The following is a 112,448-nucleotide window of genomic DNA, read 5'->3' on the forward strand; positions in this document are numbered from 1 at the left end:
CGCCGCGGCCATCGAGTCGACCATCCGCATCGGCCTGGCGCTGGGCTGCCGGATCGCCACCTGGGCGCGGTTCTCCCGGAAGAACTACTTCTACCCGGACATCCCCAAGGGCTTCCAGACGACGCAGTACGACGAGCCGCTGTGCACCGCCGGCCACCTGGACGTCGAGGTGGACGGCGAGACCTACCGCGTCGAGATCGAGCGGGTGCACCTGGAGGAGGACACCGGCAAGAACCTGCACGTCGGTGGCTCGACCGGACGCATCCACGGCGCCGACCACTCGCTGATCGACTACAACCGGGCCGGCATCCCGCTGGTCGAGATCGTCACCCGGCCCATCCCGGGCGCCGGCGCCAAGGCCCCCGAGGTGGCCAAGGCCTACGTCACCGAGCTCCGCGAGATCCTGGTCGCCCTCGGCGTCTCCGAGGTGCGGATGGAGCAGGGCAACCTGCGCTGCGACGTCAACACCTCCCTGGCGCCGATCGGCAGCCTGGAGTGGGGCACCCGCACCGAGACCAAGAACGTGAACTCGCTGCGCTCGGTCGAGCGGGCGGTGCGCTTCGAGATGCGCCGCCAGGCCGGCGTGCTCGACGCGGGCGGCACGATCACGCAGGAGACCCGGCACTTCCACGAGGACTCCGGCACCACCTCGCCCGGCCGCAGCAAGGAGGAGGCGACCGACTACCGGTACTTCCCCGAGCCCGACCTGGTGCCGGTCGCGCCCGACGAGGAGTGGGTCGCCACCCTCCTGGCCGAGCTGCCCGAGCTGCCGGCGGCCCGCCGCACGCGGCTGTCCGACGAGTGGGGCATCTCGCCGACGGAGATGGCCTGGCTGGTCAACGCCGGTGCCGTCGAGTTGGTCGGCGACACCGTCGCCGCGGGCGCCTCGCCCGGCGACGCCCGCAAGTGGTGGCTGGGCGACCTCGCCCGCCGCGCCAACGACACCGGCACCGACCTGGCCGAGCTGGCGGTCACCCCGGCGCAGGTCGCGGAGCTGATCGGGCTGATCTCCGCCGGCACGATCAACGACCAGCTGGCCCGCCAGGCGCTGGACGGCGTGCTCGCCGGCGAGGGGAACCCGGCAGCCGTGGTCGAGGCGCGCGGCCTGGCCGTCATGGGTGAGTCCGACGAGCTGGTCAGCGCCGTCGACGCCGCGATCGAGGGCAACCCCGACGTGGCCGAGAAGGTGCGCGGCGGCAAGGTGCAGGCCATCGGTGCGCTGGTGGGTGCGGTCATGAAGACCACCCGGGGCAAGGCCGACGCCGCCACCGTCAAGCGGATGCTCGAGGAGCGGCTGGTCAGCTCGTAGGTCCCGGCGGCACACTTCCCGCGTGGCCGCCGACGAGCCGACCGGCCAGCCGGTCTTCCGCGCGCTGCTCCGCCCGAGACCCCTGTCGACGGCGGAGCACCGTCTGCTGTCCTGGCTCGCCGCCGAGGCGGGGCCGGACGTGACGGCGCAGGTGGCCGACGCGACCGTCGTGGGGGAGTGCGCGTGCGGCTGTTCCTCGGTGCAGCTGTCCTCGTCGAGCGCGCTCCGTCACGAACACGTGCACTCCGAGGTCAGCGCCAGCGGGGTGGGCCACGACGGCCACGTGGTCGTCGTCGTGCTGCACCACTTCGACGGTCGGCTGCAGGAGCTCGAGGTCTTCGACTCCGACGCGGGGGAAGGGAGCGCCGTCGACCTCGACGGGCTGACCGGACTCGAGCTCGGTGCCTGAGCTGCCGGAGGTGGAGCTGCGGCCGTTGCGTCGGACGGACTTCCCGCTGCTCTGCCGCTGGCTGGCCGATCCGCTGGTCGCCCGGTGGTGGGGCGCTGGGCATCGACTACCTCGTGGGGGAGCCGTCCTCCCGCGGTCGCGGTCTTGGCGCGGCGATGATCGCGGCGGCCGTCGCGCGCGGCTTCGCCGACCACCCGGACGCCGGTGAGGTCCTGGTGCCGGTCGCCGCGGCCAACGAGGCGTCCTGGCGGGCGCTGGAGCGGGCCGGGGGCGCCCGCTACGCCACCGGTGAGCTGACCCCGGACAACCCGGTGGACTCGCGCGACCACGTCGTGCACCGGTTCGGGCGCCCACGACGCTGAGATCGACAGCGCCGGGCCCTACAGCGGGCTTCCGCCCGCTGACGACGGCGGGCTGATGCGCAGCACCTTGTCGTCGTCCTCGGCCGGGGTGCCGATCCCGTCCCGGTTGGACGTGGTGATCCACAGCGCGCCCTGGGCATCGGCCACGACGGTCCGCAGCCGCCCGTACTCCCCGTCGAGGAACTCCTCGAGCTCGCCGGAGACCGTGTTCGCCTCGTCGACGGGGACGGCGTGCACCCGCTGGCCGTCGAGCGCGCCGAGGAACACCGCGTCGCCCAGGACGGCGCACCCGCCCAGTCCGTCCTCGCCCGGCGGGATCTCGACCACCGCGCCGGTCGCGCCGGTGTAGTCCCCGCCCTCGATCAGCGCGTTCAGCTCGTCGGGGCCCTCGCGCGCGGCGTCGGCGGCGAACAGCCGGTCCTCCGCGCCGACGCACACGGCGGGAACGTCGCGGTGCCCGCTGGTGAAGACCGGTCCCGCTCCCACGGGGCCGCCGAACACGTCGATCCGCAGCACCTTGCCGGCCAGCGACGAGGGGTCGCCGGCCAGCGCCGGGTCCCCGGTGTCGCCGGTGCCGACGTACAGGGTCCCGTCGATGCCGAACGCGAGGCCGCCGCCGTTGTGCACCTCGCCCCGCGGGATGCCGGTCAGCACCGTGTTCGGCGTCCCGCCGATCGGGAAGCGCACCACGCGGTTGTCCGCCGCCGTGGACAGGTAGGCGTAGAGCAGCCCGTCCTCGGCGTACGTGGGGGAGACGGCGAGGCCGAGGAGGCCGCCGTCCCCGGCGGTGTCCACGCCCGGCACGGTCATCAGCTCGCGGGCCGGGGAGCGGTCAGGGAAGACCTGCAGGATGCGGCCGGTGTCGCGTTCCCCGACGACCGCGGTGCCGTCGGGGAGCAGTGCCAGGCCCGTGGGCACCGCCAGCCCGGTGGCGACGACGTTCGGATCGCCGGCGTCCTGCTCGGCACCCGGCTCGGCCGGGCGACCGGGGACAGGCGCCGTCGAGGGGGGAGGACCCACCTCCGGCGGCGCCCCTTCGGGCAGCGGCCGGAAAGGCCCGGAGGGCTCGTACCCGTCGTCGCCGCATCCGGCCAGCAGGAGCGCGGTCACCAGCAGCGCACCCGCCGAGACCCGCCGCATGTCCTCCACAGTACGTGCGCTGCCTGGGCGGGGCGGGTGGTTGCGCCTACTGTCAGCGCTCGTGATCGAACCGCTGGTCGGCCCCGACGAGGTGCTCGACGTCCTGGTCCCCTCCCGTGCGCTCGCGGCCGCCGCCGAGGCGGTCTCGCCGCGGGTGCGTGCCCACCGGTGGGCGCCGGCCGACGGCCCGCCCACGGGCGACGCCGCCCGCGCGAAGGTCTGGGTGCCGCGTTCGGGCGGCGCGGCCTTCCCCGGCGACGAGTTCTTCGCCGCGCTGCCCGATCTGCGCGTCGTCCAGCTGCTCAGCGCGGGGGCGGAGCGCTTCGCCGGACGGCTGCCCGACGGCGTGGCCCTCTGCAACGCCCGCGGCGCGCACACGCCCTCGACGGCCGAGTGGGCGGTGGCCGCCACCCTCGCCGCCCAGCGGGGACTGCCCTTCTTCGTCCGCGAGCAGGACGCCGGCCGCTGGACGCCCCGCACCCACGCCACGCTCGTCGGGGCGAAGGTCCTGGTCGTCGGCGCGGGGGACATCGGCCGCCGCATCGGCCGGATGCTCGCGGGCTTCGACGTCGAGCTGACCTACGTGGCCCGCACCGCCCGCGAGGACGTCCGGCCGACCAGCGACCTGCCCGAGCTGCTGCCGCAGGCCGACGTCGTCATCGTGATCGTGCCCGTGACCGACGAGACCATCGCGCTGGTCGACGCCGGGTTCCTCGCCGCCATGCGCGACGGCGCCCTGCTGGTCAACGCGGCCCGCGGTGTCGTCGTCGACACCGACGCCCTGCTGGCCGAGCTGACCGCCGGCCGGCTCCGTGCCGCGGTCGACGTGACCGAGCCGGAGCCGCTGCCCGAGGGTCACCCGCTCTGGACCGCGCCCGGCCTGCTGATCACCCCGCACGTCGGCGGGGACGTGCCCGGCACCAACGAGCGCGCTGCGGCGGCGGTGTCCGACCAGCTCCACCGGATCCTGGCCGGCGAGCCGCTGGTCAACGTGGTCGACCGCTACTGACCGTCGGGCAGCTGGGGCACGGGGATGCGGCCGCCGGACGCCCGCCCGATGGCCGGCAGGTCGCGGGCGCGCACCGCCGGGAGCCGCACCTCCGTCCCGCCGGTGGTGACCAGCCAGAGGTCGCCGCGCTCGCCGACCCGGACGCCCGCCACCTCCGACCACGGCACGCGGTGCCGGCCGAGCAGCGAGCGGATGGTGACGGCGTCGCCGTCGACGTCGAAGCCGGTGCGCAGCACCCAGGCCACCAGTACGGCCGGGACGAGCAGGAGCAGCAGGAACCAGGGCGAGGCCGCCGTCAGCGTGGTCAGGCACAGCGCGAACACCAGGACGCCCAGCAGCGTGGCGCGGTTGGTGCGGAAGCGGGCCGGGGTGTCCACGAGGGCCGATCCTCCCAGACGGGTCAGGCGGCCAGCCGCGCCAGCTTGGCCGCGGTGTCCGCCTCGGCCGCGGTGTAGACCACCAGCTGGAGCCCGGGGGCGTCGGCGGGGGTGAGCTGGTGGTGCTCCAGCACCAGGGTGCCGACCGCCGGGTGCTCGAACCGGCGCTCGGTGGAGGTGAACCGGTCGACGTCGTGGCTGGCCCACCCCTCGCGGAAGGCGGGGCTGGCCGCCTGCAGGCGGGTCACGAGGTCCACCACCTCCGGATCGGCCAGTCGCGGACCGACCTCGGCGCGGAACTGGGTGAGGAAGCGGCGGCTGTCGCCACCCCAGTCGCCCAGGAGCGCGCGGACGGCGGGATCGGTGAAGACGACCCAGAGCAGGTTCCGCTCCCCGTCGGGCAGCCCCGCGACCCCGGGGTAGAGGCGCTCGTAGGCGGCGTTCCAGCCGACGATCGACCAGCTCGAGGTGATCGCGTAGGCGGGGGAGGAGCCGAGCGCGTCCATCAGCCCCTGCAGGTGTGCCGGCAGCGCCTCCACGCGATCGTCGGCACGCACCGGGTCGTTGCCGGAGAGCCGGAGGACGTACTCGCGCTCGGCCGCCGACAGCTGCAGCGTCCGGGCCAGGGCGTCCATCACCTGGCGGGACGGCCGGATGTCCCGGCCCTGCTCGAGCCACGTGTACCAGGTGTGGCTCACCCCCGCGAGGAGCGCGACCTCCTCCCGCCGGAGCCCGGGGGTGCGCCGGTTGGTGCCGGCCGGGAGACCGACGGTTCCCGGGGCGAGCTGGCGGCGACGGGAACCGAGGAAGTCGGCCAGTTCGCGGCGGGCGGAGACGGTCACGGAGCTCCCCGATCAGTGGTGGTACCGGTACTAGTACCACCGCAGCCTCGGGGGTGTCTCCGATGGGGCCTAGCATTCCGGACCGTGACGATCGGCGAGGACCTCATCCCAGGCAACGACTCCGCCAGTGCGACGCGCAGCCCGATGAAGCCGCGCAGCTACGAGGTGACCGACGGCGACGCCAAGGCGCCCGCGCGCGCGATGCTCCGCGCCGTCGGCATGGGCGACGAGGACATGGTGAAGCCGCAGATCGGCGTCGCCTCGTCCTGGAACGAGATCACCCCCTGCAACCTCTCGCTGGACCGGCTGGCCAAGCGCGCCAAGGACGGCGTCCGCGCCGCCGGCGGCTTCCCCATGGAGTTCGGCACCATCTCGGTCTCCGACGGCATCTCCATGGGCCACGAGGGGATGCGCGCCTCGCTGGTCTCCCGCGAGGTCATCGCCGACTCGGTCGAGACCGTCATGTTCGCCGAGCGGCTGGACGGCTCGGTGCTGCTGGCCGGCTGCGACAAGTCGCTCCCGGGCATGCTCATGGCCGCAGCGCGGCTCGACCTGGCCAGCGTCTTCCTCTACTCCGGCTCGACCATGCCCGGCAAGCTCGGCGACCGCGACCTCACGATCATCGACGTGTTCGAGGCCGTCGGGGCGTGCGCCCGTGGCCTCATCACCCGCGACGAGCTCACCGCGATCGAGAAGGCCGCCTGCCCCGGGCAGGGGTCGTGCGGCGGCATGTACACCGCGAACACGATGGCCAGCGTCGCCGAGGCCCTCGGCATGGCCCTGCCCGGGAGCGCCGCCCCGCCGGCGCCCGACAGCCGCCGCGACGACTACGCGGTCGCCTCCGGCGAGGCGGTCGTGAACCTGCTCCGCCAGGGCATCACGGCGCGGCAGATCATGACGAAGAAGGCCTTCGAGAACGCGATCACCGTCGTCATGGCGCTGGGCGGCTCGACCAACGCCGTCCTGCACCTCATGGCCATCGCGCACGAGGCGCAGGTGGATCTCGAGCTCGAGGACTTCAACCGGATCGGCGACCGCACGCCCCTGCTGGCCGACGTGAAGCCGTTCGGCCGGTTCGTCATGACCGACGTCGACCGCATCGGCGGCGTCCCGGTCGTCATGCGCGCCCTCCTGGACGCAGGCCTGCTGCACGGCGACGTGCTCACCGTGACCGGGAAGACCATGGCGGAGAACCTGGCCGACATCGCCCCGCCGGACCCCGACGGCGCGATCATCCACGCGATGAACGACCCCATCCACGCGACCGGTGGGCTGTCGGTCCTGCGCGGTTCGCTGGCGCCGGAGGGTGCGGTCGTGAAGTCGGCCGGGTTCGACGCCGACGTCTTCGAGGGCACCGCCCGGGTCTTCGACGGCGAGCAGGGGGCGATGGACGCCGTCACCGAGGGCACGCTGAACCCCGGGGACGTGGTGGTGATCCGCTACGAGGGGCCGAGGGGTGGCCCCGGCATGCGGGAGATGCTGGCCGTCACCGGCGCGATCAAGGGCGCCGGCCTCGGCAAGGACGTGCTCCTGCTGACCGACGGCCGCTTCTCCGGCGGCACGACCGGCCTGTGCATCGGTCACGTGGCGCCCGAGGCGACCGACGGCGGCCCGATCGCCTTCGTCCGCGACGGCGACCGGATCCGGCTGGACCTGACCACCCGCACCCTGGACCTGCTGGTCGACGCCGACGAGCTGGCCCGCCGGGCAGACGGGTGGGAGCCGCTTCCGCCGCGGTACACGACCGGCGTCCTCGGCAAGTACGCCAAGCTCGTCGGATCGGCCGCCCAGGGCGCGATCTGCGGCTGACGCCGGGGGAGACCCGCCCCCTCCCATGGGGTGAGGTCCACCCCGCACGGCTTGGCCGGGCCCCGCCCGGTGCCGAGACATGCACCGTGGACCCGCGCCGCTGGTGGTTGCTCGCGGTGGCTGCGCCGGCGTTCCTCGCCTGCGCTGCCGCCGCCACGACGCCTGCCCTCCGTGACCTCGGCGACCTCGCCGTCGTCCTCGTCGGCCTGATCGCCTCGGCGGTCCTGTGGACCGCCGGCCGTCGCCCGGGCCGGCCACCGGCCTGGCGGTTGTTCGCGATCGCGCCGCTGTTCCCGGTGCTCGGCGCCGTCCTGGCGTCCGTGGTCGACGCCGCCGATGCGCTGGACCGGGTGGTCGTCCGCTGGGTGCCGACGGTGCCCGGCTACGTGATCGCCGTCGTGGCGCTGCTCGGGCTCGCCGGCCGGTCCCGCCTGCTCTCCGGACGCCGCGCGGCCACGGAGGTTGCGCTGTTCCTGACCTCCTGCCTCGTCGCGGTCCGGCTGCTCGTCACCGGCCCGGTCGGCGCCTGGTCCGGGATGGAGCTGCCCGAGCAGGTCGTCCTCGGCGCCGCCGTCGTCGTCACCTCGGCGACCATGACCGCCGCTCTCCTCCTGCTCGGCGTCGTGGAGCCGGCCCGCCGGCGCATGGCCGTCGTGCTCCTGGCCGGTACGGCGCTGCTCACCAGCGGCCGCGGGCTGGGCACCTCCGCCGTGCTCTCGGACAGCGTCACCTTCAGTGCGATCGCCCGCTTCCTGGTCGTGGGCGGGCTGCTCCTGCTCGCCCTCGCCGTCCTGCTCGACCCCGGCTGGAGCACACCGGCGCCTTCCGCGAGGGGGCTGCGCCGCTCGGTGGACGTGGGCCAGCTGCTGCCGATGGGCGCCCTGCTCGTGGCCGTCGCGGCCGCGGGGGCGGTCCGGCTGCTCGGCTCGCACCTGGACCTGTTCACCTGGGCCGGGCTCCTGCTTGCGGTCCTGCTCGCCCTGGTGCACCGCTGGACCACCGCGTGCCAGGAGCACCACCTCACGGCACGGCTGCGGCGCAGCGAGGCCTACTTCCGGTCCCTGGTGCACTCCGGCGTCGACGCCGTCGTCATCCTCGACGACGCGCTGCGGGTCACCTGGGCCTCCCCGGCCCTGGAACGGGCCCTCGGGCCCGCGGCAGCGCAGCTCGTCGGGCGCCCCCTGCTGGACGCCGTGCACCCGGAGGACCAGGCGGCCGTCGCCGACGCGCTGTCGTCCGACGCGGAGGCGCCGCCCCTGGTGGGGCTGCGGCTGCGGGACGCCGACGGGGTGTGGCGCTGTCTGGAGGCCGGTATCGCGGACCTGCGCGGTGACCCCGACGTCGGTGCCGTCGTCGTGCAGTGCCGGGACATGACCGAGCGGCAGGACCGCGAGCGCTCGCTGCAGAGCGTCGCCTACACCGATCCGATGACCGCGCTGCCCAATCGCGCCGGCATGCTGCGGCTCCTCTGCGAGCGGCTGGCCTCGCCCGCGGCCGACGAGGAGCGCGGCACCCTGCTGATGGTCGAGCTCGACGGCATCCTGGCGGCCCGGCAGCACGCGGGCCGGGACGTGGTCAGCGCGGTGGTCGCCGAGGTCGGCCGCCGGCTGCGGGCCACCGTGCGCGGTGAGGACGTCGTGGCGCGCCTCGGTGGCGGGGCCTTCGCCGTGCTGGCCGCGGGCCGGGGCGCCGACGCCGACCGGCTGGCCGGCCGGATCCTCTCGGTCGTCGAGCAGCCGATCCTGACCGCCGCCGGCATCGTCGACCTCAGCGCGTGCGTGGGCCTGGTCGAGCTCGAGACCGGTCTCGCCGTCGAGGAGGTCCTCGCCCGGTCCGACCTGGCCCTGCGGGCGGCGAGCGACGCCGGTGCCGGCATGGCGCAGCGCTACCGCCCGGCTCTGGGCGAGGCGGCTGCGCGCCGCGAGCAGCTGCGCGACGACCTCCGCTCGGCGCGTGCCCGCGGTGAGCTGTTCCTCCTGTTCCAGCCCGTCGTGTCCCTCACCGACCAGAGCGTGGCCGGGGTGGAGGCGCTGCTGCGCTGGCGGCACCCGACGCTGGGGGAGATCCCGCCGGCGGAGTTCCTGCCGCTGGCCGAGCAGTCCGGCCTCATCGGCGAGCTGCAGCGGTTCGCCCTGGAGGAGGCGGCGCGCGCCGGCGCCGCCATGCCCGAGTCGGCTGCCGGCGTGCGCATCGGGATCGACGCGCCCGCCGGGTACGTCGCCACCGGGGCGATGGTCGCCGACGTGGAGGCCGCGCTGCGCGCCTCGGGGCTCGCCCCCGAGCGGCTGGTGCTCGAGATCGGCGACGGCACCGTGACCTCCAGCGAGGAGCGCGACGGGCTCGACGTCTCGACCCTGCGGCTCATGGGCGTGCACGTGGCCCTGGCCGGCTTCGGTGGCGACTCCTCGATGCTCACCCACCTGACCAAGCTGCCCATCGACATGGTCAAGCTCGACCGGGCCTTCGTGTCGCGGATCGACCGGGACCCCACGACGCGGGCGCTGTGCGAGTCGATCATCGGCATCGGGCGCGCACTGGGCATGGCGGTCGTGGCCGAAGGAGTGGAGACCTCCGCGCAGCTGGCCGTCCTGAGCGGCTTCGGCTGCCACTTCGCGCAGGGCTTCCTGCTGGCCCGGCCGATGCCGCTGGAGCAGCTGATGGGGCTGCTCTCCGAGGCGGCGAGTCCGGCGTGGCCCGGCCTGGTCGCGTCCCGCTGACGGGCGGCGCGCGGTGACCGCGGTGCCGGGCGCGGACCGGCCACGGCGCCCCGTGCCGCCCGCCCGGGCGGCGCTCGCACCGGAAATGGACACACGAGTCCACTCCGTGGGACGCGTCGGTTGACGACCGGGCCGATCGGGGCGCACAGTGTGCAGGTGCCCCACGCCTGCCTGCTCGTCGACGGCTGCCGCCGCAGCCTCCTCGTAGTTCCCTAGCGCGCCGGTCGTCCCCGACCGACGCGCTGACCCCTCCGTGCCTGTGGCACGAGGGGTTTTTTGTTGCCCGACAGCTGTCGACGACCCGCCGGCACCCGCACTCGTCCCGCACGGCCCAGGAGAGACGCCGAGATGACCACCAGCCAGAGCGAGTCCGCCACCCGCGAGGCCGCCGCCGCCCTCACCGGCGTCGAGACCACGGCCCGCTCCCTCGAGGAGGCCGCGGTCGAGCCGGCCGCGGGCATCACCGGGGCGCAGAGCCTCGTCCGCTCGCTGGAGGCCATCGGCGTCGACGTCGTCTTCGGCATCCCGGGCGGCGCCATCCTCCCGCTCTACGACCCGCTGTTCGACTCGAAGGTGCGCCACGTGCTGGTGCGCCACGAGCAGGGCGCCGGGCACGCCGCGACGGGCTACGCCCAGGCCACCGGCCGCGTCGGCGTCTGCATGGCCACCTCCGGCCCGGGCGCGACCAACCTGGTCACCCCGCTGGCCGACGCCTACATGGACTCGGTCCCGATCGTGGCCATCACCGGCCAGGTGCCCAGCGGCTCGATCGGCACCGACGCCTTCCAGGAGGCCGACATCCGCGGCATCACGATGCCGATCACCAAGCACAACTTCCTGGTCACCGACGCCGCCGACATCCCGCAGCGCATCGCCGAGGCGTTCCACCTGGCCTCCACCGGCCGCCCCGGCCCCGTGCTGGTCGACGTCCCCAAGGACGTCCTGCAGGCGACGACGGACTTCGCCTGGCCGCCGCGGATGGACCTGCCCGGCTACCGGCCCACGACCCGGCCGCACGGCAAGCAGGTGCGCGAGGCCGCGGCGCTGATCGCCGGCGCCCGCCGCCCCGTGCTCTACGTCGGCGGCGGTGTGCTCAAGGCCGGCGCCACCGCGGAGCTGGCGGAGCTCGCCGCCCTCACCGGCGCCCCGGTGGTGACCACGCTGATGGCCCGCGGAGCCTTCCCCGACAGCAGCCCCCAGCACCTGGGCATGCCGGGCATGCACGGCACGGTCGCCGCAGTGACCGCGCTGCAGAAGTCCGACGTCCTCGTCGCCCTCGGCGCACGCTTCGACGACCGGGTGACCGGCCAGCTGTCCACCTTCGCCCCGGACGCGCTCGTCGTGCACGCCGACATCGACCCGGCCGAGATCGGCAAGAACCGCAAGGCCGACGTGCCGATCGTGGGCGACGCCAAGGAGACGATCGGCCAGCTGGTCACCGCGCTGCGCGCCGAGCACGAGTCGGGCCGCAGCCCGGACCTGGCCGACTGGTGGACCCAGCTGGACACCTGGCGGGACCGCTACCCCCTCGGCTACGACGAGCCCGAGGACGGCGCGCTGTCGCCGCAGTACGTCATCGAGCGGCTGGGCGCGATCGCCGGCCCCGACGCGATCTACACCTCCGGCGTGGGCCAGCACCAGATGTGGGCCGCGCAGTTCATCAAGTACGAGAAGCCCGGCACCTGGCTCAACAGCGGTGGCCTCGGGACGATGGGCTACGCCGTCCCCGCGGCGATGGGCGCCAAGCAGGGCTGCCCGGACACCACCGTGTGGGCCATCGACGGCGACGGCTGCTTCCAGATGACCAACCAGGAGCTGGCCACCTGCGCCATCGAGGGCATCCCGATCAAGGTCGCCGTCATCAACAACGGCAACCTCGGCATGGTCCGGCAGTGGCAGACCCTGTTCTACGAGGGCCGCTACTCCAGCACCAAGCTGCACGCGCAGAACCCGGACGGCACGCCCAAGCCGGTGCGCATCCCCGACTTCGTGACGCTGGCCGAGGCGCTGGGCTGCGTGGGCCTGCGGTGCGAGAGCAAGGACGACGTCGACGCCGTGATCGAGAAGGCCATGGCGATCACCGACGCCCCGGTCGTCATCGACTTCATCGTCGGCTCCGACGCCCAGGTGTGGCCGATGGTGGCCGCCGGGGCGAGCAACGACGACATCCTGGCCGCGCGAGACGTGCGGCCCGTCTTCGGAGAGGGTCAGGTCTGATGCCCCGCCACACGCTGTCCGTGCTGGTCGAGAACAAGTCCGGTGTCCTGGCCCGGGTCTCGGCGCTGTTCAGCCGCCGCGCCTTCAACATCGAGTCCCTCGCCGTCGGGCCGACCGAGAACCCGGGCCTGTCGCGCATGACGATCGTCGTGGACGCCGAGGCCTCTCCGCTGGAGCAGATCACCAAGCAGCTCAACAAGCTGGTGGAGATCATCAAGATCGTCGAGCTGGAGACCGGGGCCGCGGTGCAGCGGGAGCTCCTGCTCGTCAAGGTGCGCGCGCCGCTGGCCGAGCGCACCCAGGTGCTCCAGACCGCGGAGCTCTTCCGGGCCCGGGTCATCGACGTCAACCCCGAGACGGTGACGCTCGAGGCCACCGGCACCCCGGACAAGCTGCAGGCGCTGCTGGCCGTCCTGGCGCCCCTGGGCATCAAGGAGATGGCCCAGTCGGGCACCGTGGCCCTGGGCCGCGGGCCGAGGTCCATGTCGGGCACCGGTACCTTGCGCCCGGTCGAGCGCACCGCGTGACGACAGCCCCGGGAGCATCGCAGCGAGGAACGAGCGAGGAGCGGACCGGGGCGCGGAGTCGCGCAAACAAGACCGCCTGATCCACCCGCTCCGCACCACCGATCCGCTTTACCGCGGTAAAGCAGAACCGAAGGGAACAGCACTCAGCATGGCTGCCGAGATCTTCTACGACGACGACGCCGACCTCTCGATCATCCAGGGGCGCACCGTCGCCGTCCTGGGTTACGGCAGCCAGGGGCACGCGCACGCGCTGTCCCTGCGTGACTCGGGCGTCGACGTCCGCGTCGGCCTGCCCGAGGGCAGCAAGAGCCGGGCCAAGGCCGAGGCCGAGGGCCTGCGCGTGGTCACGCCCGCCGAGGCGTCCGCCGAGGCCGACCTGATCATGATCCTGGCGCCGGACCACGTGCAGCGGACCCTCTACACCGAGTCGGTGGAGCCGAACCTGCAGGACGGCGACGCGCTGTTCTTCGGCCACGGCTTCAACATCCGGTTCGGCTACATCCAGCCCCCGGCCGGCGTCGACGTCGCCATGGTCGCCCCCAAGGGCCCCGGCCACCTGGTGCGTCGCGAGTTCGAGAACGGCAAGGGCGTGCCCTGCCTCATCGCCGTCGAGCAGGACGCCAGCGGCAGCGCCCAGGCCCTCGCGCTCTCCTACGCCAAGGCCATCGGCGGCTCGCGCGCCGGCGTCATCAAGACGACGTTCGCCGAGGAGACCGAGACCGACCTCTTCGGCGAGCAGGCCGTGCTCTGCGGTGGCGCGAGCGCGCTGATCACCGCCGGGTTCGAGACCCTGACCGAGGCCGGCTACCAGCCCGAGGTCGCCTACTTCGAGTGCCTGCACGAGCTGAAGCTGATCGTCGACCTCATGTACGAGGGCGGCATCGCCAAGCAGCGCTGGTCGGTCTCCGACACCGCCGAGTACGGCGACTACACCTCCGGTCCCAAGGTCATCGACGCCCGCGTCAAGGAGTCCATGAAGGACGTCCTCACCGCCATCCAGGACGGCTCGTGGGCCGCGGCCTTCATCGCCGACCAGGACGCCGGCGCCCCGGACTTCAAGGCCAAGCGGGCCGCCGCCGAGGCGCACCCCATCGAGGAGACCGGGCGCAAGCTGCGCGGCCTCATGAGCTGGGTCTCGGCCTCGGACGACTACACCGGCACCGCCGCGCGCTGACCCGCGCACACGGAACGGGCCCCGTCACCTCGCGGTGACGGGGCCCGTTCTGCGTCCTGCCGGCTCAGTAGCCGTAGCCGCCGGCGGCCTGGTACTTCGGCGAGGGGCCGTGCTGGTTCGGGCCGGGCTGGCTGTCCTGGACGAAGAAGACGATCAGGACGATGAAGCCGATCAGCGGCACGAGCCCGATCAGCAGCCACCAGCCGGACTTGCCGGTGTCGTGCAGCCGCCGCACGCCGACCGCCAGGCTCGGGATCAGCAGCGCCAGGGAGAGCAGCAGGCTGAGGATGCCCATGCCGGCGGTCACCTCGCTGCCGATCGCCAGGTCGATGATCGAGGTGACGATCGAGGCGAGGAACGAGGCGAGGGCGAACCACCAGTACTCCGACCGGCGGGCGCGCCCGGTGAACGTGGCGTACTGCGTGAGGACGCTGCGCACCGCCGTGCCGATGTCCATCATCGGGGTGCTGGCGGCCGGGGCGTCGTAACCCGGGGCCGCGGGGTAGGGCTGGCCGTAGCCGGGGGCCTGGCCGTACTGGGGCTGCTGGCCGTAGCCGGGCTGCTGCTGCGGGGCGCCCCAGGACTGTCCGGGGTCGCCTCCGCCCTGCGGGTACTCGGGGCCGCTGCCGGTCGGGTTCGTCACGAGGCGTAGTCCTCCTGGTCAGTGGGGCCCCACCGAGTCGGCGGAGCGCTGGCGCGCGGAGTCTAGGGGCCCCGAGCGACCGGAAAGGGTCCCGTGGCCGAACCGCAACCCGCTCGTGTGGGGATACCGGCCCGTCCCTAGGCTGCTGCGTCGTGACAGCCATCGCGCCGGGGACCCCGCCCGTCGTCGTGATCGCCGAAGAGCTGGCCCCGAGCGTCCTCGAGGTGCTGGGCAGCGACGTCGAGATCCGGCACGTCGACGGGGCCGACCGGTCCGCTCTGCTGCCCGCGCTCGCCGACGCGGCCGCGGTGATGATCCGCAGCGCCACGCAGATCGACGCCGAGGCCCTGGCGGCCGCGCCGAACCTCAAGGTCGTGGCCCGGGCCGGCATCGGCCTGGACAACGTCGACGTCGCCGCCGCCACGGAGCGCGGCGTGATGGTCGTCAACGCGCCGACGTCGAACATCGTCAGCGCCGCCGAGCACGCCGTCGCCCTGCTGCTGGCCGCCGCCCGGCAGATCCCCGCCGCCGACGCGACCCTGCGCGCGGGCCAGTGGAAGCGGTCGACGTTCATGGGCGTCGAGGTCACCGGGAAGACCGTCGGCGTCGTCGGCCTCGGCCGCATCGGCGTGCTGTTCGCCCAGCGGCTGGCGGCCTTCGGCGTCGAGCTCATCGCCTACGACCCCTACATCCAGCCCGGCCGCGCCGCCCAGCTCGGCGTCCGGCTGGTCTCGCTGGAGGAGCTGCTCCGCGAGTCGGACTTCATCTCCATCCACCTGCCCAAGACCCCCGAGACGCTGGGGCTGATCGGGGCCGAGCAGCTGGCGATGACCAGGAAGGGCGTCATCATCGTCAACGCCGCGCGCGGCGGGCTGGTCGACGAGGCGGCGCTGGCCGACGCCCTGCGGTCGGGTCAGGTCGGGGCCGCGGGCCTGGACGTGTACGCCACGGAGCCCTGCACCGACAGCCCGCTGTTCGGACTGCCGAACACCGTCGTCACCCCGCACCTGGGCGCCTCCACGACCGAGGCCCAGGACAAGGCCGGCACCGCCGTGGCCCGCTCGGTGCGGCTGGCGCTGCAGGGCGAGTTCGTGCCCGACGCGGTCAACGTCCAGGCCGGCGGGGTCGTCGCCGAGGACGTGCGCCCGGGCCTCCCGCTGGCCGAGAAGCTCGGCCGGGTGTTCACCGCCGTCGCCGGCGGCCTGGCCCAGTCGGTCACCGTCGACGTGCGCGGCAAGCTCGCGGAGTTCGACGTCGCGGTGCTGCAGCTCGCCGTCCTCAAGGGCGTCTTCTCCGACGTGATCGAGGAGCAGGTCACCTACGTCAACGCGCCGCTGTTCGCCGAGCAGCGCGGCCTCGAGGTGGCGTTGAGCAGCGACCCGGAGAGCCCCACCTACCGCAACCTGGTCACCGTGTGCGGCGCCATGGCCGACGGCCGCCAGGTCACGGTCTCCGGCACGCTCTACGGCAAGAACCAGGTCGCGCGGCTCACCGAGGTGGCCGGTTTCGAGATCGACCTGGCCGCATCCGGCCGGCTGCTGTTCTTCACCTACGCCGACCGGCCCGGCGTCGTCGGCGCCGTGGGCGCGGCGCTGGGGGAGGCCGGGATCAACATCGCCGGTGCCCAGGTCAGCCGCACGACGGAGGGCGGCGAGGCGCTGATGGCGGTGACCGTGGACAGCCCGGTCAGCCCCGAGCTGCTCGAGGACATCGCCGGCCGCATCGGCGCCCGGGAGGCCCGCGCCGCGGACCTCGACACCCTCTGACCTAGGGTCGATCCTCATGCGCCTGGCAGTGATCCCCGGAGACGGCATCGGACCCGAGGTCGTGGAGGAGGGGCTCAAGGTCCTCCGCGAGGTCGCCCCGGACCTCGAGACGACTCCCTACGACCTGGGTGCCGCCCGGTGGCAGCGCACCGGTGAGCTGCTGCCCGACACGGTGCTCGACGAGCTGCGTGACCACGACGCGATCCTGCTCGGCGCCATCGGCGACCCGAGCGTGCCGCCGGGCATCCTGGAGCGGGGCCTGCTGCTGCGGCTGCGCTTCGAGCTCGACCACCACGTGAACCTGCGGCCGGCCCGGCTGTTCGACGGCGTCCGCGGGCCACTGGCGGCCGAGGGGCCCATCGACATGCTGTGCGTCCGCGAGGGCACCGAGGGCCCCTACGTCGGCAACGGCGGCGTGCTCCGCAAGGACACCCCGCAGGAGATCGCCACCGAGGTCAGCCTCAACACCGCCTTCGGCGTCGAACGCGTGGTCCGCTACGCCTTCGAGCGCGCGGTCGCGCGGCCGCGCAAGCACCTGACGCTGATCCACAAGACCAACGTGCTCACCCACGCCGGTGGCCTGTGGTCGCGGATCGTCGAGGAGCTCTCCTCGGAGTTCCCGGACGTCACCGTGGCCTACCAGCACGTCGACGCCGCCTCGATGTTCTTCATCACCGACCCGGGCCGCTACGACGTGATCGTCACCGACAACCTCTTCGGCGACATCGTCACCGACATCGCCGCCGCCGTGACCGGTGGCATCGGGCTGGCCGCCAGCGGCAACCTCGACGCCTCGGGCACGAACCCGAGCATGTTCGAGCCGGTGCACGGCTCGGCCCCCGACATCGCCGGCCAGGGCATCGCCGACCCCACCGCCACGGTGCTGTCGGTCGGGCTGCTGCTGGAGCACCTCGGGCGCGCCGAGCAGGCGAAGAAGGTCAACGCCGCCGTCGCCTTCGACCTCTCCACCCGTGACCCGCAGCAGCAGATCCGCACCGCGCAGGTCGGCGACCGGCTCGCGGCGCTCGCCAGCGGCTGAGCTCCCCGGGCCGACGGGCTGAGCGCGTCGGTGGTCTCGCTGGGCGCGGAGTGCGACCTCGTGACCGAGGAGGAGGTCCGCGCGCGGCCGCGCGCGCGGGTCCTCGCTCGGCCGTAGCGAGGTTCAGCCTTCCGGCGGCTCCTCGCGGAGCAGGTCGCCGACCGGGACCGGCAGCAGCGCGCGGCCGGTCTCGCCGGGCGCGGGCCACTCCGGGCGCACCGTGCACCCGGTCGGGGCGGACTCGACCAGCACGACGGGCTGCCAGTCCCAGTCCTCGTCGGGCTTCCCGGCCGGGAGGAGTCCGGGCGGGAGGGGAGCCGGCAACCGCGCCCACCAGCGGCGGTCCAGGGCGGCCAGCCCCCGCGACCGCAGCACCTCGGTCGCCTCGTCCCCGGTGCCGGCCGGCGCGAACTGCGCGCCGGTGAGCAGCCGCGGCCGCACCCGGCCGTCGGCGCCGTCGGGCTCCAGCCAGCCGACCTGCTCGCCGTCGGCGCGGTGCACGGGGGTCCAGTCGGTCGGGATCACGGTGCGGCAGCCTGCCAGGGCCGGCGGGCGACGGCGCGTGCTTTACTCGTCGGCGATGTACGCCACCCGCACGATCATCATCGTTTAGCGCGCAGTCCCTCCCCGACTGCGCGCAGACCTCCCGTACCCGGGGGGTCTTTTTCGTGTTCGGGCCGGCCGCACCCCCGGGAGACACCGTGACCACCAGCGAGACCGACTTCCACGTCTTCGACACGACGCTGCGCGACGGCGCCCAGCGCGAGGGCGTCAGCTACTCCGTGGCGGACAAGCTCGCCGTCGCCCGGCTGCTGGACGAGATCGGGGTCGGGTTCATCGAGGGCGGCTGGCCGGGGGCGCTGCCCAAGGACACGGAGTTCTTCGCCCGTGCCCGCACCGAGCTCAAGCTGCGGCACGCCCAGCTGGTGGCGTTCGGGTCCACCCGCAAGGCCGGCGTCCGGGTGGAGGACGACCTGCAGGTCCGCGCGCTGCTGGACGCCGAGACGCCCGTGGTGTGCCTGGTCGCCAAGTCCGACGTCCGGCACGTCCGCGAGGCGCTGCGGACGACGCTGGAGGAGAACCTCGCGATGGTCGCCGACACCGTCGCCTTCTTCGTCGCCCACGGCCGGAGGGTGTTCCTCGACTGCGAGCACTTCTTCGACGGCCACGCCGCCGACCCCGACTACGGGGTGGCCGTGCTGCGGGCGGCGTTCGACGCGGGCGCCGAGGTCGGCGTCCTCTGCGACACCAACGGCGGCATGCTGCCCTCGGGCGTGGCCCGGGTGGTCGCCGACGTGCGGGCCCGGGTGGACGGCCGGCTCGGCATCCACTGCCAGGACGACACCGGCTGCGCGGTGGCCAACTCGCTGGCCGCCGTGGAGGCCGGCGTCACCCACGTGCAGGGGACCGCCAACGGCTACGGCGAGCGGGCCGGCAACGCCGACACCTTCGCGCTCATCGGCAACCTGGTCACCAAGATGGGGCTGCCCGTGGTGCCGGCCGAGTGCCTGCCGGAGCTGCAGCGGGTCAGCCACGCGATCGCGGAGCTGGCCAACATCGCGCCCGACGACCACCAGCCCTTCGTCGGCGCCTCGGCGTTCGCGCACAAGGCCGGGCTGCACGCGAGCGCCATCAAGGTGAGCCCCGAGCTCTACAACCACCTCGACCCCGCCGTCGTCGGCAACGACATGCGCATCCTGGTCACCGAGATGGCCGGCCGGGCCTCGGTGGAGCTCAAGGGCCGCGAGCTCGGGGTCGACCTCACCGGTCAGTCCGAGGCCATCGGACGGGTGGTGGACCGGGTCAAGGTGCTCGAGGCCGACGGTTGGTCCTTCGAGGCCGCCGATGCCTCCTTCGAGCTGCTGCTGCGCGGCCAGCTCCCCGACGCCCCCGCGCCGCTGTTCGAGCTGGAGAGCTACAAGACCTCGGTCGAGCACTGGGGCAACGGCGTCGTGGTCAGCGAGGCCACGGTGAAGGTGCACGTCGACGGCCAGCGGGTCATCAGCACCGCCGAGGGCAACGGCCCGGTCAACGCTCTGGACAACGCGCTGCGGCAGGCGCTGGTGCACCGGTACCCGCAGCTGGCCGACGTCGCCCTGGCCGACTACAAGGTGCGCATCCTGGGCTGGCGCGGCGGCACCGGTGCCACGACCCGCGTGCTCATCGACACCACCGACGGGGTGGGGGAGTGGACCACCGTGGGCGTCCACGCCAACATCGTCGAGGCCTCGTGGCATGCGCTCGTCGACGCGCTCACCTACGCGGTGCTCCGCCGGCCCGCCTCGGCCGGCTGAGCACTCAGAGCAGAGCAGGGGCTAGTCACGGACGTACTCGACCTGCTCGCACTCGCCTGCATAGTTGGCCGAGGGCGCGCCGTCGAGCTGGGCGCCGAGGTCGTCGACGAACACGAACCGTTCGCACTCGGAGCGGACCCAGCCCAAGGAATCGGACCCCTCGGAAGGGCTGTCGAACTGCTGCTCGACGATCTCGTAGCGTCCTTCGCCGAGCACCCGGAAGTGCGAACGCCCGTATTCGCCCTCGTCGCCGTACTGCACGAGGGTCAGCTCCGCCGGGCGGTCGGCCGCGTACGCCTCCTGGAAGCAGTCGAATGCGGCTCGGTCGGGATAGCCCTCGTCGTCCGGCTCGACGGCCCCACAGCTCGGGAGCTCCTCACGCTGGCCGAACCACGACGGCGGTTCGTCCGAGCCGCCGCAGCCCGCCACGGTCACCAGGCACGCGGCAGCCGGAACGAGGAATCGCCTCATGGCACCAGGACGTCCGGCGACCTCGCTCGGTTCCGGACGCCGGGTCAGCGGGGCTGGATCTCGCCCATCGGGCCCCAGCCGGAGACGTCGGGCGCGTCCACGTAGATGATCTGCGGCTGCGCGGCGACGAGGTCCGGTGCCTGCTCGACGAAGCGCTTGAACGCGTCCGTGCCGACGTGGGCCGCGCCGGCCTCGGCGTCGCGGAAGCCCTCGACGCAGACGAAGGTCTCCGGCTCCTCGAGGCTGCGCGACCACTCGAAGAACAGGCTGCCCTCCTCGGCGTTCACCGAACGGGCGTAGTCGGCGGCCAGCGCGGTCCACTCGTCGGCGCGCTCGGGACGGACGGGGAACTTCACGACGATGAGGATCACGCGGACATCGTCGCCCCGGGGCGGCCGCCCCTGCCACTCGCCGGCCCGCCGCAGCTCCGCCGTCGGCACGCGACGATCAGGGAACCTGATCATGCAGCGTCCTCCCTCACCGTGGGACGTGAGGGAGGACGCTCGACGATCAGGTCACCTGATCCCAGCGGAGCCTCAGACCGGGTCGAGGCGACTGCGCAGCAGGCAGAACTCGTTGCCCTCCGGGTCGGCGAGCACGTGCCAGTTCTCCTCGCCGGTCTGGCCCACGTCGGCGGGGACGGCGCCCAGGTCGAGCAGGCGCTGCAGCTCGGCGTCCTGGTCGCGGTCGGTCGGGTTGAGGTCGATGTGCAGGCGGCGCCGCCCGGGGGTGGGGTCGGCCACCGGTCCGAAGACCAGCGTCGGGGCCGCCCCGCCGAAGCCCTCGGCGGGGCCGACCTCCACCGAGCCGTCCTCCTCGCGGCCCAGCACCTGGTAGTCCAGCACCGCGGCCCAGAAGGCGGCCAGCGCCTCGGGGTCGCGGCTGTTGACGACGAGCTCGGAGAAACGGCAGGCCATGGGCGCAACGGTAGGGCCCCGGCAGCCGGGCTAGCCTCCTAGCTGTGCGCATCGTTCGTTTCGCCTCACCCCAGGGCATGTCCTTCGGCGTCCTCGACGGAGACGGCCAGGTGGCCCAGATCGAGGGCCATCCTTTCGGCCAGATCTCCTTCACCGGCGCCCGCTACGCGCAGGCCGACATCCGGCTCCTGTCGCCGATCCTGCCCAGCAAGGTGGTCTGCGTCGGCAAGAACTACGCCGACCACATCGCGGAGATGAAGGGGCTGACCGGCGACGCCCCGAAGGAGCCGCTGCTGTTCCTCAAGCCGTCGACGTCGGTCATCGGACCGGGCGACGCCATCCGCATCCCCTCGGGCAGCACGAACGTGCACCACGAGGCCGAGCTGGCGGTGGTCATCGGCGCTCGCGGCGCCCGCAACGTCTCCCCGGAGCAGGCCCTGGCCAGCGTCTTCGGCTACACGATCGGCAACGACGTCACCGAGCGGGACATGCAGAAGAGCGACGGGCAGTGGACCCGCGCCAAGGGCTTCGACTCGTTCTGCCCGCTCGGGCCCTGGATCGAGACCGACCTCCCGGGCGTGGGCCTGGACGCCGCCGACCTCGAGGTGACCTGCACCGTCGACGGCGAGCGCCGCCAGCACGGCCGCACCAGTTCGCTGATCTTCGACATCCCGACGCTGATCTCCTACATCTCGCGCGTGATGACGCTGCTGCCCGGCGACGTCGTGCTCACCGGCACCCCCGCGGGCGTCGGCCCGATCCGCGCCGGCCAGCGGGTCGAGTGCACCATCGAGGGGCTGGGCACGCTGGCCAACTCGGTCACCGACGCCGACGCCGTCTCCACCGCCGGCGGCGCCCGATGACGGCGGCTACGGATGTCCCGCCCACCGCCCCGACGGCCCCGGTGCGCACCCGGTTCTGCCCGTCGCCGACCGGCCTGGTGCACGTCGGGCTGATCCGGACCGCGCTGTTCAACTGGGCGCACGCGCGCCACACCGGCGGCACGTTCGTCTTCCGCATCGAGGACACCGACGCCGCGCGCGACTCCGAGGACTCCTACCGGCACCTGCTCGACTGCCTGCGCTGGCTCGGGCTGGACTGGGACGAGGGCCCGGAGGTCGGCGGCCCGTTCGGGCCCTACCGGCAGTCGGAGCGCTCCGACGTCTACCGCGACGTCGCGGCGAAGCTGCTCGAGTCCGGGCACGCCTACGAGTCCTTCTCGACCAACGAGGAGGTCGACGCCCGCCGCCGCGCCGCCGGGCAGGACCCGAAGCTGGGCTACGACAACCACGACCGCTTCCTCACCGACGCGCAGAAGGCCGCCTTCCGCGACGAGGGCCGTTCCCCGGTGCTGCGGCTGAAGATGCCCGACGAGGACCTGGTCTGGACCGACCTGGTGCGCGGCGAGGTGCGCTTCGCCGCCGGGGCGGTGCCCGACTTCGTGCTGGTGCGCGGCAACGGCGCGCCGCTGTACCCCTTCGTCAACCCGGTCGACGACGCCCTCATGCAGATCACCGACGTGCTGCGCGGTGAGGACCTGCTGCCCTCGACGCCCCGTCAGCTGGCGCTCTACGCCGCCCTCACCGACATCGGCGTCGCCCGGGGCACGCCCCGCTTCGGTCACCTGCCGCTGGTCACCGGCGAGGGCACGAAGAAGCTCTCGAAGCGGGACCCCACGTCCAACCTCGACGTCTACCGCGACCGCGGCTTCCTGCCCGAGGGTCTGGTCAACTACCTGGCGCTGCTGGGCTGGTCGATCGCCGAGGACCGCGACATCTTCTCCGTGGCGGAACTGGTCGAGTCCTTCGACGTCAGCCGGGTCAGCGCCAACCCGGCGCGCTTCGACCTGAAGAAGGCCGAGGCGATCAACGCCACCCACCTGCGGGCGCTGCCGGTCGAGGAGTTCAGCGAGCGGGTCGTGCCGTACCTGGCCGCCGCCGGACTCGTGGCCGAGCCGCCGACGGCCGAGCAGCAGCGGACGCTGGCCGCCATCGCGCCCATGGCGCAGGAACGCATGATCGTGCTCTCCGAGGCCGTGGGGCTGCTGGGCTTCCTCTTCGTCGAGGACGTCGAGATCGACCCGGCCGCCGCCGAGAAGCAGCTCTCCGGCGAGGGCGCCGTCGCCGTCCTCGACGCCGCGACGACGTCGCTGCGCAAGCTGGGGGAGTGGAGCACCCCGGAGATCGAGGCGGCGCTCAAGTCCGCTCTGGTCGAGGGGCTGGGCCTCAAGCCGCGGCAGGCCTTTGGGCCCGTGCGGGTCGCCGTGAGCGGGCGCACCGTCTCGCCGCCGCTCTACGAGTCGATGGAGCTGCTCGGGCGCGAGCGCACGCTGGCCCGGCTCACCGCGGCGCGCGCGGTCGCCGGCGGATGACCGCCGCGGCCCCGGAGGAGGCCTACGCCGGCCCGCCGCCCACGGTGCGGCCGGCGGCGGACCTGCCCGTCCCGGGTCCGCCGCCGCCGGAAGCGCCCGCGGAGCAGCCGGAGCCGGCCGCGCCCACGCCGTACCTGCTCGCCATGCGCACGGCCGGGTGGGCGTGGTGGCGACCGCTGGCGGGGTTCCTGCTGGTCGCCTTCGTCCTGGCCATCGGGTACGTGCTGACCCGCATCGCCGACCTGCTCACCGGTACCGGCGCCGACCTGGACCCGGTGCCGCTGACCTGGCGCGGCCTCCTGGTCACCGACCTCCTCCTCGCCCTCGCGCTGCCTGCGGTGCTGCTGGCCTGGCCCCTGGTGCACGGCGTCGGCCCGGGTCGCGGGCTCTCGGTCGCCGGGCGGTTCCGCTGGCCGCTGCTGGGCCGGTTCGCCCTCCTCGCGCTCGCCACCGTGGGCGGAGCCGTGGCGCTGGGCGTGGCGGGCGCCGTGCTCCTCGCCGGCCGGGAGGTGCCCGGGCCGGTACCGGAGCTGCCGTGGGTCCTGGTCGTCGGGCTGCTGACCGTGCCGCTGCGGGCCGCCGGGGAGGAGGTCCTGCTCCGGGGGTACCTGAGCCAGGCGGTGGCCGGCTGGATCGGGCGGCCCGGGGCGGGCGCCGTCGTCGCCGCGGTCGTCAGCGCGCTGTTCGGCGCCGCGCTGCACGGCGTCGACGACCGGACCGCCTTCCTCGGGCGGGTGGCTCTGGGACTGGCCGCGTCGGCCGTGGTGGTGCTGACCGGCGGTATCGAGGCGGCCATCGCCCTGCACGCGGTCTGCGGCGTCGTGGTGCTCGTGCTCGGGGCGTCTCTGGGAGAGGGTGCGGTCCCCGGTCTGGTGCCGGGTGGGCCGGGTGCGGTGTTCGTGCTGGTGGCTGCCGTCGGCCTGGCGGCGTTCGTCGGCCTGGTCGCCCGCCGGGGCACGCGGAGCTAGAGGGGGGTGCGCCGACCCCGGCGCACGTCGGGTATGGTTCTCTGCGGCGCCGTGAGAACGGCCCATGGGGTATGGGGTAATTGGCAGCCCGACGGTTTCTGGTTCCGTTAGTCTAGGTTCGAGTCCTGGTACCCCAGCGAGGAAGCGCCAGCTCCTCCGCTGCAGCACCACCGCAGCACTGCACGGCCCCGTCGTCTAGCGGCCCAGGACGCCGCCCTCTCACGGCGGTAGCGAGGGTTCGAATCCCTTCGGGGCTACAGCACACGAGAGCCCCCGACCGGCAACGGTCGGGGGCTCTCGCGCATCAGGCCCCCGTGCAGACCGGTCCGGGGGTCATGGCAGGATGTCGGTGTCCGGCCCCGTCGTCTAGCGGCCTAGGACGCCGCCCTCTCACGGCGGTAGCGAGGGTTCGAATCCCTTCGGGGCTACAACGCTCGAGAGCCCCCGACCGGCAACGGTCGGGGGCTCTCGGCGTTCCGGGCCTCAGGCCTCCAGGGCGAGGGTCGCCTCCAGCGGGAGCTCCACGGCGCTCGTGCCCACCCGCAGCCGGTGGTCGCCCGGCTCGTACTGCCAGCCGTCGGCCCAGTACGCCAGCAGGCGCGTGGGGACGGCGACCTCCACCCGGGCGGTCTCCCCGGCCGGGACGCGCACCGGAGCGGAGCCGACGAGCCAGCGGACCGGGCGGTCGACGGCGGAGTCGGGACGCTCGGCGTAGACCTGCACCACCTGCTTGCCGTCCCGTTCGCCGCGGTTGGCCACGGTCACGGCGACGGTCACGACCTCGCCCGCGCGGGCCGCCGGCGGGACGTCGACGCCGGTCACGTCGATCCGGGTGTAGCCGCGGCCGCTGCCGAACCAGTAGGCCGGTGCGGCCTCCTGCCGCAGCCACGCCCGATAGCCGATGTGGATCCCCTCGGCGTACTCGACGACGCCGGCGACCGGCGTGCAGGACAGCACCGGCACGTCGGCCTCCGCGGCCGGCCACGTGGTCGGCAGCCGCCCGCCGGGCTCGGCTCCGCCGAGCAGGACCTCGGCGACGGCGTTGCCGAACTCCTGCCCGCCGAACCAGCCGACGAGCAGCGCGGCGACGTCGTCCCGCCACGGCAGGAGCACCGGGGAGCCGGCGTTGACCAGGACCACGGTGCGCGGATTGGCGGCCGCGACGGCGCGGACCAGGTCGTCCTGCCGGCCCGGCAGGGCCAGCGTCCGGCGGTCGTAGCCCTCGGACTCGACGATCGAGTTGGTGCCGACGACGACGAGCGCGACGTCGGCCGCGGCGGCCGCCTCCGCCGCCTCGGCGATCAGCGCGTCCGCGTCGACGTCGGCCGGCTCGGTCCCCAGCCGCAGCGACATGGCCCGGGCGTTGAACCCGCGGCGCCGCCGTAGGTCGAACACCAGCCGGACGTCGACCGGGGTGCCCGCGTCCACGCGGAGCTCGGCCGACGCCGTCGGCGGGTTGGTGAAGGCCGCACCCAGGGCGTCCTCGGCCGGGCGGAGGCGCTCGTCGAGGAGGAGCTCGTCGTCCACGTGGAGCCGGGCCGAGCCGACCAGGGCGACACCGAGACGGACGACACCGTCCTCCGACGGGGTCCAGCGCGTCGTGAGCTCGAACTCGGCGGCCTCCTCGATCGGCACGTCGCTGCCGAAGTACACGAGGTTGCTCGAACGGCGGTCCTCCGCGAACAGTTCCGCGCCGTCCTCGTCGAGGAAGCGGGCGTGCAGGCCCGGCTCACCGGTCGAGGGGTTGGTCAGCTCGTGCAGCGGCAGCTCCACGACGCCGTCCTGCACCACGGCGCCGACGGAGTAGGTGACCTCGACGTCGGGCAGTGCGCGGCGCAGGCCCGCGAGCGGGGAGACGGTGTACTCCGGCACCACGGTCGCGCTGCCGCCGCCCTGGGTGCGCGCGGCGGCGGCGTTGTTGCCGATCACCGCGACCGACCGCAGGCCCGTGGCGTCCCACGGCAGCTCCCCGCGGTTCTCCAGCAGGACGGTGCCCTCGACGGCGGCCTCGCGGGCCAGCGTCACGCCGTCCTCCACCCAGACCGGGTCGGCGGGCTCCGTGCCCGGGAGCGCGCCCACCCGCTGCGCCAGCCGGAGGATGCGCAGCACCTTGCGGTCGACGTCGGCCTCGTCGATCCGGCCGTCGCGCACGGCCGCGACCAGCGCGTCGCCCCACGGGCCGGTCGGGCCGGGCATGACCAGGTCCTGCGACGCCGTCGCGGCCTCCAGGCTGCGCACGCCGGTCCAGTCGCTGATGACGACGCCGTCGAACCCCCACTCGCTGTTCAGCGGCGTCTCGAGCAGGTCGTTCTCGCTCGCGGTGGCGCCGTTGATCGAGTTGTAGGAACTCATGACCAGCCAGGCCCGCGCCTCGGTGACCGCCTTCTCGAACGCCAGCAGGTACAGCTCGCGCAGGGTGCGCTCGTCCGCGCGGACGTCGACCGTGAAGCGGTCGGTCTCGAAGTCGTTCGCGATGTAGTGCTTGGGGGTGGCGCCCACGCCGTTGTCCTGCACCCCGGTCACGTAGGAGGCGGCGAGCTCCGCGGTCAGCACCGGGTCCTCGCTGAAGCACTCGAAGTGCCGGCCGCCCAGCGGCGAGCGGTGCAGGTTGATCGTCGGGCCGAGCACGACGTCGACGCCCTTGCGCCGGGCCTCGACGGCCGCCGCCGCGCCGTAGCGGCGCGCGATGTCGGGATCCCAGGCCGCGGCCAGGGCGGTGGCCGAGGGCAGGTTCAGCGACGGGTCCCGCTCGTCCCACACCTCGCCCCGGACGCCCGAGGGGCCGTCGGACACGAGGATGCGGCGCAGGCCGATCTTCTCGATCGGCCAGGTGGTCCAGAAGTCGCGCCCGGTGAGCAGTTGCACCTTCTCCTCGAGGGTGAGTGCGGCGAGGGCGTCGGTGAGCCGGGGGTCCGTCGATGCGGCGGAGTGCGTCATGGGTCCGTTCTCGTCGGTCGGTGACGGTGAGCTGGGGCACACCGTAGAGGGAAAACCGAGTGACCACTAGGTTTTGACGTACGGCGCCGGCCTAGGGTGGCGGCATGACGGAGCCCGCCGCGAGGTCGCGCGGCGAGTACGCCAAGACCCCGGCGCGGCGGCAGCGGATCGTCATCGCGGCGGTGGAGGTCTTCGCCGCGTCCGGCTACCACAAGGGCTCGCTGCGGGACGTCGCCGAACGGGCGGGTCTCAGCCAGGCGGGGCTGCTGCACCACTTCCCGAGCAAGGTGCACCTCATCCAGGCCGTGGTCGAGTGGCACGACGAGCAGTCCGCCCGCGTCATCGCCGACGCCGTGGCCGGTGGGCTCGACCCGCTGGGCGCCCTGGTCGCGCTGCTCGAGCACAACGAACGGAATCCCGAGCTGGTCGGGCTCTACGTCCTGCTCTCCGCCGAGGCGACGGCGCCGGCGCACCCGCTGCACGACTACTTCGTCCGGCGCTACGCGGGCGCGGTCGCCCGCCTGCAGGCCAGGCTGGAGGGGGCGGTCGGATCGGGCCGGCTGCGCCCCGGTGTCGACCCCGCGGGGGTGGCGCGGGCCCTGACGGCCCTCATGGACGGGCTGCAGGTGCAGTGGCTCTACGACCGCGGCTCGGTGGACATGGCGGCGGAGCTCCGCCGGTACCTCGCGCCGCTGCTGGTGACAGCCCCCTAGGCCGGCGCGGCCTGCGGCTGGCGGGTCAGCGCGCGGCGCGGGCGATCGCGGCGGCGGCGTCGAGCACCGCGCCCACCACCTCGGGAGCCGGCCGCCGGCCGAGCCGTTCGACCGGCCCGGAGATCGAGACCGCGCCCAGGACCGCTCCGGAGCCGTCGCGGACCGGCGCCGAGAGCGAGGCGACACCCGGCTCGCGTTCGGCGACGCTGTGCGCCCAGCCGCGGCGGCGCACGTCGAGCAGCGTGCGTGCGGTGAAGCTGGCCGACGGCAGCAGGCGGGTGACCTCGTCGGCCGGCGTGAACGCCAGGAGCGCGTGCGCGGCGGAGCCGGCGGTCATGGGCAGCCGTGCGCCGACCGGGACGGTGTCGCGCAGGCCGCTGGTCCGCTCGGCGGCGGCGACGCAGACCCGGCTGGCGCCGTCCCGGACGTAGAACTGAGCGCTCTCCCCGGTGGCGTCCCGCAGGGTGACCAGGTGCCGGCCGGCGACGTCGCCGAGGTCGGCCGACCCGCGACCCAGCTCGGCCAGTGCGGGGCCGGGGGCCCAGGTGCCGGTGTCGGTGCGCCGGACGAGGCGGTGCCCCTCGAGCGCGACCGCCAGCCGGTGCGCCGTGGCGCGCGGCAGCCCCGTGCGCGCCACGAGCTCGGCCAGCGTGGCCGGCTCGTCGGCGACGGCACGGAGGATCGCGACCGCTTTGTCCAGAACGGCGACGGGGTTAGGCTGTCCCACACAGCAATACTTGCATCTCATACAGTGAGACACAAGCGCGACGAGCCGGGTGATCCCCGGGAAGAGGACGGACCGTGCCCAAGACCCTGGCCGAGAAGGTCTACGACGCCCACGTGGTGCGCAGCGCCGCCGGAGAGCCCGACCTGCTCTACATCGACCTGCACCTCGTGCACGAGGTCACCAGCCCGCAGGCCTTCGACGGCCTGCGCGCCGCGGGGCGCACGGTGCGCCGTCCCGACCTCACCATGGCCACCGAGGACCACAACGTCCCGACGCTGGACATCCTGAAGCCCATCGCCGACCCGATCAGCCGGGCCCAGGTGGAGGCGCTGCGCCGGAACACCGCCGAGTTCGGCATCCGGCTGGCCCCCATGGGCGACCGCGACCAGGGCATCGTGCACGTCATCGGCCCGCAGCTGGGGCTCACCCAGCCGGGCATGACCATCGTCTGCGGCGACAGCCACACCTCCACCCACGGCGCGTTCGGCGCGCTGGCGTTCGGCATCGGCACCAGCGAGGTCGAGCACGTGCTGGCCACCCAGACGCTGCCCCAGTACAAGCCCAAGCAGATGGCGGTCACCGTCGACGGCGAGCTGCCCCCGGGCGTCTCGGCCAAGGACGTGATCCTCGCCGTGATCGCGCAGATCGGCACCGGCGGCGGTCAGGGCTACGTCATCGAGTACCGCGGCAGCGCCATCGAGAAGCTCTCGATGGAGGCCCGGATGACCATCTGCAACATGTCGATCGAGGCCGGCGCCAAGGCGGGCCTGATCGCTCCCGACCAGACCACCTTCGACTTCCTGCAGGGCCGGCCGCACGCCCCGCAGGGCGCGGACTGGGACGCCGCCGTCGCCCACTGGTCGACGCTGCGCACCGACGAGGACGCCGTCTTCGACCACGAGGTGCGCATCGACGCCGCCGCGCTCACGCCGTACGTCACCTGGGGCACCAACCCCGGGCAGGGGCTGCCGATCGACGCCCGCGTGCCCGACCCGGCCGAGTTCGCCGACGAGGGCGACCGCCGCGCCGCCGAGCAGGCGCTGGAGTACATGGGCCTCACCCCCGGGACCCCGCTCCGCGAGATCGAGGTGGACACCGTCTTCCTCGGCTCCTGCACCAACGGCCGGATCGAGGACCTGCGCGTCGCCGCCGAGCTGCTGCGCGGCAAGCGGATCGACGGCGACACCCGGATGCTCGTCGTCCCCGGGTCGGTGGCGGTCAAGGGGCAGGCCGAGACCGAGGGCCTGGACCAGATCTTCCTCGAGGCCGGTGCCGAGTGGCGCGGAGCCGGCTGTTCCATGTGCCTGGGCATGAACCCCGACCAGCTCAAGCCGGGGGAGCGCTCGGCCTCCACCAGCAACCGCAACTTCCAGGGCCGGCAGGGCAAGGGCGGTCGTACCCACCTGGTGAGCCCCGCCGTCGCCGCGGCGACCGCGCTGACCGGCCGCCTGACCGCCCCCGCCGACCTGATCGGAGCCTGACCCATGGACGCCTTCACCACGCACACCGGCACCGCCGCCCCGCTGCGCCGGACCAACGTCGACACCGACCAGATCATCCCGGCCGAGTACCTCAAGCGGATCACCCGCACCGGCTTCGAGGACGGACTCTTCATCGCCTGGCGCACCAACGAGCCGGACTTCGTGCTGAACCGGCCGGAGTACGCCGACGCCTCGATCCTCGTCGCGGGCCCCGACTTCGGCACCGGCTCCTCCCGCGAGCACGCCAACTGGGCGCTGCTGGACGGCGGGTTCCGGGTGGTCATCAGCCCGCGGTTCGCCGACATCTTCCGGAACAACTCGACCAAGGCGGGGCTGCTCACCGTCGTCCTGCCCGAGGCCGACGTCGAGGCCCTGTGGGCGGCGATCGAGGCGGAGCCGGCGCTCCCGGTCACGGTCGACCTGCAGGCCGAGCAGGTCACCTACGGCGACACGACGGTCCCGTTCCAGATCGACCCCTACACGCGCTGGCGGCTGCTCGAGGGGCTCGACGACGTCGGCCTGACCGAGCGCCACCTCGACGACATCGAGTCGTTCGAGGGGAGCCGTCCCGCGTGGCTGCCGAAGGCGCTGCCGGCGGTGTGACTCAGGGGCGGGCGTCGGGATCGGGGTCGAGGTCCCGGTAGTAGTCGGCGACCAGTGCTCCCGGTCCGCCGCCCAGGGCCCAGACGCTGCCCTTGGCGGCCGGCGGGAGCAGCCCGGTCACCCCGTGGCCGTGCACGCCCAGGGCCTGCAGCACCGCGGGGATGGTCCCGCCCTGGCTGCACACGACGGCGACGCCCGGTTCGGCCAGCCGTTGCAGCGCGATCTCCAGGGCGCGCTCCGGGTCGCCGCCGAACTCGGGCTCCCCGAACTCCCTGCGCTCGAGGACAGGCAGCCCCAGCCGCTGCGCCAGCGGCGTCACGGTCTGCCGGCAGCGCAGCGGTGTGGCGGCGGCGACCGACGAGGGGCCGAAGAGCGGCAGCACCTCCGCGAGCCGGCGGGCCTGCTCCTCGCCGGCGGAGGACAGCGGCCGCTCCTCGTCGGGGCCCTCCCACTGGTCGCTCTTGCCCGCTTTGCCGTGGCGGACCAGCAGCAGCGCCACCTCGCGCGGCAGGTCGCCCCGGGCGGCGTCGGCGATCACTCGCCGGTCGTGCTCGTACGTGCACCGGGCCGCGGCGTCCTCCGGCGGGAGCCAGCGCAGCTCGTCGACCTCGTCGTTGGGCACGAAGCTGCCGCCCACGCACCGCACGACCCAGTAGTCCACGCGCTTGGGAGCGCCGTCGACCGCGTAGTGGGTGGTGAGGCTGCGGCGGCCGACCACGACCTCGAGGCCGGTCTCCTCCTGCACCTCGCGCGCCGCGGCCTGCACGGCGTGCTCGCCGGCGTCGACGTGGCCCTTGGGCAGGGACCAGTCGTCGTGCCGCGGCCGGTGGACGACGGCGATCTCGATGCTCCCGCCCTGCCCGCCCCTGCCCCCGCCCTGCCCGCCCGTGCTCCCGCCCTGCCCGCCCTGCCCGCCGTCGTCGGCCGGCCGCCAGACGACGCCGCCCGCGGCGGCGATCACCCGGCCGTCAGCCCGCGAGCTCATGCATGCGCCCCATGAGGTCGGCCTGGTAGTCCCGCCCCTCGTGGTGCTCCCAGCTGCCGTCGCTGCGCAGCTCCCAGCACCGGACGCCCGGCGCCATGGCCGGGGCCAGCGTCCGCTCGAGCTGGGTGCGCGCCCGCTCGTCGCAGACCCGCATGAGCACCTCCACGCGGCGGTCGAGGTTGCGGTGCATGAGGTCGGCGCTGCCGAGCCACCACTCGTCCTCCCCGCCGTTCACGAAGGAGATCACGCGGGAGTGCTCGAGGAACCGGCCGACGATCGAGCGCACCCGGATGTTCTCCGACAGCCCCGGCACGCCGGGCCGCAGCGCACAGATGCCGCGCACGAACAGCTCCACCCGCACGCCGGCCCGGGACGCCTCGTACAGCGCGTCGATGATCTTCTCGTCGACGATCGAGTTGGCCTTGATGCGGATCCCGGCGGGGCGGTCCTCGGCGGCGTGCCGGATCTCGCGGCGGATCTTCTCGATCAGGCCGTTGCGGATGCCGTGCGGCGCCACCATCAGCGTGCGGTAGTTCGTCTGCCGCGAGTAGCCGGTGAGCACGTTGAACAGGTCGGTGAGGTCCGCGCCCACCCGCGGGTCGGCGGTGAGGATGCCCAGGTCCTCGTAGATCCGCGCCGTCTTCGGGTTGTAGTTGCCCGTGCCGATGTGGCAGTAGCGGCGGATGACGCCCTGCTCGCGGCGCACGACCAGCGCCGTCTTGCAGTGCGTCTTCAGCCCGACCAGTCCGTAGACGACGTGGCAGCCGGCGCGCTCCAGCGAGCGCGCCCAGCTGATGTTGGCCTCCTCGTCGAACCGGGCCTTGATCTCCACCAGGACCACGACCTGCTTGCCCGCCTCGGCCGCCTCGATCAGCGCGTTGACGATGGGGGAGTCGCCGGAGGTCCGGTAGAGCGTCTGCTTGATCGCCAGCACGTTCGGGTCGGCGGCCGCCTGCTCGATGAACCGCTGCACGCTGGTGGCGAACGAGTGGTAGGGGTGGTGCACCAGCACGTCGCCCTCGCGCAGGGTCGCGAAGACGCTCTTCGGGGTCTCGCCCTCGCTCAGTCGCGGATGGGTGGTCGGGACGAACGGCTCGTCCTTGAGCTCCGGCCGGTCCAGGTCGTACAGGGCCGTCAGCGAGGCCAGGTCGAGCAGCCCCGGCACGTGCACGACGTCGGCCGGCGAGACCTCGAGCTCGGAGACGAGCACGTCGAGGATCCGCGGGTCCATCGGCTCGGCGACCTCCAGGCGCACCGCGGGACCGAAGCGGCGGCGGGCCAGCTCGCGCTCCAGGGCCTGCAGCAGGTCCTCGTCCCGGTCCTCCTCCACCTCGACGTCGGCGTTGCGGGTGACCCGGAAGAAGTGGTGGTCCAGCACGTCCAGGCCCGGGAAGAGCTGGTTGAGGTGCGCGGCGATGAGGTCCTCGAGCGGCAGGAAGGTCGCCGTGGAGGAGGAGTCCGGCGACCCCACCGGCACGAACCGCGGCACGTTGTTGGGCACCTTGAGCCGGGCGAAGCGGGGGGCGTTCGTGTCGGGGTCGTGCACCGACACCGCGAGGTTCAGCGACAGTCCGCTGATGTAGGGGAAGGGGTGCGCCGGGTCGACCGCGAGCGGGGTCAGCACGGGGAACACCTGGTCGCGGAAGTACTCCCGCAGCCGCAGCGCCGCCTGCTCCTCCAGCTGGTCCCAGCGGACGATCCGGATGCCGTTGTCCTCCAGGCGCGGCAGCACGTCCTTGTTGAAGACGTCGGAGTGCCGCTGCACGAGTTCCTGGGTGCGGGCGGTGATCCGCTCCAGCTGCTCGCGGATGGTGAGCCCGTCGGGCGAGCGGACGGTGAGCCCGGTGCTCTGCCGGCGCTTCAGCCCGGCGATGCGGACCATGTAGAACTCGTCGAGGTTGCTGGCGAAGATGGCCAGGAACTTCACCCGCTCCAGCAGCGGCAGCGTGTCGTCCTCGGCCAGTTCGAGCACCCGGGCGTTGAAGTCCAGCCAGGACAGCTCGCGGTTCAGGAATCGGTCGGCCGGCAGCGGGGCGTCGTCGGGGGAAGGCACACGATCATCGTGCCGCACCCAGCTGAACGGCGAGAGTCGGAGAGGTGGCCAGGAGCTCCACCGTGTGCGGGCCCACACCCAGAGCGAGGGCTGCCCGCAGGTCGTCGAGGGCGTCGACGTCGCGGAGCAGCCCGGGCCAGTCCCCGGTGAGGGCGACGGTGCCGTCCTCCCGGTGGGCCTGCGCCGATCCCGTGCCGAACCGCGGCCGCAGCGGCGTGCCGACCGCGGTCAGCAGCGTGGTGCCCGTGCCGTGCACGTCGGCCACGAAGCAGCGCGGCGCTCCCGCCGCGGCACCGAGCGCGGCGGCGAGTTCGGCGGGACGCAGCGCCGGCAGGTCCGAGGAGAGCGCCGCGACCGCGTCGTGGGTGACCGTGCGGGCGCCGTGGTCCAGGGCGGCGTTGAGGCCGGCGTCCGGTTCGTCGCCCACCGTCCGGGCTCCCAGGCGCCGCACCAGCGACGCGGCGGCCGGCTCGTCGGTGACCACCACGACCTCGGCCACCGGCGGGCAGGCCAGGGCGGCGGCCACCGTGTCGGCCAGCAGCGCCAGCACCAGGGCGTCGTGGGCGGCCGCGGGACGGTCGGCGCGGTCGGTCAGCGGCCGCAGCCGGGTCTTGGCCACGGCGAGCCGCTTCGCCGGGACGACGACCGACCAGGCAGGCACGGCGACCATGTCAGCACATCGGCCTCGGCGCGTGGCGCCCGCCCGGGACCCGGTGGTCCTCCCGGGGCGGGGATGGGTCGATCATGGGGCAGATCACAGCGACGGGGAGGCGAACGATGGCGGAGGCGAGGTCCTCGGCCGACCAGGCGTCGGCGGGTGCTCCTCCGGCGCAGCGGCCGGGTAGCCGTCGGCCGGGCAAGTGGGCCACCCGCGGCCGCATCGGCTGGGCGCTCTGGCTGTGCATCCTCGTGGTGTTCCCGGCCTCCAAGCTGATGTTCCGCATCCGCTACCGCCACGGCGAGCGGTTCCCCCGCCGCGGTCCGGTGCTGCTCGTGGCCAACCACGTCTCGATCCTCGACCCGCTGGCCTGCGCCCGGCTGGTCTTCGACCACGGCCGGATGCCGCACTTCCTGGCCAAGGAGGCGGTGTTCAAGGGTCTGGCCGGCGCGATCCTGCGCTCGGCCGGGCAGATCCCGGTCGCCCGGTACTCGTCCGAGGCGCAGGGCGCGCTCGCCGCCGCCCAGGCCGACCTCGCCGCGGGCAACGTCGTGATCATCTACCCCGAGGGCTCGGTCACCCGCGATCCGAACTGGTGGCCGATGGAGGCGCGCACGGGGGTGGCGCGGCTGGCGCTGACCACCGACGCCGTCGTGCTGCCCGTCGCCCAGTGGGGCCCGCAGCGCCTGCACGACTACCACGCCAAGAAGCTGCACCTGCGGCTGCGCACACCCACCGACTACCTCGTCGGCGAGCCGATCGACCTGTCCGAGGTCCGCGCCCAGCTGCGGGCCGGGCAACCGCTCACCGCGCAGCTGCTGAAGGAGACCACCGATCTGATGATGGGCCGCGTGCGCGACCAGCTGGCCGAACTGCGCGGGGAACCGGCTCCGGCGGTGTTCCACCCGCGCCCGCGGCGGGAGCTCCCCGGTGACCTGCCCGGAGGTGCGGCGTGAAGCGCGCCGCCGTCCTGGGCGCCGGCTCCTGGGGCACGACGTTCGCCAAGGTCCTCGCCGACGCCGGGTGCGACGTCGCCCTGCACGCACGCCGTCCCGAGCTGGTGCAGGCCATCACCGCGGACGGCGAGAACCGCGACTACCTGCCGGGCATCCGGCTGCCGTCGGCCGTGCGGGCGACCGCCGACGCCGCGGAGGCGCTGGCCGACGCCGACGTGGTCGTGCTGGCGGTCCCCTCGCAGTCACTGCGGGAGAACCTCACCGCGTGGTCGCCGCTCCTGCCGGCCGACGCCACCCTGCTCAGCCTGATGAAGGGCATCGAGCTCGGGACGACGAAGCGGATGAGCGAGGTGATCTGCGAGGTGACCGGTGCCGGCCCCGACCGCGTGGCCGCGCTCTCCGGGCCGAACCTGGCGCGCGAGATCGCCGAGGAGCAGCCCGCTGCCACGGTCATCGCCTGCACCGACCTCGACCGGGCCGCGGCGCTGCAGGTCGCCTGCCACACCCGGTACTTCCGGCCCTACACGAACGCCGACCTGGTGGGCTGCGAGCTGGGCGGGGCGCTGAAGAACGTCATCGCCCTGGCCTGCGGCATCGCGGAGGGCCTCGGCTTCGGCGACAACACCCGGGCCTCGCTGATCACCCGGGGCCTGGCCGAGACCGCCCGCCTGGGCCTGGAGCTGGGCGCGGAGCTGACCACCTTCGCCGGTCTCGCGGGCCTCGGGGACCTGGTCGCCACCTGCAGCTCGCCGCTGTCGCGCAACCGGACCTTCGGCGAGAAGCTCGGCCGCGGGATGAGCGTGCAGGAGGTGCAGGAGAGCACCCGGCAGACCGCGGAGGGCGTGAAGAGCTGCCGGTCGGTGCTCGACCTGGCCCGCGCGCACGGCGTCGACGTCCCGATCACCGAGGCGATCGTCCGGGTCTGCCACGAGGGCGAGTCACCGGCGCGGATGGTGAAGGAGATCATGTCGCGCGAGGCGAAGCCGGAATGAACTGGGGAGACGGCACGCGGTCGGTGCGCGCGGGGGAGCAGCCCGCCGTGCCGGGTGCGCCGCTGCGGCCCTCGCCGGTGTTCGCCGCGCCGTTCCACCTCGGCGACCTGCCGCCGCGGGCGGGAGGCGCCGACGCCTACGCCCGGACCGAGCAGCCCACCCTGCGCGACTTCGAGGCCGCCGTCGGCGAGCTCGACGGCGGCCGGTGCCTGTCCTTCGCCACCGGCATGGCGGCGCTCACCGCCGCCGTGCTGGCCTGTGCCGGCAGCGGCGACCGCGTGGTCCTGCCCTCGGACGGCTACTACGCGACCCGGCTGCTGGGAGCCCAGGAGCTGACCCGCTTCGGCATCGAGGTCACCCAGGTGGCCACGCCGGACGTCGAGCGGTTCGCCGCCGAGGGCGGGCTCGAGGGCGTCCGCATGGTGCTCCTGGAGACGCCGAGCAACCCCCAGCTCGACGTCTGCGACATCGCCGCGGTCGCCCGCGCCGCACGGGCGGCGGGTGCGCTGGTCGCCGTCGACAACACCACCGCGACGCCGCTGGGCCAGCGGCCGCTGGCCCTCGGCGCGCACCTCACCGTCGGCAGCGACACCAAGGCGCTGACCGGCCACAGCGACGTCCTCCTGGGCCACGTCAGCACCGCCGACGACGAGCTGCACGCGCGGCTCAAGGGCTTCCGCGACCGCACCGGCAGCACCCCCGGGCCGTTCGAGGCGTGGCTCGGGCACCGGTCGATGAGCACCCTGGACCTGCGGCTGGCCCGACAGGCGGAGAACGCCGCGGCCGTCGCGGACCTGCTGGCCTCCTCGCCGGCGGTCACCGGGCTGCGCTGGCCCTGGCGGGCAGGCGATCCCTCCTTCGCCCTGGCCGCACGGCAGATGCTGCGGCCGAACGGCGTGCTGTCCTGCGAGCTCGCCGACGAGCCCGCGGTCCTCCGGCTGCTGGGCGCCACCCGCCTGTGGGACGCGGCGACCAGCTTCGGCGGGGTGCACAGCACCATCGACCGCCGGGCCCAGTGGGGCGGCGACGCCGTCGGGCCCGGGTTCGTCCGGCTGTCGTGCGGCATCGAGGACACCGCCGACCTGGTCGAGGACCTAGGCCGCGGGCTGTCCGCTCTCGACTGACCGGCGGCTGCCGGCCACCGTCAGCCACACGCTCACGCAGGTGTAGTAGACGGGGTAGGCCAGGCTCATCACCACGGCCAGCGGGTGCGGGTCGGGGTACTGCAGGACCAGCACGGCGACCGAGACCAGCCAGACGGTGGCCAGTGCCATGTTCAGACCGCGCAGCAGCGGGGTGCGCGAGGGGTACACGTACTTGATCGGCACGAACACCAGCGCCGTCAGGACCACGAGCGTGACGGCGACCGCCGTGGTGCCGAAGTCCAGGACGATCGCGTACAGCGCGACGATGTTCCAGTAGCTCGGGAAGCCCAGGAAGTAGTGGTCCTCGGTCTTCGCGTCGACCCGGCAGAACTGGTAGCAGGAGGCCAGCAGGGGCAGCGCGGCCACCACCCAGCCGACCGCGCCGTCGGGCAGCCGGTCGTCGGCCCAGAGCAGCACGACCGCCACGAAGGTGAAGGTCAGGTAGTCGACGATGTTGTCGAGCAGGGCGCCGTCGAACCAGGGGATCGTCTCCTTGACCCGCACGCGGCGGGCCAGCATCCCGTCGGTGCCGTCGACGAACAGCGTGAGCAGCACCAACCACAGGGCGGTCTGGATCTCGCCCTCGATGGCCGCCAGGACGGTGAGCAGGCCCAGGACCGCGCCGGACGCCGTGTACAGGTGCACGACCCAGCCGGCGAGCCGGAACCCGCGCGAGACGGAGGGCGCCAGGGCGCCCGCGGCCGGCGACCCGGCCGCCGGGAGGGGAGGGGCGGGATCGTGCATCAGTCGAGGCTGCCACACCCGGAGCGGTCCGGCCCGGACAGCGCAGGGCCCGGGCACCGGCAGCTAGGGTCGTCCCGATGAGCGGGCAGGGGAGCAAGGTGCGGGTCGCAGTCGTGTTCGGGGGCCGCAGCGCCGAGCACGCCATCTCCTGCGTCTCGGCCGGGAGCGTGATGGCGGCCCTGGACCCCGAGCGCTACGAGGTGGTGCCGGTCGGCATCGCCCGGGACGGCCGCTGGGTCCTGACCGGTCCCGACCAGCAGCTGGCGATCACCGACGGCGCGCTCCCCGAGGTCTCCGGCGGCACGGCGGTCTCCCTGGTCGGCGACCCCGACGGACGCGGGCTGGCCGTGCTGGAGCCCGGGGAGGCGGTCGGCCGGGCGCTCACCGAGGTCGACGTCGTCTTCCCCGTGCTGCACGGGGCCTACGGCGAGGACGGCACGATCCAGGGCCTGCTGGAGATGACCGGGCTGCCCTACGTGGGCTCGGGGGTGTTCGCCTCCGCCGCCTCCATGGACAAGGAGTTCACCAAGAAGCTCCTGGCCGCCGCCGGCCTGCCGCAGGGCGAGCACGTCGTCCTGCGCGACGCGCACGGCGCGCTCTGCGCCGATCCGGCGGTGCTGGACGAGGCCGACCGCGACCGGCTCGGCCTGCCGGTGTTCGTCAAGCCCGCCCGCGCCGGCTCCAGCATCGGCATCACCCGGGTCACCGACTGGGCGCAGTTCCCCGCCGCGGTCGCCGAGGCCGCCGCCCACGACGCCAAGGTGATCGTCGAGGCCGCCGTCCCCGGCCGCGAGATCGAGTGCGGCGTGCTCGCGGCGCGGGGCACCGGCCTGCCCGAGGCCAGCCTGCCGGCCGAGATCCGGCTGCACGAGGACGTCGACTGGTACGACTTCGCCGCCAAGTACCTCGACGACGCCGCCGAGTTCGACATCCCCGCCGACCTCACGCCCGAGCGGACCGCGGCGGTGCAGGCCGCCGCGCGCCGGGCCTACCTGGCCCTGGACTGCCGCGGCCTGGCGCGGGTCGACTTCTTCCTCGGCACCGATCCCGACGGGCGCGACCGGCTGGTCATCAACGAGGTGAACACCATGCCGGGGTTCACCCCGATCTCGATGTTCGCCCGCATGTGGGCCGCCACCGGCGTCGACTTCGCCGAGCTGGTCGACCGGCTCGTGACCGGCGCTCTGGCACCACGGTGAACTCCGGACGGTGCTCCCGCGCGCAGCGGGTCGCCGTCCTGCTCCTGCTCGTCCCCGTCCTGACCGCTGCGTCCGGCTGCGGGCGGGAGGGCGAGGGCGCGGTCGCCGCCGCACCGTCCCCGTCCGGGCCGGCCAGCCCGGAGGAGCTCGAGCGGCTGGTCGTCGACGAGGTGCCCTCGGGCCTGCCACGGCTGCCGGACGCGGCGATCGAGCCGCCGGCGGGCGCCAAGCGGGTGGAGGACGTGGCCGGCTACTCCGACGACCCGGCGCGCGAGCGAGCGGTCCTCGAGAACTACGGCTACCGCTACGGCTGGGAGCGGTTCTGGGGCACCGGAACGGGGGAGGGGTCGCAGACCGGGGTCTTCGTCGACCACTTCGAGCACGCCGAGGGTGCCCTCGCCTACGCCGAGGACCTGGCGCGCAACGAGGCCGAGCACTACGGCGGTCTGCTCAGCGAGGGGTCACCGGGCCTGCCCGAGGGCTGCCGGCGCCTGGTCGTCGACGAGCCCGGTCCCGGGGAGGAGCTGCACGGCCCCGCCGCCTTCGCGTGGTGCACGCGCGGGCCGTTCAGCGTCTCGGTCAGCGCCGTCGCCGACTCGCTCGACGCCGCGAACGAGGAGGTCAGCGCGGTCGTGGCCGACCAGCTGGACCGGCTGCCCGCCGGGTGACCGGGCTCGCCACCGGCTCACTCGCCGGGCACGGGCTCCTGGTAGGGCAGCGCCTCCGCCAGCGCGGTGGTCAGCGCGGTCACGGGGGCGCTGTCGACACCGGCCGGCAGGCTGACCTCCACGTACACCGGCCGGTCGACGGTGGTCCAGACCGTGGTGTCGGGATCGCTGGTGTCGACGTGCCACTGGACGCCGTTGATCTGGATCGCCGACGCCCCCACGACCCAGCCGGCCGGCCGGTCGACCCCGCAGACGAGGACGACCGGCGGCTCGCCCCACGCGTAGGCGAACAGCGAGTCGGAGTCGACCGGCCGCGACTGCTCACCGGCCAGCTCCAGGGGCAGGGTGGCCATGACGGCCGGGCAGAACTCGCCGGCCTCGGGGCTCACCGGCGGGACCTCCACCGGCAGCGGGGGGAGGTCGGCGCGCTCCGGCGCGGCCGTGCCCTCGATCTCGGCGGGGCCCCGCGCTCCGGCGTCGTCGTCCTCGGTGTCCCCGCCGAGCACGTTGGCCAGGATCACCAGCGCCACCACCACCGGGACCAGGACGGCGGTCGCGATCAGCGCGACGCGCCGCAGCGGGTCGGCGGGGCGGTCCGGCGGGGACGGGTGCTCGGTCAGGGTGTCAGCGCTCGCAGGGGTGGGGCCGGTGAGGTCGGACGGCCGTCAGATGTTGACGACGGGGCAGGTCAGCGTGCGCGTGATGCCGTCGACCGACTGCACGCGGGCGACCACGAGGCGGCCCAGGTCGTCGACGGTCTCGGCCTCGGCGCGGACGATGACGTCGTAGGGGCCGGTGACGTCCTCCGCCCGGGTCACGCCGCTGATCTCGCTGATCGTGGCGGCGACCTGGGCGGCCTTGCCGACCTCGGTCTGGATGAGGATGTAGGCGTGGACCACGGGAGATCCTTCCTCCGGCAACTCGGCCGATACGTCGTCCCCGCCGGGTGGCGGACAGTTCGGCAACCTACCCCAGTGACCGGAGGCACCTCGTGACTCGGCCCCGCCCCCTCGTGCCGCGCCCGGACCAGGCCGACAGCGTCCGCGCGGTGGGCGAGTTCGGCGTCATCGCCCGCGTCGTGGCCCGGGGTGGCGCGGCGACCGTCACCGAGGTCGGGCCGGGCGACGACGCCGCGGTGCTGGCCGCGCCCGACGGCCGCGTCGTCGCGACCACCGACGTGCTGGTCGAGGGCCGCCACTTCCGGCGCGACTGGTCGTCGCCCGAGGACGTCGGGCACAAGGCGGCGGCGGCGAACCTGGCCGACGTCGCCGCGATGGGAGCCACGACGACCGCGCTGCTGGTGGGCCTGGCGTGCCCGCCCGACACGCCCACGAGCTGGCTCGAGGGCGTCGCGACGGGTCTGGCCGAGGAGTGCGCGCCGCTCGGTGCCGCCGTCGTGGGCGGCGACACGGTGGCGGCCGCGCCCGGCAGCGACGCCGTCGTCCTGTCGGTGACGGCGCTGGGCGACCTGGGCGGGCGCCGGCCGGTGCTGCGGTCGGGGGCACGGCCGGGTGACGTCGTCGCGCTCGCCGGCCGACTGGGCTGGTCGGCGTGCGGCCTGGCGGTGCTCCGCCGCGGCTTCAGCAGCCCGCTGGCCGCCGTCGCCGCCCACCGCCGCCCCTCGCCGCCCTACGCGGCCGGCCCGGCGGCGGCCGAGGCCGGGGCGACCGCCATGTGCGACGTGAGCGACGGCCTGCTGGCCGACACCGGGCACATCGCGACCGCGAGCGACGTGGTCCTCGACCTGGACCGGGCCGCGCTCGTCGAGGCCTGCCTGGTCCCGGACGGCCCGCTGCAGCAGGTGGGCGCGGCGCTGGGCACCGACCCGCTGGCGTGGGTGCTCACCGGTGGTGAGGACCATGCCCTCGTGGCGACGTTCCCGGCCGGTGCCCCGCTGCCCGCGGGGTGGACCGCGATCGGCGTCGTGCGCCCAGCGGGGACGGCGGCCGGCGTGCACGTGGACGGGGTGCCCGCCGAGGCGGTGGTCCGAGCGGTCGGCGCGGAGGGGACCGGACATGCGCACTTCGGCTGAGCCGCTGCCCGACGGCGCGACGCTGCGGCTGCGCGCGGTGCCCTACGACGACCCGGTCGCCCGGTACCTGGTCGAGCAGGTCCAGCAGGAGTACGTGCAGCGCTACGGCGGGCGGGACGAGGCCGTCGTGGCGCCCGCCGACTTCGCGCCGCCGGCGGGCCTGTTCCTCGTCGCCGAGGTGGACGGGGTGCCCGCCGGGTGCGGCGCATGGCGGGTCCTGCCCTCGGGCGACGTGGAGATCAAGCGGGTCTACGTCGAGCCGCCCTTCCGGCGCCGGGGGCTGGCGCGGCGGCTCATGGCCGCGCTGGAGGACAGCGCCGCCCGGGCCGGGCACCGCTCCGTCGTGCTCAACACCGGGCAGGAGCAGCCCGAGGCGCTGGCTCTCTACGACCGGCTGGGCTACCGGCCGGTACGGGGCTACGGGGTGTACGCATGTGCGCCGGACGCGGTGTTCCTGGGCAGGGAGCTCGAGCAGCGCGACGAAGTCACCGGCGGGACGAAGGGGAACTCATGGGCGTCGTGACGCTGTCGGCTGCCTACGGGGCGGGTGGTCCGGAGATCGCGCCGGCCGTCGCCGAGCACCTGCACCTGCCGTTCCACGACCGGATGATCCCGGCGCAGGTCGCCGGCCGGCTGGGGGTGCCGGTCGAGGAGGCCGAGGCCAACGACGAGACCGTCGTCGGGGGGCTGTGGCGGCTGGTGGCGGGCCTGGGCACCATGCCCGACACCGTCGGCGGCGTCATGCCGGGCCCGGGCATACCCGACGCCCGTGCGTTCCGCGAGCAGACCGAGCGGGTGCTCACCGAGATCGCCTCGCCGGCCGGCGTCGGTGGCGTGGTGCTCGGCCGGGCGGCGGCGATGGTGCTGGGCGAGCGGCCCGACGTGCTGCACGTGCGCCTCGGGGGGCCGCGGCAACGGCGCCTGCAGGTCGCCGTGGCGCGCTACGGCCGCTCAGCCGAGGAGATCCGCCGCGAGATGGACGCCAACGACCGCGCCCGCGAGGCCTACGTCCGGCACTTCTACCGGGTCGACGCGTCCTCGCCCAAGCACTACCACCTGGTGATCGACAGCACGGCCCTGTCGGTGGACACCGTCGTCGACCTCGTCGTGACGGCGGCCCGGAGCCGGGGGATCGGCGCGGACTGAGCTCGGACCGGGCACGCACGACGAACCCCGGAGGTCCGAGGACCTCCGGGGTTCGCCGCGATGTTCAGGTGTCGCGTGCGCCCTGCGTCAGGCGCGCACGACCTTGCCCGCGCGGATGCACGAGGTGCAGGCGTTGATGCGCCGGCGGTTGCCGGGGGCGATCAGCGCCCGCACGGACTGGATGTTCGGGTTCCAACGGCGCGGCGTGCGGCGGTGCGAGTGAGACACCGACATACCGAAACCGGGGCCCTTGCCACAGACATCGCACACGGCAGCCACGGTGGATCACTCCCAGAAAGAAATCGTTCACAGACGGCGGGGCAAGGAAGCACCCGCAACAAGACCGTCCAGGAGTCTAACCGCTCCCGGGACGGCGTGCCGCCACTGCCCCCACCCGGGGTCGTGGCCACCGGCGCTGTCGTGCTCCACGGGTACCCTCCGGCCGTGCTGGAGGCCCTGGACGAGGCCGCGGTCGGTCGATGGTGCCGCACCGCGGTCGACGCGCTGTCCGGAGCCCGCGGCCGCCTCGACGAGATGAACGTCTTCCCCGTGCCCGACGGGGACACCGGCACCAACCTGCTGCTCACCGCCCAGGCGGCGCTCGCCGCCCTCGAGCGGGAGGGCGACCGCACCACCGAGCCCTCGTGGTCGGTGCTCTCCCGGGGCGCGGTGCTGGGTGCCCGCGGCAACTCCGGCACGATCCTCGCCCAGCTGCTGCGCGGCCTCGCCGACCAGCTCGCCGGCCAGCCCCCGGCCGACGGTCCGGCGCTCGCCGCGGCGTTGCAGAAGGCCGCCGACACCGCCTACACCGCCGTGGCCGACCCGGAGGAGGGCACGTTCCTCAGCGTCGCCCGGGGCGCGGCCGAGGCGGCGGTGGCGCAGGTCGGGGCGGGCCGCGACACGCTGGCCGACGTCGTCACCGGAGCCGCCGACGGCGCACGGGTGGCACTCGACCGCACCCCCGGTCAGCTGGCGGCGCTGCGGGACGCCGGCGTGGTCGACGCCGGTGGTGCCGGGCTGTGCCTGGTGCTCGACGCCCTGGTCACCACGGTGACCGGGGTCGAGCCGGCCCGCCCGCCGCTGGCCACCCGTCGCGAAACCGGTCACCTGCACGCCCACCGCCCCGACCCCCGGCACCTCCCGCACCAGCCCCCGCCCGGGCCCGGCAGCGAGGTCCAGTACCTCCTCGCCGACGCCGACGAGGACTCCGTCGCCCGGTTGCACGCCCGCCTCGCCGGGCTGGGGGACAGCCTCGTCGTCGTCGGCGTCGACACACCCACGGGGCGGGAGTGGAACGTGCACGTGCACGTCTCCGACGTCGGAGCGGCGATCGAGGCCGGCATCGAGGCCGGGCGCCCCTACCGGATCTCGGTCTCGCCGCTCGCGCCCGTCCTCCCGCCCGCGCCGGAGGCCGGCACGCGGGCGCTGGTCGCCGTCGTGTCCAGCGACGGGCTGGCGGAGCTGTTCGGCGCCGCGGGCGTCCGGGTGGTCACCTGCGGCCCCGACGGCGTGACCGAGGACGACGTCCTCGACGAGATCATCGGTTCCGCCGCCCACGAGGTGGCCGTGCTGCCCAACGACGGCGACCTGCTGCCGGTCGCCGCGCGCGCCGCCGCCCGGGCCCGGGAGCTGGGCCGCGAGGTCGGCGTCGTCCCGACCCGCTCACCGGTCCAGGGGCTGGCCGCCTGCGCCGTCGGCGATCCCGGCCGGCGCTTCGGGGACGACGTCATCGCCATGGCGGAGGCCGCCGCGGCCACCCGCTGGGCCGAGGTCACCCTCGCCGAGCAGGAGGCGCTCACCTCGGCCGGCCGCTGCCAGCCGGGGGACGTCCTGGGGTCGGCCGAGGGCGACGTGGTCGTCATCGGCCAGGACCTCGCCGACGTGGCCCGCGACCTGCTCGACCGCCTGCTCTCCGCCGGCGGGGAGATGGCCACGCTGCTCGTCGGCCCGGACGAGGGGCTCGGCGACGCCGTGTGCGGCCACCTCGCCTCGCGGCACCCCACGATCGAGGTGGTGCGCTACGGCGGTGGACCCGCAGCGATCCCCCTGCAGGTGGGCGTCGAGTGAGCCGGCGAGCCTGACGTGGCCGTGACCATGCGGACGCCGCTCGCCCGCGTGCTGGGTCCCAAGACGGCCACCGGCATGAGCGAGCAGCTGGGCCTGGAGACGGTGAGCGACCTGCTCCGGCACTACCCGCGCCGCTACGCCAGCCGCGGCGAGCAGGCCGACCTCGCCGACGTCCAGGTGGGCGACCGGGTGACCGTGCTGGCCCAGGTCCGGAGCGTGACCACCCGGCCGATGCGCAACCGGCGGGGTTCGCTCACCGAGGTGGTGGTCGGTGACGGCAGCGGGCGCATGAAGCTGGTGTTCTTCAACCACCGGCACGCGCAGCTCAAGCCCGGAGCGTGGGGGATGTTCGCCGGCACCGTGGGGGAGTGGCGCGGGGAGAAGCAGTTCGCCCACCCCGACATGCACCTGCTGGACGGGGCCGACGACGAGGACGACTGGGCGCGGGCCCTGGTGCCGATCTACCCGGCGAGCAAGGACGTCTCCAGCTGGGTGATCCAGAAGTCGGTGAAGCTGCTGCTGGGTGCCTCCGGTGGGCTGGGGGAGCTGGTCGAGGACCCGCTGCCCGAGGAGGTCCGGTCCCGCCACGGGCTGCTCCCGCTGCCCGACGCCCTGCTGGACATCCACCGGCCCACCACGACCGACGACGTCGAGCGCGCGGCGTCCCGGCTCAAGTGGGACGAGGCGCTGGTCCTCCAGCTCACCCTCGCCGCCCGCCGCCGCGCGGCCGCTCTCGAGCCCGGCATCGCGCGGCCGCGCGATGCCGGCGGCCTGCTCGACGCTGTCGACGCCGCCCTGCCCTTCGCCCTCACCGAGGGCCAGCGGGAGGTGGGGGAAGAGCTCGCCGCCGAGCTGGACCGGGACCAGCCGATGCACCGGCTGCTGCAGGGCGAGGTCGGCTCCGGCAAGACGGTGGTGGCGCTGCGGGCGATGGCCCAGGTGGTCGACGCCGGCGGCCAGGCCGCGCTGCTCGCCCCCACCGAGGTGCTCGCCGCCCAGCACGCCCGCGGCATCCGCCAGCTCCTCGGGCCGCTGGGCCGGGCCGGCGAGCTGGACGGCGACCCCGCCGGCACCCGGGTCACCCTGCTCACCGGTTCGCTCAAGGCGGCGGCGAAGCGGCAGGCGCTGGCCGAGGTCGCCGACGGCAGCGCCGGCATCGTGATCGGTACGCACGCGCTGCTGCAGGAGACCGTGGAGTTCGCCGACCTCGGCCTGGTCGTCGTCGACGAGCAGCACCGCTTCGGCGTCGAGCAGCGCGACGCCCTGCGCGCCAAGGGCAGCCGGCCGCCGCACGTGCTGGTCATGACCGCCACCCCCATCCCGCGCACCGTCGCGATGACCGTCTACGGCGACCTGGAGATCTCCACCCTGCGGCAGCTGCCCAGCGGCCGCGGCGGCGTCTCCAGCTCCGTCGTGCCGGCGGTGGAGAAGCCCGGCTGGGTCGACCGCGCGTGGGCGCGGCTGCGCGAGGAGGTCGCCGCCGGGCGCCAGGCCTACGTCGTCTGCCCCCGCATCGGCGACGTCCCCGGCGAGGACGAGCCCGAGGACGCCGACGGCGCACCGGCCGACGACGAGGGCGCGCGCACCGACCGCCGTCCGCCGCTGGCCGTCCTGGACGTCGCCGAGCTGCTCCGCAGCGGTCCGCTGGCCGGGCTGCGGCTGGACGTCCTGCACGGCCGGATGACCCCGGAGGAGAAGGACGCCAGCATGCGCGCCTTCGCCGCCGGTGAGACCCAGGTGCTGGTGGCCACCACCGTCGTCGAGGTCGGGGTCGACGTGCCCAACGCCACCGTCATGGTGGTCATGGACGCCGACCGGTTCGGGGTCAGCCAGCTGCACCAGCTGCGCGGCCGCGTCGCCCGGGGTGCGCACCCGGGCCTCTGTCTGCTGGTCACCGAGGCGCCGACCTCCTCCCCGACGGGGCAGCGGCTGGCCGCCGTCGCCGCCACCTCCGACGGCTTCGAGCTGGCGCGGCTGGACCTGGAGACCCGCCGGGAGGGCGACGTGCTGGGGGCCGCCCAGTCGGGCCGGCGCTCGGGCATCCGGCTGCTCTCGCTGCTGGAGGACGAGGAGCTCATCGCCACCGCCCGCACCGAGGCCACCGCCCTGCTCTCCACCGACCGCGGCCTGGCCGACCACCCCGGGCTCGCCGCCGAGGTCGCCGCGCTGGCCACCGACGAGCGCGCCGGATGGCTGGAGAAGGCATGACCAGGCTGATCGCCGGGGTCGCCGGGGGCAGGAGGCTGGCCGTTCCGCGCACAGGGGTGCGGCCGACCGGCGACAAGGCCCGGGGAGCACTGTTCAATAGCCTCGGCTCGATGCTGGAGCTGGAGGGGGCCGCCGTCCTGGACCTCTACGCCGGCTCGGGCGCGCTCGGGCTCGAGGCGCTCAGCCGCGGTGCACGGTCGGTGCTGTTCGTGGAGAACGGCGGCGGGGTCCTGCCGGTGCTGCGGGCGAACCTGGCCACCGTCGGGCTGCCCGGCGGACGCGTGCAGGCGGGTTCGGTGCCCACCGTCGTCGCCGGCCCGCCGCCGGAGCGCTACGACCTCGTCCTCGCCGATCCGCCGTACGCGACCCCGGGCGAGGAGGTGCTCGCCGTCCTGGGATCGCTCGTCTCGGGCGGCTGGCTGGCTCCCGACGCGGTCCTGGTCGTCGAGCGCGGCCGCCGTGACGAGCCCTGGGAATGGCCGACACCCCTGACCGGAGTGCGGGATCGGCGCTACGGGGAGGCCCTGCTCCGGTACGGTCGGCTGTCGTGAGACGCGCCGTGTGCCCCGGATCGTTCGACCCGGTCACCAACGGCCACGTCGACGTCATCAACCGCGCCGCCGCGCTGTACGACGAACTGGTCGTGGCGGTGCTGGTGAACCCGGGCAAGGCGGGGTTCTTCCCGGTCGAGGAGCGCATGGAACTCCTCCGCGAGGCCGTCGGCCACCTGACCAACGTCCGCGTGGACAGCTTCCAGGGGTTGCTCGTCGACTACTGCGGTGCCCACGACATCCCGGTGATCGTCAAGGGCCTGCGCGCGGTCAGCGACTTCGAGTACGAGCTGCAGATGGCCCAGATGAACCGCGAGCTGGCCGCGATCGAGACGCTGTTCGTCCCGACGGCGCCGCAGGTCGGCCACCTCTCGTCGAGCCTGGTCAAGCAGATCGCCACCTTCGGCGGGGACGTCTCGCGGCTGGTGCCGAAGGTCGTCGACGACCGGCTGCGCGCGCGGGCCCGCGGCGAGGGGTCGTCGTGACGCGCCCCGGGCGCATGAACACCACCGAGGTCGTCTACCGGCTCTACGAGACCGTCGACGAGCTCACCACCGTCATCGAGAACGCCCGCAGCGTCCCGATGTCGAGCTCCTGCATGATCCCGCGCGACCACGTCCTCGACCTGCTCGACGACCTGCGCGAGTCCCTGCCCGAGGACGTCCAGGCCGCCGGCGCCATCGTCGAGCAGCGCACCGAGATCCTCCAGCAGGCCCAGGCCGAGGCCGAGCGGCTGACCACCCAGACCCGCGAGGAGGCCGAGCGGCTGCTGGAGGCCGGCCGGCGGCAGCGCGACGAGCTGCTGGGCACCGCCCGCCGTCAGCGCGACGAGCTGCTCGCCCAGGCGCAGGCCGACGCCGAGCAGCTGATCGTCGAGGCGGAGGGCGAGGCGGAGGCGCTCATCGCCGACGGACGCCGTCGCCGGGAGGCGATGATCGCCGAGGCGCAGGGCGAGCACGAGCGGCTCATCACCGAGACCGAGGTCTACCGCACCGCGGTCGACCGGGCCGACGAGCTCGGCGCCCAGGCACACACTGAGGCCGCCCGCATGCGCGCCGAGGTGGACGAGTACGTCGACACCCGGCTGGCCGACTTCGGCACGACGCTCGAGCGGATGCTGCGCTCGGTCGAGAAGGCCCGCTCGACCCTCCGCGAGTGATCTCCCTCGCCGGGAGCGGTCGCCCTCTGCCGGTCGGGTAGGCTGGCGTCTCGGTTCGAGTTCCGGTGGTTCCGCCCCGGGTCGGGCTCCTCCCCACTACCTACCGCGAGTACTGACATGCCTGCCGCTCCTGCGCCCCGCCGCGACGCCGCCCGCACCTCGGGCCGGCGTCCCTCCGCCAACCCCTGGCGGATCGACCTCCGGGAACTCGGTCGGCGTGCGGGCGCGATGCAGGAGCTCGAGCGCACGGCGCCCGCTCCCGAGGAGTGGAAGGTCGAGCTCATCGGCGTGCCGGCCGGCGCCGACGTGCACCTGCGGCTGCGACTGGAGTCGGTGATGGAGGGCGTGCTGGTCTCCGGGGAGATCCAGGTGCCGCTCGTCGGTTCCTGCGCCCGCTGCCTCGAGCCGATCGAGGACACGCTCACCCTCGACGTCCAGGAGCTCTACGCCTACGAGGGCAGCACCACCGAGGCGACCAGCGAGGAGGACGAGGTCCGCCTCGTCGACGGCGACTTCCTCGACCTCGAGCCCCTGGCCCGCGACACCGTCGTCCTCAGCCTGCCGCTCTCGCCGGTGTGCACCGAGGACTGCGCCGGGCTGTGCGTCGACTGCGGGCAGCGGCTCGACGATCTGCCCGCCGACCACGCCCACGAGATCACCGACCCGCGCTGGGCCGGCCTCGCCGAACGATTCGCCTCCTCACCGGGCACCCCCGGTGACGACACCACCAAGGAGAACTGATGGCCGTCCCGAAGCGGAAGATGTCCCGCGCCAACACCCGCATGCGCCGCTCGCAGTGGAAGGCCGTCGCCCCCACGCTCGCGCCGTGCCCCAACCGCGCCTGCGGTGAGCTCAAGCCGCCGCACATCGCCTGCCCGAACTGCGGTCAGCACTCCGGCCGCCAGGTCCTGTCGGTCTGATCGACGACCGCATCGCCGGTGGGAGGGCGGCCGCTGTGACGCACCCCGAGCAGGGGAGCACCGCCGGCCGTCCCCCGGGCGGTCCGGAGCACGCCGCGCGCGCCGCCGCGTGGGCGCGGTCCGCCCTCGGTGTCGAGCTGCCCGACGGGCTGCTCGACCTGGCCCTGACCCACCGGTCGTTCGCGTACGAGAACGGCGGTCTGCCGACCAACGAGCGCCTCGAGTTCCTCGGCGACTCGGTGCTCGGCCTCGTCGTGACCGACGAGCTGTACCGCAGCCAGCCGGACCTGCCCGAGGGGCAGCTGGCCAAGCTGCGCGCCTCGGTCGTGAACATGACCTCGCTGGCCGGCGTCGCCCGGCGGCTCGGGGACGGCGGTGTCGGACCGCACCTGCTGCTCGGCCGTGGCGAGGAGACCACCGGGGGCCGCGAGAAGGACTCGATCCTCGCCGACGCGGTCGAGGCGCTGATCGGTGCGGTGCACCTCGGCTGCGGGCTGGACACCGCCTCGGCACTCGTGCACCGGCTGTTCGACCCGCTGCTCGTCGAGTCCGCGACCCGCGGCGCCGGCCTGGACTGGAAGACCAGCCTCCAGGAGCTCGGCGCGGCGCTCGGTCTGGGCGCCCCGAGCTACGAGACCCAGGACGAGGGTCCCGACCACGCGAAGACCTTCACCGCCGCCGTCCTGCTGGCCGGCACGGTGCGCGGCCGGGGTCAGGGCCGCACCAAGAAGGCGGCCGAGCAGGAGGCCGCCGAGGTGGCCTGGCGCGCGCTGTCCACCGAGGCCTGACGCCCGTGCCCGAACTACCCGAGGTCGAGGTCGTACGGCGGGGCCTGGAGCAGTGGGTCGCCGGTCGCACGGTGGCCTCCGTGCAGGTGCACCACCCGCGCGCGATCCGCCGTCACCTCGAGGGCACCGACTCCTTCGTCCAGGCGCTGACCGGCCGGACGCTGACCGCCGCCCATCGACGCGGCAAGTACCTCTGGCTGCCCGTCGCCGAGCCCGGAGGTGCCCCGACCGGCCGTGCGCTCGTCGCCCACCTGGGCATGAGCGGGCAGCTGCTGGTCGAGAAGCCGTCCGCGCCCGACGAGACCCACCTGCGCGCCCGCTTCACCTTCACCGACCGCGGCCGCGAGCTGCGCTTCGTCGACCAGCGCACGTTCGGCGGGCTCGCGGTCGAGGAGCTGGGCGCCGGGGAGTCCGTGCCGCCGCGGCTGGCGCACATCGCGATCGATCCGCTGGACGAGGCCTTCGACGTGGACGCCTTCTCCGCGGCGCTGCGCCGCCGGCGCACCGAGGTCAAGCGCGCCCTGCTCGACCAGACCCTGATCGGCGGCGTCGGCAACATCTACGCCGACGAGGCGCTCTGGCGGGCTCGGCTGCACGGGGCCCGGCCCACCGACAAGCTCACCCGCGCGCAGGTCGCCGGCCTGCTCGAGGGGATCCGCGACGTTCTGGGGGAGGCGCTGGCCCAGGGCGGCACCTCCTTCGACTCGCTCTACGTCGACGTCAACGGGCAGAGCGGCTACTTCTCCCGCTTCCTCGCCGTCTACGGGCAGCTCGACCGGCCTTGTCCCCGCTGCGGGACGCCGATCCGCCGCGAGTCGTTCATGAACCGCTCCAGCTACAGCTGCCCGGTCTGCCAGCCGCGCCCTCGGGCGTCGTCGGCCTCGGCGCGCCGGTCCTGAGCTTCACCGCAGAGTGACGAAAACGACATCCCCCGGACACGGTGAGCAAGCATCGTCGCCGTTGACCTGCGTCTGCGGGCCTGTCACCCTGGCACTACCACAGCCGCGCCGACCGGAGTCCGGGGCGCCGGCTCACCCTCTCGCTGTCTGAAAGGCCGTTCCAGCCATGGCCAAGGCCCTGTTCGGTCACGTCGTCGCCCCCGCGCAGCTGCGCATGGTCGAGGAGAACGCCGTCCTCCGTGCGAAGGTGCGGCGGCTGGAGCTGGAGCTGGAGGAGCTGCGCGCGCAGCGCGACGCCGCGATCGCCCACGAGCTGCTCTCGCTGACCGGCTCGAGCGAGCCCGCACTCGCCTGACCCGTCACACCCGCACCACCGGTCACGATCTGCCCCTGCCGGGCGGCCGGCGACAGTAAGCTCCCCGTCCCGTGCACCTCTCCAGCCTGACGCTCAAGGGCTTCAAGTCCTTCGCGTCCGCGACGACGCTCCGGCTGGAGCCCGGCATCACCGCCGTCGTCGGACCCAACGGGTCGGGCAAGTCCAACGTCGTGGACGCCATCGCCTGGGTCCTCGGCGAGCAGGGCGCCAAGAGCCTGCGCGGCGGCAAGATGGAGGACGTCATCTTCGCCGGCACCGCCGGGCGACCGGCGCTGGGCCGCGCCGAGGTGACGCTGACCATCGACAACACCGACGGCGCGCTGCCCATCGCGTACACCGAGGTGTCGATCACCCGCCGCATGTACCGCTCCGGGGAGAGCGAGTACGAGATCAACGGTGACAAGGTGCGGCTGCTCGACGTGCAGGAGCTGCTCAGCGACTCCGGCATCGGCCGCGAGATGCACGTCATCGTCGGCCAGGGCCAGCTCGACGCCGTCCTGTCCGGCCGTCCCGAGGACCGCCGCGCCTTCATCGAGGAGGCCGCCGGGGTCCTGAAGCACCGCAAGCGCAAGGAGAAGGCGCTCCGGAAGCTCGACGGGATGCAGGCCAACCTCGACCGGCTGGCCGACCTCACCGCCGAGCTGCGCCGCCAGCTCAAGCCCCTGGGCAGGCAGGCCGAGGTCGCCCGGCGGGCCGCCGGCGTGCAGGCCGACCTCCGCGACGCCCGGCTCCGGTTGCTCGCCGACGACCTCGTGCAGCTGCGCGACGCGCTCGAGAAGGACGTCGCGGACGAGGACGCCGCCCGCACGCGCCGGTCCGAGGTCGAGCAGACCCTGGCGGTCGTCTCCCGGCGCGAGGCCGAGCTGGAGTCGGGCCTGGCGGAGAGCGCACCGAGGCTCGCCGCGGCCTCGGACACCTGGTACCGGCTCTCCGCGCTGACCGAGCGGTTCCGCGGCGTGGCCTCGCTGGCCGCCGAGCGGTCCCGGCACCTGTCCGCCGCGGGCCCGGCCGCGACGCCGGGACGCGACCCCGACCAGCTGGACGCCGAGGCCGATCGCGTCGCCGCGAACGAGGCCGAGCTGGCCGCCGGCCTGGAGGCCGAGCGGAGCCGGCTGGCCGGCGTCGTCGCCGAGCGCGGCCGGCTGGAGTCGGCCCTCGCCGAGGCGGAGGCGGCCTGGGTTGCCGCTGCCCGCGCGCTGGCCGACCGCCGCGAGGGGCTGGCCCGGCTCTCCGGCGAGGTCGCGGCCGCGCGCTCCCGGGTCACCGCGGGACAGGCCGAGATCGAGCGTCTGGCGCTGGCCGCGGCCGAGGCGACCGAGCGCGCCGAGGCCGCCGCGGACCGGCTGGCCGACCGGCGCGCCGAGGTGGCCGAGCAGGAGGACTCCGACGTCGCCCTGGTCACCGCGCACCAGGACGCCGTCGCCGCGCACGCCGCCGCCGCCGCCGCGGTCACCGAGCTGACCGCCGCCGAGCGCGCCGCCGAGCGCGACCGCGCGTCCTGGCAGGCCCGTCGCGACGCCCTGGCCCTCGGCCTCACTCCGGCCGACGGTGCGGCCGCCGTGCTGGGTGCCGGGCTGCCCGGCGTCCTCGGGCCCGTCACCGAGCGGCTCACGGTCCACCCCGGCGACGAGGTGGCGCTGGCCGCCGCCCTGGGCGGGATGGCCGACGCCGTCGTCGTGGCAGGCGTGGCCGAGGCCGCCGCCGCGCTGACCCACCTGGGCGCCACCGACGGAGGCCGCGCGGGGCTGCTCGTCACCGGAGGACTCCCACCCGTGCCCCGGGACGGCTGGCCGGAGCTGCCGGCCGGTGCCCGCTGGGCGCTGGACGTGGTGGAGGTCCCGGAGGACCTGCGGCCCGCGCTGGCCCGCACCCTCGAGCGGGTGGCCGTCGTCCCCGACCTCGCCGCGGCGGTCGAGCTGGTCGGCACCCACCCGCGGATCCGCGCCGTCACCGCCGACGGCGACCTGCTCGGCGCCGACTGGGCGCAGGGCGGTCAGCGGGACGCGCCGTCCAACCTGGAGGTCCGGGCCCGCGTCGACGACGCCGAGCGCGAGCTGCGCGCCGCGATCGAGCGCGCCGCCGGTCTCGCCGACGAGCTGGCGGCCGCGCGGGACGCGGCGCGCGCCCGCTCCGCCGAGGTGGACCAGACCCAGGCGGCCCGGCAGGCGGCCGACCGCGGCCGGTCGAAGGTCGCAGCGGAGCTGGCCGAGCTGGGTGCCGCTGCGCGATCGGCCGCCGCCGAGGCCGACCGGCACGAGAGCGCACGGGTCCGCGCCGAGGGCGCGCTGGAGGCGGCGCAGCTCGCGCTCGGCGGCCTGGAGTCCCGGCTCGCCGAGGCGGAGGCGGCGCCGGTCGAGGAGGAGCCGCCCACCGAGCAGCGCGACCGGCTGCGCGCCGAGGTGGCGACGGCCCGGCAGGGGGAGACCGAGGCCCGGCTCGCGGTGCGCACCGCCGAGGAGCGCGCGCGGGCACTCCAGGGCCGCGCCGAGTCGCTGCGCCGCCAGGCCCGGCAGGAACGTGCCGCTCGCGAGCGCGCGGCCGAGGCCCGGGCCGCGCGCCGGCGCGGCGCGACCGTGGCCGAGCGGGTCCGTGCCGACGCCGAGCGGGCGCTGGTCGCCCTGACCGGGTCACTGGCGCGGGCCGCGGCCGAGCGGGACGCGCTGGCCACCGGCCGGGCGGCCGCCGAGGCCGAGCTGCTCGAGGTGCGCGGCCGGGTGCGTGCCGCGACCGCCGAGCTGGACCGGCTCACCGACGAGGTGCATCGCGACGAGGTCGCACGGGCCGAGCAGCGGCTGCGCATCGAGGCGCTCGAGGGCCGGGCCGCCGAGGAGTACGGCGTCGACCTGCCGACGCTGGTCGCCGAGTACGGGCCGGTCGCCCCCGTCCCGCCGTCCCCGGCGGAGGAGGCCGCGGCGGAGGCCGCCGGCGACGAACCGCCGGCCCCCAGCCCCTACGACCGGGCGGTGCAGGAGCGTCGTGCGGCCCGCGCCGAGCGCGACCTCGCCACCCTGGGCAAGGTCAACCCGCTCGCCCTCGAGGAGTTCGCGGCGCTCGAGGAGCGGCACACGTTCCTCGCCACCCAGCTCGAGGACCTCAAGAGCACCCGCCGCGACCTGCTCACCGTCGTCCGCGAGGTCGACGACCGGATCCACGACGTCTTCGCCACGGCCTTCGCCGACGTCGCCCGGGAGTTCGAGGGCGTCTTCGCCACGCTGTTCCCGGGCGGGCAGGGCCGGCTGGTGCTCACCGAGCCCGACAGCATGCTCACCACCGGCATCGAGGTCGAGGCGCGCCCGCCGGGCAAGAAGGTCAAGCGGCTGTCCCTGCTGTCCGGTGGCGAGCGGTCCCTGACCGCCGTCGCGCTGCTCGTGGCGATCTTCCGGGCCCGGCCCTCGCCGTTCTACGTCCTCGACGAGGTCGAGGCGGCGCTGGACGACGTCAACCTGGGCCGGCTGCTCACGCTGGTCGAGCAGCTGCGGTCCACCTCCCAGCTCATCGTCATCACCCACCAGAAGCGGACGATGGAGATCGCCGACGCGCTCTACGGCGTGAGCATGCGCGGCGACGGCATCACCGGCGTCATCAGCCAGCGGCTCCGCGAGCTGCCGGCCGCCTGAGCGGGACGGCCGCCCCGGCCGGCCGACCCATCCCTCAGCCCGGGATCTCGCGAACGCTGGGCGCGCCCGGCCGGTTCCAGGTGAAGAGCACCAGGTGCCAGAGGTCCGGCCGCCTGCGCGAGGGGTCGATGAGGCCGTGCGCACCCCGCCGCTCGAGCGCCTGGCGGACCCGCCACGACGGTGGGCAGCCGCCGGCCGCGACGGTGTCCTGCCAGTCGGCGGCGGCGTCCGCGGGATCGATGCCGACCGACCGCAGCGCCTCGTGCGCGCGCAGGTCGACGATCCGGTCGGCCGCCACCGCGAACGCCGGCACGTCGAGCGCCGTGCTCCGCGCGCCGGAGTGGGCGATCATCGCGGCGGCGACACCCTCCCGCGATGCGCTGAGGTAGAGCGTCGGGACGTCCGCGGGGGAGTACCGGCCGGCCGACCGCGAGCCGGCGAGCGCGGCCGCGCGGTGGGCCGGGTCCACGGCGCGGTAGAACGTCCCGCTGACGGTGCGCGCCAGGGGATCGTCTCCGGCGACGAGTGCAGCCACGGGGCTCAGACGCCGGAGGGGATCCGCAGGTCGACCACGAGCGGCAGGTGGTCCGACGCCCCGTCGGCGTCCAGCACCCGCGCGCTCGCGACGGTGACGCCGGGGGAGACCCAGGCCTGGTCGATGCGCCGGTGCGGCGAGTGCGCCGGGTGGGTGTGCCCCTCGTCCCGCTGCCAGAAGCGCCAGCCGGCCTGGTCGCCGCGGTCCTCGGCGAGCTCCCAGGCGTCGGTGAAGCGCTCCCGCAACGGGTGCAGCTCCGGAGCGTCGGGCCGGGCGTTGAAGTCACCCACGAGGACGCCGGAGGCCATCTGCTCGGTGTGCAGGGCGGAGAGGGCGCCGACCTGCTGCTCCCGCTCGGCGGCCGAGCGGGTGGTCAGGTGCGTGGCGGTGACCCACAGCGTGCCGCCGTCGAGCTCGAGCATGGTGCGCAGCGCGCTGCGGGGCTCGCCCGCGCCGGGCAGCCGGTGGACGTCGCTGATCAGGATCGGCAGCCGGGAGAGCAGCGCGTTGCCGTACTGGCGGCGCGGGCGGTCGCCCGGGTGCGGCTCGTCGATGGCCGGCCCCCAGGCCAGCTGCATGTCCAGCGCCCGGGAGAGCAGCAGCGCCTGGTCGACGTCCTCGCTGCGCTCGCCGAACCAGCGGTCGACCTCCTGCAGGCAGATGACGTCGGCGTCGGCGTCGGCCAGCACCTTGGCCAGCCGCGGCAGGTCGTGCCGGTCGTCGTCCCCGACCCCGTGGTGGGTGTTCAAGGTGACCAGCCGGACGGGGATGGGCGGCTGGTCGGGCCCCGGTGCGGGTCGGATGCCGAATGCGTCGGTCACCGCGCCAGCTTCTCAGGCATCGGACAGCCGGGCGTCGAGCACCTCGCGCAGGGACTCGTCGCCGATCTCCGAGACCGACAGCAGGAAGCGCGCCTCCCGACCGTCCAGCACCAGCTCCCCGATCTGGTTGCCGAAGAACGGGCCGGCCTGCTTGTCCCACCGCAGCGCCGTGGGCTCGGACTTGACCAGACGCGCCAGGCGCTCGGTCCAGCGACGCGCGGCCCGGCTCCAGCCGATCTTGAAGCCGATGCGGATCGGGTGCGGCGCCTGGTTGTGCAGCGGCGAGACGGTGAGCTGGTGCACCCGGGCCTGCAGATCGCCCGGGCGCACCAGCTCGGCGGCGTAGGCGTGGTGGACGTCGCCGGAGAGGACCAGTGCCGTGGCCGGTGCCCGGCCGTGCTCGCCCCGGGCGACCGCCGTCAGTGCCGCACCCAGCCGCTCGAAGGAGTGGCCGAACGCCGACCAGTGCTCCAGGTCGGCGGCCTGCCGGATCTTCTCCGAGAGCCGGCCGCGCCAGCGTCCGTGGTGGCGCACGTTGAGCGTCTCGTTCCACCGCTCGATGTTGTGGATCGCGTGCGGCAGCAGCCAGGGCAGCGAGGTGCCGACGACGAGGTGCTCGACGCCCTCGTCGACGGCCCGGCGCATCGCGGCCTCGACCCAGTCGAACTCCTCCTCGTCGAGCATCCGGCGGTGCTGCTCCTCCAGGACCCGGCCGGCCCGGCTGTCGACCATGAGCAGCCGCACGTCGCCCCAGTGCCGGACGTAGCTCCACCGGATCGTCGCCGGTTCCGCGTCGGCCAGCTCGGCCATCTCGCGCAGCAGCGGCTCGGCGTCGCGGAGGGGGGCGTCATCGCTCAGGTCCTGGATCGCCTGCCAGGTCTCGTTCGCCGCCAGCTCCTGCGGGCTGAGGTTGCCCAGGTGCTGGTAGACCCAGTAGCTGACCAGGCCGCCGGTGATCCGGCCCTTCCACCAGGGCTCCTGCGAGGCCGTCGCCCGCCAGGCCGCCGAGGTGTTCCAGTCGTCGATCATCTCGTGGTCGTCGAAGATCATCGACGACGGAATGGTGGACAGCAGCCACCGCACCTGCGGGTCCTGCCACGACTCGTAGTAGAGCCGGGTGTACTCCTCGAAGTCCGCGACCTGGTCGTCCGGCGACTGGTGCGCGGCGTGCCGGTCGCGCCCGCGGTGGAGCAGCGACGTCGTGTGCTTCGTGAGCTCGTCGGCGTAGACCTGGTCGCCCAGGAGCACCAGGGCGTCGGGCCAGCGCTCCTCGGGCTGCGCGGCGATCCGCTGGGCGTAGAGGTCGAGCGCGTCGGGCGGGATGCCCTCGCTCTCCTCGACCGTGCGCGGGCTGGCGTAGCGGCAGGAGCCGAACGCCAGGCGGAAGGGGCCGGGGCCGCCCGGCGTCCGGATCCGGCTGGCCGGGAACTCCGAGTCCTGCGGCGGCCACACCCGGGCGTCGTCGAGCCGGACCTCGTAGGGCGTGGTGCTGCCCGGCTCGAGGCCCTCCACGACGACCAGCGCGTAGTGGTGGTCGGCGACGCAGAAGGTGCGTGCGCTGCGGCCCAGGACGTCGACCTCGCAGGGCCGGTCGGTCTCCACCCAGACGGTCGCCGAGACCGGGTCGACGTGCCGCAGCAGGGGGCCGAGCAGGAGGGTGGGGGTGCTCGGTCGAGTCGGCTGCATGGGGTCCAGCCTGGCCTACCGAGCTGGGAGCCGCCTGGGGCCGGGAGCCGCCTCGGCGGTGCCGGTCAGGACTGGAAGACTCGCGGCATGGAATTCGTGCTGATCGCGATCGGGATCCTCGTCGTCGCGCTGATCGCCGGGATCGGGCTGCTCGTCAACGCGGGGCGGCGCACCACCCGCCTCGACGACGACGACGTCGCCGGCACCACGCTGACCCGCCCGCGGCCGGCGGACACCGAGGCGCCGCCTGCCCGCACGGGCTCGACCGCGTCGGGGCTGGGGCTGCCGCCCGAGACCGTCGAGCTGCCGCCGGCGCAGGCCGAGCCGGGCCTGGTCTTCGAGACGCCGCCACCGTCGGCCGGCCGCCTCGTCCGGCTGCGCTCCCGGCTGGCGCGCTCGCAGTCCTCCCTGGGGCGCGGCCTGCTCACCGTGCTGGCCCGCGAGAAGCTGACCGAGGACGACTGGGAGGAGATCGAGGAGACCCTCCTCGCCGCCGACATCGGCATCGCGGCCACCACGCAGATCGTGCAGCGCCTGCGCACGCAGTCGATGGTCCTGGCGACCGCCTCGGGCGCCGAGCTGCGCGAGCTGGTCGTCGACGAGCTCACCGCCGTCCTCGGGCCCGAGCTCGACCGCACGCTGGGCACCGACCGGCACGAGGGACGCCCCGGTGTGGTGCTGGTCGTGGGGGTCAACGGCGCCGGCAAGACGACGACGGTCGGCAAGATCGCGCGGGCGCTGGTCGGCGACGGCAAGAGCGTGGTCCTCGGTGCCGCCGACACCTTCCGCGCCGCGGCGGCCGACCAGCTGGAGACATGGGGCGAGCGGGTCGGCGTGCTCACCGTGCGCGGCCGGGAGGGCGGCGACCCGGCGTCGGTCGCGTTCGAGGCCGTGCGCACCGGCATGGAGGCCGAGGCGGACACCGTCGTCGTCGACACCGCGGGCCGGCTGCACACCAAGTCGGGGCTGATGGACGAGCTCGGCAAGGTCAAGCGGGTCGTGGAGAAGCAGGCGCCGGTCACCGAGGTGCTGCTGGTCCTGGACGCCACGACCGGGCAGAACGGCGTCGTCCAGGCCCGGGTGTTCACCGAGGCCGTCGAGGTGACCGGCGTGGTGCTCACCAAGCTCGACGGCACCGCCAAGGGCGGCATCGTGGTCCGCGTGCAGCAGGAGCTGGGCATCCCGGTGAAGCTGATCGGCCTGGGGGAGGGGGCCGACGACCTGGCGCCGTTCGAGCCGCGGGCCTTCGCGGAGGCGATCGTCGGGTGACGCCGGCGGGAGCATCGCAGCGAGCGCCGGCGAGCGAGGAGCGGACCGCGGGCGGAGGCCGACGCACGGACATCGTCGGCTGAGTTCCCCCTGAGGGGGTGCGCGCAACACGCCTGCAACGTGGGGGGCCGACACGCGGTGCGGAGTTCACCGCCGCGAAACAGCGGCGCGCTGCTCGCAGAAACACGCCCCCGGCACGGTGAACGCCACGTCGCCCTCCCGCCGGAGGGCCGGCTCCACCGAACGGCCGCCCCGGCCGACGACCCCCTCAGGAGGTTGCCGTGGTCAACACCGGCGACACCGCCTGGATCCTCACCAGCGCGGCGCTCGTGCTGCTGATGACTCCCGGGCTCGCGCTCTTCTACGGCGGCATGGTCCGCGCGAAGAGCGTGCTCAACATGATGATGATGAGCTTCGGGGCGCTGGCACTGATCAGCGTCCTGTGGGTCCTCTACGGCTACTCGATCGCCTTCGGGGACAGCGTCGGGGGTGCCGGGATCCTCGGCAACCCGGGTGAGTTCTTCGGGCTCAACGGGCTCATGGAGGACACCACCAGCGAGGAGGGCGGCCTGCCCACGATGGCGTTCGTCGGCTTCCAGGCCGTGTTCGCGATCATCACCGTCGCGCTGATCTCCGGCGCCATCGCCGACCGGGCGAAGTTCGGTTCCTGGATGGTCTTCGCCGGCATCTGGGCGACCATCGTGTACTTCCCGGTCGCGCACTGGGTCTTCGCCTTCGACGCCGACGACATCGTGGGTGGCTGGATCGCCAACGACCTGGCGGCCCTCGACTTCGCCGGTGGTACCGCCGTGCACATCAACGCCGGTGCGGCCGGCCTGGCGCTGGCCTTCGTGCTCGGCAAGCGCCGCGGGTTCGGCCGCGAGGCCATGCGCCCGCACAACCTGCCCCTGGTCATGATCGGCGCCGGGCTGCTGTGGTTCGGCTGGTTCGGCTTCAACGCCGGCTCCGCGCTGGCCGCGAACAACACCGCGTCGGTGGCGTGGGTGAACACCCTGGTCGCGACCGGTGCCGCCATCCTCGGCTGGCTGCTCGTCGAGAAGATGCGCGACGGCCACTCCACCTCGCTGGGCGCGGCCTCCGGTGTCGTCGCCGGGCTGGTGGCCATCACCCCGGCCTGCAACGCGGTCTCGCCCATCGGCGCGATCCTGATCGGTGTCATCGCCGGTGCGCTGTGCGCGCTGGCCGTGGGCCTGAAGTACACGCTGGGCTACGACGACTCCCTCGACGTCGTGGGCGTGCACCTCGTCGGTGGCCTGTGGGGCACCATCGCCATCGGCTTCCTCGGCTCGGCGGACTCGCCGTCGGGCGTCGACGGACTCTTCTACGGTGGCGGGGTCGACCAGCTCTGGCGCCAGGTCGTCGGCGCCGTCGCCGTCCTGCTGTTCTCCTTCGTGGTGACCTGGATCATCGGCACCCTCATCCAGAAGACGATCGGCTTCCGGATCAGCGAGGATGACGAGGTCGCCGGTATCGACAACGTCGTGCACGCGGAGTCGGGATACGACTTCGCCTCGCTCGGCAGCAGCGGTTCGACCGCACCACTGTCCGGCCAGGCGCGCGCCGAGGCCCGTAACACGGAAGGGAGCCGGGCATGAAGCTCGTCACCGCGATCGTCAAGCCGTTCAAGCTCGACGACGTCAAGAACGCTCTGGAGCTGATCGGCGTCGCCGGTCTCACCGTGAGCGAGGTCCAGGGCTTCGGTCGCCAGCGCGGTCACACCGAGGTCTACCGCGGCGCGGAGTACCAGGTGGACTTCGTGCCGAAGGTCCGCATCGAGGTCGTCGTCAGCGAGCTGGACGCCGCCCGCGTGGTGGACGCCGTCGTCGAGGCCGCCTCGACCGGCCAGATCGGCGACGGCAAGGTGTGGGTGACCACGATCGACGAGATCGTGCGCGTCCGCACCGGCGAGCGCGGGGACGACGCGCTCTGACGCGCTCCCGCTGAGCGCACCCGTCGGCCGGGGTGGTGGACCGCCCACCGCCCCGGCCGACGCACCACCTGGGCGAGGCCGTCACCGGAGGGGAACGCGTGCTGGACACCGAGGCGCTGCCAGGACTGACCCGCGCCGAGCGCGTGCGGGCCGTCGACGCCTGGCTCGCCGGGCTGCTGGACGACGCCGTCGCCGGTACCCCGCCGCCGCTGCCGCGCCGCGGCGGCGCCCCTCCCCGGACGGGCACCGAGGGGCTCGCGCTGATGGCGGTGGGCAGCCTCGGGCGCCGGGAGCTGCCTCCCTACGGCGACCTGGACCTGGTGCTCGTCCACGACGGCCGCCCCGAGATCGCCGCCATCGCCGACGCGCTCTGGTACCCCGTCTGGGACGCCGGGCTGCGGCTGGACCACTCCGTGCGCTCGGTGGCCGAGGCCGTGTCGGTCGCCTCCAGTGACGTCAAGGCCGGGCTCGGACTGCTGGACGCCCGGCTCGTGGCCGGCGACCCGGAACTGGCCGGCCGGCTGCGCGCCGCCACGCTGAGCAGCTGGCGGCAGACCGGTTCCCGGCTGCTCCCGGCGCTGCGCGACCTGCGGCGCGGGCGCGCGCGGCAGGTCGGCGAGCTGGCGTTCCTGCTCGAGCCGGACCTCAAGGAGGCCTACGGCGGGCTGCGCGAGGGCCAGGTGCTGCGGGCGGTGGCCGCCGCGCAGCTCGCCGACGAGCCCACGGCGGAGGTCGAGGCCGCCTACTCCTTCCTGCTCGACGTGCGCGACGAGCTCCGGCGGCGCAGCGGCCGGCCCACCGACGTCCTGGTGCGCCAGGAGCAGCGCCCCGTCGCCGTCGCCCTCGGCCTGTCCGGGGAGGACGCGCTGCTGCGCGAGGTGAGCCTGGCCGGCCGCCGGCTGGCCTTCGTCGCCGACGAGACATGGCGGCGCGTCGAGACGGCCCTGGTCCGGCCTCCCCGGAGCCGGTACCGGCGGGTGCGCCGCGAGCCGCTGGCCGACGGCGTCGTCCGTCAGGGGGACGAGGTCGTGCTCGCCCGCGACGCCCGCCCGGCCGCCGATCCGGGGCTGCTCCTGCGGGCCGCGGCCGCCGCGGCCCGGGTCGACCTGCTGCTGTCGCCCTACACGCTCAAGGTGCTCGCCGTGCACAGCCAGCAGCTGCCCGATCCCTGGCCGCCGGAGGTGCGCTGGTCGTTCCTCCGCCTGCTGGCCAGCGGCCGCTCCGCCGTCCCCGTGCTGGAGCAGTTGGACCAGGAGGGCCTGCTGTCCCGGCTCATCCCGGAGTGGGACCGCATCCGCTCGCTGCCGCAGCGCCATCCGTGGCACCGCTTCACCGTGGACCGCCACCTGGTCGAGGCCGCGGCCGCCGCGGCCGAGCTGACCCGGGACGTCGACCGCCCCGACCTGCTGCTGGTCGCCGCGCTGCTGCACGACATCGGCAAGGGGTGGCCGGGCGACCACAGCGAGGTGGGGGAGCCGATCGCCGCCGCCATCGCGACCCGCATGGGCTTCGCCGAGCCCGATGTGGCGGTCATCGCCACGCTGGTGCGCCATCACCTTCTGCTCCCCGCGACCGCGACCCGCCGCGACATCGACGACCCCGCGACGATCGACCGGGTGGCGGCCACCATCGGCGCCGACACCGCCGTCCTCCAGCTCCTGCACGCGCTGGCACAGGCCGACGGCGCCGCCACCAGTACCTCGGCCTGGTCCCCCTGGAAGGCCCATCTCGTGGCGGCGCTGGTGGCGCGGGTGCAGGGCAAGCTCGCCGGGACCCCCACCGGCGAGGCCAGCCCTGTGCTGCACCCCGTCACCCCGCAGGCGACCGCCACCATGCCCGACGTCCCCGGCTGGACCGGTACGGTGACCGTCGGCATCGAGGACGTCGCCGACGGCCAGCAGGTGACCATCGGGGCGCCCGACCGGCCGGGTCTGCTGAGCACCTGCGCCGGCGTGCTGGCGCTCAACCAGCTGGACGTGCGGGCGGCGAAGATCACCGTGGCGGACTCCTACGCCGTCAGCGTGTTCGCGGTGCGCCCCCGGTTCGGCCGCGCCCCCGTCCCGGAGATCCTGGCCGACGGCGTGCGCGCCGCGCTGGAGGGCAGCCTGCCGCTGGCCGCCCGCCTCCGGCAGCGGGAGGCCGACTACCGCGAGGACGGCGTACGGTCCGCGCCGCCGCGGATCTCCTGGCACAACAGCGAGGTCAGCGGTGCGGCCACCGGCATCGTCGAGGTCCGGGCCGGTGACCGCGCCGGGCTGCTGTACCGGCTGACGGCGGCGATCGCGGGGGAGGGGCTCGACGTCACCTCGGCCCGCATCGAGACCCTCGGCGCGGACGCGGTCGACTGCTTCTACGTGTGCAACCCCTCCGGTGACCCCGTCGACCCGGAGCAGCGGCAGCGGGTGGACGCGGCGCTGATCGGGGCGATGCGCCCGGCGGTCGAGGCGCCGCGGACCATGGCCCCCTGACCCGCGGGCCGGCGACACGCCGCCGCGCGTGCGGAAACCTGTCGGTGGCGCGTGCGACGGTCGGTACCGAGCGGGACGGAACGGTCCCACCGGGGGAAGGACGCGTCGTGGACAACCAGTTCTGGCACTGCTCCGACTGCGGCGACGAGCGCGAGTTCGTGCAGCCGGCATGCATCGACGGGCACACCGAGGACGGCGGGCAGTGCCCGGAGTGGGCCTGCGTGGACTGTGGTGCCGCGCTGGTGACCGGTGTCCCCGTCGGAGACGTCGTCGGGTCGGGCCTGACGCACGCCGCCTAGTCCGTCGATACCCTCGGGACGGACGGCGCGACGTGTCTCGCGCCCGTGACTGCTGAGGACGTGTTGTGTTCGAGACCCTCTCCGACCGCCTGGACAAGGTCTTCACCGGCCTGCGGGGCAAGGGTCGGCTGACCGACGCCGACATCGACGCCACCGCGCGCGAGATCCGTATCGCGCTGCTCGAGGCCGATGTCGCCCTGCCCGCCGTGCGGGCCTTCATCGATGCCGTGAAGCAGCGCGCCCGCGGCGCGGAGGTCTCCCAGGCCCTCAACCCGGCGCAGCAGGTCATCAAGATCGTCAACGAGGAGCTCATCGCCATCCTCGGTGGCGAGACCCGCCGCATCCGGCTGGCCAAGCAGTCGCCGACGGTGATCATGCTGGCCGGTCTGCAGGGTGCCGGTAAGACCACGCTCGCCGGCAAGCTCGGCCGCTGGCTCAAGGAGCAGGGGCACACCCCGCTGCTCGTGGCCTGCGACCTGCAGCGCCCGAACGCGGTCAACCAGCTGTCCATCGTCGCCGGCCAGGCGGGGGTCGACGTCTACGCCCCCGAGCCGGGCAACGGGGTCGGCAACCCGGTGCAGGTGGCCCGAGACTCGATCGACCACGCCCGCCGCACGATGCACGACGTCGTCGTCGTCGACACCGCCGGCCGGCTGGGCATCGACGCGGAGCTGATGCAGCAGGCGGCGGACATCCGCGACGCCGTGCAGCCGGACGAAACCCTGTTCGTCGTCGACGCGATGATCGGCCAGGACGCCGTCACCACGGCGCAGGCGTTCCAGGACGGGGTCGGCTTCAGCGGCGTCGTCCTCACCAAGCTCGACGGCGACGCCCGGGGTGGTGCGGCGCTGTCGGTCCGGCACGTGACCGGGCAGCCGATCATGTTCGCCTCCACCGGCGAGAAGCTGACCGACTTCGACGTCTTCCACCCCGAGCGGATGGCCTCGCGCATCCTCGGCATGGGCGACGTCCTCACGCTGATCGAGCAGGCCGAGAAGACCTTCGATGCCGACCAGGCCGAGCGCATCGCCGGCAAGATGGCCTCCCGCGAGGGCTTCACCCTCGAGGACTTCCTCGAGCAGATGCTGGCCATCCGCAAGATGGGGCCGATCGCCAACCTGCTCGGCATGCTGCCGGGTGCCGGGCAGATGAAGGAGCAGCTCAAGCAGGTCGACGACCGCGACCTGGACCGGACGACGGCGATCATCCGGTCGATGACGCCGCAGGAGCGGGTCAACTCCAAGATCATCAACGCCTCGCGGCGGGTGCGCATCGCGAACGGTTCCGGCGTGACCGTCAGCGAGGTCAACAGCCTGCTGGAACGCTTCGCGCAGGCGCAGAAGATGATGGGCCAGATGGCCGGCAGCATGGGCATGCCCGGCATGGGGCCGATGTCGAAGAAGGCCCGCGGCCGGCAGATGCAGGCGCAGTCGAAGAAGGGCAAGAAGGGCAAGGGCGGCAAGGGCAAGGGCGGTCCCGCCCGCCGGCCGGTCGGGGCCCCCGGACTCCCTCCGGGCGCCGGCAACCCCTTCGGCGGGATGCCGGGTGGCATGCCGAACCTGCCCCCGGGTCAGGGGATGCCCGACCTCACGAAGCTGAACTTCGACCAGTTCAAGGACGGCAACGGGCGGTGAGCGCGCCGCTGCCCCCGCTGCACCTGTCCGGTGTGGTGCTGCCCGCCGGTGAGCACCGCGACGTCTGGGTGCGGGAGGGCCGGTTCACCTTCGAGCCGGTGCCGGGTGCGGAGACGGTCAGCCTCGGTGGCTGGCTGGTGCCCGGGCTGGTCGACGCGCACTGCCACGTCGGCATCCTGCGCGGCGGCGGGCACGCCGAGGACCTCACGGAGGCCCGCGCCCAGGCGCTGGCCGAGCGCGACGCCGGGGTGCTGGCGCTGCGCGACTGCGGATCGCCGGTGGACACCCGGGCGCTGGACGACGACCCGGACCTGCCGACGATCATCCGCGCCGGCCGGCACATCGCCCGGACCCGCCGGTACATCCCGGGCCTGGGCATCGAGATCGAGCCCGAGGATCTGGTCGAGCAGACCCGCGTGCAGGCCCGGCGCGGCGACGGCTGGGTCAAGCTGGTGGGGGACTGGATCGACCGCTCGGTCGGCGACCTCGCCGCCGAGTGGCCGGCCGACGTGGTGGCCGCGGCGATCGCGGCGGCGCACGAAGAGGGCGCGCGGGTCACCGCGCACACGTTCGGCACCGACGCGCTGCCCGCGCTCATCGCGGCCGGCATCGACTGCATCGAGCACGGCACCGGGCTGACCGAGGAGCTCATCGGCGAGATGGCCCGCCGGGGCACCGCCGTCGTCCCGACGCTGGTGAACGTGGAGAACTTCCCCGGGTTCGCCGCGGCGGGGGAGAAGAAGTTCCCCACGTACGCGTCCACGATGCGGCGGCTGTACGCGAACTCCGGCGCCGTCGTGCGGGCCGCGTTCGAGGCCGGTGTCCCGGTGTTCGCCGGCACCGACGCCGGCGGCGGTATCGACCACGGCGTGATCGCCGACGAGATCCGCGCCTTGTGCGAGGCGGGCATCCCCGCCGAGGACGCGCTGGCGGCCGGCTCGTGGAAGGCGCGCGAGTGGCTGGGGCTGCGCGGCATCGAGGAGGGCGCGCCGGCCGATGTCGTCGTCTACGCGGACGACCCCCGCGCGGACCTGGACACGTTGCAGTCGCCGCAACGGACGGTGCTGCGGGGCAGGGTCGTCGGATAAGGGGTCGCCGGGCCTGGGAGACTCGTCGGCGTGCTGCTCCGGATGTCGACCCTGTTCCTGCGGACCCTGCGTGACGACCCGGCCGACGCCGAGGTCGCCAGCCACCGCCTGCTCGCCCGCGGCGGGTACATCCGCCGGGCCGCGCCGGGTGGCTTCACCTGGCTGCCGCTGGGCTACCGGGTCTTCCGCAACGTCGAGCGCATCATCCGTGAGGAGATGGACGCGATGGGCGCGCAGGAGGTGGCCTTCCCCTCGCTGCTGCCCCGCGAGCCGTACGAGGCGACCGGCCGGTGGACCGAGTACGGACCCAACCTCTTCCGCCTGCAGGACCGCCGCGGCAACGACTTCCTCCTCGGCCCCACGCACGAGGAGATGTTCACGCTCCTGGTGAAGGACCTCTACGGCTCCTACAAGGACCTGCCGGTCTCGCTGTACCAGATCCAGACCAAGTTCCGGGACGAGGCGCGGCCCCGCGCCGGTCTGTTCCGCGGCCGCGAGTTCACGATGAAGGACAGCTACTCCTTCGACATCGACGACGCCGGCCTGGACAAGAGCTACGCCCTGCACCGCGATGCCTACATCCGGATCTTCGACCGGCTGGGGCTGGAGTACGTGATCGTCTCGGCGATGTCGGGTGCGATGGGCGGCTCCAAGAGCGAGGAGTTCCTGCACCCGACCGCGATCGGCGAGGACACCTTCGTCCGCTCGCCCGGTGGGTACGCGGCCAACGTCGAGGCGGTCACCACCGTCGTCCCCGACGAGATCCCGTTCGACGGGCTGCCCGAGGCGCACGTCGAGGACACCCCCGACACCCCGACCATCGAGACGCTGGTCGCCGTCGCGCAGCAGCTGTTCCCCGACGCCGGCTACACCGCGGCCTCGACGCTGAAGAACGTCGTCGTCACGCTGGTGCACCCCGACGGCTCCCGTGAGCCACTGGTCATCGGGCTGCCCGGCGACCGGGACGTCGACGCCAAGCGCCTCGAGGCCCAGCTCGCCCCGGCCGAGGTCGAGCCGTTCACCGACTTCGCGGGCAACCCGGCGCTGGTGAAGGGCTACATCGGCCCGCAGGTGCTGGGTGCGGAGAGCGAGTCCACGATCCGCTACCTGGTCGACCCGCGCGTGGTCGCCGGCACCCGGTGGGTCACCGGCGCCAACGAGGCGGGCAAGCACGTGTTCGACCTCGTCGCCGGCCGCGACTTCACCTGGGACGGCGTCATCGAGGCCGCCGAGGTGCTGCCCGGCGACCCCGCGCCCGACGGCTCCGGTCCGCTGGAGCTCGCCCGCGGTGTCGAGATGGGCCACATCTTCCAGCTGGGCCGCAAGTACGCCGAGGCGCTGGACCTCACCGTCCTCGACGAGAACGGCAAGCTCGTCACGGTCACCATGGGCTCCTACGGCATCGGCGTCTCCCGCGCCGTCGCCGCCATCGCCGAGTCCACCCACGACGAGCTGGGCCTGGTCTGGCCGCGCGAGGTCGCGCCGGCCGACGTGCACGTCGTCGCCACGGGCAAGGACGCCGCGGTCTTCGAGGCCGCCGAGGCGCTGGCCGCCGAGCTGGTGGCCGCCGGGCTCACGGTGCTCTACGACGACCGGCCCAAGGTCAGCCCGGGCGTGAAGTTCAAGGACGCCGAGCTGCTCGGGATGCCCACCATCGTCACCGTCGGCCGCGGCCTGGCCGAGGGCGTCATCGAGGTGCGCGACCGCAGGACCGGCGAGCGCGAGGAGGTGCCGGTCGCCGAGGCCGGCGCCCGCGTGCTCGCCGCCACCCGCGGCTGATCGGCACCCACGCTGGGATCAGGTGACCTGATCCCAGCGCGTCCTCCCTCACGGTGTGCGGTGGGGGAGGACGCGCTGCGGTGAGGGAGGACGGCGTCGGACCGGTGCTGGCGACAGCGCCCCGTCCGCGATCTGGCACAATGGCGGGTCGAACACGGCGGTGGCGGCCCTCTCACCGTTTCCGGCCGTGTCCATCGCTCCGCCCCGGCGTACCCCCACGCGTTCGGCCGGCGAGCAACCACACAGCGTTCGAGGAGAACACCACACACCGTGGCCACCAAGATCAAGCTCATGCGCCTGGGCAAGATGCGCGCGCCGTACTACCGCATCGTCGTCGCCGACGCCCGCACCAAGCGTGACGGCCGCTCGATCGAGACGATCGGCAAGTACCACCCGAAGGAGGACCCCTCCTTCATCGAGGTCGACAGCGAGCGCGCGCAGTACTGGCTCGGTGTCGGCGCGCAGCCGACCGAGGCCGTCGCGGCCATCTTCCGGGTGACCGGCGACTGGCAGAAGTTCAAGGGCGAGGCCGCGCCGCCGCCCATGCGGGTCGCCGAGCCCAAGCCGGACAAGAAGGCCCTCTACGAGGCCGCCGTGCGCTCCGGCATGGACGAGCCGACCACCGACGCGACGACCGCCAAGAAGAAGGCCGCGCCGAAGAAGGCCGCTGCTGCCGACGAGGCACCCGCCGCCGAGGCTCCGGCCGTCGAGGCCGCCATCGCCGACGCCCCGGCTCCCGCGCCCGAGGGCGCGGACGCCGTCCCGGCCGAGAAGCCCGCCGAGTAAGACGTGCTCGAAGACGCGCTCGAGCACCTGGTCAAGGGCATCGTCGACCACCCGGAGGACGTGGCGGTCGACCTGCTCACCAACCGCCGCGGCAAGACCCTCGAGATCCGGGTGCACCCCGACGACCTCGGCAAGGTCATCGGCCGCGGCGGTCGTACCGCCAAGGCGCTGCGCCAGGTGATGACCGGTGTCGGTGGACGCGGCCTGCGGGTCGACGTCGTCGACACCGACGGGCGCTGAGCTCCACGCCTTGAGCGAACCGCACGACTCCCTCACGGACACCGTGGTGGTCGGCCGCATCGGCCGGCCCCACGGTGTCCGTGGGTTGGCGACCGTCGAGGTCCGCACCGACGACCCCGACGTCCGCTTCGCGCCGGGCGCCGTGCTGCGCACCGACCCCGCCGGGCGCGGCCCGCTGACCGTCGTCGACAAGCGCTGGCACAGCGGCACCCTGCTGCTCCAGCTGGCCGCCCCCTCCGGCGAGGTCTACGAGTCCCGCGAGGCCGTCGACTCGCTGCGCAACACCATGCTGCTGGTCCCGGTGGCGGAGCTGCCCGAGATCGAGGAGCCCGACTCCTACTACGACCACCAGCTGGTCGGCCTGAGCGCGCGGCTGCCCGACGAGTCGGTGATCGGTCAGGTCACCGCCGTCCGGCACGAGGCGCAGGACCTCCTCGTGGTGCGCCGGAGCGAGGGCGGTGAGGTGCTGATCCCGTTCGTCGCGGCGATCGTGCCGACGGTCGACGTGGCCGGCGGCTACCTCGCCGTCGACCCGCCCGAGGGGCTGCTGGACCTGTGAGCGAACAGGGGCGTGAGCATCGCAGCGAGGAACGAGCGAGGAGCGGAGCGGCCCGCGGAAGCGAACGGGAGGCGTTGAGCGGCGCCTTCCGCATCGACGTCCTCACCATCTTCCCCGAGTACCTGGCGCCGCTGCGCCAGTCGCTGCTGGGCAAGGCCGCCGAACGCGGCCTGGTCAGCATCGGGGTGCACGACCTGCGGCAGTGGACCGACGACGTGCACCGCACCGTCGACGACGCCCCGTACGGCGGCGGCCCCGGCATGGTGATGAAGCCGGAGCCGTGGGCCCTGGCCCTGGAAGCGGTGCGGCCTCGGGGCACCCGGCTGGTCGTCCCCACGCCGGCCGGTCGCCCCTTCACCCAGGCGCTCGCGGCCGAGTGGGCCGCGGAGCCCGGGCTGGTGTTCGCCTGCGGCCGGTACGAGGGCATCGACCAGCGGGTCGCCGACTGGGCCGCCGACGCCGGGCCGGTGTCCGAGGTCTCCATCGGCGACTACGTGCTGGCCGGCGGCGAGTCGGCCGTGCTGGTCATGGTGGAGGCGGTCACCCGGCTGCTCCCCGGCGTCGTGGGCAACCGCGAGTCCGTGGAGTTCGACTCGCACGCCGACGGCCTGCTCGAGGGGCCCTCCTACACCCGGCCGGCCACCTGGCGGGGGCGCGAGGTGCCGCCGGTGCTGCTGTCCGGGGACCACGCCGCGATCGACCGCTGGCGCCGCGCCGAATCCCTGCGGCGCACCGTGGAGCGCCGTCCCGACCTGCTGGCGGCGCTGCCCGACGGCGCGCTGGGCGACGCGGACCGCGCGGCGCTCGAGGGTCGCTGAGCGGCGTGCCCGGCAAGGCGCTGGTGCGGCCGTCGGCCCGCGTCGTCGTCCTCGACCCGGCCGGCCGGGTCCTGCTGCTGGGCGCCCGGCTGACCGCGCTCGACGTGCCGCCCGGCGACGTCCTGTTCTGGTACACCCCCGGCGGGGGCGTGGAGGCGGGGGAGTCGCTGCGCACCGCCGCGGTGCGGGAGCTCGCCGAGGAGATCGGCCTGGAGGTCGACCCGGCCGCGCTGGAGGGACCGGTGTGGTTCCGGCGCTTCGTGGGCCCCTTCGACGGCGTGGACTACGACAACCGCGAGACGTACTTCGTGCTCCGCGACGTCGTGCACGAGGTCGACGCGCGAGGCCGCACGGAGCTCGAGGTGCTGGGCGACGAGCCGCACCGCTGGTGGACGGCCGGCGAGATCGCGGCGAGCACCGAGGAGTTCGCCCCGCGCGAGCTGGCCGGGCTGCTCCCGGCGCTGCTGGCCGGTCGGTGGACCGGGGTGCCGCGCATCGTCACGTGAAGATGTGGCACAGTAGAGCACTGCTGCGCGCCGTCGGCTGGGTCGACGGGAGTTCCTCCGAGGAGCCCGCAGCTCCCGGGAACGGACAGCCGGGGCGCTCCGCTGTCCGCACCGCTGACTTCGCCACTGCCAGAACATGAGGACTGCCGAGATGAACACCCTGGACGCACTCGACGCCGCTTCGTTGCGCGACGACATCCCGACGTTCCGCCCGGGTGACACCGTCAAGGTGCACGTCCGCGTGGTCGAGGGCAACCGCTCCCGCATCCAGGTCTTCCAGGGTGTCGTCATCCGCCGCCAGGGCGGGGGCATCCGCGAGACCTTCACGGTCCGCAAGGTCAGCTTCGGCGTCGGCGTGGAGCGCACCTTCCCGGTGCACACCCCGGTCGTGGAGAAGATCGAGGTCCTGGTCCGCGGTGACGTCCGTCGCGCCAAGCTCTACTACCTGCGCGAGCTCCGCGGCAAGGCCGCCAAGATCAAGGAGAAGCGCGAGGCCGTCACGCGCTGACCCGCGCTGACATCCCGGGCGGTCGCTCCGCCCGTCTGCGTCTCCGGCGGGCCCTCCGCGCCGTACGCTGCTCGTGATGAGCAGTGAACGGCCCGGGGGGCCCGCCGACGTCGTCCCGGGGGAGCCCGACCCGCAGCGCGATGCCCGTACCGGCGCTGGGGAGGAGCAGGCGACCGAGTCGTCGGGCCGCGCGGCGCGCCGGAACCGCCGAGCCGACGCGAAGAAGGGTTCGCTGCTGCGCGAGCTGCCGGTGCTGCTCGTCGTGGCCTTCGTGCTCGCCCTGGTGGTGAAGACCTTCTTCGTGCAGGCGTTCTTCATCCCGTCGGGCTCGATGCAGCAGACGCTGATCGGCTGTCCCGGCTGCACCGGCGACCGGGTGCTGGTGAACAAGGTGCCGTACTGGTTCGGCGAGCCCGAACCCGGCGACGTCGTCGTGTTCGAGGGTCCGGACACGTGGAGCCCGGAGGTCTCGGTCGCCGAGCCGGCGAACTGGTTCACCGGCGCCATGCTGTGGCTCGGCCGCACCGTGGGCGTCGCCCCGCCGAGCGAGGACGACTACGTCAAGCGGGTGATCGCCGTCGGTGGCCAGACCGTGGAGTGCTGTGACGTCGAGGGCCGGGTGACCGTCGACGGTGAACCGCTCGACGAGCCCTACATCTTCGAGAACACCCCCATCGAGCTGCGCGGCTTCGGCCCGGTGACCGTGCCCGAGGGGCGGCTGTGGGTCATGGGCGACCATCGCTCGGCCTCGGCGGACTCCAAGGCGCACATGGACGACCGGTACTCCGGCACCATCGCGGTGGACGACGTCATCGGCAAGGCCGCGGTGATCGTCTGGCCGGTGAGCCGCTGGGGGCTGGTCGGCTCACCCGACATCCAGGACGTCGGAGCCGCGTCCGCGGGGGTCGAGGGCGGCGCGACGGGCGTGCAACCCGACCTGGTCGCCTCCTCCGCGCTGGGCCTGGCCGGTGCCGTGCCGATCGTGGCCTGGCGCCGGCACCGGCGCCGCTGACCCGTTTCCTCTCCATCGGAGGCGCACCGTGCCACGGTGCGCCTCCGATGTCGTTCGGCCATCGACATTCCGGAATGGGTCGCACGGTGACCGTCGGTGCATTGCTGTCGTTACGCGTGTGACGGGGCTCGCAAGAATGGGTGACATGAACACCAATCAGAAAAATGTCGCCGAAGTGTTCAAGTAATCGTTTCACCCGTCCGATGGAGGTTGTGCAAGCAATTCGGAGTGAAACGGAGTCTGTTGTGTCTGCACCTATGGCGAGCACCGCCCGCGGGGTCACCCGCGTGCTCCTCCTCGCCGACGCGCCCGTCCTGCGTCGTGGCCTGGTCAGCATGATCAACGAGACCGCGGGCATGCAGTCCGTCGGCACCCCCGGCGAGCTGCGCCGCGCGATGACGCTGGCCGAGACGGCCCGTCCCGACGCCGTCGTGGTGGAGCTGGGGTCCGGCCGCGCCGCCACCCTGAACGCCTGCCGCGACCTGCGCCGTCGCTTCCCCCGGGTCGCCATCGTCGCCCTGGCCACGTCCGAGGACCCGGCCGTCGTGAACGAGGCACTCGCCGCCGGTGTCGGTGGCTACCTCATGATCAACACGTCGCCGACCCTGCTGGGCTGGGCCATCCTGGCCGCCCGCGCCGGCCGGACCGTCGTCGACCCGCAGATCCGCCGGGTCGAGCCCTCCGCCACCCCCGCTGCCAAGCCCTTCACGCCCGAGGTGCCGCTGACCCGGCGCGAGCAGGACGTGCTGGACGAGCTGCTGCAGGGCCAGTCCAACCGGCAGATCGGCCGGAACCTGTTCATCAGCGAGGACACGGTCAAGAGCCACGTCAAGGCCATCCTGCGCAAGCTGGGTGCCCGCGACCGTGCGCACGCCGTCTCGCTGGTGCTGTCCTCGCGCAACCCGGTGTGCAGCTGCGGCGCCCACGGCGCCGTGCGCGCCGAGGAGCCCGAGGTTCCCGTCGAGCTGTGACGTCCCGGGGCGTTCCCGCCCCCTCCGAGTGTTCCTCCGCGCGCAGGGCCGGCCCTTCCCAGGGCCGGCCCTGCGTGTTTCGTGCGCCTGCCGGTGTCCGGTCCCCGGAGGCATTCCCCGGCGTCGTAGGGTCGGTGCCCGATGGCTGCTCGACCCGTTCACTCCTCCGCCGCACCGGTGCTCCGCGGGCGCCGGCCGGTCGTCGGCGAGGAACGCCCCGACGCGCTCTGGGACATGGAGCGCTCGCTGCGCCGCCGCGGGTTCTCGGCCGTGGCCGGTGCCGACGAGGCCGGCCGCGGCGCGTGCGCCGGGCCGCTGGTCGCCGCCGCCTGCGTGCTGCCCGCAGGCAAGCGGGGGCGGGTGCCCGGGCTCGCCGACTCCAAGCTGCTCACCGCCGCCGCCCGCGAGCGCGTCCACGCCGAGATCATCGACCGGGCCGTGTCCTGGTCGGTCGTGCAGATCCCGGTGGAGGAGCTCGACGCCCGCGGCATGCACGTCACCAACCTCGAAGCCCTGCGCCGGGCGGTCTGCACCCTGGACCCCGAACCGGACTACGTGCTCACCGACGGCTTCCCGGTCCCGGGCCTCGCCCGGCCCGGCCTCGCCGTGTGGAAGGGCGACCGGGTGGCGGCGTGCGTCGCCGCGGCGTCGGTGCTGGCGAAGGTGGCCCGGGACCGCGTGATGGTGGAGCTGCACGAGCGGTGGCCGGAGTACGACTTCGCCGGCCACAAGGGCTACATCACCGACGTGCACACCGCGGCCCTGGAGCGGCACGGGCCCAGTCCTGCGCACCGGATGCGCTTCGTCAACGTGGCCCGGGCGCGGGACGCGCACGCCGGGCGGGTCCACCGGCTGCCGGGCGGCGGCGGCATGCACGATGATGGGCCCATGCGCCCTGTGTCCTGCGAGCCAGCGACGAGCACCGAGGACCGATGAGCACCGAGGATCTCGAGAAGTACGAGACCGAGATGGAGCTGCAGCTCTATCGCGAGTACAAGGACATCGTCCGCCAGTTCACCTACGTGGTGGAGACCGAGCGGCGGTTCTACCTGGCCAACTCCGTGGACCTCCAGGTCCGCGAGGCCGGGGGAGAGGTCTACTTCGAGCTGAAGCTCTCCGACGCCTGGGTGTGGGACATGTACCGGCCGGCCCGGTTCGTCCGCAACGTCCGGGTGCTGACGTTCAAGGACGTCAACGTCGAGGAGCTCGACAAGCCCGACCTCGAGCTGCCGGACACCCCGCCCCGCGCCTGACCCGCGCTACTGGTCGAGGGCCTGCACGCGTTCCAGGTTGGTGACGTCGAAGACCTCGGCGGCCGAGACGACGACGACCTTGCCCCCGGCGAGCGGCTTCATGGTGAGCCAGCCGGCGGGGGAGAAGCGCACGAGGGCGTCGATCGGCGGCCGGTTGGAGACGACGGCGGTGCGCAGCCGGACGCTGGCCTGGTAGGTGTCCCGGTCGTTGATCTGCACGACCGTCTCGACGTACATGCGCCGAACGGTAGCCCGGTCGGGCAGGCCCGCCCGGTAGCCCGTCCACAGCGCCGGTCGGCGTCCACAGTCGAGGCCGGCCTCTGGGCGGGCGCGGGGCTGCGGACGACGGTGGGGCCGTGCCCACCACCCTGGAACTCGGCGGTCGCGGTGAGCGCATCGCCGCGGCCTACCTGACCGACGTCGGCCTCCGGCTGCTCGACCACAACTGGCGTTGCCGCGACGGCGAGCTCGACATCGTCGCCCGCGAGGGCGCAGCCATCGTCTTCTGCGAGGTGAAGACCCGGCGGGGCGTCGGCTTCGGCCATCCCGTCGAGGCGGTGACCCCGGCCAAGCAGCGCCGGCTCCGGCTCCTCGCGCAGCGCTGGCTGGCCGCCCACGACGAGCACGCGCCGGATCTGCGGTTCGACGTCGTCGGTGTGCTCGTGCGCCCGGGCGAGCCGGCCCGGGTGACGCACCTGCGGGCGGCGTTCACATGACGCTGGCCCGCACCTGGTCGGTGGGCCTGCCCGGTGTGCACGGGGCCCTCGTCGAGGTCGAGGTGGACATGGCGGCCGGGGTGCCGGGCGTGGTGCTCGTCGGGTTGCCGGACGCCGTGGTGCGCCAGTCGGTGGACCGGGTCCGGGCCGCGGTGGTCAACGCGGGCGGTGAGTTCCCGCTGCGCCGCATCACCATCGGGCTCTCGCCGGCGTCGATGCCCAAGCAGGGGAGTGGCTTCGACCTCGCGCTGGCCGCCGCCGTCCTGGCGGCCGCCGGTGCGGTGCCGGCGCAGTCGGTCGAGCGGCTCGTGCTCCTCGGCGAGCTCGGCCTGGACGGGTCGGTGCGCGCGATCCGCGGCGTGCTGCCCGCCGTGCTCGCCGCGGCACGGGCCGGGCACCCCCAGGTGGTCGTGCCCACCGCCAACGCCGACGAGGCGGCACTCGTCGAGGGCGTGGAGGTGCTCGCGGTCGGCTCGCTCGCCGAGCTGGTCGGCCACCTGGCCGGCCGCACGCGTCTGGAACCGCACGCCCGAGGAGCGCGGCCCCAGCCGGTCGGCGGCCCCGACCTGCGCGACGTCGTCGGGCAGTCCACCGGGCGCCGGGCGGTGGAGGTGGCGGCGGCCGGCGGACACCACCTGTTCCTCGCCGGGCCGCCGGGCGCGGGCAAGACCATGCTCGCCGAGCGTTTGCCCGGGCTCCTGCCCTCGCTGGACGAGGAGGGGGCGCTGGAGGTCACCGCGGTCCACTCGATCGCCGGCAGCCTCCCGGCCGGGGCGCCCCTGCTCACCCGGCCGCCGTTCGAGGCGCCGCACCACTCGGCCACCATGGCGGCGCTGATCGGCGGTGGCTCGGGTCAGATCCGCCCGGGCGCGCTGTGCCGGGCGCACCGTGGCGTGCTGTTCATGGACGAGGCCCCGGAGTTCCCGCGGGCGGTGCTCGACACCCTGCGGCAGCCCTTGGAGCGCGGTCAGGTCACCATCCACCGGGCCGCGGGCTCGGCCACCTTCCCGTGCCGGGCCCTGCTGGTCCTGGCCGCCAACCCGTGTCCCTGTGCCAGTGCGGCCGGCGACACGGCATGCACCTGCTCTCCGGTCGAGCGGCGCCGGTACCGGTCGCGGTTGTCCGGCCCGCTGCTCGACCGCATCGACCTGCGCGTGGAGCTGCCGCCGGTCGCGCGGGCGGCCTGGCTCGACGGGCTGGGGGATCCGGAGTCCACGGAGGTCGTCGCCTGCCGCGTGCGGCAGGCGCGGGCGGTGGCCGCGGAGCGACTGGCCGGCACCGGGCTGACGCTCAACAGCCAGGTGCCCGGCCGGCTGCTGCGGGAGCGCTTCGCCCCGCCCCGGGCGTCGCTGGCGCTGGCGGAACGGGCGCTGGAGCGGGGCGCGCTGTCGGTCCGTGGCTTCGACCGCGTGCAGCGGGTGGCCTGGACCCTGGCCGACCTGGCGGGCCGCACCGTGCCGGGTGCCGACGACGTGGCCGAGGCGCTCGGCATGCGGCTGCAGCGGGCCGCGGCATGACCACGCTGGACGAGGACCTCGAGGATGCGGCCGCGGCGGGAGGCGACCCCCGGCACCCGGGCGTGCGCCGGGCGCGGGCCTGGCTCAGCCGCGCGGTCGAGCCGGGCACCGTCGACCTGTGGCGCTACGTCGACCACCTCGGTCCGGTGCAGGCGGTGCAGCGGCTGCGCAGCGGAGCCGCCCCGGACTCACTGGGCTCGCTGGTCGGCGCGCGCGCCGGGCAGGACGCGACCCTGGCCGACCTGCAGCGGGCCGAGCGGTGCGGTGCGCGTCTGGTGACCCCCGAGGACGACGAGTGGCCGTTCCTGCCACTGCGCGCGCTCATGCTGGCGGTCGCCGGCGAACCGACCGATCGGCGCGACCAGTCCGACCGGACGAAGGCACCGGTGCCGCCGCTGGCGCTGTGGGTCCGCGGACCGGGCCGGCTCGACGAGATGGCCGACCGCTCGGTGGCCGTCGTCGGGTCGCGGGCCTCGACCGCTTACGGGGAGCACGTCGCCGCCGAGCTGGGGCACCAGCTGGGGGAGCGGGGCTGGGCCGTCGTCTCGGGCGGCGCCTTCGGCATCGACGCCGCCGCGCACCGCGGTGCGCTGGCCGCCGAGGCGCCGACGATCGCGGTCCTGTCCTGCGGGGTCGACCGCCCCTACCCGGCCGCGCACGGCGCGCTCTTCCACCGCATCGCCGAGACCGGCCTGTTGCTGAGCGAGTGGCCGCCGGGCTCCGCGCCGCTGCGGCACCGCTTCCTCGTCCGCAACCGGCTGATCGCCGCCCTGACCCGCGGCACCGTCGTCGTCGAGGCGGCGGCGCGCTCGGGGGCGCTGGCCACGGCACGCCGGGCTCAGGACCTCGGCCGCTCGGTGCTCGTCGTCCCCGGCCCCGTGACGTCGGCCATGAGCGTCGGTTGCCACGAGTTGCTCCGCGACGAGCACCTGGGCGCCCGGCTGGTCACCTCGGCCGCGCACGTCATCGAGGCCGTGGGTGACATCGGCTCCGACCTGGCTGATCCCGTGCCACGGCCGGCATCCGTGCGTGACGGGCTCTCCGACGTCGCCGCCCGGATCCTCGACGCCTGCCCGGTGCGGGTGGGCGTGAGCCCCGAGCGGCTGGCCGCCGTCGCCGGCTGTGACGTCCTCGAGGTGCTGCGCGTCCTGCCGGCCCTCGAACTGGCCGACCTCGTGCAGTGGACCGGCACCGGCTGGCGCGTCGCGCCCCCGCCCGAGGCGACACGCGGCAGGGGCCGGCCCGGCGCGGCGCCTTGACCGGTCGCGTGCGCCGACGGACGGTTCCCGCATGGCGACGGGGACGGCAGAGGCGCGCGCCGCCCTGCCCCCTGCCCTGGCCGAGGTGCTGGCCGGCTACGAGGACCACCTCCGGGGCCAGCGGGACCTGTCCGAGCACACCGTCCGCGGCTACGTCACCGACGTCGTCGGCCTGCTGGACCACCTGGCGCGACGCGGCGGCGAGCAGCCGCACCACCTCGACCTGCCCGTGCTGCGCAGCTGGCTCGCCCAGGGGCGCACGAAGGGGCACAGCCGGGCCACCACCGCCCGCCACGCCGCGGCTGCGCGGTCGTTCACCCGCTGGCTGCGCCGGGCCGAGCTCACCACCGAGGACGTCGGCCTCCGGCTGGTCAGCCCGAAGGCGCACCGCACCCTGCCCGACGTGCTGGCTCCCGACCAGGCCCGGGCGGTCGTCGAATCGGCCGCCGGGGCGGAGGAGCCGGTGGGGCTGCGGGACGCGGTCGTACTCGAGCTCCTGTACGCCAGCGGGATCCGGGTCAGCGAGCTCGTCGGCCTGGACGTCGACGACGTCGACCGCGGGCGCCGGGTGCTGCGGGTCCTGGGCAAGGGGCGCAAGGAGCGCACCGTGCCCTACGGACTCCCGGCAGAGGCGGCGATCGACGCCTGGCTGACCCGGGGCCGGCCGGCGCTTGCGGTCGCCGGGTCCGGCCCGGCCCTGCTGCTGGGCGTGCGCGGGCGGCGGCTGGACGCGCGCGAGGCGCGCCGCGTCGTGCACGCGGCCGTCGGAGCCGCACCCGGGGCTCCCGACATCGGCCCGCACGGCCTGCGGCACTCCGCGGCGACCCACGTGCTCGAGGGCGGCGCGGACCTCCGGTCCGTTCAGGAACTGCTCGGCCACGCTAGCCTCGCGACGACGCAGATCTACACGCACGTGACCGTCGAGCGGCTCCGCGCCGTCCACACCCAAGCTCATCCCCGGGCCTGAGCAGCGGCTTGATGGAGACGGAACAGGCGGCAGCCACCATGAGCCGGAACCACGGGGCGCGAGCCCGCAGCGCGAGCGAGGAGGGCCACCGTGCCTGAGGCAACGATCTCCCGGATCGACGAGGCGGCCGAGGACGCCGACGCCTTCGTGGCGCAGCTGTGGGCGCAGTACGTGGCCGACCGCGACCCGGGCCTGCGCGATCGGCTGATCCTGCACTACGCACCGCTGGTCAAGTACGTTGCCGGCCGGGTGGGCAGCGGTCTGCCCAGCCACGTCGAGCAGGCCGACCTGGTCTCCTACGGCACGTTCGGCCTCATCGACGCCATCACTCGCTACGAGCCGACCCGTGAGGTCAAGTTCGAGAGCTACGCGATGGCCCGCATCCGCGGCGCAATCATCGACGAGCTCCGCAACACCGACTGGATTCCGCGGTCGGTGCGCATGAAGGCCCGTCAGTTCGAGCGCACCGTCGCCGAGCTCGAGGCCCGGCTGCACCGCACGCCGACCGACGACGAGGTCGCCGACGCCATGGACATGGACGTCGAGGAGATCCGCAAGTTCCTCGGCCAGCTGTCCCTGGTCAACGTCGTCGCCCTCGACGAGCTGCTCACCGACGACGACGGCGGCTCGCCTCGCCTCGGTGACACCCTCCAGGACACCCGCGCGCTCGACCCGCAGGCGATGGCCGAGAACGGCGAGGCCCGCCAGCTGCTGGCCCGTGCTGTGGAGCAGCTCCCCGAGCGGGAGAAGGTCGTGGTCTCCCTCTACTACTTCGAGGGCCTCACCCTCGCCGACATCGGCCGCGTCCTGGGCGTCACCGAGAGCCGCATCTGCCAGCTGCACACCAAGGCGGTGCTCCACCTGCGCACCAAGCTCGCCGATATCGCCTGACGTTCGCGACTGGATCCGGCGCTCCGTGACGAAGGCCGTGCTCTTCGACTGGCGCGGAACCCTGGTCACCACGCTGAGCGAGCGCGAGTGGGTCGAGCAGGCGCTGCCCGTGCTCGGCCGTGACTGCTCGCCGGGCGCCGTCGACGGCATCCTCACGGCCATCGCCGAGGCGAACGGTGCCGAGGACCGGCTGGACGGTCCCGGCGTGGACAGCGACGCGGCGCTGCACCGGCGCACCTACCTCGAGGTCTTCGCCGACGCGGGACTCGACGCGGAGCTGGCAGAGGCGCTCTACGCGGTCGAGTCGGACCCCGGCCGCAACCGCTTCGCCGTCGACGTGGAGGAGACGTTCCAGGCCCTGCGCGGGCGAGGCGTCCTCATCGCGGTGGTCAGCGACATCCACGTCGACCTGCGGCCCGCCTTCGCCGCGGCCGGCCTCGGTGGTCTGGTCGACGTCTTCACGCTGTCCTTCGAGCAGGGCGTGCAGAAGCCCGATCCCCTGATGTTCAGCCGGACGCTCGACGCGCTCCAGGTGGCCCCGCCCGACGCGCTCATGGTCGGCGACCGGTCACGCCCCGACGGTGCGGCCGTGGAGTCGGGGATCCCCACGCTGCTCGTGCCCCCGCTGCGCGACGTCGCCGACCGCCGGCTGGACAAGGTCCTCCGGCTCTGCGGTGGCCGATAGCCGCAGGCCGCTCTCACGAGTCGCGCAGCGGCAGCAGCCGGACCCGCACCGCCAGGAGCCGGAGCGGGTCCAGGTAGCTCTCCCCGCGGCGCAGCCCCCAGTGCAGGCACGCACCGGCCGGACAGCCGACGTGCCCCGGCAGCAGCGCACCGATGGGGGAGCCCCGCGCCACCCGCTGTCCGGCGCCGACGGCGGGGTCGACGGGCTCGTACGTCGTCCGCAGGCCGCCGGCGTGGTCGATGCTGACCACCGGCCGGCCCGCCACCATGCCGGCGAACACCACGACGCCGTCGCCGGCGGCCAGGACCGGGCTCCCGGGCGGCCCCGCCAGGTCGGCGCCCCGGTGACCGGGACCGTAGGCATGCGCCGGGGGATCGAAGGGCCGGGTCACGGTCAGGGGCCCGGGCAGCGGCACGATCCAGCCGGCGGCCGCCGCCGACGGGGTGGTCGGCGCCGGGGAGCCCCCCGGATCCGCCGTCGAGGGGGCGGGCGCCAGGACCGCGACGACGAGCGTGGCGAACACGGCGGCCAGGGCGGATCGCATGCGCCCAGGCTGGCCGCCCGAGGTCCTGCGGGGGGCCGCCTCCGGAGCGCCTGTGGACGGCCCGGGCAGCCCGGGAGGAGCGCCTCCGCGGTCGCGTATGCTGTCCGGTGCGACCCGTCCGACGGGTCGACTTCGCGTGTCCTCATCCCGCCGAAACGGCGGGGCGCTCGCCTCCTCGGTCCCGGCCCGCAACGGCCGGGGGAGTGGTGACGCAGGACGCCAGGGCGAGCACCACCCGGTGCCCGCGACAACCGGAACTCGCGCGGCCCTCGGCCGCGCGCGCAGAGCAGAGGGGCTGCAATGGCAGTCGTCAGCATGAAGCAGCTGCTCGACAGCGGCGTCCACTTCGGGCACCAGACCCGTCGCTGGAACCCGAAGATGAAGCGCTTCATCTTCACCGAGCGCAACGGCATCTACATCATCGACCTCCAGCAGACGCTGGGGTACATCGACAACGCCTACGAGTTCGTCAAGCAGACGGTCGCCCACGGCGGCTCGATCCTGTTCGTCGGCACCAAGCGCCAGGCGCAGGAGGTCGTCGCCGAGCAGGCCACGCGCGTGGGCATGCCCTACGTCAACCAGCGCTGGCTCGGCGGCATGCTCACCAACTTCCAGACGGTCTTCAAGCGCCTCGAGCGCCTCAAGGAGATCGAGGACATGGAGCAGACCGGCGTCCTGGTCAGCCTGTCCAAGAAGGAGCAGCTGGTCCTCAGCCGCGAGAAGGCGAAGCTGGACCGCTCCCTCGGCGGTATCCGCGACATGAAGAAGGTGCCCAGCGCCATCTGGATCGTGGACACCAAGAAGGAGCACATCGCCGTCGGCGAGGCGCGCAAGCTGAACATCCCGGTCGTCGCGATCCTGGACACCAACTGCGACCCCGACGAGGTCGACTACAAGATCCCGGGCAACGACGACGCGATCCGCAGCATCGCCGTGCTGACCCGCGTCGTGGCCGACGCCGTCGCCGAGGGCCTCATGGCCCGCTCGGCCGCGCAGGCCAACGCCGGCCGCGAGGACGGCGCCGAGCCGGTCATCGGTGGCGACCAGCCGCTGGCCGACTGGGAGCGCGAGCTGCTGACCGGTGGTGACGCCGCGGCCGCCCCGGCCGACGACGCCACCGCCACCCCGCTGCCGGAGACCCCGGCCGAGCCGCCCACGGTCACCGCGAACGAGGTCGCCCCGGTCGAGGACGTCCCCGCCACCACCGGTGGCAAGGAGCCCAACGCCGTCTGACGGTCCGGCGCCGTCCCCCTGCTGACACCGGCAGAGGGGCGGCGCCGCCGCCTGTCCGCTCCCACAGCACCACCCACAGACCACAGAGGAAGTGACATGGCCGAGTTCACCGCAGCCGACGTCAAGCGTCTGCGCGACGCCACCGGCGCCGGCATGATGGACTGCAAGAAGGCTCTGACCGAGGCCGACGGCGACTACGAGAAGGCCGTCGAGCTCCTGCGCGTCAAGGGCGCCAAGGACGTCGGCAAGCGCCTCGAGCGCTCCACGACCAACGGCATCGTCGTCAGCAAGGACGGCGCGCTGCTCGAGCTCGACTGCGAGACCGACTTCGTCGCCAAGAACGCCGACTTCATCGCCCTCGCCGACCGCCTGCTCGAGATCGGCCTGGAGAAGAAGGCCGCCGACGCCGAGGCCCTGCTGGCCTCCGACGTCGACGGCCAGACCGTCGCCGCGCTCGTCGAGGGCGAGTCCGCCCGCATCGGCGAGAAGCTGGTGCTGAGCCGCTTCGCCATCTTCGAGGGCGCAGTCGCCACCTACCTGCACAAGCGGGCCACCGACCTGCCCCCGGCCATCGGTGTCGCCGTGCAGTACAGCGGTGGCAGCGAGGACGCGGCCCGCAGCCTGGCGATGCACATCGCCGCCGCGCGCCCGCGCTACCTCACCCGCGAGGAGGTCCCGGCCGAGGCGGTCGAGACCGAGCGTCGCGTCGCCGAGCAGACGGCCAAGGAGGAGGGCAAGCCCGAGCAGGCGATCACCAAGATCGTCGAGGGTCGGGTCAACGCCTACTACAAGGACTTCGTCCTGCTCGAGCAGCCGTCGATCACCGAGCCCAAGCGCACGGTGAAGCAGATCGTCGACGAGGCCGGCATGACCGTGGAGCGCTTCGCGCGCTTCGAGGTCGGCCAGGCCTGACCCACGTGCACCGTCGTTCGGCCCCGCTCCTCTCCAGGAGCGGGGCCGAACGTCTGTGCGGCAGGATCAACCAACTGATGTCGAACGAGGGATGACGCGTTGACCGAGACGACCGCACCGCTGTCCGCGCCGACCGCGTTCCAGCCCGCCGACGGCGGCGGCTACAAGCGGGTGCTGCTCAAGCTGTCGGGCGAGGCGTTCGGCGGCGGGAAGGTCGGCATCGACTCCGGCATCGTCCACAGCATCGCCCAGCAGCTCGCCGACGTCGTGGCCGGCGGCACCCAGGTCGCCGTCGTCGTCGGAGGCGGCAACTTCTTCCGCGGCGCCGAGCTGGCCCAGGCCGGCATGGACCGCCGGCACGCCGACTACATGGGCATGCTGGGCACGGTCATGAACGCGCTGGCCCTGCAGGCGTTCTGCGAGCAGGTGGGGCTGGAGACCCGGGTGCAGACGGCGATCACCATGGGCCAGGTCGCCGAGCCCTACATCCCGCGCAAGGCGGTGCGGCACCTGGAGAAGGGCCGGCTGGTCATCTTCGGCGCCGGCGCGGGCATGCCGTACTTCTCGACCGACACCGTCGCCGCCCAGCGCGCGATGGAGATCGGCTGCCAGGTGCTGCTGATGGCCAAGAACGGCGTCGACGGGGTCTACGACGACGACCCGCGGCACAACCCGGACGCCACCCTCTACCGCGACCTGGACTACGCCACCGTCCTGGCCGACGAGCTCAAGGTCGCGGATGCCACGGCCATCAGCTTGTCCATGGAGAACCGGATGCCCATCGTGGTGTTCAACCTGCTGCGCGACGGCAACATCGCCCGGGCGACCGCAGGTGAGAGGATCGGCACGCTGATCAGCCAGCCGGCCTGACGCCGGCACACCGGTCAGCGCACAGACGAGGACGACGGTGGCCGCGCTCCGGCCGCCGCAGGAGGGACAACCCGTGATCGACGACACCCTGCTCGATGCCGAGGAGCGGATGGACAAGGCTCTGTCGGTCGCCCGCGAGGACCTCGGGTCCGTCCGCACCGGCCGGGCCGCGCCCTCCATGTTCAGCAAGATCATGGTCGACTACTACGGCGCCTACACCCCGGTGCCGCAGATGGCCTCCATCACCGTGCCCGAGGCGCGGATGGCGGTCATCAAGCCCTACGACATGAGTCAGCTGGCGCCCATCGAGAAGGCGATCCGCGACAGCGACCTCGGCGTCAACCCGACCAACGACGGCCAGATCCTGCGGGTGGTCTTCCCCCAGCTGACCGAGGAGCGCCGCCGCGACCTGGTCAAGCAGGCGCGGGCCAAGGGCGAGGACGCCAAGGTGGCGATCCGCAACATCCGCCGTCGCGCCAAGGACGAGCTCGACCGCATCGCCAAGGACGGCGAGGCCGGCGAGGACGACGTCCGTCGTGCCGAGAAGGAGCTCGACCACCTCACCGAGCAGCACGTGGCGCACGTCGACGAGGCCATGAAGAACAAGGAGACCGAGCTGCTCGAGGTCTGACCTCCGACGACGGCTCCGAGCCCATGACGTCTCCCTCCGCCGATCGCCCGGGCTCCCTGCGCCCGGGCTCGTCGCCCGTCCCGCCCAGCGGCCCCGGCCCCGCGGCCGGGAGGTCGCCCGGCGACACCGGGCCGGTCTCCCGCTCGCGGGCGGTCCCGCCGTTGCCGCCGCTGCCGGCCCGGCCGCCGGTGAGCGTCCCCGACGAGACGGTGGAGGCCCCCGCGGTGGTGCCGACCGGCCCGGAGGAGGCGGCGGACGTGCCCCCCGGCGAGCTCCCGGAGACCGAGAAGCCGGTGACGGGCCACGGCCGGGCGGGCCGCAACCTGAGGGCCGCGATCGGCGTGGGCGTCGGCCTGGTCGCCCTCATCATCGGCTCGCTGGTGGTCTGGCGCGAGGCCTTCGTCGGGCTGGTGGTCGTGGCCATCCTGGTGGGCGTCGTCGAGCTCACCCGCGCCCTGCGCGCCGGACGGTTCCGCGCGCCCCTGATCCCCCTGCTGGTGGGCGCGGTGGCGATGCTGGTGCTGGCCTGGAGCCGCGGCCCCACCGGTCTGGTCACCGGGTTCCTGGCCACGGTCCTGGCGGTCCTGCTCTGGCGGCTCGGGGACGGCCCGGCCGGATACCTGCGCGACGCGGCGGCCGGCGTCCTCGTCGCGCTGTACGTCCCCCTGCTGGCCGGGTTCGCCGTCCTGCTGGCCGTGCCCGACGACGGCGTGGCCCGGGTGCTCGCCTTCATCGCCACGGTGGTCTGCAGCGACGTCGGCGGTTACGTCGCCGGCGTGCTCTTCGGCCGGCACCCGATGGCTCCCTCCATCAGCCCGAAGAAGTCGTGGGAGGGCATGGCCGGCTCGGTGCTGGCCTGCGTGGCCGTCGGCGTCGCGCTGTTCACCCTCACCTTCCACGAGCCCTGGTGGGGCGGCGCCCTGTTCGGGGTCGCGATCGCCCTGTCGGCCACGATCGGCGACCTCGGCGAGTCGATGATCAAGCGGAGCCTCGGCATCAAGGACATGGGCAACCTGCTCCCCGGCCACGGTGGCCTCATGGACCGCCTGGACTCGCTGCTGCCGTCGGCCGCGGTGGCCTACCTGCTGCTCTCGCTGTTCGCGCCGGTCTGAGCCCGCCGAGGCCTACGCGGGACGGCTGACCGACCAGGTGCGGCCGACCTCGGCGAACCCGCGCCGGGCGTACCAGTGCCGCGGCCAGTCGCCGGCATCCGCCTCGAGCACCACGAGGTCGCAGCCGGCCGCGGCGGCCAGCTCCAGCGCCCGGGCCACCAGGGCGTCGCCGTGACCGAGTCCGCGGTGCCCGGGCTCGGTCATCACCGAGTCCACCGCGGCGGTGGCGCCGTCCACGCGGAGCTGCGCGGCGGCGACCACCTGGCCGGCCTCCCGGACCACCAGGTCGGTCACCGCGACCACGCGGTCGTTGAGCCGTTCGCGCGCGATCAGTTGCGCCACCGCGGCGTCCAGGCGGTCGATCCCGGCCAGGTCACGCCGCCAGGAGCGTTCCCAGAGCTGGTGCACCTCGGTCTGCGCGACCACCTCGACCCGGCCGGTCGCCGCCGTCGGCGGGGCGGCGGGGGAGCGGGCCATGAGCACGAGCTCCTCGGCCTCCCAGCCCTGCCGCGCCAGGTCCGCCGCGACCGGGCCGGCCTCCGGCCAGGCCAGCAGCACCGCACGGTGCGGCCAGCCGGCGTTGCCGCCGACCTCCTCGGCGGCCGCGGCCACGGCCGCCGCGTCGACGGGCGCGGTGAGCAGCAGCCGGTTGTTGTCGCGCGACGCGGGCACGTCGGGGTCGAGCACCGCCACGCCGCCGGGGACGTCGCCGACGCCGACGGCCCGGCGGACCGGCACCGACGTGTAGTGGGCCACCGCCCGGGCGAGCGCGTCGTCGGGGGAGGGGAGGACCGGGGGCACCGGCGGCCGGTAGGGGACGACGGCGACGACCGAGCTCGCCGGCAGCGGGCCGTAGAGGTGGGGGAAGAGCATGCCGGCGGGGTCCTCGGGCCGGCCGGGCTCGAGCCGGACCGGGTCGGGCAGGCGCACGGGATCCACGACCAGGAGCACCAGGTCGCGCCGGCCGGGGAAGAGGGCCCGCGCGGGCAGGTGCACCTGGTCCGGCGTCGAGAGGTGCACGAAGCCGACCGCCTCGAGCGACGGCGGCCGCACCGCGCCGTCGGTCAGCGCGGCCCGCCAGGCGGCCGGCTCGATCAGGTGCACGTAGACGTCGGCAGCCACCCTGCGATCCTGCCCCGGTGGCAGACCAGGAGAACGCCCGGATCGCTCGCCGGTACCGCGGGTTCGTGGCCGAGGCCGCACCCACCTCGCCGCTGTACGCGCGGCTGGCAGGGGAGGTCGCGGACTCGGACGACGTCCTGTCCTTCCTGGCCGCCCTGCCCCCGGGCAAGGAGCAGCCCAACCTGCTGTTCGCCTCCCTCCAGCTCCTGCACGGCGCACCCGCCGACGGCGCGGAGCTGCGCCGGGTCGTCGCGACGGACGGAGACCGGCTGCGCGAGACGATGCTCGCCCGCGCGACCCAGACCAACGAGCCGGCCCGTTGCGGGGCGCTGCTGCCGGTGCTCGCGCTGCTGGACGGCCCGCTGGCGCTCGTCGAGGTCGGCGCCTCGGCCGGGTTGTGCCTCTACGCCGACCGGTACTCCTACGAGTATGACGGAGTGCCCGTGGGACCGGACAGCCCGGTGCACCTGTCGGTCTCCACATCGGGCGGAGTGCCCGTGCCAGGGGAGGTGCCGGCCGTGGTGGCCCGCATCGGCGTCGATCTGAACCCGCTCGACCCGGCCGATCCCGACGTCCGCGCCTGGTTGCGCGCGCTCGTCTGGCCCGGCCCGGCCGCCGAGGAGCGGCCCCGCCGGATCGACGCCGCGGCCGAGGTCGCGCGGACCGAGCCCGCGACGATGCTGACCGGCGACCTCCTGGACCGGCTCCCCGACGCCCTGGAGCTGGCACCGGAGGGATGCACCGTCGTCGTGCTGCACACCGCCGTGCTGCCGTACCTACCGGATGCGGCGCGTGCCGCGTTCGTGGCCCGGATGGACGAGCTCCCGGTCCGCTGGCTGGCGCAGGAGGCGCCCGGGCTGGTCCCGGGAACCGAGGCGCTGCAGGGGGACCCGCGGCGCCCGGAACTCGTCGTCTCCCTCGACGGGCGACCGCTGGCCCGGTCGGCGCCGCACGGTGGGTGGCTGGAGTGGCTCCCAGACGGGCTGGGAGCATCCCGCGAGTGAGCGACGAGGAGCCGGCCGGACCCACCGACTGGGGGACGACGGTCGGCGTCGGCCCGTGGGAGGGCGCCTGGCCCGAGGACCCGCGCTACGACACGGAGCTCCTGGCCTCCGGCGACCGCCGCAACGTCGTGGACGCGTACCGCTACTGGACCGTCGAGGCGATCGTCGCCGACCTGGACCGGCGGCGGCACGGCTTCTCGGTCGCGATCGAGAACTTCGGCCACGACCTGAACATCGGCACGGTGGTGCGCACCGCCAACGCCTTCCTGGCCGCGGAGGTGCACATCGTGGGACGGCGCCGCTGGAACCGCAGGGGTGCCATGGTCACCGACCGGTACCAGCACCTGCGCCACCACCCGGACGTCGGCGCGCTGCTCGCCTTCGCGGCGGCCGACGGGCTGGCCGTGGTCGCCGTCGACAACTCACCGGGCGCCGTGCCGATCGAGACCGCCCGGCTGCCCCGGCGCTGCGTGCTCCTCTTCGGGCAGGAGGGCCCCGGCCTCAGCGCGGAGGCGCGGACCGGTGCCGATCTGACGGTGTCGATCGCCCAGTTCGGCTCGACCCGGTCGATCAACGTGGGCGTGGCCGCCGGCATCGCGATGCACACCTGGGTCCGCCAGCACGCCGTCCCCGGACCGGGCCGCTAGCTCACGCCCGCTGAGGGTCGGGGTCGATGCCGCGGGCGCGGAGCGCGGCCTCCACCGCGTCGCAGACGGTGCGCACGACGGCGACCCGGGCCCACCGCTTGTCCTCGCCGGCGATGACGTGCCACGGCGCGACGGGGATGTCGGTGCGCTCGAGCATCTCCTCGACGGCGGCTTCGTAGGCCGCTCGCTTGTCGCGGTTGCGCCAGTCCTCCTCGGTGAGCTTCCAGGCCTTGTGCGGGTCGGCCTGCCGGGCCTCGAAGCGCCGCAGCTGCTCCTCGGCGGACAGGTGCATCCAGAACTTGACGACGATCGCCCCCTCGGCGGCCAGCGTGGTCTCCAGGTCGACGATCTCCTGGTACGCCCGTCGCCACTCCGCCTCCTCGGCGAAGCCCTCCACCCGTTCGACCAGCACCCGGCCGTACCAGGAGCGGTCGAGCACGGTCATCCCGCCCCAGCCGGGCAGCACCGGCCAGAACCGCCACAGGAAGTGGTGCCGCTTCTCGTCGGGGGTGGGCGCGGCGAACTGCGCCACCCGCGAGTGCCGGGGGTCGAGGGGGTGGACCAGTCGCTTGATCGCGCCGCCCTTGCCGGAGGCGTCCCAGCCCTCGAACAGCACCAGCAGCGGGGGGCCGAGGGTCCCGTCCCCGATCTGCCCGCCGAGGAGCAGCCGGAGATGGGTGAGGCGGTGCTGGACGCGGGCCAGCTCCTTCTTCCCCTCCTTCTTGTCCAGGGTGGCGGTCAGGTCGACGTCCGCGAGCCGGCTCATGGACCAGACCCTGCCAGGGATCGGCCGGCGGGGTGAGTTCGGTCTCCGGATCGGGTCGCGGGCACGGGGGAGTGGGACGATGGGTGAGCCATGACTGCCCTGCCCCTCGTCTTCGACGCCCCCCGCCGCGGCAAGCCGCCGCGCCACCTCGCCGATCTCACCCGCGAGGAGGCACGGGCGGCGGTCGCCGAGCTGGGTCAGCCGGCCTTCCGCGCCGACCAGCTGGCCCGGCACTACTACCGCGGCGTCACCGATCCCGAGCAGATGACCGATCTGCCCGCCGACGCCCGCGAGGCACTCACCGAGGCGCTGCTCCCGGGTCTGCTCACCGTCGTCCGGCACCAGACCGCCGACGACGGGCGCACGCGCAAGACGCTGTGGCGGCTGCACGACGGCGCCCTCGTGGAGAGCGTGCTGATGCGCTACCCCGAGCGCGCCACCGTCTGCATCTCCAGCCAGGCCGGCTGCGGCATGGCCTGCCCGTTCTGCGCCACCGGCCAGCAGGGGCTCACCCGCAACCTCTCCGCCGGCGAGATCATCGGCCAGGCGGTCGCGGCCGCCGCGGCCATGGCGAACGGCGAGCTCGACGGCGGCCCCGGGCGGCTGTCCAACGTGGTCTTCATGGGGATGGGTGAGCCGCTGGCGAACTACCCCCGGGTGCGCAAGACCCTCGACGCGCTGCTCGCGACCGCCCCGCACGGGCTCGGCCTGTCCCAGCGCTCGGTCACCGTCTCCACCGTGGGCCTGGTGCCGGCGATCCGGCGGCTGACCGAGGAGGGCCGCAACGTCACCCTCGCGGTCAGCCTGCACGCCCCCGACGACGAGCTGCGCGACACCCTGGTGCCGATCAACACCCGCTGGAAGGTCGGCGAGGTCATCGACGCCGCCGACGCCTACGCGCGGAAGACCGGCCGCCGCTACTCCATCGAGTACGCCCTCATCCGCGACGTGAACGACCAGCCTTTCCGGGCCGACCTCCTCGGCCGGCTCCTGGCCGGAAAGCTGGCCCACGTCAACCTGATCCCGCTCAACCCCACGCCGGGGAGCAAGTGGGACGCCAGCCCGCTGCCGGCCCAGCGCGAGTTCGTCGCCCGGCTCCGTGCCGCGGGCGTGGCGACGACGGTGCGCGACACCCGCGGTCAGGACATCGACGGCGCGTGCGGTCAGCTCGCCGCGGCCGACTCCGTGGACCTCGGCGTCCCGAGCGTCGCCGTGCCCACCCCGTCGGTGGAGCCGCCGGTCGAGCTGGGTGCCGAGGCCGACGGGTGAGCACCGCGGGCGGCGGGCCCGCCCCCGTGCCCGGGCCGGTCGAGACCACCGGGATCGACCACGAGCACACCGACGTGTCCGGCGGCTGGTTGCGCGCCGCCGTCTTCGGGGCCATGGACGGGCTGGTCACCAACACCGCCCTGGTCGCCGGTGTCGGTGGCGGCGGTGCGGCTCCGCGCGCGATCGTGCTCGCCGGCGTGGCCAGCCTGGTCGCCGGCGCGATCTCCATGGCCCTGGGCGAGTACACGTCGGTGAAGACGCAGAACGAGCAGCTGGAGCTCGAGGTCGACAAGGAGCGCCGGGAGCTGGCCGGCAACCCCGCCGGCGAGCTGGACGAGCTGGTCGGCATGCTGCGGGACCGGGGCGTCGACGACCGGCTGGCCCGCACGGTCGCCGTCCAGCTGTCCCGCGACCCGGAGGCGGCGCTGCGGCTGCACGTGGTGGCCGAGCTCGGCCTCGATCCGGAGGACCGGCCCTCGCCCGTGGTGGCGGCCGTGTCGTCCTTCGTGACCTTCGGCGTCGGCGCGCTGATCCCGCTGCTGCCGTTCCTGGCCGGCGTCACGGTGCTGTGGCCGGCGCTGGTGGCCGGCGGGATCGGCCTGCTCGTCGCCGGGGCGCTGTCGTCCTGGTTCACCCCGCGGCCCTGGTGGTACGGCGGGGGACGCCAGCTGCTGTTCGGCGCGGCGGCCGCCGGCCTCACCTACCTCGTCGGCGCGGCGATCGGCGTCAGCGTCACCTGAGGCCGGATGCACGGAGGCCGGTCCCCGACGGGAACCGGCCTCCAGGATGCCTCAGCGCGTCAGCGGCTGCGCCAGGCGTTCTTCCGACGGAAGATGTCCCACACCAGGATGCCGGCCAGCAGCAGGGCGGTGCCGAGGACCCACAGGTCCTCGACGCGGCCCTCGTGGTTGCCCCAGATGTAGGCCAGCACGATGAACACCGTGACCCAGGCGGCGCGACGGCCCCACCGGCCGGTCTCGCCGTGCCAGCCCCAGTCGGCCGGCTCCTCGTGCTGCACCGGGTGCTCACCGGCGCGGACCACGCCTTCTTCGCGTCCGGGCTGGTTCACCCGCTCGGTGGCGGGGTTGTCCTGCGCGACCCGGCTGCGGTGGAGTGCCTCGCTCACGATTCGTCCTCGCTAGCGCTCGTCGGCCGCGTCCGGCGGCCCTGCGGTACGACGTGCTGGCTCGCACGGTCTCGTCCCGCATTCTGTCAGCCCGCCGGCCCGGACACCCGGCGAGGTCACCCCGTCCCGGCGTGCCGCCGGGGTCGGGGAGGATGCAGCCGTGACGACGCAGCGCGAGGTGACCGTTCTCGGCTCCACCGGTTCGGTCGGCCGGCAGGCCATCGCGGTCGCGCGGCAGAACCCGGACAGGCTGCGGGTCACCGGGCTGGCCGCGGGCGGAGGCGACGTCGCCCTGCTGGCCGAGCAGGCGCTGAGCCTGGGCGTGCGCACCGTCGCCGTCGCGAAGGCGACCGCCGCGCAGGACCTGCAGCTGGCCTTCTACGCCGCCGCCTCGAAGCGCGGCTGGTCGCGCGGCGAGTACGCCCTGCCGGAGATCCTCGCCGGGCCGCGCGCCGCCGAGGAGCTGGCTGCCCGCCCGGCCGACGTCGTGCTCAACGGGATCACCGGCTCGATCGGCCTGGGTCCCACGCTGTCGGCGCTGCGGGCCGGCCGCACCGTGGCGCTGGCCAACAAGGAGTCGCTGATCGCCGGGGGTGACCTCGTCCTCGCCGCCGCCGGCCCCGGCCAGCTCGTGCCCGTCGACTCCGAGCACTCAGCGCTGGCGCAGTGCCTGCGGGCGGGGCAGCGGAGCGAGGTGGCCCGGCTGGTGCTGACCGCCAGCGGGGGACCGTTCCGGGGGCGCTCGGCCGCGGAGCTCGAGCAGGTCACCGTGGAGCAGGCGATGGCGCACCCCACCTGGGACATGGGCCCGGTGATCACGATCAACTCCGCGACGCTGGTCAACAAGGGGCTCGAGCTCATCGAGGCCCACCTGCTCTTCGGCGTCCCCTACGCCGACATCGACGTCGTGGTGCATCCGCAGTCGATCGTGCACTCGATGGTGACCTTCGCCGACGGCGCGACGATCGCCCAGGCCAGCCCGCCGGACATGCGGCTGCCCATCGCGCTCGGCCTCGCCTGGCCCGACCGGCTCCCCGACGTCCAGCCGGCGCTGGACTGGACCGCCGCCAGCACCTGGGAGTTCTTCCCCCTCGACGAGCAGGCCTTCCCCGCGATCCGGCTGGCCCGGGCGGCCGGAGAGGCCGGCGGTGTGGCGCCGGCCGTCTACAACGCCTCGAACGAGGAGGCGGTCGCCGCGTTCACGGCGGGTCGGCTCTCGTTCCCAGGGATCGTCCAGCTCGTCGCGCGTACCCTCGACGAGGCGCCGGACCTCGGCGTCCCCACGCGCGTCGAGGACGTCCTGGCCGCGGAGAAGTGGGCCCGGGAGCACGCCCGGGGACTCATCGCCGGAGGCTTGAGCTGAGCGGGATCCTGCTGACGGTCCTCGGGATCGTCGCCTTCGCCCTGGGCCTGATGTTCAGCATCGGGTTCCACGAGTTCGGGCACTTCTTCTGGGCGCGGAAGTTCGGCATGCGCGTGCCGCAGTTCTTCGTCGGCTTCGGCCCGACGGTCTTCTCCCGCCGCTTCGGCGAGACCGAGTTCGGCATCAAGGGCATCCCGCTCGGCGGCTACATCCGCATCGTCGGGATGATCCCGCCGGCGGAGGAGAACGAGAGCAAGCGCGCCACCCGCATGCGCAGCTTCATCGCCGAGGTGCGCGGCCAGGCGCTCAACGACGTCCTGCCCAGCGACGGCGACCGGGTCTTCTACAAGAAGCCGTGGTGGCAGCGGATCATCGTCATGTTCGCCGGCCCGTTCCACAACCTGGTCCTGGCGGTGCTGTTCTTCACGATCGTGCTCACCGCCTTCGGCATCCCGGCGACGACGACCACCATCAGCGCCATCCCGGAGTGCGTGCTGCCGGCCACCGCCGCGGTCCGGGAATGCCCCGACGACGCGCCCCCCTCACCGGCCGCCGCGGCCGGGATCGAGGCCGGCGACACCATCGTCGCGATCGACGGCCGGCCGGTGTCCACGACCCCGGACACCGGCCGGGACGACGAGGTGTCCGGCTGGGAGCAGGTCCAGGACGCCATCCGGGAGAGCATCGGCTCGCCGCTCGTCCTCACCGTCGAGCGGGAGGAGGACGGCGCCGTCCGGGAACTCGACCTGACGGTCACCCCGATCGCCAACACCGTCTACGTCGACGACGACGGCGACGGCGAGGCCGATGGGACCGAGACCGTCGGCTACGTCGGGGTGCAGGCGGCGCGGACCTACGAGCAGCAGCCGGTCACCGCCGTGCCCGGCTTCATCGGCGACTACACCGCCCGGGCGGTCGACCGGCTGGTCGAGATCCCCGAGCGGGTGCCGGCGCTGTTCCGGGCGGCCTTCCTCGGCGAGGAGCGCGACCCCCTGGGCCCGATCGGCGTGGTGGGAGTCGGCCGCATCTCCGGTGAGGTGTTCTCCCTCGAGCAGTTCACCGGCACGGAGAAGATCAGCCTGTTCTTCCAATTGCTGGCGGGGATGAACCTGGTGCTGTTCCTGTTCAACCTGGTGCCGATCTACCCGCTCGACGGCGGCCACGTCGCCGGCGCGCTGTACGAGAAGGCCCGCGCCACCGTCGCTCGCCTGCGTGGGCGGCCGGACCCGGGTCCCTTCGACATCGCCCGGCTGATGCCCGTGGCCTACGTCGTCGCCGGGCTCTTCCTGGTGCTGTCGGCCCTGCTGTTCATCGCCGACATCGTCAACCCGATCTCCATCGCCGGCTGAGCGGGCCGGGACCCCGGCCGAGCCGGTCGCGAGCCGATCAGCACGCCGAGGACCACGACGGCCCCCGCGGTCAGCTCCACGGGGTCCAGCACCTCCCCGAAGGCCAGCCACGACGCGAGCACGCCGACCACGGGCACGAGCATCGAGAAGGGCGCCACCACGTTCGACGGGTGCCGGGACAGCAGCGAGTTCCAGAGCCCGTACCCGACGAGCGTGGCGACGACGACGACGTAGAGCAGTCCCAGGACCGACGGCAGCGCCTCGGCGGTGGTCGCGTCGGCGAGCGACCGGCCGATCCGCCCGGGCCCCTCGACCAGCAGGGCCAGCGCCAGCATCGGCAGCGGCGGCACGGCGGCCGTCCACAGCGTCAGGTGCAGACCGTTGGGCGCCTTCGCCTGCCGGCTGCAGACGTTGCCGATCGCCCACCCCAGCGCCCCGCACAGGGTCAGCACGAGGGGCAGCCACGCCGCGGTCAGGGACCGGTGGACGGCGATGACGGCCAGCCCCGCGACGGCCATGGCGACGCCGGCGAGCTGCCGGGCCGACAGCGACTCGTGCAGCCAGACGCCGGCGAGCAGGACGGTGAACGGCGCCGAGGCCTGGAGCACCAGCGAGGCCAGGCCGCTGGGCATCCCGGCGACCATGCCGAGGTAGAGGAACGCGAACTGCAGGATCCCGATGCCCAGGCCGACGCCGATGAGCCAGCGCAACGGCACCGGCGGCCGGGGCACGAAGAGCAACGCGGGCAGGGCCACGAGGGCGAACCGCAGGGCGACCATGAACAGCGGCGGGAAGTGCTCGAGGGCGAGCGCCGTGGCGGGGAAGTTGACGCCCCAGCAGACGGCGACGAGGCAGGCGAGCAGTCGGTCGCGGAGGGGCACGACGTCGAGCGTCGGGCCGGGCGGGTTGAAGAACAAGCGCAATCCGGAGAACCGACCTTGTAGCGTTGCTTCATGGTCGACGGGTCGCAGGACCTCTGGGAACGGGTGGACGTCGCCCACCTCGCCGTGCTCCGCGAACTGGCCGAGCACGGTTCGGTGACCGCGGTGGCCCGCGCCACGACGCTGTCGCCATCGGCGGTCTCCCAGCAGCTCAAGGTGCTGCAGCGGCGGCTCGGCGTCGTGCTGGTCGAGCGGGCCGGCCGGGGGGTGCGGCTGACCGACGCGGGCCGGGCGCTGGCCGGCATCGCGGCGACGGTCTCCACCGCCCTGGCCACCGCGGAGTCCGACTGGCAGCGCTACCGGGGCGGGGTCGGCGGAACCGTCCGGCTGGCCACCTTCCACTCGGCCGGCGAGCTGCTCGTCCCCGGTCTCCTCGACCGCCTGGCCGAGCACCCCGACGTCGTCCTGGAGACCTTCGACGAGGACGTGCTGCAGGACGACTTCGCGGGCCTGACCGCCGAGTACGACGTCGTCGTCGCCCACCGCTCCGACGACGTCGTCCCACCGCCGCGCGACGGCATCGAGGTCCGCCTGCTGCTCCGCGAGCCGCTCGACGTCGCGCTGCCGCTGGACCACCCGCTCGCCGGGCGGGACCGCGTCACCCCGGCCGACGTGATCGACCAGGACTGGATCGTGCCGCCGGCCGAGTTCCCCATCGACCGGGTGCTGACCGCCGTCGCGGCCCACGCGCGGTCACCGGTGCGGGTCGTGCGCCGGACGACGCACCTGCCCCTGACCGAGAAGCTGGTCGCCCGCGGGCACGGCATCGCGCTGCTGCCGCGCCACACGACCCTGGACCGGGCCGAGGGCCGGCTGGCCCTCGTGCCGCTGGCCGACCTGCGGGCGGGCCGGGTGATCGAGGCGCTCATGCGCCCCGACCGTGCCGCCCGCCGGTCGGTGCAGGTCGTCCTCGACGCCCTGGTCGCCGAGGCCGCCTCCTACCCCTGAGGCATCAGGACCGCGGGAGGGCGGCGGCCGGCGGGGCGACGACGGGCAGTCCGGCCCAGCGGCGCGCGACGCCGAGGACCTCGCCCGGCTCTCCGGAGTACTCCCACGGGAACTCGTTGAGGCTGCGGCCGATCGCCTCCAGGTGCGGCCGGGCGCCGTCGGGGTCGTCGGCCAGCCAGAACGCGTACGCGGCGATGTTGTGGCCGAACACGCGCGCCCCGGGCATCGGCGTGCCCTCCGGCCCGCGCATCCAGCGCATCACGCACTCGCGCAGCTCCGTGCGCGTCGCACCGGAGGTCATGTGCCGGGCCGCGGCGGCCGGGCCGCCGCGACCGCTCTCGAGGTGCAGGTGGTGCTCGACGTGGGCCATGGCCGGCAGCAGGCACACGGCGGAGCCGTCCGGCGCCTCCGCGGCCAGCTCGCGTGCCACCCCGAACATCGCGTCGGTCGACCCCATCCACTTCTCGCAGAGGGTCTGCAGGACCGCCAGGGAGCCCTGCACGTGGTGCGGGCTGCGCTCGAAGAGCTCCTGCGTCCGCCGCTCGAACTCCTCCTGCGGAACCTGCTGGCCGCGGGCCATCTGCACGAGCGTCGCCCAGGGGGCCGGATCCGCCGGCGACAGCTCGATCGCCCGGTTCGCCAGCCGCTCGGCCTGGTCCAGCCCCGTGGCGAAGGCCCGGAGCTGCTGCTCGCCGGTCTGGTCGGCGTACGCGGCGCCGCGGGCGGCCCACGCCCGCTGCACCGCCAGCTCCGCCCGCACGGCGTGCACCGTCGCATCGTCCGGGCGCGCGGCGAACCACTCCTCGACCCACTGCGAGTCGTGGACCGACTCCTGGGCGAGGACCCAGAGCCGCTCGTAGCGGACGTCGGCGTCTCCCGTCGCGCCGAGCAGGGCGGCCGGCTGCTGCCATTCGCCGCGCCGGGCGGCGTCCAGCGCGTGCGCCAGGTCGACGTCGTCGCCCACCGGGTCGGCCGGGATGATCTCGTCGGGCGAGAGCTCGCCCTCGACGGCGGTCCGGCCTCCGATCAGGAAGGTGACGAACCGGGCGAACCGGGCAGCGGTGAGCACCAGGACACCTCCCGCGGCGGCGAACCCGGCCTGCGACGGCAGGGCCGTGGTCTGCACGTGCGGTGCGACCAGCCCGTACGTCAGCCCCCACACGGCGACCAGCAGCGCCGGGTAGGCGACCACGACGCTGATCGCCCGGATGCCCGTGGGGTTGAACAGGAACGGGTACTCGGGCCGGACGCCGATCAGGCGCCCCAGGGGCTGCCCGCGACGGCGTACATGACGGCGAAGAGCAGGACGACGACGACGGCGGTCGTCGCCACGTCCGCGCCGGTGGGATCCAGGGTCATGGGCCGGACGGTAGGTGCCCCGAGGCGGTCATCGACGGCGAACCACCAGGGCGCGGGAGGCCGGCGGCCGCTCATGTCACAAGCGCGCCACCAGCATCGAGCGTCCCGCGGGGGATACTGGGTGCATGGCGATCCCCGTCGGTCTCGGCATGCCCGCTGCCCCCCCGCCCGTCCTCGCTCCGCGGCGCAAGACCCGCCAGCTCGACGTGGGCGGCGTCGGCGTCGGCAGCGACTTCCCGGTCAGCGTGCAGTCGATGTGCACGACCAAGACCGCCGACATCAACGCGACGCTGCAGCAGATCGCCGAGCTGACCGCCTCCGGGTGCCAGATCGTGCGGGTGGCCGTGCCCGACACCGACGACGCCGAGGCGCTGGCGACGATCGCGAAGAAGTCGCAGATCCCGGTCATCGCCGACATCCACTTCCAGCCGCGATACGTGTTCGCGGCCATCGACGCCGGCTGCGCGGCCGTGCGCGTGAACCCCGGCAACATCAAGAAGTTCGACGACAAGGTGGGCGAGATCGCCCGCGCCGCCAAGGATGCGGGGACGCCGATCCGCATCGGCGTCAACGCCGGCTCCCTCGACAAGCGGCTGCTCGCCAAGTACGGCAAGGCCACGCCGGAGGCGCTGGTCGAGTCGGCGCTGTGGGAGTGCTCGCTGTTCGAGGAGCACGACTTCCGCGACATCAAGATCTCGGTCAAGCACAACGACCCCGTCGTGATGGTCCGCGCCTACGAGCTGCTCGCCGCGCAGTGCGACTACCCGCTGCACCTCGGCGTGACCGAGGCCGGCCCCGCCTTCCAGGGCACGATCAAGTCCGCCGTCGCCTTCGGTGCGCTGCTCAGCCAGGGCATCGGCGACACCATCCGCGTCTCCCTGTCGGCCCCGCCGGCCGAGGAGGTGAAGGTCGGCAACCAGATCCTGGAGTCGCTGAACCTCAAGCAGCGCGGGCTGGAGATCGTCAGCTGCCCCTCGTGCGGCCGCGCCCAGGTCGACGTCTACACGCTCGCGAACGAGGTGACCGCCGGCCTGGAGGGCATGGAGGTGCCGCTGCGCGTCGCGGTCATGGGCTGCGTCGTCAACGGCCCCGGCGAGGCCCGCGAGGCCGATCTCGGCGTGGCGTCGGGCAACGGCAAGGGCCAGATCTTCGTCAAGGGCGAGGTCGTGAAGACCGTGCCCGAGTCGAAGATCGTCGAGACCCTGATCGAGGAGGCGCTGCGCATCGCCGCCGAGCAGACAGACGCGGGCGTGCCGTCCGGGCCGCCGGTCGTCTCCGTCAGCTGACCCGCTCGCACCCGCCCTCTTCCCGTGCTCCGATCGCCCACCGCTCGCGTCCTCGACGAGGCCGACGAGCCCGCCGTCCACCGGCTCCTGGCCCTCGACCCCGTCGCCGGCTGCGTGCTGGCCGGCCGGGTCGAGCTCACCGGCACGGCACCGGTGGCGGTCGGGGCCCCGCTGTGGGGTTTCGGCTCGGGCCGGTCGCTGGAGGCCGTCTGCCTCGCCGGGGCGAACCTGATCCCCTTCGCCGTCCCCGGCGCGGAGCGCGCCGCCGCGGCCGCCTTCGCCGAGCGCGCCCGCCGCGCCGGGCGCCGCTGCAGCACCATCGTCGGCCCGTCCGCCTCCGTGGCGCCGCTGTGGGACCTGCTGGCGCCCGCCTGGGGGCCGGCCCGCGACCATCGCGCCCGCCAGCCGCTGATGGCCATCGACGGCCCGCCGGCGATCGCCCCGGAGGCGCGCGTCCGTCCGGTGCGCCCCGAGGAGCTGGACACCCTGCTGCCCGCTGCGGTCGCCATGTTCACCGAGGAGATCGGCGTCAGCCCGCTGCGCACCGACGGCGGGGCCGGCTACCGAGCCCGGCTGGCCGAGCTGGTGCGGGCCGGGCGGTCCCTGGCCTGGATCGAGGACGGGCAGGTCGTCTTCAAGGCCGAGATCGGGGCGGTGAGCCGGGCGGCCTGCCAGGTGCAGGGCGTCTGGGTGGCCCCCGAGCGCCGCGGCACCGGCATCGGCGCCGCGGGCACCGCCGCCGTCGTCGAGTACGCGCGGTCGACGCTCGCCCCGGTGGTCAGCCTGTACGTCAACGACTTCAACGCTCCTGCCCGCGCCGCCTACCGCAGGGTCGGTTTCCGCGAGGTGGGGGAGTTCTCGAGCGTGCTGTTCTAGAACCGTCCGCTACCTCTGCCAAGCTGACCCGGTGCGCGCCCGATCCGGTCCGGTCCTGCTGACGTCCCTCCTCCTCGCGGTCCCCGTCCTGGGCGGCTGCTCCGGCGGTGGCGAGGACGAGGTGCGGCGGACGGCGCAGTCGTTCCTCGACGACTGGGCCGGCGGGGACGCCGCCGCGGCCGCTGCGGCCACCACGGACCCGGAGGCGGCCACCGCGCTGCTGGAGCAGACCGCGGCCGACCTGCCCGACGCGCAGCTGTCCACCGAGCTCGGCGAGGTCACCGTCGAGGACGGCGCGGCCACCGCGGACTGGACGGCCACCTGGGATCTCACCGCCGCCCCCGACTGGAGCTACGAGGCCTCCCTGCGGCTCACCGAGGGCGACGACGGGTGGGAGGTCGTCGCCGAGCCGGCTCTCGTGCACCCGGGGCTCGGTGAGGGCCAGCACCTGGAGCTGGACCGCAGCCTGCCGGAGCGGGCGCCGATCACCGACGCCTCGGGCGCTCCGCTGTTCACCCCGACCGAGGTGGTCAACGTCGGCGTCGACCCGGGGCAGGTGACCGACCTGCCGGCACTGGCCGCGGCGCTGTCGGACGCCACCGGCATCGCCGCGGAGGAGATCACCGCCGACGTCCAGGCCGCTCCGGCCGGGCAGTTCGTCCCGGTCATCACGCTGCGCCGGCCGGCATTCGAGGCGATCCGCGCCCAGGTCTTCGACCTCCCGGGCGCCGTCTTCCCGACCGACACGCGGCTGCTCGCGCCCTCGGCCGGCTTCGCCGAGGCGCTGCTCGGCCGGGTCGGGGCGGCGACGGCGGAGATCCTCGAGGAGTCGACCGAGGACGACGAGCCCCGCTACGCCGCCGGCGACCAGCTCGGCACCTCCGGCCTGCAGCGGGCCTTCCAGGACCAGCTGACCGGCACCCCCGGGTTCACGGTCCGGGTCGCCGCGCTCGACGAGAGCATCGACGACGAGGGCCGCGAGATCGCCGCCGTCGAGCCGGAGCCGGGCTCTCCGGTGCAGACACCCCTGGTCCCGGCCCTCCAGAACGCCGCGGACGCCGCCGTCGCCGGGGAGGCCCGGCCTACCCACCTCGTCGTGGTGCGTCCCGGCACCGGCGAGCTCCTGGCCGTCTCCTCCAACGAGGTGGCCGACGCCGCCAACGCGCTGACGGGGCGCTTCCCGCCCGGCTCGAGCATGAAGGCGGTCACCGCCACCGCGCTGCTCTCGGCCGGCTCCCTGACCCCGGCGACTCCCGTCCCCTGCCCCGCGACGACGGTCGTCGAGGGCCGCGAGTTCGAGAACCAGGACCAGTTCGACCTGGGCACGGTGCCGTTCACCGAGGCCTTCGCGGAGTCGTGCAACACGACGTTCATCGAGCAGGGGCTGGAGCTGCCCGACGCTGCCCTGGCCGAGGCGGCGGCCGCGTACGGGGTGGGCACCGATTGGCAGCTGCCCGTCGACATCTTCTCCGGCAGCGTGCCCGCGGACAGCACCGGGACGACGAAGGCGGCGAACATGATCGGCCAGGGTCAGGTGCTCATGAGCCCGGCCCAGCTGGCGCTCGTGGTCGCCGGGATCGCCAGCGGCACGCCGGCTGCTCCCGTCGAGGTGGTGGGCGCGGAGCCGGCCGGACCGGCTCCGGAGGGCCCCGGGCAGGAGGTGCTCGAGGCACTGCGGCCGATGATGCGGCAGGTGGTCCTCACCGGTACCGCCGCGGCGTTGGCTGCACGGGGCGAGGTGTCCGGCAAGACGGGCACCGCCGAGTACGGGACCAACACCCCGCCCGACTCGCACGGCTGGTTCGCGGGCTACCGGACCGAAGGCGCGTCGGGGCCCATCGCCTTCGCCGTCCTCGTCGAGGGCGGTCAGTCCGGCAGCGCCGCCGTGGCCGTCGCCGACGCCTTCCTGGCCGGGGTCGGCTGAGCGGCGTCGACGCTGAGTGGGGGCCCGGAGGGCTCCCCGACGCGTCGACCGATGGGCGGAGCCTTCGCCTGGCACCGTGGCTGGCCGCGGTGCCGTCCGGAGGACGGCGGTGTCACAGACCCGGGAGCGCTCGGGTGACGGGGGTCTGGCCTGCCGCGGCGCGCCAGCCCACCGCCCGCACCTCGGCGCCGGTGAGCGCCTCCAGCGCCAGCTCCCGCGTGCTCCGCTCGGCCGCCTGGTCGAGCACCCGCACCCAGGCGGCGGCAGCGCCGTCCTCCAGGACCACGCCCAGCGCCGCGGCGTCCGTCGGGGAGAGCACCGGGAAGGGCAGCGCGTAGCCGCCCTTCGCCCCCGCGGGCTCCACCGACCGCTGGGAGAGCAGCGCGGTCACGGCGTCCCGGACGTCGCGATGCGCAGCCTCGGCCGTGGTCGCCGTCCCCCGGGCACCGGGGGTCAGCGCCGCACCGACGACGCCGTATCCCCAGATCGCGGCGTACTCCGCGGCCAGGGCCTGCTCGAGGGCGGCGTTCTCCGCGGTCAGGTCCTGGGCGCCCTCGCCGGCACCGTCATCAGCCATTGCGGGTTCCCGTCATGCCAGCAGTCCGTCCTGTCCGCGCAGGCCCGCGGAGATCGAGCCGAGCAGCGCCGCCCGTGCGCCGGACTGGGTGAGTGCGGCCGCCGCGTGCGAGGTGGCCGCGGCGGCCACCTGCTCGCGCAGCCAGGAGCGTGCCTCGGCCGGCGAGGGCGGGGTGCCGGGTGAGGACGAGCTCGGCGTCGCGCCGGGTGCTGCGTCCCTCAGCCGCTCGAGCTGCTCGGTGGCCTGAGCGGCCAGCTCCGCCACCTCTCCGGCCAGCGCCGGATCGGCGGCCCCGGCCGCGGTGTAGGCGGCCACGAGCGTCTCCTGCACGCCCACCTGCCCCAGCAGCTGGTCGGCCTGCTCGCCGGTCACCCGCTCGCGCTCGTCCGGCGGGGACGAGGTGCAGGCGGCCGCGGCCAGCGCCAGTCCGGCCGCCGAGGCGGCCAGCAGGGTGCGCCGGGAGAAACCCCGCGAGCCGGGGGAGGGGAGCGGAGACATCGGTGCCATCCTCGCAGCCCCCGGTCGTCCGGGTCGGCACGTACGGGCCGGACGCGGTCCGCGTCGGCTCCGCGGTCCGCACCGCCCCGCCCGTCGCTCCAGCCCCATCGGCCCGGGGAGGGGTCCGCCCGGTGCCCGGTCCCGTGCCCCCTCGCCGGGCGGTAACCTGGCACCTTCCCTCGGAATCGTCCCCCCGGCAGCGCCGGGGGCGTTCCCGGGGAGGCGCCCGCACCCTGCGGCCGCCCGAGCCATGGAGGAGGTAGACGTGTCCGCCTCTCGTGGCACCCCCCGCACCGACCCCGCCACCGCGCGCCTGGCCGGCCGGATCCAGCCGGTCGTCGAGGACGCCGGCTACGACCTCGAGGAGCTGGTGGTCACCCCCGCCGGGCGGCGCAGCGTCGTCCGGGTCGTGGTCGACCGCGACTCCGGGGTCACCCTGGACGACATCGCCGACGTGAGCCGCGCGGTGTCCGACGTCCTCGACAGCTCCGACGACGGCATGGGCCGGACGCCCTACGTCCTCGAGGTCTCCAGCCCCGGCGTCGACCGGCCGCTCACCGAGCAGCGGCACTGGCGGCGCAACACCGGTCGCCTCGTCACCGTGGCCGCCGGTCCGGCCGGCTCGCGGGACCAGGTCACCGGGCGCATCACCGCCGTGGACGACGACGGCGTGACGCTCGCGGTCGAGGCGCAGGGCAAGCCCGGCGCGAAGAAGCGTCCCCCGACGCCGCGGCACGTGCCCTGGGCCGAGCTCGGCGACGGCCGCGTGCAGGTGGAGTTCGGGCGCGCTCCGGCCGGCCAGGCGGCGTCCGGTGAGGATCCGCACGAAGACGACCTGCCCGAGGACGACCTGCTCGACGACGACGACGAATCCGACGACGACGTGATCGACGACCCGGAGCCCGACGACGACGTCGCCTCCGGGAGCGCGCCCCGGGCGCGAGGAGGAGCACAGTGAACATCGACGTCACCGCGCTCAAGGCGGTCGTCGGGGAGAAGGGCATCCCCGCCGACACGGTGATCGAGGCGATCGAGACCGCCCTGGTCACCGCCTACCGGCACGCCGACGGCGCCGCCAAGCACGTCCGCGTGCACGTGGACCGCAAGACCGGCGAGGTCGCCGTGCTGGCGCAGGAGCTGGGTGCCGACGGCGAGGTCGTCCGCGAGTGGGACGACACCCCGGGCGACTTCGGCCGGATCGCGGCCAGCACCGCCAAGCAGGTCATCGTGCAGCGGCTGCGCGACGCCGAGCACGAGCAGACCTTCGGCGAGTACGCCGGCAAGGAGGGCGACATCGTCAGCGGCATCGTGCAGGCGCACGACCGCCGCAACGTCCAGGGCACCGTGCTGATCGACATCGGCAAGGTCGAGGCCGTGCTGCCCCCGACCGAGCAGGTGCCGGGGGAGAACTACGCCCACGGCAGCCGGCTGAAGGCCTACGTGGTGTCGGTGGCCCGGACGTTCCGCGGTCCGCAGGTGACCGTGTCGCGCACCCACCCCCACCTGGTCCGCAAGCTGTTCGCCCTGGAGGTGCCCGAGGTCGCCGACGGCAGCGTCGAGATCGTCGCGGTCGCCCGCGAGGCGGGGGCCCGCTCGAAGATCGCCGTCCGCACGAAGGTGCCCGGTCTCAACGCGAAGGGCGCGTGCATCGGCCCGATGGGCCAGCGGGTGCGCAACGTCATGAGCGAGCTGCACGGCGAGAAGATCGACATCGTCGACTGGTCCGACGACCCCGCCACCTTCGTCGCCCAGGCGCTGAGCCCGGCGCGCGTCTCCGATGCCCGTGTGGTCGACCCGCAGGCCAAGGCCGTGCGCGTGGTGGTGCCGGACTACCAGCTGTCCCTGGCGATCGGCAAGGAAGGGCAGAACGCCCGCCTGGCCGCCCGGCTGACCGGCTGCCGGATCGACATCCGCAGCGACGCCCAGGCCGAGGACGCGGCGGCCGAGCCCTCGCCGGGCGTGGGCCGGGCGCCCCTGCGGTCGGGGGCGCCGGCTGCCCCGTCCGGGGGACGTCCGAGCGCTTCCCGCACTCCGCCCCGACGTGCGGAACACCGGGGACCCACGACGCGCTAGAGTGCAGGGTGGCCGAAACGTCGATCCCGGAGCGCACCTGTGTGGGCTGCCGGCGACGCGCTCCGGTCACCGATCTGCTGCGTGTCGTCGAGAGTTCCGGGGCCCTGGTCCCGGACCCCCGACGGCGGCTCCCCGGGAGGGGGGCGTCGGTGCACCCCACTCCGGAGTGCCTGGGCGCAGCGGAGCGACGCCGGGCCTTCACCCGGGCGCTGCGCCTCCCCGGAGGCAGCCCGCTGGAGGTCGGTCCGCTCCGGGACTTCGTCCTCGGCCCCTCCTCGGAGGTCGCCGGGCCGCGGCCCGGGACGGGCGAGTGAGTGCGGCACCGCCGCACCCCACCAGCAGTTCCACGTCGGGCCGGCACCAGGCCGGTCCGCATGTCGACAGGACATCGTCGGATGACTCAGCCGTGAAGTTCTCACGATGACCATGCGCCACTAACGACGAGGTCGAGCGGGCAAGCCGCCGGCCTCACAAAGAGGAGACCCGTGCCAGGCAAAGCCCGCGTACACGAACTCGCCAAGGAGTTCGGTGTCGACAGCAAGACCGTGCTCGCCACGCTCAAGGAGCAGGGCGAGTTCGTGAAGTCCGCCTCCTCGACCGTCGAGGCCCCCGTGGCCCGACGGCTCCGGGAGGCCCTGGGCGCCGCCACCGGCGGCGCCGCAGCACCCAGCGCGCCGGCGGCACCCGCCGCCCGTCCGGGGCCCGCGCCGTCCCGTCCGTCCGCTCCTACGCCCGGTCCGCGTCCGGCCGCACCGGCGCCGCAGGCCCCCGCGGCCAGTGCGCCCGCGCAGCCCGCGGCTCCGGCCGCTCCGGCTGCTCCGCGCCCGGCGGCGCCCGCTCCGCAGGCCCCGGCCGCCAGCGCTCCGACCCAGCAGCCCCCGGCCGCCCGTCCGGCCGCGCCCCGTCCCGGCGCCGCCGGTGGTGGCGCGCCTGCCGGTGCCGGTCCGCGACCCGGACCGCGTCCGGCACCGCGCCCCGGCAACAACCCGTTCAGCTCGCCCCGCCCGGCCGCACCTCCGGCCGCGGCGCCCGGTCCCGTCCCGGGTGCCGGCGCCGGTCCCCGTCCGGGCCCGGCCGCGCCGGGTGCCCGGCCCGCCGCTCCGGGCGGTCCTCGCCCGGCAGCCGGTCCCGGTGGCCCGCGTCCCGGTCCTGGCGGCCCGCGTCCCGCTCCCGGCGCCGGCGGTCCCCGCCCGGGTCCCGGTGCCGGCGGTCCCCGCCCGAACCCGGGCATGATGCCGCAGCGGCCGGCCCCGGGCATGATGCCCGGTCGTCCCGGCGGCGGTCGTCCCGGTGGCCCCGGTGGGCGCTCCGGCGGTCCCGGCGGCGGTGGCCGTCCGGGTGGTCCCGGCGGTGGCGGCGGCTTCCGTCCCGGTGGTGGCGGTGGCGCTCCCGGCGCCGGCGCGCCGGCCGGTGGCGGTTTCCGTGGCGGCGGCGGTCCCCGTGGCCGTGGCCGTGGTGGCTCGGGTGCCGGTACCGCCGGTGCCTTCGGCCGTCCCGGCGGCCGCGGTCCGGTCCGCGGGCGCAAGAGCAAGAAGCAGCGGCGTCAGGAGTTCGACTCCATGGCGGCGCCCAGCATGGGCGGCGTCAGCCTGCCCCGGGGCAACGGACAGACCGTCCGCCTGCCTCGTGGCGCCTCGCTGACCGACCTGGCCGAGCGGATCAACGCCGAGCCCGCCGCGCTGGTCACGGCCCTGTTCCACCTGGGCGAGATGATCACCGCCACGCAGTCGGTCAACGACGACACGTTGCAGCTCCTCGGTGCCGAGATCGGCTGGGTCATCCAGGTCGTGAGCCCCGAGGACGAGGACCGCGAGCTCCTCGAGACCTTCGACCTCACCTTCGGGGACGTCGAGGGCGACGAGGAGGACTGGTCGTCCCGTCCGCCGGTGGTCACCGTCATGGGTCACGTCGACCACGGAAAGACCAAGCTGCTCGACGCCCTGCGGCACAGCAACGTGGTCTCGAAGGAGGCCGGTGGCATCACGCAGCACATCGGCGCCTACCAGATCGTCACCGAGCTGGAGCACAACGAGCGTCCGATCACCTTCATCGACACCCCGGGTCACGAGTCGTTCACCGCGATGCGTGCCCGTGGCGCGAAGGTCACCGACATCGTCGTGCTCGTGGTCGCGGCCGACGACGGCGTCATGCCGCAGACGGTCGAGGCGCTCAACCACGCCCAGGCCGCCGAGGTGCCGATCGTGGTCGCGGTCAACAAGATCGACAAGGAGGGGGCCAACCCCGCCAAGATCCGTCAGCAGCTCACCGAGTACGGCCTGGTGGCCGAGGAGTACGGCGGCGACACGATGTTCGTCGACGTCTCCGCGATCAACCGCATGGGCCTCGACGAGCTGCTCACGGCGATCCTGCTGACCGCTGACGCCTCGCTGGACCTGCGCGCGAACACCGAGCAGGACCCGCAGGGTGTGGTCATCGAGGGCAAGCTGGACAAGGGCCGGGGCCCCGTCGCCACGGTGCTCGTCCAGCGCGGCACGCTGCGCCAGGGCGACTCGATCGTGGCCGGCGACGCCTACGGTCGCGTCCGGTCGCTGCTCGACGAGCACGGCAACAAGCTCAAGGAAGCCCTGCCCGCGCGTCCGGTCCAGGTCGTCGGTCTGACGTCCGTGCCGCGCGCCGGTGACACCTTCCTGGTCGTCGAGGAGGACCGGGTGGCGCGGCAGATCGCCGACCGCCGCCAGGCCCGCATCCGCAACGCGCAGAACGCCTCCATGCGCAAGCGGATCAGCCTCGAGGACCTCGACGCCGCGCTCAAGGAGAACCGTCAGCTCAACCTGATCATCAAGGGCGACAACTCGGGCACCGTCGAGGCGCTCGAAGAGGCGCTCATGAAGATCGAGGTCGACGACGACATCTCGCTGCGGGTCATCCACCGCGGCGTCGGCGGGATCACCAAGAGCGACATCGACCTGGCGCTGGCCGACGACGTCATCGTCCTGGGCTTCAACGTCCGGGCCGAGGGCCAGGCCACCGAGCTCGCCAACCGCGAGGGGGTGGACGTCCGGTACTACACGGTCATCTACCAGGCCATCGACGAGATCGAGGCCGCCCTCAAGGGGATGCTCAAGCCGGAGTACGAGGAGGTCCAGCTCGGGACCGCGGAGGTCCGCGAGGTCTTCCGCGTGCCCAGGATCGGCAACGTCGCCGGTTCGCTGGTCCGCACCGGCACGATCGTCCGGAACTCGAAGGCCCGCCTGCTCCGCGACGGTGCCGTGGTCGCCGACAACCTGACGGTGGAGTCCCTCCGCCGGTTCAAGGACGACGCGACCGAGGTCCGCGAGGGTTACGAGTGCGGTATCGGCCTGGGCTCGTTCAACGACATCAAGGTCGACGACGTGATCCAGACCTTCGAGATGCGCGAGATCCCGCGCGTCTGAGTCCGACCAGCAGGGAGGCGGTGAGCGTGTTCACCGGCACGCTCACCGCCGACCTCCTGCTGGGCGACGTCCACTCGCTCAAGGGAAAGCGCGCCGTGGTGCGGCCGATCGTGGCCGAGTTGCGGCGCCGCTTCTCCGTCGCGGCGGCGGAGGTCGGTGACCATGACCTGCACCGCCGGGCGCAGGTCGGTCTGGCGACCGTCTCCGCGGACGCCGGGCAGGTCGCCGACGTCCTCGACGCGTGCGAGCGGTTGCTGGCCGAGCGGCCGGAGGTGACGCTGCTGTCGACGCATCGTCAGCTCTTCAGCGACACCGACTGAGCCGCCTGCCCCCCCACACCCGTCCGTCCCGGCGTCCCGGCCCCCGGGACGCCCTCCCCGAGGAGATCCGATGGCCGATCCGGCCCGCGCACGCAAGCTGGCGGTGCGCATCCGCCAGATCGTCTCCGCCGCGATCGAGACGCAGATCAAGGATCCGCGGCTCGGCATGGTGACGGTCACCGACGCCCGCGTGACCAGCGACCTCCGTGAAGCGACGATCTTCTACACCGTCTACGGCGACGAGACGCAGATCGCCGACTCCGCGGCCGCCCTGGCCAGTGCCACCGGCGTGCTGCGCTCCACCGTCGGCAAGCAGACCGGCATCAAGTTCGTGCCGACCCTGGCCTTCATCGCCGACATCGTCCCGGACACCGCGCGCGAGCTCGAGGAGGCGCTCGAGCGCGCCCGGCACGCCGACGCCGAACTGGCGCGCGCCCGCGAGGGCGCCCAGTACGCCGGGGAGCCGGACCCGTACCGCAAGCCTGCGGAGGACGACGAGGACGACGAGGGGCACGAGGACGTCGCGCTGGACCCCCCGCCCGCACCGGGCACTGCCGATGACAGTCCCGAGGACCTGGCCGCCCGTAGTAGGAGTGCGCTGTGAGCGAGAACGACCCGAACCCGTACGAGCCCGACCAGGGCCAGGGCCGGTCGGTGCTGGGTGGTCGTGAGGTGTCCGCCGACGGTGACCCCACCGACGGCGGCAAGCGCGGCGAGATCGGCGACGCGCCGAGCATCACCTCCGACGAGCCCGACGACGGCACGTCCTACCCCGTGGGCGGAGGCGCGGTCACCGAGGAGGAGAACGCACCCCCGGTCGCCGACCCGGGCCCGGACGCCTGAGTCATGGCTCGTGTCTCCACCCCCGCGGCCACGGCAGGGCTCGCGGCGGCCTCCCGCTCCGTGGCCGGCGTCCTGGCCGAGGCAGCCGAGGCCCGCGCCACCGTCGTCCTGTCCGGGCACGTGAACCCCGACGCCGATGCGCTGGGCAGCACGCTGGCCCTCGCGGAGGGCCTGCGTCGCCGGGGAGCGCGCGTCCTGCCGACGTTCCCGGGGGAGCTCACGCTGCCGGCCTCGCTGGGCTGGCTGCCCGGCGCCGAGGGGCTCGTGCCCTCGTCGTCACTTCCGTCGACGCCCGACGTCTTCGTCAGCCTGGACGCAGCCTCACCCGGCCGTCTGGGTGAGGTCGCCGTGCTCCTCGACACCGCCGCGACCTCGATCGTGGTCGACCACCACGCCAGCAACCCCGGCTTCGGCGGGCTCCGCCTGATCGATCCGGGTGCGCCCGCCACGGTGGCCCTGGTCGCCGACCTGCTCGACGACCTGGGCGTCGCCCTCGACCGTCAGCTGGCCACCTGCCTGTACGCCGGACTGGCCGCCGACACCGGGTCCTTCCGCTTCGGCAGCACCCGGCCGCAGACCCACGAGCTGGCGGCCCGGCTGCTGGCCACGGGCATCGACCACGCTGCGATCAGCCGCCGGCTGTTCGACACCGCGCCGTTCGGGTGGCTGAGCCTGCTGTCGGTGGTGACCGGCCGGGCGGTGCTCGAGGCCGAGGTCGGCGCCGGACTGGTGTGGACCTGGTCGAGCACCGCGGAGGCGGCCGAGCACGGCCTGCCCGGCGAGCAGCTCGAGGCGCTGGTCGACGTCGTCCGCTCCGCGGAGGAGGCCGACGTCGCCTGCGTCCTCAAGGGGCAGGACGACGGTTCGTGGTCGGTCTCCCTGCGTTCCCGCGGCGGCACCGACCTGGCCCGCGTCGCCATGGCGCTGGGCGGTGGGGGGCACACCCTGGCCGCCGGCTACACCTCGACCCTCGACCGCGAGGGGACGATCGCTGCCCTGCGCCGGGAGCTCCGCGCTGACTGAACCGGCGCGCGTCGAGCCGGAGCCGGGGCCTGATCCGCAGCCCCCGCGCTCCGTCCTGTCGCTGGCGCTCCCGGCGCTCGTCGTCCTCGCCGCCGAGCCGCTCTACCTGCTGGTCGACACGGCCGTCGTCGGCAACCTCGGCACCGTGGCGCTGGGCGGGCTGGCCGTGGGCGGCGGGCTGCTGGCCTGGTCGGCCGCGCTGCTGAACTTCCTGGCCTACGGCACCACGGCCCG

General features: G+C 74.2%; 114 protein-coding genes, 3 tRNA genes and 1 pseudogene (2 of these 118 cut by a window edge). 89 read left to right on the top strand and 29 right to left on the bottom strand.

The window, feature by feature from the left end; genetic code table 11:
* The 3 genes from gatB to ACI793_RS10840 all read left to right on the top strand — a co-directional run.
* Positions 1–1,309: the 3' portion of an Asp-tRNA(Asn)/Glu-tRNA(Gln) amidotransferase subunit GatB gene (gene gatB, locus ACI793_RS10830; protein WP_456606384.1), read on the top strand. 206 nt of this gene lie to the left of the window's left edge; the window shows 1,309 of its 1,515 coding nt (coding positions 207–1,515); the start codon falls outside the window, past its left edge; the stop codon is at positions 1,307–1,309.
* A gap of 22 nt (positions 1,310–1,331) precedes the next feature.
* Entirely contained in the window at positions 1,332–1,718 is a 387-nt protein-coding gene (locus ACI793_RS10835) for a hypothetical protein (protein WP_456606385.1), read from the top strand.
* 113 nt (positions 1,719–1,831) lie between these two features.
* The gene (locus tag ACI793_RS10840; RefSeq protein WP_456606386.1) at positions 1,832–2,080 is read left to right on the top strand and encodes a GNAT family N-acetyltransferase; all 249 of its coding nucleotides are present in this window, start codon (positions 1,832–1,834) and stop codon (positions 2,078–2,080) included.
* 18 nt (positions 2,081–2,098) lie between these two features.
* Here ACI793_RS10840 and ACI793_RS10845 read toward each other — a convergent pair whose 3' ends face one another.
* The gene (locus tag ACI793_RS10845) at positions 2,099–3,220 is read right to left on the bottom strand and encodes a PQQ-dependent sugar dehydrogenase (protein WP_456606387.1); all 1,122 of its coding nucleotides are present in this window, start codon (positions 3,218–3,220) and stop codon (positions 2,099–2,101) included.
* Between the two features lie 61 nt (positions 3,221–3,281).
* Here ACI793_RS10845 and ACI793_RS10850 point away from each other — a divergent pair, with 61 nt between their 5' ends.
* Positions 3,282–4,229, top strand: coding sequence for a 2-hydroxyacid dehydrogenase (locus ACI793_RS10850; protein ID WP_456606388.1), 948 nt, complete (start codon positions 3,282–3,284; stop codon positions 4,227–4,229).
* Here ACI793_RS10850 and ACI793_RS10855 read toward each other — a convergent pair.
* Both ACI793_RS10855 and ACI793_RS10860 read right to left on the bottom strand, forming a co-directional pair.
* Complete coding sequence (locus ACI793_RS10855) at positions 4,223–4,606, bottom strand: PH domain-containing protein (RefSeq protein ID WP_456606389.1); 384 nt, start codon at positions 4,604–4,606, stop codon at positions 4,223–4,225. The two genes, ACI793_RS10850 and ACI793_RS10855, sit on opposite strands and share 7 nt — an antisense overlap.
* Positions 4,607–4,629: 23 nt before the next feature.
* On the bottom strand, positions 4,630–5,448 hold the full coding sequence (locus ACI793_RS10860; RefSeq protein WP_456606390.1) for a helix-turn-helix transcriptional regulator: 819 nt from the start codon (positions 5,446–5,448) through the stop codon (positions 4,630–4,632).
* Positions 5,449–5,532: 84 nt separating this feature from the next.
* Between ACI793_RS10860 and ilvD the strand changes: the two genes are divergently transcribed.
* The 5 genes from ilvD to ilvC all read left to right on the top strand — a co-directional run bounded on the left by ilvD (position 5,533) and on the right by ilvC (position 13,892).
* Positions 5,533–7,257 carry a dihydroxy-acid dehydratase gene (gene ilvD, locus ACI793_RS10865; protein WP_456606391.1) on the top strand — a complete coding sequence of 575 codons (1,725 nt, stop codon included), beginning with the start codon at positions 5,533–5,535 and terminating at the stop codon, positions 7,255–7,257.
* An 86-nt stretch (positions 7,258–7,343) separates the two neighbouring features.
* Entirely contained in the window at positions 7,344–9,974 is a 2,631-nt protein-coding gene (locus ACI793_RS10870; RefSeq protein WP_456606392.1) for a putative bifunctional diguanylate cyclase/phosphodiesterase, read from the top strand.
* Between the two features lie 348 nt (positions 9,975–10,322).
* Complete coding sequence (locus ACI793_RS10875) at positions 10,323–12,191, top strand: acetolactate synthase large subunit (protein WP_456606393.1); 1,869 nt, start codon at positions 10,323–10,325, stop codon at positions 12,189–12,191.
* Positions 12,191–12,718, top strand: coding sequence for an acetolactate synthase small subunit (gene ilvN / locus ACI793_RS10880; protein WP_456606394.1), 528 nt, complete (start codon positions 12,191–12,193; stop codon positions 12,716–12,718). The genes ACI793_RS10875 and ilvN overlap by 1 nt, the downstream gene beginning before the upstream one ends.
* A 148-nt stretch (positions 12,719–12,866) precedes the next feature.
* Positions 12,867–13,892, top strand: coding sequence for a ketol-acid reductoisomerase (gene ilvC, locus ACI793_RS10885; RefSeq protein ID WP_456606395.1), 1,026 nt, complete (start codon positions 12,867–12,869; stop codon positions 13,890–13,892).
* A 64-nt stretch (positions 13,893–13,956) separates the two neighbouring features.
* Here ilvC and ACI793_RS10890 read toward each other — a convergent pair whose 3' ends face one another.
* On the bottom strand, positions 13,957–14,535 hold the full coding sequence (locus tag ACI793_RS10890) for a DUF805 domain-containing protein (protein ID WP_456606396.1): 579 nt from the start codon (positions 14,533–14,535) through the stop codon (positions 13,957–13,959).
* A 152-nt stretch (positions 14,536–14,687) separates the two neighbouring features.
* Between ACI793_RS10890 and serA the strand changes: the two genes are divergently transcribed.
* Positions 14,688–16,301: a phosphoglycerate dehydrogenase gene (gene serA / locus ACI793_RS10895; RefSeq protein ID WP_456606397.1), complete on the top strand. Its 1,614-nt coding sequence runs from the start codon at positions 14,688–14,690 to the stop codon at positions 16,299–16,301.
* 16 nt (positions 16,302–16,317) lie between these two features.
* Positions 16,318–17,340 carry a 3-isopropylmalate dehydrogenase gene (locus ACI793_RS10900; RefSeq protein ID WP_456606398.1) on the top strand — a complete coding sequence of 341 codons (1,023 nt, stop codon included), beginning with the start codon at positions 16,318–16,320 and terminating at the stop codon, positions 17,338–17,340.
* A 123-nt stretch (positions 17,341–17,463) separates the two neighbouring features.
* Here ACI793_RS10900 and ACI793_RS10905 read toward each other — a convergent pair whose 3' ends face one another.
* Positions 17,464–17,865, bottom strand: coding sequence for a hypothetical protein (locus tag ACI793_RS10905; RefSeq protein ID WP_456606399.1), 402 nt, complete (start codon positions 17,863–17,865; stop codon positions 17,464–17,466).
* A 176-nt stretch (positions 17,866–18,041) separates the two neighbouring features.
* On the opposite strand from ACI793_RS10905, the gene cimA reads away from it, so the two are divergent.
* Positions 18,042–19,634, top strand: coding sequence for a citramalate synthase (cimA, locus tag ACI793_RS10910; protein ID WP_456606400.1), 1,593 nt, complete (start codon positions 18,042–18,044; stop codon positions 19,632–19,634).
* 21 nt (positions 19,635–19,655) lie between these two features.
* On the opposite strand, the gene ACI793_RS10915 is transcribed toward cimA, so the two are convergent.
* The 3 genes from ACI793_RS10915 to ACI793_RS10925 all read right to left on the bottom strand — a co-directional run bounded on the left by ACI793_RS10915 (position 19,656) and on the right by ACI793_RS10925 (position 21,022).
* Entirely contained in the window at positions 19,656–20,105 is a 450-nt protein-coding gene (locus ACI793_RS10915) for a hypothetical protein (RefSeq protein WP_456606401.1), read from the bottom strand.
* A 44-nt stretch (positions 20,106–20,149) separates the two neighbouring features.
* On the bottom strand, positions 20,150–20,569 hold the full coding sequence (locus tag ACI793_RS10920; protein ID WP_456606402.1) for a putative quinol monooxygenase: 420 nt from the start codon (positions 20,567–20,569) through the stop codon (positions 20,150–20,152).
* A 72-nt stretch (positions 20,570–20,641) separates the two neighbouring features.
* On the bottom strand, positions 20,642–21,022 hold the full coding sequence (locus ACI793_RS10925) for a VOC family protein (protein WP_456606403.1): 381 nt from the start codon (positions 21,020–21,022) through the stop codon (positions 20,642–20,644).
* A gap of 44 nt (positions 21,023–21,066) precedes the next feature.
* Here ACI793_RS10925 and ACI793_RS10930 point away from each other — a divergent pair, with 44 nt between their 5' ends.
* The 6 genes from ACI793_RS10930 (at position 21,067) to ACI793_RS10955 (ending at position 24,789) form a co-directional block, all read left to right on the top strand.
* A complete protein-coding gene (locus ACI793_RS10930; RefSeq protein WP_456606404.1) occupies positions 21,067–21,885 on the top strand; it encodes a fumarylacetoacetate hydrolase family protein in 819 nt (272 codons plus the stop codon).
* 41 nt (positions 21,886–21,926) lie between these two features.
* Positions 21,927–23,393, top strand: coding sequence for a glutamate--tRNA ligase (gene gltX / locus ACI793_RS10935; RefSeq protein WP_456606405.1), 1,467 nt, complete (start codon positions 21,927–21,929; stop codon positions 23,391–23,393).
* On the top strand, positions 23,390–24,361 hold the full coding sequence (locus tag ACI793_RS10940) for a CPBP family intramembrane glutamic endopeptidase (RefSeq protein WP_456606406.1): 972 nt from the start codon (positions 23,390–23,392) through the stop codon (positions 24,359–24,361). Before gltX ends, ACI793_RS10940 begins: the two co-directional genes overlap by 4 nt.
* Before the next feature lie 65 nt (positions 24,362–24,426).
* Positions 24,427–24,498, top strand: a tRNA-Gln gene (locus tag ACI793_RS10945).
* A 47-nt stretch (positions 24,499–24,545) separates the two neighbouring features.
* Positions 24,546–24,618 (top strand) — tRNA-Glu (locus tag ACI793_RS10950).
* A 98-nt stretch (positions 24,619–24,716) separates the two neighbouring features.
* Positions 24,717–24,789 (top strand) — tRNA-Glu (locus ACI793_RS10955).
* Positions 24,790–24,844: 55 nt separating this feature from the next.
* On the opposite strand, the gene ACI793_RS10960 is transcribed toward ACI793_RS10955, so the two are convergent.
* Positions 24,845–27,298, bottom strand: a complete 2,454-nt coding sequence (locus ACI793_RS10960; protein ID WP_456606407.1) for a glycoside hydrolase family 3 protein — start codon at positions 27,296–27,298, stop codon at positions 24,845–24,847.
* A 104-nt stretch (positions 27,299–27,402) separates the two neighbouring features.
* Between ACI793_RS10960 and ACI793_RS10965 the strand changes: the two genes are divergently transcribed.
* Positions 27,403–28,011, top strand: a complete 609-nt coding sequence (locus ACI793_RS10965) for a TetR/AcrR family transcriptional regulator (protein WP_456606408.1) — start codon at positions 27,403–27,405, stop codon at positions 28,009–28,011.
* 25 nt (positions 28,012–28,036) lie between these two features.
* Here ACI793_RS10965 and ACI793_RS10970 read toward each other — a convergent pair whose 3' ends face one another.
* Positions 28,037–28,738, bottom strand: coding sequence for an IclR family transcriptional regulator (locus tag ACI793_RS10970; RefSeq protein ID WP_456606409.1), 702 nt, complete (start codon positions 28,736–28,738; stop codon positions 28,037–28,039).
* Between the two features lie 74 nt (positions 28,739–28,812).
* Between ACI793_RS10970 and leuC the strand changes: the two genes are divergently transcribed.
* Positions 28,813–30,219, top strand: coding sequence for a 3-isopropylmalate dehydratase large subunit (leuC, locus tag ACI793_RS10975; RefSeq protein ID WP_456606410.1), 1,407 nt, complete (start codon positions 28,813–28,815; stop codon positions 30,217–30,219).
* A gap of 3 nt (positions 30,220–30,222) precedes the next feature.
* Positions 30,223–30,822, top strand: a complete 600-nt coding sequence (leuD, locus tag ACI793_RS10980) for a 3-isopropylmalate dehydratase small subunit (protein WP_456606411.1) — start codon at positions 30,223–30,225, stop codon at positions 30,820–30,822.
* 1 nt (position 30,823) lies between these two features.
* Here the strand turns inward: leuD and ACI793_RS10985 are convergent, their stop codons facing one another.
* The 3 genes from ACI793_RS10985 to cofC are packed head-to-tail and all read right to left on the bottom strand — an operon-like array spanning position 30,824 to position 34,530.
* Positions 30,824–31,807 (bottom strand): NUDIX hydrolase, encoded by a 984-nt coding sequence (locus ACI793_RS10985; RefSeq protein WP_456606412.1) that lies wholly within the window; start codon positions 31,805–31,807, stop codon positions 30,824–30,826.
* On the bottom strand, positions 31,791–33,860 hold the full coding sequence (locus ACI793_RS10990; RefSeq protein ID WP_456606413.1) for an RNA degradosome polyphosphate kinase: 2,070 nt from the start codon (positions 33,858–33,860) through the stop codon (positions 31,791–31,793). Before ACI793_RS10990 ends, ACI793_RS10985 begins: the two co-directional genes overlap by 17 nt.
* A 4-nt stretch (positions 33,861–33,864) precedes the next feature.
* Positions 33,865–34,530 carry a 2-phospho-L-lactate guanylyltransferase gene (gene cofC / locus ACI793_RS10995; protein ID WP_456606414.1) on the bottom strand — a complete coding sequence of 222 codons (666 nt, stop codon included), beginning with the start codon at positions 34,528–34,530 and terminating at the stop codon, positions 33,865–33,867.
* 107 nt (positions 34,531–34,637) lie between these two features.
* Between cofC and ACI793_RS11000 the strand changes: the two genes are divergently transcribed.
* From ACI793_RS11000 to ACI793_RS11010, 3 genes are read left to right on the top strand one after another with little or no spacing between them, the layout of a single operon-like run.
* On the top strand, positions 34,638–35,474 hold the full coding sequence (locus ACI793_RS11000; RefSeq protein WP_456606415.1) for a lysophospholipid acyltransferase family protein: 837 nt from the start codon (positions 34,638–34,640) through the stop codon (positions 35,472–35,474).
* On the top strand, positions 35,471–36,466 hold the full coding sequence (locus ACI793_RS11005; RefSeq protein WP_456606416.1) for an NAD(P)H-dependent glycerol-3-phosphate dehydrogenase: 996 nt from the start codon (positions 35,471–35,473) through the stop codon (positions 36,464–36,466). Before ACI793_RS11000 ends, ACI793_RS11005 begins: the two co-directional genes overlap by 4 nt.
* Positions 36,463–37,590, top strand: coding sequence for a cystathionine gamma-lyase (locus ACI793_RS11010; protein WP_456606417.1), 1,128 nt, complete (start codon positions 36,463–36,465; stop codon positions 37,588–37,590). The genes ACI793_RS11005 and ACI793_RS11010 overlap by 4 nt, the downstream gene beginning before the upstream one ends.
* On the opposite strand, the gene ACI793_RS11015 is transcribed toward ACI793_RS11010, so the two are convergent.
* Positions 37,561–38,355, bottom strand: coding sequence for a CDP-alcohol phosphatidyltransferase family protein (locus tag ACI793_RS11015; RefSeq protein WP_456606418.1), 795 nt, complete (start codon positions 38,353–38,355; stop codon positions 37,561–37,563). The genes ACI793_RS11010 and ACI793_RS11015 overlap by 30 nt on opposite strands.
* 77 nt (positions 38,356–38,432) lie before the next feature.
* On the opposite strand from ACI793_RS11015, the gene ACI793_RS11020 reads away from it, so the two are divergent.
* Positions 38,433–39,554, top strand: coding sequence for a D-alanine--D-alanine ligase family protein (locus ACI793_RS11020; protein ID WP_456606419.1), 1,122 nt, complete (start codon positions 38,433–38,435; stop codon positions 39,552–39,554).
* Positions 39,551–40,222, top strand: a complete 672-nt coding sequence (locus tag ACI793_RS11025) for a hypothetical protein (protein ID WP_456606420.1) — start codon at positions 39,551–39,553, stop codon at positions 40,220–40,222. The genes ACI793_RS11020 and ACI793_RS11025 overlap by 4 nt, the downstream gene beginning before the upstream one ends.
* Before the next feature lie 17 nt (positions 40,223–40,239).
* Here ACI793_RS11025 and ACI793_RS11030 read toward each other — a convergent pair whose 3' ends face one another.
* Complete coding sequence (locus ACI793_RS11030; protein WP_456606421.1) at positions 40,240–40,758, bottom strand: DUF3515 domain-containing protein; 519 nt, start codon at positions 40,756–40,758, stop codon at positions 40,240–40,242.
* Between the two features lie 129 nt (positions 40,759–40,887).
* Positions 40,888–41,121, bottom strand: a complete 234-nt coding sequence (locus tag ACI793_RS11035; RefSeq protein ID WP_311346050.1) for an Lrp/AsnC ligand binding domain-containing protein — start codon at positions 41,119–41,121, stop codon at positions 40,888–40,890.
* Positions 41,122–41,213: 92 nt separating this feature from the next.
* Here ACI793_RS11035 and ACI793_RS11040 point away from each other — a divergent pair, with 92 nt between their 5' ends.
* The 3 genes from ACI793_RS11040 to ACI793_RS11050 are packed head-to-tail and all read left to right on the top strand — an operon-like array spanning position 41,214 to position 43,400.
* A complete protein-coding gene (locus ACI793_RS11040; protein WP_456606422.1) occupies positions 41,214–42,254 on the top strand; it encodes a thiamine-phosphate kinase in 1,041 nt (346 codons plus the stop codon).
* Entirely contained in the window at positions 42,238–42,777 is a 540-nt protein-coding gene (locus ACI793_RS11045) for a GNAT family N-acetyltransferase (protein WP_456606423.1), read from the top strand. The genes ACI793_RS11040 and ACI793_RS11045 overlap by 17 nt, the downstream gene beginning before the upstream one ends.
* Positions 42,765–43,400 carry a cytidylate kinase-like family protein gene (locus ACI793_RS11050; RefSeq protein WP_456606424.1) on the top strand — a complete coding sequence of 212 codons (636 nt, stop codon included), beginning with the start codon at positions 42,765–42,767 and terminating at the stop codon, positions 43,398–43,400. Before ACI793_RS11045 ends, ACI793_RS11050 begins: the two co-directional genes overlap by 13 nt.
* A gap of 87 nt (positions 43,401–43,487) precedes the next feature.
* On the opposite strand, the gene rpmB is transcribed toward ACI793_RS11050, so the two are convergent.
* Positions 43,488–43,679 (bottom strand): 50S ribosomal protein L28, encoded by a 192-nt coding sequence (gene rpmB / locus ACI793_RS11055; RefSeq protein ID WP_029339036.1) that lies wholly within the window; start codon positions 43,677–43,679, stop codon positions 43,488–43,490.
* Positions 43,680–43,844: 165 nt separating this feature from the next.
* On the opposite strand from rpmB, the gene ACI793_RS11060 reads away from it, so the two are divergent.
* The 11 genes from ACI793_RS11060 to smc all read left to right on the top strand — a co-directional run bounded on the left by ACI793_RS11060 (position 43,845) and on the right by smc (position 55,985).
* Positions 43,845–45,467 (top strand): DAK2 domain-containing protein, encoded by a 1,623-nt coding sequence (locus tag ACI793_RS11060; protein ID WP_456606425.1) that lies wholly within the window; start codon positions 43,845–43,847, stop codon positions 45,465–45,467.
* A 27-nt stretch (positions 45,468–45,494) separates the two neighbouring features.
* A complete protein-coding gene (recG, locus tag ACI793_RS11065; RefSeq protein ID WP_456606495.1) occupies positions 45,495–47,675 on the top strand; it encodes an ATP-dependent DNA helicase RecG in 2,181 nt (726 codons plus the stop codon).
* Positions 47,672–48,226 (top strand): 16S rRNA (guanine(966)-N(2))-methyltransferase RsmD, encoded by a 555-nt coding sequence (rsmD, locus tag ACI793_RS11070; protein ID WP_456606426.1) that lies wholly within the window; start codon positions 47,672–47,674, stop codon positions 48,224–48,226. Before recG ends, rsmD begins: the two co-directional genes overlap by 4 nt.
* Positions 48,223–48,711 (top strand): pantetheine-phosphate adenylyltransferase, encoded by a 489-nt coding sequence (coaD, locus tag ACI793_RS11075; RefSeq protein ID WP_456606427.1) that lies wholly within the window; start codon positions 48,223–48,225, stop codon positions 48,709–48,711. The genes rsmD and coaD overlap by 4 nt, the downstream gene beginning before the upstream one ends.
* On the top strand, positions 48,708–49,385 hold the full coding sequence (locus tag ACI793_RS11080) for a hypothetical protein (RefSeq protein ID WP_456606428.1): 678 nt from the start codon (positions 48,708–48,710) through the stop codon (positions 49,383–49,385). Before coaD ends, ACI793_RS11080 begins: the two co-directional genes overlap by 4 nt.
* 117 nt (positions 49,386–49,502) lie before the next feature.
* A complete protein-coding gene (locus ACI793_RS11085) occupies positions 49,503–50,126 on the top strand; it encodes a YceD family protein (protein ID WP_456606429.1) in 624 nt (207 codons plus the stop codon).
* Positions 50,126–50,305: a 50S ribosomal protein L32 gene (gene rpmF / locus ACI793_RS11090; RefSeq protein ID WP_200490685.1), complete on the top strand. Its 180-nt coding sequence runs from the start codon at positions 50,126–50,128 to the stop codon at positions 50,303–50,305. Before ACI793_RS11085 ends, rpmF begins: the two co-directional genes overlap by 1 nt.
* 35 nt (positions 50,306–50,340) lie before the next feature.
* Complete coding sequence (rnc, locus tag ACI793_RS11095) at positions 50,341–51,093, top strand: ribonuclease III (RefSeq protein ID WP_456606430.1); 753 nt, start codon at positions 50,341–50,343, stop codon at positions 51,091–51,093.
* Positions 51,094–51,098: 5 nt separating this feature from the next.
* On the top strand, positions 51,099–51,992 hold the full coding sequence (gene mutM, locus ACI793_RS11100) for a bifunctional DNA-formamidopyrimidine glycosylase/DNA-(apurinic or apyrimidinic site) lyase (protein ID WP_456606431.1): 894 nt from the start codon (positions 51,099–51,101) through the stop codon (positions 51,990–51,992).
* Positions 51,993–52,158: 166 nt separating this feature from the next.
* Entirely contained in the window at positions 52,159–52,347 is a 189-nt protein-coding gene (locus tag ACI793_RS11105) for a hypothetical protein (RefSeq protein ID WP_456606432.1), read from the top strand.
* Positions 52,348–52,418: 71 nt separating this feature from the next.
* Positions 52,419–55,985, top strand: a complete 3,567-nt coding sequence (gene smc, locus ACI793_RS11110; protein WP_456606433.1) for a chromosome segregation protein SMC — start codon at positions 52,419–52,421, stop codon at positions 55,983–55,985.
* 34 nt (positions 55,986–56,019) lie between these two features.
* Here the strand turns inward: smc and ACI793_RS11115 are convergent, their stop codons facing one another.
* Genes ACI793_RS11115 through ACI793_RS11125 form a run of 3 tightly spaced genes read right to left on the bottom strand, consistent with a single transcriptional unit; the run spans position 56,020 to position 59,027 of the window.
* Positions 56,020–56,520, bottom strand: coding sequence for an RES family NAD+ phosphorylase (locus ACI793_RS11115; protein ID WP_456606434.1), 501 nt, complete (start codon positions 56,518–56,520; stop codon positions 56,020–56,022).
* 5 nt (positions 56,521–56,525) lie between these two features.
* Entirely contained in the window at positions 56,526–57,341 is an 816-nt protein-coding gene (locus ACI793_RS11120) for an endonuclease/exonuclease/phosphatase family protein (protein WP_456606435.1), read from the bottom strand.
* A 12-nt stretch (positions 57,342–57,353) separates the two neighbouring features.
* A complete protein-coding gene (locus ACI793_RS11125; RefSeq protein ID WP_456606436.1) occupies positions 57,354–59,027 on the bottom strand; it encodes an alkaline phosphatase D family protein in 1,674 nt (557 codons plus the stop codon).
* An 87-nt stretch (positions 59,028–59,114) separates the two neighbouring features.
* On the opposite strand from ACI793_RS11125, the gene ftsY reads away from it, so the two are divergent.
* The 18 genes from ftsY (at position 59,115) to ACI793_RS11215 (ending at position 76,168) form a co-directional block, all read left to right on the top strand.
* Positions 59,115–60,296, top strand: a complete 1,182-nt coding sequence (ftsY, locus tag ACI793_RS11130) for a signal recognition particle-docking protein FtsY (RefSeq protein ID WP_456606437.1) — start codon at positions 59,115–59,117, stop codon at positions 60,294–60,296.
* A gap of 281 nt (positions 60,297–60,577) precedes the next feature.
* A complete protein-coding gene (locus ACI793_RS11135; protein ID WP_456606438.1) occupies positions 60,578–61,912 on the top strand; it encodes an ammonium transporter in 1,335 nt (444 codons plus the stop codon).
* On the top strand, positions 61,909–62,247 hold the full coding sequence (locus tag ACI793_RS11140; RefSeq protein WP_091980408.1) for a P-II family nitrogen regulator: 339 nt from the start codon (positions 61,909–61,911) through the stop codon (positions 62,245–62,247). The genes ACI793_RS11135 and ACI793_RS11140 overlap by 4 nt, the downstream gene beginning before the upstream one ends.
* Positions 62,248–62,282: 35 nt before the next feature.
* Positions 62,283–64,715 carry a [protein-PII] uridylyltransferase gene (locus ACI793_RS11145; RefSeq protein ID WP_456606439.1) on the top strand — a complete coding sequence of 811 codons (2,433 nt, stop codon included), beginning with the start codon at positions 62,283–62,285 and terminating at the stop codon, positions 64,713–64,715.
* A 107-nt stretch (positions 64,716–64,822) separates the two neighbouring features.
* On the top strand, positions 64,823–65,014 hold the full coding sequence (locus tag ACI793_RS11150; protein WP_456606440.1) for a hypothetical protein: 192 nt from the start codon (positions 64,823–64,825) through the stop codon (positions 65,012–65,014).
* A 65-nt stretch (positions 65,015–65,079) separates the two neighbouring features.
* On the top strand, positions 65,080–66,648 hold the full coding sequence (ffh, locus tag ACI793_RS11155) for a signal recognition particle protein (RefSeq protein WP_456606441.1): 1,569 nt from the start codon (positions 65,080–65,082) through the stop codon (positions 66,646–66,648).
* Complete coding sequence (locus ACI793_RS11160; protein WP_456606442.1) at positions 66,645–67,736, top strand: amidohydrolase family protein; 1,092 nt, start codon at positions 66,645–66,647, stop codon at positions 67,734–67,736. The genes ffh and ACI793_RS11160 overlap by 4 nt, the downstream gene beginning before the upstream one ends.
* Before the next feature lie 30 nt (positions 67,737–67,766).
* Positions 67,767–69,515 (top strand): proline--tRNA ligase, encoded by a 1,749-nt coding sequence (locus ACI793_RS11165; protein ID WP_456606443.1) that lies wholly within the window; start codon positions 67,767–67,769, stop codon positions 69,513–69,515.
* A gap of 270 nt (positions 69,516–69,785) precedes the next feature.
* A complete protein-coding gene (gene rpsP, locus ACI793_RS11170; protein ID WP_456606444.1) occupies positions 69,786–70,301 on the top strand; it encodes a 30S ribosomal protein S16 in 516 nt (171 codons plus the stop codon).
* 3 nt (positions 70,302–70,304) lie between these two features.
* Entirely contained in the window at positions 70,305–70,541 is a 237-nt protein-coding gene (locus ACI793_RS11175; RefSeq protein WP_091980387.1) for an RNA-binding protein, read from the top strand.
* A gap of 10 nt (positions 70,542–70,551) precedes the next feature.
* Positions 70,552–71,100, top strand: coding sequence for a ribosome maturation factor RimM (gene rimM / locus ACI793_RS11180; protein WP_456606445.1), 549 nt, complete (start codon positions 70,552–70,554; stop codon positions 71,098–71,100).
* 74 nt (positions 71,101–71,174) lie between these two features.
* Positions 71,175–71,918: a tRNA (guanosine(37)-N1)-methyltransferase TrmD gene (gene trmD, locus ACI793_RS11185; protein ID WP_456606446.1), complete on the top strand. Its 744-nt coding sequence runs from the start codon at positions 71,175–71,177 to the stop codon at positions 71,916–71,918.
* Between the two features lie 5 nt (positions 71,919–71,923).
* Positions 71,924–72,424 carry an NUDIX hydrolase gene (locus tag ACI793_RS11190; protein WP_456606447.1) on the top strand — a complete coding sequence of 167 codons (501 nt, stop codon included), beginning with the start codon at positions 71,924–71,926 and terminating at the stop codon, positions 72,422–72,424.
* Between the two features lie 151 nt (positions 72,425–72,575).
* Positions 72,576–72,932: a 50S ribosomal protein L19 gene (gene rplS, locus ACI793_RS11195; protein ID WP_456606448.1), complete on the top strand. Its 357-nt coding sequence runs from the start codon at positions 72,576–72,578 to the stop codon at positions 72,930–72,932.
* A 76-nt stretch (positions 72,933–73,008) separates the two neighbouring features.
* Complete coding sequence (gene lepB / locus ACI793_RS11200) at positions 73,009–73,944, top strand: signal peptidase I (protein ID WP_456606449.1); 936 nt, start codon at positions 73,009–73,011, stop codon at positions 73,942–73,944.
* Positions 73,945–74,189: 245 nt separating this feature from the next.
* Positions 74,190–74,915, top strand: a complete 726-nt coding sequence (locus ACI793_RS11205) for a response regulator transcription factor (RefSeq protein ID WP_311346017.1) — start codon at positions 74,190–74,192, stop codon at positions 74,913–74,915.
* Positions 74,916–75,056: 141 nt separating this feature from the next.
* Positions 75,057–75,851: a ribonuclease HII gene (locus ACI793_RS11210; protein WP_456606450.1), complete on the top strand. Its 795-nt coding sequence runs from the start codon at positions 75,057–75,059 to the stop codon at positions 75,849–75,851.
* Positions 75,848–76,168 (top strand): DUF2469 domain-containing protein, encoded by a 321-nt coding sequence (locus ACI793_RS11215; RefSeq protein WP_456606451.1) that lies wholly within the window; start codon positions 75,848–75,850, stop codon positions 76,166–76,168. The genes ACI793_RS11210 and ACI793_RS11215 overlap by 4 nt, the downstream gene beginning before the upstream one ends.
* 6 nt (positions 76,169–76,174) lie before the next feature.
* Here the strand turns inward: ACI793_RS11215 and ACI793_RS11220 are convergent, their stop codons facing one another.
* Positions 76,175–76,405 carry a hypothetical protein gene (locus tag ACI793_RS11220; RefSeq protein ID WP_456606452.1) on the bottom strand — a complete coding sequence of 77 codons (231 nt, stop codon included), beginning with the start codon at positions 76,403–76,405 and terminating at the stop codon, positions 76,175–76,177.
* A gap of 119 nt (positions 76,406–76,524) precedes the next feature.
* Between ACI793_RS11220 and ACI793_RS11225 the strand changes: the two genes are divergently transcribed.
* From ACI793_RS11225 to ACI793_RS11250, 6 genes are all read left to right on the top strand, one after another.
* Entirely contained in the window at positions 76,525–76,884 is a 360-nt protein-coding gene (locus tag ACI793_RS11225; RefSeq protein WP_456606453.1) for a YraN family protein, read from the top strand.
* Entirely contained in the window at positions 76,881–78,401 is a 1,521-nt protein-coding gene (locus ACI793_RS11230; protein WP_456606454.1) for a YifB family Mg chelatase-like AAA ATPase, read from the top strand. Before ACI793_RS11225 ends, ACI793_RS11230 begins: the two co-directional genes overlap by 4 nt.
* Positions 78,398–79,660 carry a DNA-processing protein DprA gene (gene dprA / locus ACI793_RS11235; RefSeq protein ID WP_456606455.1) on the top strand — a complete coding sequence of 421 codons (1,263 nt, stop codon included), beginning with the start codon at positions 78,398–78,400 and terminating at the stop codon, positions 79,658–79,660. The genes ACI793_RS11230 and dprA overlap by 4 nt, the downstream gene beginning before the upstream one ends.
* 31 nt (positions 79,661–79,691) lie before the next feature.
* A complete protein-coding gene (locus ACI793_RS11240; protein WP_456606456.1) occupies positions 79,692–80,627 on the top strand; it encodes a tyrosine recombinase XerC in 936 nt (311 codons plus the stop codon).
* Positions 80,628–80,717: 90 nt separating this feature from the next.
* Positions 80,718–81,518: an RNA polymerase sigma factor WhiG gene (gene whiG / locus ACI793_RS11245; RefSeq protein ID WP_456606457.1), complete on the top strand. Its 801-nt coding sequence runs from the start codon at positions 80,718–80,720 to the stop codon at positions 81,516–81,518.
* Positions 81,519–81,543: 25 nt separating this feature from the next.
* The gene (locus ACI793_RS11250) at positions 81,544–82,203 is read left to right on the top strand and encodes an HAD family hydrolase (protein WP_456606458.1); all 660 of its coding nucleotides are present in this window, start codon (positions 81,544–81,546) and stop codon (positions 82,201–82,203) included.
* A 13-nt stretch (positions 82,204–82,216) separates the two neighbouring features.
* Here the strand turns inward: ACI793_RS11250 and ACI793_RS11255 are convergent, their stop codons facing one another.
* Positions 82,217–82,747, bottom strand: a complete 531-nt coding sequence (locus ACI793_RS11255) for a M23 family metallopeptidase (RefSeq protein ID WP_456606459.1) — start codon at positions 82,745–82,747, stop codon at positions 82,217–82,219.
* Between the two features lie 300 nt (positions 82,748–83,047).
* Between ACI793_RS11255 and rpsB the strand changes: the two genes are divergently transcribed.
* From rpsB to ACI793_RS11280, 5 genes are all read left to right on the top strand, one after another.
* Positions 83,048–83,980, top strand: a complete 933-nt coding sequence (gene rpsB, locus ACI793_RS11260) for a 30S ribosomal protein S2 (protein WP_456606460.1) — start codon at positions 83,048–83,050, stop codon at positions 83,978–83,980.
* A 96-nt stretch (positions 83,981–84,076) separates the two neighbouring features.
* A complete protein-coding gene (gene tsf, locus ACI793_RS11265; RefSeq protein ID WP_456606461.1) occupies positions 84,077–84,892 on the top strand; it encodes a translation elongation factor Ts in 816 nt (271 codons plus the stop codon).
* Positions 84,893–84,991: 99 nt separating this feature from the next.
* Positions 84,992–85,762 carry a UMP kinase gene (gene pyrH, locus ACI793_RS11270; RefSeq protein WP_449495090.1) on the top strand — a complete coding sequence of 257 codons (771 nt, stop codon included), beginning with the start codon at positions 84,992–84,994 and terminating at the stop codon, positions 85,760–85,762.
* A gap of 73 nt (positions 85,763–85,835) precedes the next feature.
* Complete coding sequence (frr, locus tag ACI793_RS11275) at positions 85,836–86,393, top strand: ribosome recycling factor (RefSeq protein ID WP_456606462.1); 558 nt, start codon at positions 85,836–85,838, stop codon at positions 86,391–86,393.
* A 161-nt stretch (positions 86,394–86,554) separates the two neighbouring features.
* Entirely contained in the window at positions 86,555–87,505 is a 951-nt protein-coding gene (locus tag ACI793_RS11280) for a phosphatidate cytidylyltransferase (RefSeq protein ID WP_456606463.1), read from the top strand.
* A gap of 12 nt (positions 87,506–87,517) precedes the next feature.
* Here the strand turns inward: ACI793_RS11280 and ACI793_RS11285 are convergent, their stop codons facing one another.
* Entirely contained in the window at positions 87,518–88,627 is a 1,110-nt protein-coding gene (locus tag ACI793_RS11285) for a GNAT family N-acetyltransferase (RefSeq protein ID WP_456606464.1), read from the bottom strand.
* 17 nt (positions 88,628–88,644) lie between these two features.
* On the opposite strand from ACI793_RS11285, the gene ACI793_RS11290 reads away from it, so the two are divergent.
* Positions 88,645–89,631, top strand: coding sequence for a DUF2332 domain-containing protein (locus ACI793_RS11290; protein ID WP_456606465.1), 987 nt, complete (start codon positions 88,645–88,647; stop codon positions 89,629–89,631).
* Positions 89,628–90,278: a TrmH family RNA methyltransferase gene (locus tag ACI793_RS11295; protein ID WP_456606466.1), complete on the top strand. Its 651-nt coding sequence runs from the start codon at positions 89,628–89,630 to the stop codon at positions 90,276–90,278. Before ACI793_RS11290 ends, ACI793_RS11295 begins: the two co-directional genes overlap by 4 nt.
* A 1-nt stretch (position 90,279) precedes the next feature.
* On the opposite strand, the gene ACI793_RS11300 is transcribed toward ACI793_RS11295, so the two are convergent.
* On the bottom strand, positions 90,280–91,044 hold the full coding sequence (locus tag ACI793_RS11300) for a polyphosphate kinase 2 family protein (protein WP_456606467.1): 765 nt from the start codon (positions 91,042–91,044) through the stop codon (positions 90,280–90,282).
* Between the two features lie 90 nt (positions 91,045–91,134).
* Between ACI793_RS11300 and rlmN the strand changes: the two genes are divergently transcribed.
* Together rlmN and ACI793_RS11310 are read left to right on the top strand one after the other, a co-directional pair.
* Positions 91,135–92,313: a 23S rRNA (adenine(2503)-C(2))-methyltransferase RlmN gene (rlmN, locus tag ACI793_RS11305; protein ID WP_456606468.1), complete on the top strand. Its 1,179-nt coding sequence runs from the start codon at positions 91,135–91,137 to the stop codon at positions 92,311–92,313.
* Complete coding sequence (locus ACI793_RS11310; RefSeq protein WP_456606469.1) at positions 92,310–93,053, top strand: VIT1/CCC1 transporter family protein; 744 nt, start codon at positions 92,310–92,312, stop codon at positions 93,051–93,053. Before rlmN ends, ACI793_RS11310 begins: the two co-directional genes overlap by 4 nt.
* Before the next feature lie 59 nt (positions 93,054–93,112).
* Here ACI793_RS11310 and ACI793_RS11315 read toward each other — a convergent pair whose 3' ends face one another.
* Positions 93,113–93,439: a DUF2631 domain-containing protein gene (locus tag ACI793_RS11315; RefSeq protein ID WP_456606470.1), complete on the bottom strand. Its 327-nt coding sequence runs from the start codon at positions 93,437–93,439 to the stop codon at positions 93,113–93,115.
* Between the two features lie 160 nt (positions 93,440–93,599).
* Between ACI793_RS11315 and dxr the strand changes: the two genes are divergently transcribed.
* On the top strand, positions 93,600–94,802 hold the full coding sequence (gene dxr, locus ACI793_RS11320; RefSeq protein WP_456606471.1) for a 1-deoxy-D-xylulose-5-phosphate reductoisomerase: 1,203 nt from the start codon (positions 93,600–93,602) through the stop codon (positions 94,800–94,802).
* Positions 94,754–96,151 (top strand): M50 family metallopeptidase, encoded by a 1,398-nt coding sequence (locus tag ACI793_RS11325; protein WP_456606472.1) that lies wholly within the window; start codon positions 94,754–94,756, stop codon positions 96,149–96,151. The genes dxr and ACI793_RS11325 overlap by 49 nt, the downstream gene beginning before the upstream one ends.
* On the opposite strand, the gene ACI793_RS11330 is transcribed toward ACI793_RS11325, so the two are convergent.
* Positions 96,067–97,074, bottom strand: coding sequence for an EamA family transporter (locus ACI793_RS11330; RefSeq protein ID WP_456606473.1), 1,008 nt, complete (start codon positions 97,072–97,074; stop codon positions 96,067–96,069). The two genes, ACI793_RS11325 and ACI793_RS11330, sit on opposite strands and share 85 nt — an antisense overlap.
* Before the next feature lie 30 nt (positions 97,075–97,104).
* Here ACI793_RS11330 and ACI793_RS11335 point away from each other — a divergent pair, with 30 nt between their 5' ends.
* Positions 97,105–98,040 carry a LysR family transcriptional regulator gene (locus tag ACI793_RS11335; RefSeq protein WP_456606474.1) on the top strand — a complete coding sequence of 312 codons (936 nt, stop codon included), beginning with the start codon at positions 97,105–97,107 and terminating at the stop codon, positions 98,038–98,040.
* 4 nt (positions 98,041–98,044) lie between these two features.
* Here ACI793_RS11335 and ACI793_RS11340 read toward each other — a convergent pair whose 3' ends face one another.
* Positions 98,045–99,232, bottom strand: coding sequence for a hypothetical protein (locus ACI793_RS11340; protein WP_456606475.1), 1,188 nt, complete (start codon positions 99,230–99,232; stop codon positions 98,045–98,047).
* A 292-nt stretch (positions 99,233–99,524) separates the two neighbouring features.
* On the opposite strand from ACI793_RS11340, the gene ispG reads away from it, so the two are divergent.
* From ispG to ACI793_RS11355, 3 genes are read left to right on the top strand one after another with little or no spacing between them, the layout of a single operon-like run.
* Positions 99,525–100,685, top strand: a complete 1,161-nt coding sequence (gene ispG / locus ACI793_RS11345) for a flavodoxin-dependent (E)-4-hydroxy-3-methylbut-2-enyl-diphosphate synthase (protein ID WP_396137054.1) — start codon at positions 99,525–99,527, stop codon at positions 100,683–100,685.
* Between the two features lie 24 nt (positions 100,686–100,709).
* Entirely contained in the window at positions 100,710–101,561 is an 852-nt protein-coding gene (locus tag ACI793_RS11350; RefSeq protein ID WP_456606476.1) for a GNAT family N-acetyltransferase, read from the top strand.
* A 31-nt stretch (positions 101,562–101,592) separates the two neighbouring features.
* Positions 101,593–103,485, top strand: coding sequence for a penicillin-binding transpeptidase domain-containing protein (locus ACI793_RS11355; protein ID WP_456606477.1), 1,893 nt, complete (start codon positions 101,593–101,595; stop codon positions 103,483–103,485).
* A 112-nt stretch (positions 103,486–103,597) separates the two neighbouring features.
* On the opposite strand, the gene ACI793_RS11360 is transcribed toward ACI793_RS11355, so the two are convergent.
* A complete protein-coding gene (locus ACI793_RS11360; protein WP_456606478.1) occupies positions 103,598–104,062 on the bottom strand; it encodes a ferritin-like domain-containing protein in 465 nt (154 codons plus the stop codon).
* Positions 104,063–104,074: 12 nt separating this feature from the next.
* Positions 104,075–104,560: a hypothetical protein gene (locus tag ACI793_RS11365; protein WP_456606479.1), complete on the bottom strand. Its 486-nt coding sequence runs from the start codon at positions 104,558–104,560 to the stop codon at positions 104,075–104,077.
* A gap of 265 nt (positions 104,561–104,825) precedes the next feature.
* Here ACI793_RS11365 and rimP point away from each other — a divergent pair, with 265 nt between their 5' ends.
* The 10 genes and pseudogenes from rimP to ACI793_RS11415 all read left to right on the top strand — a co-directional run.
* Positions 104,826–105,518, top strand: a complete 693-nt coding sequence (gene rimP, locus ACI793_RS11370) for a ribosome maturation factor RimP (protein WP_456606480.1) — start codon at positions 104,826–104,828, stop codon at positions 105,516–105,518.
* On the top strand, positions 105,515–106,633 hold the full coding sequence (gene nusA, locus ACI793_RS11375) for a transcription termination factor NusA (protein WP_456606481.1): 1,119 nt from the start codon (positions 105,515–105,517) through the stop codon (positions 106,631–106,633). The genes rimP and nusA overlap by 4 nt, the downstream gene beginning before the upstream one ends.
* Positions 106,634–106,674: 41 nt before the next feature.
* Positions 106,675–106,947, top strand: coding sequence for a YlxR family protein (locus ACI793_RS11380; RefSeq protein WP_456606482.1), 273 nt, complete (start codon positions 106,675–106,677; stop codon positions 106,945–106,947).
* Between the two features lie 171 nt (positions 106,948–107,118).
* A pseudogene (locus tag ACI793_RS11385) lies at positions 107,119–107,262 on the top strand (translation initiation factor IF-2 N-terminal domain-containing protein); the annotation flags it as partial.
* Positions 107,263–108,192: 930 nt separating this feature from the next.
* A complete protein-coding gene (infB, locus tag ACI793_RS11390) occupies positions 108,193–110,028 on the top strand; it encodes a translation initiation factor IF-2 (RefSeq protein WP_456606496.1) in 1,836 nt (611 codons plus the stop codon).
* A gap of 20 nt (positions 110,029–110,048) precedes the next feature.
* On the top strand, positions 110,049–110,348 hold the full coding sequence (locus ACI793_RS11395) for a DUF503 domain-containing protein (RefSeq protein WP_456606483.1): 300 nt from the start codon (positions 110,049–110,051) through the stop codon (positions 110,346–110,348).
* A gap of 70 nt (positions 110,349–110,418) precedes the next feature.
* Complete coding sequence (gene rbfA, locus ACI793_RS11400; protein ID WP_456606484.1) at positions 110,419–110,952, top strand: 30S ribosome-binding factor RbfA; 534 nt, start codon at positions 110,419–110,421, stop codon at positions 110,950–110,952.
* Complete coding sequence (locus ACI793_RS11405; protein ID WP_456606485.1) at positions 110,949–111,191, top strand: hypothetical protein; 243 nt, start codon at positions 110,949–110,951, stop codon at positions 111,189–111,191. Before rbfA ends, ACI793_RS11405 begins: the two co-directional genes overlap by 4 nt.
* Before the next feature lie 3 nt (positions 111,192–111,194).
* Positions 111,195–112,214 carry a DHH family phosphoesterase gene (locus tag ACI793_RS11410; RefSeq protein WP_456606486.1) on the top strand — a complete coding sequence of 340 codons (1,020 nt, stop codon included), beginning with the start codon at positions 111,195–111,197 and terminating at the stop codon, positions 112,212–112,214.
* A gap of 109 nt (positions 112,215–112,323) precedes the next feature.
* A protein-coding gene (locus ACI793_RS11415; protein ID WP_456606497.1) for an MATE family efflux transporter crosses the window boundary here: on the top strand, positions 112,324–112,448 show its start. Its footprint extends 1,102 nt past the window's final position; the window shows 125 of its 1,227 coding nt (coding positions 1–125); its start codon is at positions 112,324–112,326; its stop codon lies beyond the right edge, outside the window.

The sequence above is a fragment of the Blastococcus sp. SYSU DS0617 genome (assembly GCF_054051075.1).

Coding starts and splice junctions, on each gene's coding strand:
- ACI793_RS10845 (WP_456606387.1), bottom strand. CDS start 3,220: ATGCGGCGGGTCTCGGCGGGTGCGCTGCTGGTGACCGCGCTCCTGCTG.
- ACI793_RS10875 (WP_456606393.1), top strand. CDS start 10,323: ATGACCACCAGCCAGAGCGAGTCCGCCACCCGCGAGGCCGCCGCCGCC.
- ilvN (WP_456606394.1), top strand. CDS start 12,191: ATGCCCCGCCACACGCTGTCCGTGCTGGTCGAGAACAAGTCCGGTGTC.
- ilvC (WP_456606395.1), top strand. CDS start 12,867: ATGGCTGCCGAGATCTTCTACGACGACGACGCCGACCTCTCGATCATC.
- ACI793_RS10900 (WP_456606398.1), top strand. CDS start 16,318: ATGCGCCTGGCAGTGATCCCCGGAGACGGCATCGGACCCGAGGTCGTG.
- ACI793_RS10915 (WP_456606401.1), bottom strand. CDS start 20,105: ATGAGGCGATTCCTCGTTCCGGCTGCCGCGTGCCTGGTGACCGTGGCG.
- ACI793_RS10920 (WP_456606402.1), bottom strand. CDS start 20,569: ATGATCAGGTTCCCTGATCGTCGCGTGCCGACGGCGGAGCTGCGGCGG.
- ACI793_RS10925 (WP_456606403.1), bottom strand. CDS start 21,022: ATGGCCTGCCGTTTCTCCGAGCTCGTCGTCAACAGCCGCGACCCCGAG.
- ACI793_RS10940 (WP_456606406.1), top strand. CDS start 23,390: ATGACCGCCGCGGCCCCGGAGGAGGCCTACGCCGGCCCGCCGCCCACG.
- ACI793_RS10960 (WP_456606407.1), bottom strand. CDS start 27,298: ATGACGCACTCCGCCGCATCGACGGACCCCCGGCTCACCGACGCCCTC.
- ACI793_RS10965 (WP_456606408.1), top strand. CDS start 27,403: ATGACGGAGCCCGCCGCGAGGTCGCGCGGCGAGTACGCCAAGACCCCG.
- leuD (WP_456606411.1), top strand. CDS start 30,223: ATGGACGCCTTCACCACGCACACCGGCACCGCCGCCCCGCTGCGCCGG.
- ACI793_RS10985 (WP_456606412.1), bottom strand. CDS start 31,807: ATGAGCTCGCGGGCTGACGGCCGGGTGATCGCCGCCGCGGGCGGCGTC.
- cofC (WP_456606414.1), bottom strand. CDS start 34,530: ATGGTCGCCGTGCCTGCCTGGTCGGTCGTCGTCCCGGCGAAGCGGCTC.
- ACI793_RS11000 (WP_456606415.1), top strand. CDS start 34,638: ATGGCGGAGGCGAGGTCCTCGGCCGACCAGGCGTCGGCGGGTGCTCCT.
- ACI793_RS11010 (WP_456606417.1), top strand. CDS start 36,463: ATGAACTGGGGAGACGGCACGCGGTCGGTGCGCGCGGGGGAGCAGCCC.
- ACI793_RS11015 (WP_456606418.1), bottom strand. CDS start 38,355: ATGCACGATCCCGCCCCTCCCCTCCCGGCGGCCGGGTCGCCGGCCGCG.
- ACI793_RS11020 (WP_456606419.1), top strand. CDS start 38,433: ATGAGCGGGCAGGGGAGCAAGGTGCGGGTCGCAGTCGTGTTCGGGGGC.
- ACI793_RS11045 (WP_456606423.1), top strand. CDS start 42,238: ATGCGCACTTCGGCTGAGCCGCTGCCCGACGGCGCGACGCTGCGGCTG.
- ACI793_RS11050 (WP_456606424.1), top strand. CDS start 42,765: ATGGGCGTCGTGACGCTGTCGGCTGCCTACGGGGCGGGTGGTCCGGAG.
- recG (WP_456606495.1), top strand. CDS start 45,495: ATGCGGACGCCGCTCGCCCGCGTGCTGGGTCCCAAGACGGCCACCGGC.
- rsmD (WP_456606426.1), top strand. CDS start 47,672: ATGACCAGGCTGATCGCCGGGGTCGCCGGGGGCAGGAGGCTGGCCGTT.
- ACI793_RS11085 (WP_456606429.1), top strand. CDS start 49,503: ATGCCTGCCGCTCCTGCGCCCCGCCGCGACGCCGCCCGCACCTCGGGC.
- rpmF (WP_200490685.1), top strand. CDS start 50,126: ATGGCCGTCCCGAAGCGGAAGATGTCCCGCGCCAACACCCGCATGCGC.
- ACI793_RS11105 (WP_456606432.1), top strand. CDS start 52,159: ATGGCCAAGGCCCTGTTCGGTCACGTCGTCGCCCCCGCGCAGCTGCGC.
- ACI793_RS11125 (WP_456606436.1), bottom strand. CDS start 59,027: ATGCAGCCGACTCGACCGAGCACCCCCACCCTCCTGCTCGGCCCCCTG.
- ftsY (WP_456606437.1), top strand. CDS start 59,115: ATGGAATTCGTGCTGATCGCGATCGGGATCCTCGTCGTCGCGCTGATC.
- ACI793_RS11140 (WP_091980408.1), top strand. CDS start 61,909: ATGAAGCTCGTCACCGCGATCGTCAAGCCGTTCAAGCTCGACGACGTC.
- rplS (WP_456606448.1), top strand. CDS start 72,576: ATGAACACCCTGGACGCACTCGACGCCGCTTCGTTGCGCGACGACATC.
- lepB (WP_456606449.1), top strand. CDS start 73,009: ATGAGCAGTGAACGGCCCGGGGGGCCCGCCGACGTCGTCCCGGGGGAG.
- ACI793_RS11210 (WP_456606450.1), top strand. CDS start 75,057: ATGGCTGCTCGACCCGTTCACTCCTCCGCCGCACCGGTGCTCCGCGGG.
- ACI793_RS11215 (WP_456606451.1), top strand. CDS start 75,848: ATGAGCACCGAGGATCTCGAGAAGTACGAGACCGAGATGGAGCTGCAG.
- ACI793_RS11220 (WP_456606452.1), bottom strand. CDS start 76,405: ATGTACGTCGAGACGGTCGTGCAGATCAACGACCGGGACACCTACCAG.
- ACI793_RS11230 (WP_456606454.1), top strand. CDS start 76,881: ATGACGCTGGCCCGCACCTGGTCGGTGGGCCTGCCCGGTGTGCACGGG.
- dprA (WP_456606455.1), top strand. CDS start 78,398: ATGACCACGCTGGACGAGGACCTCGAGGATGCGGCCGCGGCGGGAGGC.
- ACI793_RS11240 (WP_456606456.1), top strand. CDS start 79,692: ATGGCGACGGGGACGGCAGAGGCGCGCGCCGCCCTGCCCCCTGCCCTG.
- ACI793_RS11255 (WP_456606459.1), bottom strand. CDS start 82,747: ATGCGATCCGCCCTGGCCGCCGTGTTCGCCACGCTCGTCGTCGCGGTC.
- rpsB (WP_456606460.1), top strand. CDS start 83,048: ATGGCAGTCGTCAGCATGAAGCAGCTGCTCGACAGCGGCGTCCACTTC.
- tsf (WP_456606461.1), top strand. CDS start 84,077: ATGGCCGAGTTCACCGCAGCCGACGTCAAGCGTCTGCGCGACGCCACC.
- ACI793_RS11300 (WP_456606467.1), bottom strand. CDS start 91,044: ATGAGCCGGCTCGCGGACGTCGACCTGACCGCCACCCTGGACAAGAAG.
- rlmN (WP_456606468.1), top strand. CDS start 91,135: ATGACTGCCCTGCCCCTCGTCTTCGACGCCCCCCGCCGCGGCAAGCCG.
- ACI793_RS11335 (WP_456606474.1), top strand. CDS start 97,105: ATGGTCGACGGGTCGCAGGACCTCTGGGAACGGGTGGACGTCGCCCAC.
- ispG (WP_396137054.1), top strand. CDS start 99,525: ATGGCGATCCCCGTCGGTCTCGGCATGCCCGCTGCCCCCCCGCCCGTC.
- ACI793_RS11360 (WP_456606478.1), bottom strand. CDS start 104,062: ATGGCTGATGACGGTGCCGGCGAGGGCGCCCAGGACCTGACCGCGGAG.
- ACI793_RS11365 (WP_456606479.1), bottom strand. CDS start 104,560: ATGTCTCCGCTCCCCTCCCCCGGCTCGCGGGGTTTCTCCCGGCGCACC.
- infB (WP_456606496.1), top strand. CDS start 108,193: ATGGCGGCGCCCAGCATGGGCGGCGTCAGCCTGCCCCGGGGCAACGGA.
- rbfA (WP_456606484.1), top strand. CDS start 110,419: ATGGCCGATCCGGCCCGCGCACGCAAGCTGGCGGTGCGCATCCGCCAG.
- ACI793_RS11410 (WP_456606486.1), top strand. CDS start 111,195: ATGGCTCGTGTCTCCACCCCCGCGGCCACGGCAGGGCTCGCGGCGGCC.